27 protein-coding genes and 2 pseudogenes (2 of these 29 cut by a window edge) are annotated in these 115,343 nt (G+C 72.0%); 5 read left to right on the top strand and 24 right to left on the bottom strand.

The genetic code is table 11. The features are described 5' to 3' along the window. From N7L95_RS26895 to N7L95_RS26820, 17 genes and pseudogenes are all read right to left on the bottom strand, one after another. On the bottom strand, positions 1-12,243 hold the 5' portion of the coding sequence (locus tag N7L95_RS26895) for a non-ribosomal peptide synthetase (protein ID WP_301260701.1). 8,334 nt of this gene lie to the left of the window's left edge; 12,243 of the gene's 20,577 nt are visible here — the first part of the coding sequence; its start codon is at positions 12,241-12,243; its stop codon lies beyond the left edge, outside the window. A gap of 149 nt (positions 12,244-12,392) precedes the next feature. Continuing rightward, the gene (locus N7L95_RS26890; RefSeq protein ID WP_301260700.1) at positions 12,393-13,559 is read right to left on the bottom strand and encodes a trans-sulfuration enzyme family protein; all 1,167 of its coding nucleotides are present in this window, start codon (positions 13,557-13,559) and stop codon (positions 12,393-12,395) included. A gap of 52 nt (positions 13,560-13,611) precedes the next feature. Further along, positions 13,612-14,922, bottom strand: a complete 1,311-nt coding sequence (locus N7L95_RS26885; RefSeq protein ID WP_301260699.1) for an ABC transporter permease — start codon at positions 14,920-14,922, stop codon at positions 13,612-13,614. Next, positions 14,919-15,623: an ABC transporter ATP-binding protein gene (locus tag N7L95_RS26880; protein ID WP_301260698.1), complete on the bottom strand. Its 705-nt coding sequence runs from the start codon at positions 15,621-15,623 to the stop codon at positions 14,919-14,921. Before N7L95_RS26880 ends, N7L95_RS26885 begins: the two co-directional genes overlap by 4 nt. Further along, entirely contained in the window at positions 15,620-16,882 is a 1,263-nt protein-coding gene (locus tag N7L95_RS26875) for an efflux RND transporter periplasmic adaptor subunit (RefSeq protein ID WP_301260697.1), read from the bottom strand. The genes N7L95_RS26880 and N7L95_RS26875 overlap by 4 nt, the downstream gene beginning before the upstream one ends. Positions 16,883-16,888: 6 nt before the next feature. Then, positions 16,889-17,641, bottom strand: a complete 753-nt coding sequence (locus N7L95_RS26870) for a YIP1 family protein (RefSeq protein WP_301260696.1) — start codon at positions 17,639-17,641, stop codon at positions 16,889-16,891. Beyond that, a complete protein-coding gene (locus tag N7L95_RS26865; protein WP_301260695.1) occupies positions 17,638-18,897 on the bottom strand; it encodes a fatty acid desaturase family protein in 1,260 nt (419 codons plus the stop codon). Before N7L95_RS26865 ends, N7L95_RS26870 begins: the two co-directional genes overlap by 4 nt. Positions 18,898-18,919: 22 nt before the next feature. Beyond that, positions 18,920-19,282: a nuclear transport factor 2 family protein gene (locus N7L95_RS26860; RefSeq protein WP_301260694.1), complete on the bottom strand. Its 363-nt coding sequence runs from the start codon at positions 19,280-19,282 to the stop codon at positions 18,920-18,922. A 58-nt stretch (positions 19,283-19,340) separates the two neighbouring features. Next, entirely contained in the window at positions 19,341-20,735 is a 1,395-nt protein-coding gene (locus N7L95_RS26855) for an MFS transporter (RefSeq protein ID WP_301260693.1), read from the bottom strand. A gap of 21 nt (positions 20,736-20,756) precedes the next feature. Continuing rightward, on the bottom strand, positions 20,757-21,965 hold the full coding sequence (locus N7L95_RS26850; protein ID WP_301260692.1) for an aspartyl/asparaginyl beta-hydroxylase domain-containing protein: 1,209 nt from the start codon (positions 21,963-21,965) through the stop codon (positions 20,757-20,759). A 5-nt stretch (positions 21,966-21,970) separates the two neighbouring features. Further along, positions 21,971-36,739, bottom strand: coding sequence for a non-ribosomal peptide synthetase (locus N7L95_RS26845; RefSeq protein ID WP_301260691.1), 14,769 nt, complete (start codon positions 36,737-36,739; stop codon positions 21,971-21,973). 37 nt (positions 36,740-36,776) lie between these two features. Then, positions 36,777-44,342 carry a non-ribosomal peptide synthetase gene (locus N7L95_RS26840; RefSeq protein WP_301260690.1) on the bottom strand — a complete coding sequence of 2,522 codons (7,566 nt, stop codon included), beginning with the start codon at positions 44,340-44,342 and terminating at the stop codon, positions 36,777-36,779. Then, positions 44,291-49,918: pseudogene (locus tag N7L95_RS26835) on the bottom strand (amino acid adenylation domain-containing protein); the annotation flags it as partial. The gene N7L95_RS26840 and the pseudogene N7L95_RS26835, both read right to left, overlap by 52 nt. 191 nt (positions 49,919-50,109) lie before the next feature. Continuing rightward, positions 50,110-67,110: a non-ribosomal peptide synthetase gene (locus N7L95_RS26830; RefSeq protein ID WP_301260689.1), complete on the bottom strand. Its 17,001-nt coding sequence runs from the start codon at positions 67,108-67,110 to the stop codon at positions 50,110-50,112. 740 nt (positions 67,111-67,850) lie between these two features. Then, positions 67,851-80,825 (bottom strand): non-ribosomal peptide synthetase, encoded by a 12,975-nt coding sequence (locus N7L95_RS26825; protein WP_435870123.1) that lies wholly within the window; start codon positions 80,823-80,825, stop codon positions 67,851-67,853. Positions 80,826-80,978: 153 nt separating this feature from the next. Then, positions 80,979-81,026 (bottom strand): annotated as a pseudogene (locus tag N7L95_RS29770) (hypothetical protein); the annotation flags it as partial. Between the two features lie 50 nt (positions 81,027-81,076). After that, positions 81,077-95,767 (bottom strand): non-ribosomal peptide synthetase, encoded by a 14,691-nt coding sequence (locus tag N7L95_RS26820; RefSeq protein WP_301260687.1) that lies wholly within the window; start codon positions 95,765-95,767, stop codon positions 81,077-81,079. Between the two features lie 1,153 nt (positions 95,768-96,920). On the opposite strand from N7L95_RS26820, the gene N7L95_RS26815 reads away from it, so the two are divergent. Then, positions 96,921-98,546 (top strand): MBL fold metallo-hydrolase, encoded by a 1,626-nt coding sequence (locus tag N7L95_RS26815; RefSeq protein WP_301260686.1) that lies wholly within the window; start codon positions 96,921-96,923, stop codon positions 98,544-98,546. A gap of 61 nt (positions 98,547-98,607) precedes the next feature. Then, positions 98,608-99,696, top strand: a complete 1,089-nt coding sequence (locus N7L95_RS26810) for a PEP-CTERM sorting domain-containing protein (RefSeq protein ID WP_301260685.1) — start codon at positions 98,608-98,610, stop codon at positions 99,694-99,696. An 81-nt stretch (positions 99,697-99,777) separates the two neighbouring features. Here the strand turns inward: N7L95_RS26810 and N7L95_RS26805 are convergent, their stop codons facing one another. Together N7L95_RS26805 and N7L95_RS26800 are read right to left on the bottom strand one after the other, a co-directional pair. Then, positions 99,778-100,059, bottom strand: coding sequence for a LysR substrate-binding domain-containing protein (locus tag N7L95_RS26805; protein ID WP_301260684.1), 282 nt, complete (start codon positions 100,057-100,059; stop codon positions 99,778-99,780). Next, the gene (locus N7L95_RS26800; protein ID WP_301260683.1) at positions 100,056-100,688 is read right to left on the bottom strand and encodes a LysR family transcriptional regulator; all 633 of its coding nucleotides are present in this window, start codon (positions 100,686-100,688) and stop codon (positions 100,056-100,058) included. The genes N7L95_RS26805 and N7L95_RS26800 overlap by 4 nt, the downstream gene beginning before the upstream one ends. Positions 100,689-100,877: 189 nt before the next feature. Here N7L95_RS26800 and N7L95_RS26795 point away from each other — a divergent pair, with 189 nt between their 5' ends. Further along, positions 100,878-101,423, top strand: a complete 546-nt coding sequence (locus N7L95_RS26795; protein ID WP_301260682.1) for an ester cyclase — start codon at positions 100,878-100,880, stop codon at positions 101,421-101,423. A 51-nt stretch (positions 101,424-101,474) separates the two neighbouring features. On the opposite strand, the gene N7L95_RS26790 is transcribed toward N7L95_RS26795, so the two are convergent. Together N7L95_RS26790 and N7L95_RS26785 are read right to left on the bottom strand one after the other, a co-directional pair. Further along, positions 101,475-102,806, bottom strand: a complete 1,332-nt coding sequence (locus tag N7L95_RS26790; protein ID WP_301260681.1) for a M48 family metalloprotease — start codon at positions 102,804-102,806, stop codon at positions 101,475-101,477. A gap of 93 nt (positions 102,807-102,899) precedes the next feature. Then, the gene (locus N7L95_RS26785) at positions 102,900-103,628 is read right to left on the bottom strand and encodes a hypothetical protein (protein WP_301260680.1); all 729 of its coding nucleotides are present in this window, start codon (positions 103,626-103,628) and stop codon (positions 102,900-102,902) included. Between the two features lie 371 nt (positions 103,629-103,999). Here N7L95_RS26785 and N7L95_RS26780 point away from each other — a divergent pair, with 371 nt between their 5' ends. After that, positions 104,000-106,228 (top strand): IgaA/UmoB family intracellular growth attenuator, encoded by a 2,229-nt coding sequence (locus N7L95_RS26780; RefSeq protein ID WP_301260679.1) that lies wholly within the window; start codon positions 104,000-104,002, stop codon positions 106,226-106,228. A 92-nt stretch (positions 106,229-106,320) separates the two neighbouring features. Here N7L95_RS26780 and cspE read toward each other — a convergent pair whose 3' ends face one another. After that, positions 106,321-106,530, bottom strand: a complete 210-nt coding sequence (cspE, locus tag N7L95_RS26775) for a transcription antiterminator/RNA stability regulator CspE (RefSeq protein ID WP_301260678.1) — start codon at positions 106,528-106,530, stop codon at positions 106,321-106,323. Between the two features lie 497 nt (positions 106,531-107,027). On the opposite strand from cspE, the gene N7L95_RS26770 reads away from it, so the two are divergent. Beyond that, entirely contained in the window at positions 107,028-110,423 is a 3,396-nt protein-coding gene (locus N7L95_RS26770; RefSeq protein ID WP_301260677.1) for a non-ribosomal peptide synthetase, read from the top strand. 32 nt (positions 110,424-110,455) lie between these two features. Here the strand turns inward: N7L95_RS26770 and N7L95_RS26765 are convergent, their stop codons facing one another. Next, complete coding sequence (locus N7L95_RS26765; RefSeq protein ID WP_301260676.1) at positions 110,456-111,373, bottom strand: glycosyltransferase family 17 protein; 918 nt, start codon at positions 111,371-111,373, stop codon at positions 110,456-110,458. Further along, positions 111,370-115,343, bottom strand: the final stretch of a protein-coding gene (locus tag N7L95_RS26760; protein WP_301260675.1) for a non-ribosomal peptide synthetase. 4,552 nt of this gene lie beyond the right edge of the window; only the last 3,974 of its 8,526 coding nucleotides appear in the window; its start codon lies beyond the right edge, outside the window — the gene reads right to left on this strand; its stop codon occupies positions 111,370-111,372. The genes N7L95_RS26765 and N7L95_RS26760 overlap by 4 nt, the downstream gene beginning before the upstream one ends.

The raw sequence follows: 115,343 nt of genomic DNA, 5'->3' as shown, positions 1-115,343 counted from the left end.
CCGGCCCAGGTCGCCGGTGCGGTACATGCGGGCGGCCGGCTCGTCCACGAAGGGATCGCGCACGAAGCGCTCGGCCGTCAGGTCTGGGCGGCCCAGGTAGCCGCGCGCCAGCTGCGCGCCGCCCACATGGATCTCGCCGGCCACGCCCTGCGGTACCGGGCGCCCGCGGCGGTCCAGCAGGTAGATGCGGTTGTTGGCCAGCGGCCGGCCGATGCAGGCCGGCACCGGGTCGCCCGGCTGCGGCTCGTGCAGCGTGACGATCATGCTGGTCTCGGTGGGGCCGTAGGCATTGAAGAGCCGCGGGCGGTGGCCGGGCCGCTGCAGCCAGCGCTGCAGTGCCGCTGGCTCGACCGCCTCGCCGGCAATGATGACCAGCCGCACCGATGCCGGCAGGACACCGGCCGGCGCCTCGCTCACCTGCTGCCAGAAGCGGGTCGGCAGGTCCACCACGGTGATGCCGTGCGTCTCGCACAGCTGCCAGAACCGCTCGGCATCGGCCAGCCAGTCATCGGTGCGCAACACCAGCGTGGCGCCGGTGCCGAGCGCGGCGAAGATCTCCTCCACCGAGGCATCGAAATGCAGCGCCGCGAACTGCAGCACCCGGTCCTGCGGGCCGAAGCCGGCCTGCGCCTGCAGCGCCGCGAGGTAGTTGCAGGCTCCGCCATGCTCGACCATCACGCCCTTGGGCGCACCGGTGGAGCCGGAGGTGTAGATCACATAGGCCAGGTCGCCGGGCCGGGCGCCGGCCTGCGGCGGCTGCGCCGGCCGGTGCTGCCACAGGGCGGCATCGGCCACCAGGTCGAGCACCGGCAGCTGCTGCGGCAGCCGGGCGCAGGCCGCCTGCAGCGGCTGCAGGCCCGCCCCGCCCGGCAGGGCCTGGGCCAGCAGCAGGCGGGGCTTGCAGTCCTGCAGCAAGGCGGCCAGCCGCTCGGGTGGACTGGCCACGTCGAGGGGCACCCAGGCACCGCCGGCCTTCAGCACCGCCAGCACGGCCACCACCATCTCGATGCTGCGCGGCACCCAGAGGGCCACCGCCTCATCGGCCCCCACGCCGGCGGCCACCAGGTGGTGCGCCAGCCGGTTGGCTTGTGCCTCCAGCTCGCCGTAGCTCAGCTGCAGGCCCTCGTGCACCAGCGCGATCGCGTCGGGCGTGCGCCGAGCCTGGGCCTCGAAGCGGGCCGCCAGGCTGCGCTCGCCCGGCAGCTCGGCCGCGTTGTCGTTGGCCCCATGCAGCAGGCGGCGGCGCTCGGTGGGCGGCAGCACCTCGATCTCGCACAGCGGCTGCCCGGGTCGCTCGGCGAGCGCCTGCACCAGGCCTTCGGCGGCCTGCACCAGCCAGTCGCCCACCCGCTGCGGCTGCAGCTCGGCGGGCAGTTGCACGGTGAGCAGGAAGTCGTCGCCCAGGTCGTCGATGTCGACGCTCATGGGGTAGTGGCTGCGCTCCTCGGCAGACAGGATCTCGATGCCCTGCCAGCCGGCGGCCGCCCCTGGGTTGCCGGCGTCGCCGCGGCTGTGGCGGTAGTTCAGGAGGGCGTTGAACAGCGGCTGCGGCGCTGGCACCCCGCTGCAGCGTTGCGCCAGCGCCAGCGGCGCCTGCTCGTGGCGCAGCAGCGCGGCCAGCTGCGCATGCGCCTGGCGCAGCGCCTCGGCCACCGGCTTGTCGCCGGCATCGAGCCGCAAGGGCAGCGTGTTGATGTAGAGGCCCGGCACCCGGTCGGCGCCGGCGCTGCCGGCCATGCGGCCGAACAGCACGGTGCCGAACACCACCTCGTCCTGCCCGGCCAGCCGGGCCAGCACCAGTGCAAAGACCTGGTGCCACAGGCTGGCGGCACCGAGCCCGAGGCGGCGCGCCTGCTCGCGCAGCGCGCGGGCCAGGCCGCTGTCCAGGCGCCGGCGTGCGGTGGCCAGGCGGGCGACGTCGAGCCGCGCCGGCTCCAGCCCGAAGGCCAGCGTCGGCGTGTCCACCCCGCCCAACAGCTGCCGGAAGAAGCGCTCGTGTTCTTCCCGCGGCAGGCCCCGGCGGGCTTGTGCGACAAAACTGCGGAAGGGCAGGGGCTGGGGCAGCGCCTGCCCCAGCATCAGCGCCTGGATCTCCTGCAGCAGGATCTCCAGCGTGGTGTGGTCGATGACCACATGATGGAAGCGCTGCAAGGCCAGCCAGCGGCCCTGGGCGCGGTCCTCGGCCACTGCCACGTCCATCAGCGGCGCCTGCTGCAGCGACAGCCGGCCACTGCCCCGACGAGCGCGCAGCTGCGCCGCCACATCGCCGGCGGCGGGGTCGAACCGCAGCACCTCCACCGGCAGGCTTGCCCGCCGCCACACCACCTGCACCGGCTCGGCCAGCCCTTCCCAGCACAGCGAGGTGCGCAGGATGTCGTGGCGGTCGATCACCGCCTGCAGGGCGCTCAGGTAGGCGTCGAGCCGCTGCCGGCTGTCGAAGGCGATCAGCGCGGGCGTCAGGTACACGTCCTCGGCATCGGCCATCAGGTGGTGAAAGAGGATGCCTTCCTGCAAGGGCGCCAGCGGGTAGATGTCCTGGATGTTGGCGGCGCCACCGGGCACGCTGGCCACCACCTGGGCGATCTCATCGCGGCTGAGCTGCACCAGGCTCAGCATCTCCGGCTCGATGGCCGTGCATCCGGGTGGAATGCGGTTGGGCGGCACCTCCACCGCGGCCACGCCGCCACCGATGCTGAGCGCCAGTGCCGCCAGCGTGGGCGTGGCGAACAGGGACCGCACGTCCAGCGGCAGGCCGGCCTGGCGCAGGCGCTCGATCAAGCTGACCGCCAGCAGCGAATGGCCACCGAGTTCGAAGAAGTTGTCGTGCCGGCCGACCCGCTCCACCTTGAGCAGCTCGGCCCACAGCTGGGCCAGTGTGGTCTCGACCTCGCCGATGGGCGCCTCGTAGCCGCGGCTGATGTAGGCCGCGCCCTCGGGCTGCGGCAGCGCCGCGCGGTCGAGCTTGCCGTTGGGCGTCAGCGGCAGCTCCGGCAGCACCACATAGGCCGCCGGCACCATGTACTCCGGCAGCTGGGCGGCCAGGTGCTGCTTCAGCACCTCGGCGCTGGCCTCGCTGCTCAAGGTCACATAGGCCACCAGCCGCTTGTCGCCCGGCTGGTCCTCCCGCGCCAGCACCACCGCCTCGCGCACCGCGCCGTGCTGCAGCAGCCGCGCCTCGATCTCCCCCAGCTCGATGCGGAAGCCCCTCAGCTTCACCTGGTGGTCGTTGCGCCCCAGGAACTCCAGCGTCCCGTCCGCCAGCCACCGGCCCAGGTCGCCCGTCTTGTACATCCGCGCTTGCGGATCGTCGACGAACGGGTCCTTCACGAAGCGCTCGGCCGTCAGCTCCGGCCGGTTCAGATAGCCACGTGCCAGCTGCGCGCCGCCAATGTGGATCTCGCCCGCTACGCCCACCGGCACCACTCGGCCCTGCGCATCCAGCAGATAGATGCGCGTGTTGGCGATCGGCCGGCCGATCGGCACGCTGTGCTGCAGCGGGCCTTCGCACCGGTGCATCGTCGCGCACACCGTGGTCTCGCTCGGCCCGTAGGCATTGATCACCCGCCGGCCCTCGCCCCAGCGCTGCACCAGCGCGGGCGACGCCGCCTCGCCCGCCAGCACCAGCGTGCTCACCGGTGCCAGCGTCGCCGTGGCCGGCAGCCCCGCCAGCACCGCCGGCGGCAGCGTCACATGGCTGATGCGGCCCTGCTGCAGCGCCTGCAGCAGCGCCTCGCCCGCCAGCACCGTGCCCGGCGGCGCAAAGTGCAGGCTGCCCCCACAGCTCAGCGCCGTCACCCATTCCGACACCCACGCATCGAAGCTGAAGGACGCGAACTGCAGCACCCGGCTGCCGGCCTCGATGCCGAAGCCCGCCACCTGCGCCTGCGCCAGGTTGCACACCCCCCGGTGCTCGACGGCCACGCCCTTGGGCATGCCGGTCGAGCCGGAGGTGTAGACCACGTAGGCCAGGTGCTGCGGCTGCGTTGCACAGGCCAGATCGTCGGCCGGCTCGTCTTGCCACAGCGGGCGGTCGGCTTCCACATCCAGCAGCGGAGCCGCCTGCTTCAGCACCTGCGCCACCGCCTCGCCGACGCTGGCCGCCCACAGCACCACCACCGGCGCGCTGTCCTGCAGCATGTGCTGCAGCCGTTGCGCCGGGTAGCTCGCGTCCAGCGGCACATACGCGCCACCGGCCTTCAGCACCGCCAGCACCGCCACCGCCATCTGCGGCCCGCGCGGCAGGCAGAGGCCCACCCGCGCATCCGGCACCACCCCCAGCTGCCGCAGCCGCCGCGCCAGCCGGTTGGCCTCGGCATTCATCTCTGCATAGCTCAGCGCCTGGTCGCCCTGCACCAGCGCCACGGCGTCTGGCGTGCGCACCACCTGGGACTCGATCAGTTGGTGCACGCAGCGGTCCTGCGGGTAGGGGCAGGCGGTGCGATTCCAGTCCACCAGCAGCGCCTGCCGCTGCGCGTCGCCGAGCAGGTCGATCGCCTCGATGTCCGCCTGTTCGTCGGCCACCATCGATGCGAGGGCCTGGCACAGACAACTCGACCAGCGCACGATGGTGGAGCGCTCGAACAGCGCGCTTGCGTAGTGCAGGCCACCGACCAGGCGCCCTTGCACCTCGGCCAGGTCGAGCGTCAGGTCGAACTGGGCACCCGGGTGGGGCATGGCCTGCGGCATCACTCGCAGGCCGGCCCACCCGTCGATGGGGTCCACCCCCTCCTGCCAGGCCAGCGCGGCCTGGAACAAGGGGCTGTAGGCAGCACTGCGCGGCGGGTTGAGCGCCTCCACCACCTGCTCGAAGGGCAGCGCCTCATGGCGCTGCGCCTGGAGCGTGCAGTCGCGGGCCCGCTGCAGCAGGCCGGCGACGGTGGCCGGGCCGGCCAGGTCCAGCCGCAACACCAGCGTGTTGACGAACAGCCCGATCATCGGCTCCAGCTCCGCGCGCCCGCGGTTGGCACCGGCACCGCCGATCAGCACGTCGTGCTGCCCCGCCAGGCGACCGAGCACCAGCGCATAGGCGGCCAGCACCACCATGAAGGGGGTGGCGCCATGGCGCTGTGCCAGGGCCTTGACGGCGGCAGTCAGTGCCTCGTCGATCTCGATGGGGACCGTGGCGCCACGGTGGTCCTGCAACGCCGGGCGCGGCCGGTCGGTGGGCAGCTCCAGCAAGGCCGGGGCACCTTGCAGCGCCTGCCGCCAGTAGGCCAGCTGCTCCTGCTGCACCGCTCCACCCAGCCAGCGCCGCTGCCATTGCGCGTAGTCGGCGTACTGGATCGGCAGGGCCGCCAGCGGGTCCCCCTCGCCGCGCGCATACGCCCCGTACAGCGCCGACAGCTCGTGCAGCAGCACCCCCATCGACCAGCCGTCGGTGACGATGTGGTGCAGCGTCAGCATCAGCACATGCACCTGCCCGCCCAGCTTCACCAGCCGGCCCCGCACCAGCGGCCCGCGCTCCAGCTCGAAGTCCTGCTGCGCTTCTTCCTGCGCCAGCGCTTGCACCGCGTGGGGGGCCTCGCTCAGGTCGTGCTCGCGCAGCGGCCAGCCCCGGTCCTCGGCCTCCACCACCTGCACCGGCTGCCCATCGGCCCCCGCCACGAAGCGCGTGCGCAGTGCCGCATGCCGCGCCACGATGCGGTCCAGCGCCCGCCGCAGCGCCCCGCGATCCAGCTCGCCTTCCAGCCTCAAGGCCAGCGGCAGGTGGTAGGCCCGGCTCGCCCCTTCCATCTGCGACAGGAACCACAGCCGCTGCTGCGCAAACGACAGCGCCACCGGCCCGCCTGCTTGCGCCGCCCCGGCCTCGATCGGCGGCAGCTCGCTGCGCACCGCGCCCTGCACCGCCTGCGCCAGCGCCGCCGGCGTGGCTCGGCGAAACAGCTCGTCCAGCCCCAGCTCCACCGACAGCGCCAGCCGCACCCGCGACAGCAGCCGCACCGCCAGCAGCGAATGCCCGCCCAGCTCGAAGAAGTGGTCGTGCCGCCCCACCCGCTCCAGCTTCAGCAGCTCGGCCCACAGGCCCGCCAGCGTCGCCTCCACCTCGCCGACCGGCGCCTCGTAGCGGCGCGACACATAGGCCGCGCCCTCGGGCTGCGGCAGCGCACGGCGGTCGAGCTTGCCGTTGGGCGTCAGCGGCAGCTCCGGCAGCACCACATAGGCCGCCGGCACCATGTACTCGGGCAGCTGGGCGGCCAGGTGCTGCTTCAGCGCCTCGGCGCTGGCCTCGCTCCTCAAGGTCACATAGGCCACCAGCCGCTTGTCGCCCGGCTGGTCCTCCCGCGCCAGCACCACCGCCTCGCGCACCGCGCCGTGCTGCAGCAGCCGCGCCTCGATCTCCCCCAGCTCGATGCGGAAACCCCTCAGCTTCACCTGGTGGTCGTTGCGCCCCAGGAACTCCAGCGTCCCGTCCGCCAGCCACCGGCCCAGGTCGCCCGTCTTGTACATCCGCGCTTGCGGATCGTCGACGAACGGGTCCTTCACGAAGCGCTCGGCCGTCAGCTCCGGCCGGTTCAGGTAGCCGCGTGCCACTTGCGCACCGCCGATGTGGATCTCGCCGATGGCGCCCATCGGCGTCGGCCGGCCCTCGACATCGAGCACATAGATGGAGGTGTTGCTGACCGGCCGCCCGATGGGCAGGCTGTCCGGCAGCGTGGCGGCGTCCACCGGCCAGGCCGTCACATCGATCGCTGCCTCTGTGGGGCCGTAGAGGTTGTACAGCCGGGCCTGCGGCAGCATGCGCCGCAGCCGGCCTGCCAGGGCGCCGGGCAGGGCCTCGCCGCTGCACAGCACCCGCTGCACGCTGGCGCAGCGGCGCGGGTCGGCCTGCTCGACGAACAGCTGCAGCATGGACGGCACGAAATGCAGCGTGGTGACGCCGTACCGCTCGATCGCCTCGGCCAGGTAGGCCGGGTCCTTGTGCCCTTGCGGCCGCGCCAGCGCCAGGCCGGCCCCGGCCAGCAGCGGCCAGAAGAACTCCCACACCGACACGTCGAAGCCGAAGGGCGTCTTCTGCAGCACCACGTCCCGCGGCTGCAGCCGGTAGTCGGCCTGCATGCCGAGCAGGCGGTTGCGCAGCCCGGCGTGCTCGTTCATCACGCCCTTGGGCAGACCGGTCGAGCCGGAGGTGTAGATCACATAGGCCAGGCGCTCGGCCACCGCCTCACCGGCATCGAGGTCGTGCACCGGACGGCCGGCCCACAGGGCCGCATCGCCTTCCACGTCGACCACCCGGCCCGGCATCTGCAGCCCATGCAGCACGGCGCGTGTCGCTGTCGACACCAGCACGGCCACCGGCTGGCTGTCGTCCAGCATCTGGCCCAGCCGCTCGGTGGGCAGATCGGGGTCGAGCGGCACATAGGCACCGCCGGCCTTCCAGACCGCCAGCAAGGCCACCACCAGTTCCAGGCTGCGCTCCAGGCAGACGGCCACCCGCTGCTCGGGCGCCACGCCGAGCTCCCGCAGGTGGCGGGCCAGCGCATTGGCGCGTTCGTTCAACGCCCGGTAGCTCAGCCGCCTGTCGTCCTGCAGGAGCGCGGTCGCCTCGGGCGTGCGGGCCGCTTGCGCCTCGAAGAGCTGGTGCACCCCGGCCGGCCCGGCATCGCTGGCCGGCTCGCCGCGCGAGACTGCCAGCCAGTGCTGCCGCTCGTCGTCCGGCCACACGGCCAGCGCCTGCAGCGGCGTGGCCGGCGCCTCCTGCAGCGCGGCCACCAGGGCCTGCAGCGCCGCCGTCATCCAACCCAGCAAGCGTGAGGCCGAATGTGGCGCCGCAATGCGCGCCGTCAGTGCCATCGCGGCGCCCAGGTCATCCACGTCCAGGCTGAGCGGATAGGTGCTGCGCTCCTCGGCATGCAGCAGCTCGATGCCCTCCCAGCGCGGCATGCTGCCGCCGTCCTCCGCATCGGCCGCCCCGGCTTCGCCGTGGCGGTAGTTCAACAGCGCGCTGAACAGGGGGCTGCCGGCCGCCACGCCGCTGCAGCGCTGGGCCAGCGCCAGCGGCGCATGCTCGTGGCCCATCAGCCCGGCCAGTTCGGCCTGGACCTGGCGCAACGCCTCGGCCACGCCCGCGTCCTTGAGCCGCAGGCGCAAGGGCAGCGTGTTGATGAACAGGCCCGGCATGCGGTCCGCCCCTTCGCCGCCCTGCAGGCGGCCGAACAGCACGGTGCCGAAGACCACGTCCTGCCGGCCGGCGACGCGCCCCAGCACCAGCGCAAAGGCCAGGTGCAGCAGGCCGGCCAGGCTGGCCCCCTGCGCACGCGCCACGCCACGCAGCTGCTGCAGCAGGGCCGGTGCCAGCCGGATGCGGGCCGCATCGAGCGGCGCGCCGTCGCCGCTCACCTCGGCCAGGCCGAACGGCAGCGTCGGCTCCTCCACATCGCCCAGCCGGCTGCGGAAGAAGTCCTCCTGCGCCCGCACCTGCTGCGGCCCGGCGAGACGCGCATGGGCCACGAAGTCGCGGAAGGGGCGCGGCGGCGGCAAGGCCTGGCCGCGGCCCTGCAACAGCAGGCCCATCTCCTGCCACACCACCTGCAAGGTGGTGTGGTCCATCACCAGGTGGTGAAACTGCTGCAGGGCCAGCCAGCCGCCCTGCTCGCCCTCGCGGGCCACCCACAGCCGCGTCATCGGCGCCTGCTGCACGTCCAGCCGCTGCGAGCGGGGGCCGAAGCGCGCCTCCAGCTGCTCGGCCACCGGGCCCTCGTCCGGCCGCAAGGCGACCTCCTCCACCGTCACCGGCGCCTGCCGCCACACCACCTGCACCGGCTGCTTCAGCCCGTCCCACAGCACCGCGGTGCGCAGGATGTCGTGCCGGTCCACCACCGCCTGCAGCGCCTGCACGAAAGCGTCCAGCCGCTGTCGGCTCGCAAACCGATAGAGGCCGTGCAGCAGGTAAGGATCGGCGCCGCGGGCCATCAGGTGGTGGAACAGGATGCCTTCCTGCAAGGGCGCGAGCGGGTAGATGTCCTGCACGTTGGCCGCGCCGCCCGGCACCCGGGCGACGATGCGGCCGATCTCCTGCCGATCCAGCTGCACCAGGCCGAGCATCGACGGCTCGATGTCGGTGCAGCCCGGCGGGATGCCGTTGGCCGGCAGCTCCGGCGCTGCCACGGCGGCCTCCAGGGTGGGCGCCAGCGCCGCCAGCGTCGGCGTGGCATAGAGGTCGCGCACGTCGAGCACCAGCCCCTGGCGGCGCAGCCGCTCGATCAGGCTGACGGCCAGCAGGGAATGGCCACCCAGCTCGAAGAAATGGTCTTGCCGGCCCACCCGGGGCAGCCGCAGCAGCTCGCGCCAGAGGCTGGCCAGCACGGCTTCGCGGCCGGGACGCGGCGGTTCGAAGGCGGCGGCCGCATGGGCGGCCACACCGGGTTCGGGCAAGGCCCGCCAGTCGAGCTTGCCGTTGGGCGTCAGGGGCAGCTGCTCCAGCCACACATAGGCGGCCGGCAGCAGGTAGTCCGGCAGGCGGCCGGCCAGGTGTTCGCGCAGCGAGGCGGCATCGGCCGCCTCGTCCCCGGCCGCGGTGTAGTAAGCCACCAGCCGCTTCTCGGCGCCCCCGTCGGACCGCGCCTGCACCGTCACCTGGCGCACCGCCGGGTGACAGGCCAGGGCCGCCTCGATCTCGCCCGGCTCGACGCGGAAGCCGCGGATCTTCACCTGCGTGTCGCTGCGGCCGAGAAACTCCAGCGTGCCGTCGGACCGCCAGCGGCCCAGGTCGCCACTGCGGTAGAGCCGGGCCTGCGGCTGCGCGGTGAAGGGATCGGGCAGGAAGCGCTCGGCGCTCAGCGCCGGCTGGCCCAGGTAGCCCAGCGCCACGCCGTCGCCGCCGATGTACAGCTCGCCAGCCACCCCCACCGGCACCGGCTGGCGGTGTGCGTCCAGCACATGCACGGTGGTGTTGCCGATGGGCCGGCCGATCGGAATGCCTTCGGCCGGGTCGTCCACCCGCTCGATGGCATGGGTGGTGGCGAAGGTGCCGCACTCGGTGGGGCCATAGCCGTTGAGCAGGCGTTGCGGCGGGTGCTGGCGCAGCACCTGGGCGATGAGGGCCGCATCCAGCCGGTCGCCGCCCACCATCAGGTAGCGCAGCTGGCGCAGCACGCTGCCCAGTTGCAGCGCATGGCGGTTGAACAGGCCCACCGTCATCCACAACACCGTGATGCCGTGGGCCCGCAGTGCCTGCGCGAGCCGCGGCGCCGACAGCACCACCGCCTGCTCCAGCACCACCACCCGGCCGCCGTTGAGCAGGGCCGCCCAGACCTCCAGCGTGGAAGCGTCGAAAGCCGGGTTGGACGCAAAGGCCACCCGGTCGCCCGGGCCGAAGTCGGCATAGCCGTTGTCGAGCACCAGGCGGGCAATGGCCCGGTGCGGCACCACCACGCCCTTGGGCCGGCCGCTGGAGCCGGAGGTGTACATCACGCGGGCCGCGGCCGCCCCGCCGGCCGCCGTGGGCCATGCAAGGGGCTGGCCGGCCATCGGCGCAGCGGCCTCGTCCGCCAGGGCGTCGACATGCAGCCGGCGGCATGCCGGGCGCTCGGGAAGGCGGGCCGTCGTGTCGGTCAACAGCAGGCGCGCGGCGCAGTCCTGCAGCGCCGTCTCCAGCCAGGCAGGCGGCGCCTGCGGGTCCAGCGGCACATAGACCGCACCGCAGCGCAGCACTGCCAGCTCGGCCACCACCAGCTCCGCCGACCGCGGCAGCACCACCGCCACCGCGTCGCCGGGCTGCACGCCCAGGCCGAGCAGCCGGCGCGCCAGGCGCTCGGCCCGGCCGTCCAGCTCGGCGTAGCTCAGCTGCAGGCCGCCGTGCTGCAGCGCCACCGCACCGGGCGTGCGGCGGACCTGGGCCGCGAACAGCTCTGCCACGCTGCTGTCACGCGGATAGGGGCGATGGGTGGCGTTGCCCGCCGCCATCAGGGCCCGCTCGCCGGCGGTCAGCAGCGGCAGTGCGTGCAGCGGGGTGTCGGGCGCCTGCAGCACCGCGGCCAGCAGCGCAGGCAGCCGTTGTTGCAGGGCTTCGATGGCGGCCGTGTCGAAATGCGCCTCGTTGTAGACCAGGTCGAGCCGCACCTCGCCCTCGGCATGGAACTCGCGGATGAAGACGGTCAGCGGCGTCTGCTGGGCGCCATTGAGCAGCGCGGTGGAACGCCCGCGGGCCGGGCCGAAGGCCACGTCGTGGCCATGCGGCTCGTAGGACACGCTGAGGTCGAACAAGCTGGCGCCAGCGCCGCCCTGCCGTCCCAGCTCGCGCTGCAAATCGCCGAGCGGGAAGCGCCGGTGCCGCCAGTCGCGCGCCAGCATGCGGCGCACGCCCTGCAACAGGGCACGGAAGCCAAGCCGGTCGTCGAAGTCGAAGCGATGGGCGCAGACGTTGACATAGAGGCCCCCGGTGGCGCGCGACGCGGCATCGGTGCGGTTGGCCACCGGCAGGCCGATCACCAGGTCGCGCTGCCCGCTCAGGCGCGACCACAGCACGTACAAGGCGCCCAGCAGGAGGTGGAAGACGCTGCTGCCCTCGGCCGCGGCGAGCGCCTGCAGGCCGGCATACCGGTCGCGCGGGAGGGCCAGGCCCAGGCTGCCGCTCGGCGCAGCGCCGGCCGCGGCACGCGCGCCCTGCCGTGCTGGAAACGGCCGCTCCGGCAGGCTGCGGTACTTGTCGAGCCAGTACTGCCGGTCGCGCGTGAAGGCGGGCGAGGCCAGGTAGGCCTCGTCCTGGCGCACCTGCGCCAGGTAGGACGGCGCCTGGCGCTGGCCATCCTCGCCGCGCAGCAAGGCGGTGTAGAGACCGGCCATCGAGTCGTTGAGCAAGGCGATGGCGGCGCCGTCGGCGATCAGGTGGTGGTACTGCATCAGCCAGTAGTGGCAGCCCTCGCCCACCTTCACCAGGTCGTGGCGGAACAACGGCCGCCCGGGCTGTAGCGAAAAGGGCTGCCGGAAGCGCCGCTGCATCCAGTCGAGCGCGCGGGCCGGGGCATCGGCCTCGCCGCTGAAGTCGTGCCAGCCGGGGTCGGCGGCCAGTCGGGGCAGGCAGCGCTGGCGCGGTGCCTGGCCGGCGGCGGCCGGCTCGGCCAGCACCAGGCGCAGGTGGTCGTGCTTGGCGGTCAGCAGCTCCAGCGCCTCGGTGAAGCGGGCCCGGTCCAGCGGCCCGTCGATGCGCACATGGCCGCCGATGTTGTACAGCGGCAGCCCGCTGTGCACCCACTGGTCGAACCAGATGTCGCGCTGCGACGCGGTGAGGGGGAAATCGAAAGCCATCGTGCGAGTCCTAGCAACAGCTCCGCGCGCGGCCGCATCGGGCCGGCATGCAGGAAGCAGAGACGGGTCAGGGGAAGGTGCATCCCACCGGATGCACCGGGCCACGCGGCCGCCCACGACAGCGGGCCGCCGCGGGCAGGTGGGCCGTGTCAGGCGGCCAGGGCCTGCAGCAGGTCCTGCAGCAGGTCCTGCGGGTCCTCCACCCCCACCGCCAGGCGCAGCAACCCGGCCGCCGGGCGGGCGGCGCCCGCCGCGGCCAGCACCTGCCCGTCCATGGCCTGCAGCATCGAGTGCGACATCGACTCCGCATGCTCGATGCAGCTGTTGACCCCGCCCAGGCTCACCGACAGGCCGAACACCCGGGTGCGCTCGGCCACCCGCACGGCGGCCGCCTCGCCGGCCTTCAGCGCCATGGCCAGCACGCCGCCGCCGCTGGCCAGCCAGGGCACGGCCGGCGACGCACCGAGCCCGGGGTACAGCACCGCCTCGACCTCCGGATGGCCCTGCAGCTGCTCGGCCAGCAGCCGGGCCGTGGCGCTCTGCCGTGCCACCCGCAGCTCCAGCGTCTTCAGCCCTTGTGAGATCTGCCACGCGGCCTGCGGGTCGAGGCAGCCGCCCAGCAGCGCCTGCTGGTGCCAGATGCGATCGACCAGGGCCTGCGGGCCACTCAGCGAGCCGCCAAAGGCGGCGAAGTGCCCGCTCATGTACTTGGTCATGCTGTGGATGACCAGGTCCGCCGGCACCACGCCCTCGCGCAGCACGCCGGGTGGCGAGAAGGTGCTGTCGCAGACGCTGGTGGCGCCGTGCGCCTGGCAGGCGCGGCGGATGCCGTCGACATCGGCCACCCGCAGCTCCGGGTTGCTCAGCGTCTCGTAGTACACCAGCCGCGCACCGTCCTGCAGCAGCGGCCGCAGGGTGTCCGGTGCGGCGGGGTCGAACAACCGGGTCTTCACCCCCCAGCGGCCCAGCTCCTCCAGGAAGAACCGGGTGGTGTCGCCATACACGCGCGAGGAGACCGCCGCGGTGTCGCCGGGCGACAGCAGGGCCAGCAGCGTGGTGGTGATGGCCGACATGCCGGACGGGAAGATGAGGCTCGCTTCGGTGCCGACCAGGGTGGACACCTGGTTCTCGAGGTAGGCCACCGTCGGGTTGCCCCAGCGGGTGTAGTAGGCGCGCGGATGCACCGCATGCTCGGTGGCGGCGGCCACCCGGTGGTCGGGCATGCGGAACACGCTCGACTGGTAGATGGGCTGGACCACGGGGTCGTGCTCTGCCAGCACGTTGGGTTGCTTCAGCAGGCGGGTGGTGCGTTGCATGACAAGCTGTCCTCGGATGTTGGGTGTGCGGGCCGCATCCGGCCCTGCCGGTTCATTCGTATCGCAAGGCCTCGACCGGCACCAGGTTGGCCGCGTTGCGGGCCGGCAGGATGCCGAAGGTGATGCCGACCAGCGCCGAGAAGGCGCAGGCGCCGAATACCGCCCCCCAGGGCATGGTGGGCGAGGGGAAGTTGGGAATCAGCTGGGCGATGCCCAGGCTGAGCAGGAAGCCGACCGCGATGCCGATCAACCCGCCGGCCAGCGCCAGCAGCACCGCCTCGATCAGGAACTGCATCAGGATGAAGTGCGACGGCGCGCCCAGTGCCTTGGCGATGCCAATCTCGCGGGTGCGCTCGGTGACCGACACCAGCATGATGTTCATGATGCCGACGCCGCCCACCAGCAGCGACACGCCGACGATGCCGGCCACCACCAGGGTCACGATGGTCGAGATCTCGTTGAAGGACTTGGCCAGCGCGTCTGAGGACTCCACCACGAAATCGTCCGCCTGCCCCGGCTGCAGCTTGTGCAGCCGGCGCACCAGCAGGCGCACCTTCGCCTTGATGTTGTCAACCTCGGCCGGATCGTCAACGGCAAAGCTGATCCACAGGTCCGGCTCCACGCCGGCGCCGGTCACCGCCAGCGCGGTGCGGTAGGGCATGACCAGGTAGTTGTCCTGGCTCATGCCGAACATCTCGCCGCGCGGCTCCATGCTGCCCACCACCCGGAACCACTCGCCCGAGATCTGGATGAAGCGGCCCACCGGGTTGGCCGGCAGCTTCAGGTCGCGGCGCAGCTGCTCGCCCAGCACCACGACACGGCGCCGGCTGGCGTCGTCGCTGTCGGTCAGGAAGCGGCCGTGGCGCGGGTAGGTCTGCTGCACGTCCTGGTAGCGCGAGGTGGTGCCGAACATCTGCCCGGTGGCCACATGCGGGCCGTTGCGCACCTCGCCGCCGTAGCGCCCGCCCGCCAGCACCACCGGGGTGATGTGGCGGATGCCGTCGATGCGGTGGCGCAGCTGTTCCAGGTCGGTGGTCTTGAGGCGGTTCTCGCGGCCGCGCAGGGCCTCCTCCAGCGGGGTTTCGGCGCGCAGCGTCAGGGTGTTGCCGCCCAGGCCCTGGAATTCGCGTGAGAGCGACTGCGCCAGCCCCTGCACCAGGCCCACCACGCAGATGACCGAGGCCACGCCGATGATGATGCCCAGCATGGTGAGGAAGCTGCGCATCGGATGCGAGCGGATGCTGTCCAGCGCCGAGCGCAGGCACTCTTGCACCGCATACCAGGTGGAGCGCAACCGGTCGGGCGCGTCGTCCTCGGCCGGGACGGCGCCGGTGGCCGGCAGGCCGGCGGATGTGGCGCTCATCGGGCCGCCTCCGCGGCACCCGACGGCAGCTGGTGGCGGTCATCGACGATGTGGCCGTCCTGCAGGCGCACCACGCGGCGGCATTGCGCGGCAATGTCGGGCTCGTGCGTCACGATGACCAGCGTCAGCCCCTCGGCATGCAGCGCCTTGAGCAGGGCCATGATCTCGTCGGCCGTGCGGCTGTCGAGGTTGCCGGTGGGCTCGTCGGCCAGCAGCAGCTCGGGCCGGCCCACCAGCGCGCGGGCGATGGCCACCCGCTGCCGCTGCCCGCCGGACAGCTCGTTGGGCTTGTGGTTCAGGCGCGCGCCCAGCCCCACCCGCTGCAACGCCGCCTCGGCCCGGCGCCGCCGCTCGGCCGGCGCCACGCCACGGTAGATCAGCGGCTGCGCCACATTGGCCCAGGCCGGCACCCGCGGCACCAGGTGGAAGTTCTGGAACACGAAGCCGATCTTGCGGTTGCGCACCGCTGCCAGCTGGTCTTCGTCCAGCGCCGCCACCTCCTGCCCGTCGAGCCGGTAGCTGCCCTCGGTGGGCGTGTCCAGGCAGCCAAGGATGTTCATCAGGGTGGACTTGCCGGAGCCGGACGCCCCGGTCAGCGCGACCATCTCGTTGCGGCCGACCTGCAGCGCCAGCCGGTCCAGCGCGGCATAGGGCTCGTTGCCCAGCCAGTAGGTCTTGCTGATGTTGGACAGCTCGATCATGACCGGGCCGGCTCCTTCGGTTCGGCCTGCGATGCCGCAGGCGCCGGGGTAGGCGCAGGCGCCGAGCGGCTCGCCACCCGTTCGCCGTCGCGCAGGAAGCGCAGGGTCTTGGCCGGGCCGACGATCACCTGCTCGCCTTCGGCCAGGCCCTTGACGACCTCGATGTGCAGGTCGTCCGCCACGCCGGTCTCGACCGGGCGCTTGCTGGCGCGGCCATCCTTCATCACCAGCACGCTGGCCTTGGCCTGCGACTCGTCGCCGCCGCTGTGCTCGTAGACCACCGCCTGCACCGGCACCGCGAGGCGCTTCTGGCCATTGGCGGCCGCGGTGGAAATCTCGGCACGGCAGCTCATGCCGGGATGGAACAGCGAGCCGGCCGCCGCCTCCAGCCGCACCTTCACCGGGTAGTTCTTGCTCTGCCCGCTCACGCCCTGCGCCGGTGCGCCCTGCTGGCCGTTCTGCCGGGGCGCCAGCGCGATGCGGTCGACCTTGCCGGACAGCGACTTGTCCGGGAAGGCGGCCGGCACGATGCGCGCCTGCTGCCCGACCGCGATCTTGGCGATGTCGCTCTCGTCGATGTTGACTTCCGCATACAGGCTGCCGGTGTCGCCGATCACCATCAGGCTGGAGCCGGCGATGCTGGCGGCGCTCGGCACCGCAGTCTCGCCGGCCTTGACATAGACCGCGGTGACCTTGCCGTCCATCGGCGCACGGATCACCGTCTTGGCATGGCGCTCGCGCGCCTGCTGCAGCTCGGCCTCGGCCTGGCGCAGCGCCTCGCGGCTGGTCTGCAGCTCGACCTCGGCCACGTCCTTCTCGGTGACCAGCTCGTCGAACTTGATGGCCTCGACCATGCCTTGGGCACGCAGCGCCTCGTAGCGCCTCCACTTGGCCAGCGTCGACTCGCGCCGCACCTGCTGCCGCTGGATGTTCAGCGCCGCCTGGCGGCGGTTGGCCTCCAGCTGCGCCAGCTCGGCCAGCGAGGCTTCCGGGTCGAGCCGCAACAGCACCTGGCCGCGCTTGACCTGGTCGCCGTCCTCCACCAGGACCTCCTGCACCCGGCCGACGATCTCGGACACCAGGGTGACCTGGCTTTCATAGGTCAGCGAGCCGGAGGCCAGGATGGTGGGCGTCAGCACGCGGTGCACCGCGGCTTCGGCCTCCACCTCCTTGGCCGATTCGGCGCGGCTGATCTTGAAGGCGAGCCCGGCCGCCGCCAGCAGCGCCACGCCCACGAATACCAACTGCCTTTTGTTCATCGGGGCCTACAGCAGGATGAAGAGGGTCCACGCGCCGTAGACGGCGACCACCGGCGCCAGCGCGAAGGCACTGCTGAAGCCCGCGCCGCGACCGCTCCAGGCCTGCACCGCGCGCACGCCCAGCCACCACATCCACGGATGCAGCACGGTCAGCGTGGTCAGCAGGGTGTGCCACTCGCTGCTGCGCGGCACGTTGAACAGCAGCTCGTTCAGCGACAGCGGGTTGAGCCCTTCCATCGTGACCTGGCCGTTGTCGGTGAGCAGCAGCGGCAGCACCATGGCGACGCTGATCAGCACCGCCGGGAAGCTGCTCCACGCCGCCAGCGCCAGCCAGTGGCGGAAGGAATGCTGCACATTGGTGAGCTTGCCGGCCAGCGAGTAGTAGGCCGCCTCCAGCACCCGCAGCAGCGGCACGCCCAGGCCCAGCGAGGCGACGCTGGACCACAGCATCACCTCGCGGGTGAACAGCTGCGCCGCGTCGCGCTTGTCGGCCTCGGACATCTCGTCGAACTTCGGGTGGGCGCTGAGCATCTGCTCGGTCAGCCACGGGAAATCGACCACGCCGAAGTACCAGAGAAAGACCGCCACGCTGAGCGCCGCCGGCACCAGCAGCGCAAACCAGAAGCGGGGCTGGCGCTCGAGGGCGTCGAACGCCGCGGCGGGCTCGGTGAAGATGGCCCAGGCCAGCTGCAGGCTGTTCATCGGCCGCTGCGCGGCAGAACGATAGGTCGGGAGGTGAGAGGTGTCGCCTGCCTTCATGAGGTGCTCCTGCCCGGACCCAGCGAGGGGTCGGGTATTGGGTGGTGAGAGGCGACCCCGTTCAAGGGGTCGATGGAGAGGCCGGCCGGGGCCGACGGGGACGGCGCGTCGCCCGGCAGGGCGATGCCGCCGCGCAGCAGGGCCGGCACCAGGGCCGGCCTGTCGTTGCTGGAGAGGAAGATGCCGCCGAACTCGCGGTTGACGCGCGCGTACTCCGGGTCCTGCAGCATCACCTGGTGCGCCTTGCCGACGTTCCAGAACGGAATGTCCGGCCGCAGGTGATGCACCAGGTGCAGGTGCTCGCTGTGCAGGCTGAAGAACCACGCCTCCAGCCGGTGGCTGAAGCGGTTGCGCGCGCCGTGCAGGATGGTGCCGGGATTGCCCTGGCCCAGCAGCGGGTAGTGCTCGGCGATCTCGATGAAGCGGCCGATCACCAGGAAGCTGGTCAGGAAGGGCACCACCCAGTACAGCAGCAGCAGGCTCCAGCCGTCGACCTGGTCCACCGCGAGCAGGATGGCGCCCCACAGCAGCGCCATGCTGGCGAATTCGGTCTTGTGCCTGAGCAGCATGGCCGAGCGGTGCCGCACCAGGTAGGCCAGGTAGGCCGGCGCCCGCAGCAGCAGCGCCGTGGCCAGCACCTCGCGCCAGAAGAAGCGCGAGCGGGTCATGCCGTGGTACAGGCCGTCCTCGATGTAGAGCCGGTAGTCGGGGTCCAGCCGCTCGTCGCCCAGGTGGCCGTGGTGGTAGATCACGTGCGACTGCCGGTAGGGCGCGAAGGCCTGCAGGATCAGGTAGCCCGACAGCTGGCTGCCCAGCAGCCGGTTCAGCCAGCGGTGCCGCGCGGCCCGGCCGTGGGCCGCATCGTGGAGGATGGAGGCCAGGGCGCGCTGGCGCGCGCCGATCACCAGCACGGCCAGCGGGTACAGCCAGTTCACCAGCTGCCCGGCGGCCACGGCCAGTGCGATCACCAGGTAGTCGGCCAGCACCGCCAGCAGGCCGTGCCAGTTGTCGCTTTGCGAGAGCACCTTCAGTTGCGCCAGGATCTGCGGCGAGAACGCGTGGTTGGCCAGCCGGCGGCGGGCCGCCATCGGCACGCTGGCGGAGGCCGGCAGCGGCACCGAGCGCCGGCGCCGGCGCAGGGCCGGCAGCGAAACCGCCGCCAGGCCCGGCGACAGCGCCGGAGCGAAGCACCTCCACACCAGCGGGTAAGGGCGCAGGCCCGTCGGCGCCTGGAAGCTCGAACTGCACCGGAACATGTGGATGTCCTCGTTGCCCGCGCTAGACCGCGGGTGCGTTGAAGAAGGTCTCCCGCCGGATGATCTTGTCGTCCTGGAAGAAGTAGGTGTCGCAGAAGCGCACGCTGAGCGCCCGCCCCTGCCGGTCCACGCCACGGAAGGAGCCGGTCGCGCTGCAGGCGCCGCCCTCGGGGCCGTAGAAGACCGACTCGACGACGTGCTGGCCTGCGCCGATGACACGCACCTCCCGATAGAACCTGAGCAGCTCCGGCAGCCCCCTGATCGGCGCATAGCCGGGCCGCTGGTACTCCACATCGGCATGAAAGGACTCGTCCAGCCGAGACCAAGCGCATGCGTCGATGTTGCGGAACAACTGCAAGACCTTGTCCTTCAACTCTTTGCTCATCGATCTGCCCCTTCCAAGACTGTCAAGCTCGGCCGGCCGCCAGGCGGCCGGCGCCCATTCACCGCAAGCTGCGCAGCGGCTTGCAGGCAAAACCGCCCAAGGCGACCAGCAGGCCCAGCCCGCCGGCCAGCACGAACAGCAAGGCGATCTCGTTGCCCTGCTGCACCCCCAGCCACGGCGCCACCGCCTGCGCCCAGCCGCCCTCGGCGAGGGCCGGCTTCAGCACGGCTTCGGCCAGCGACGCGGCCGTGAGGGTCACCACCGAGGTGCCGGCCGCCGCCAGCGTGCCCACCAGCACCAGCACGCTGCCGTGGCGGGTGGCCGGCACCTTGCCCATCCACAGCGCATAGCTGCAGCTGGCGACGATGGCGCCGGCCGCGCAGGCCACGAACTCGAGCACCCCATAGGCCACCACCCCGTCCACCAGGCCGAAGGCTGCGATGCAGGCGGCCAGCACCGTGTCGCACAGCAGGATCACGCCGATGCGGTGGCGCGGGTTGTCGAGCAGGGCCATCAGCAGGCTGCCGGTGAGCGCGCCGGCCGCACCCGCCGTCAGCACCCCGCCCAGCGATTGGACCGAGTGGTTGGACAGGATCAGCGGCATGGCCATGACCGAGGCGAGGGCCAGCATCACCGTCTGTGCCACCGAATACAGCAGCAGGCAGCTCAGCGCGGGCGAGCCGGCGAAGAAGCGCCGGGTGTCGGCCAGGTTGCGGAAGGAATCGCGCACCGCCGCCTTCAGGCCGCTCGCCGCGCCGCGCTCCTGCTGCGGCACGCGGGCCAGCGCAAATGCGCGCCAGATGAAGGTGGAGCCGACCACAAAGGCCGCCAGGTCCAGCAACATCAACCCTGGCAGGCCGAGCACCGCGAGCAGCGCGCCGGCCAGCGTCGGCGCGACGATGCCCAGCGTGGTGGTGCTGATGCCCATGGTGCCGGTGGCGCGCGTCAGCTGGTCTTCGCGCAACAGGCCCGCCACCGAGGCCTGGTAGGCCGGCTCCTGGAAGGCGTTGGTCACCGAGGCCACCGCGGCGAAGGCATACAGGTGCACCACCTGCAACTGGCCACGCCACAGCAGGTAGATCATCAGCAGCGTCATGCAGGCGGCCACGCAGTCGGCCACCACGATCACGCGGCGGCGCTCCAGACGGTCCACCAGGCTGGCGGCCACCGGCATCACCAGCACCGTGGGCAGCAGGCTGGCCACCAGCGAGCCGGCAAAGCTCAACACCGAGCCGGTGTGCTGGTAGATCCAGACACCCAGCGCGAACTGCACCAGGTGGGTGCCCAGCGAGGTGATGCTCTCGCCCACCCACAGCAGCCAGAACGGCCGCCCCAGGCCGGCCAGCGGCGGCTCGGCGAGCGGCACCGGCGCACCGGGGTCCACGCCCGCCACCGCGGCCGCCTCGTACATGCCGCCCGGCGCTGCGGGCGCTCCTTGCCTTGCTTCCAACATGAATCCTTCTTTCGCCGTGCCTCAGGTGCCCTGCGCGGCTTCCCGGCCGGGCAGCTGCGGGTCGTGGGCGGGCGCTTGATCGGTGCCCAGGTCGGGCGAGTTGGTCTTGATGAAGAACTCGCGCTCGGTCTCGCTCAGGCCGGGGTGCAGGAAGTCGAACAGCAGCACCACCCGGGGCGTGTCGCTGTCGTTCCAGGCCTCGTGCTGGTAGGAGGTGTCGAAGAACAGGAACTCGCCCTCCTTCCACTGCCGTGTCTCGCGGCCCACGCGCAGGCCGCAGTCGGGCGGGATCTGCAGGCCCAGGTGGGCCGTCACCCAGGTGTTGGACTCGTCGCAGTGCGGCAGGATGCGGCTGTGCGGCTGCAGGATCGAGAAGTGCGCCTCGCGGAAGCAGGGAAAGCCCGGCACCTGGCGCAGCGCGGCCAGCGTGGCGGGGCACTGGCGCTCGGCTTCCTCCACCACCTGGTCGTCACGCACCAGCCAGAACACGTTCCACTGCCCGTCCACCGCGCCGGGGTAGGCATAGGGATCGAGCCGCGGCTGGCGGCACACCCGCAGCGCCTCCTCGCGGATGGCCTCGTAGGCTTGCTCGAAGGCCGCTGCCCAGGCGAATCCGGCCCGCTCGTGCCAGGCCGGCGAGGGCAGGTCGGCCAGCAGCGTGCCGCGGCGCATCTGGAAGGGGTTGGCGCTGAGCACGCCCTGTGCCGCGGCCAGGCTGTCGGCCAGCCGCTGCGTGGCGGCCTCGCCGTCGCGCAGGCGCAGGCGCTGCAGCTCCTGCCGCTTCAAGGCCTCGTGGTGGCCCACCTGGGCGGCCACCATGCGCACCTGCAGCAGGCACAGCAGGCTCGACAGCAAGCCGAGCAGCCCCACCACGATGCCGGGCGTGCGCACCAGCCAGGCCGCCGCACCGGCCGCCGACAGCGCGCCGGTGGCCACCAGCGCCACCGGCGCCAGCTGCAGCAGCGGACGCAGCTGGTACTTCAGCAGGCCGGGCCAGGGCAGCAGGTGCAGGCAGAAGGCGGCTTCGCAGAGGCTGCCCCACACCTTGACCATGAAGGCCGCGACCAGGGCGGCGGCCAGCCAGGCCGGCACGGCCTGCAGCCAGGCGCCGTCGCCCGCCGCCGGACGCGCCAGCACGCCGGCCAGCAACAGGCAGCCGAACACGCCGGCTTGCAGGCCGAGCAGCGCAGAGAAGGTCTTGTACCCGCGGGCACCGTAGAAAGCTTGCATGTTCGTCAGCTCCGTTCTGCCATCGCACCCGCCTGCAGGCCGCTCAGCCACCAGGCGGACAGCACCTCGACATGGGGGGACTTGAGCACCGTCATGTGATTGCCCGGCCCGTGCCAGTAGCTGGCCGCCGGCGCCCAGCGGCGCCAGCCAGCCAGCTCCTCGCGGTGGCGGCGCTGGTTGGCCAGCACGTCCTGGCGGTCGTCCTGCACCAGCACCAGGCGCACCGGCCCGTCATACGGCCCGCGCGGCCGGTAGCGGGTGCGCAGCGCGGCCGCGAAGGTGCGTGCCGGCCCGCGCAGCGCGTCGGCGGTGGACCGCCGGGGCAGCAGGCCCACCCGCACCATGCGGGCGTGCAGCAGGCGCAGGCGCTCTTCGTCCTCCAGCACCTGCAGCTCGGCGCGACCGAGGCCCAGCGGCTTCTCGGCCGCCATCTCCATCACCCGCACCATCTCCAGCAGCGCGCCGGCGCCGTCGTATTCCTGGCCCACCGTGCCCTGGCCCTCCGGCACCTCGCTGTCGACGATGGTCAGCGACGCCACCGGCCGCCCCGCCGCCTGCAGCCGCTGGGCCATCTCGAAGGCCACCCAGCCGCCGAAGGAATGCCCCAGCAGGTGCAGCGGGCCGCTCGGCCGCAGCCGCTCCACCGCGCGCAGGCAGCAGGCCGCCGCGGCCTCGACGGTGGCATGCGGCACCAGCAGGCCGTCCAGGCCGCGCGGCTGCAGACCGTGCACCGGCCAGGCGTCGCCCAGCGCGCCAGCCAGGAAGGCGAAACCGGCCACGTTGTCACCCGCCCCCGGGATGCAGAACAGCGGCGCATGGCCGCGACGGCCGGTGTGCACCGTCAGGGCCGGCGAATAGGCCGCCTCGGGCAGGGCCTGCGGCGGCCGCCCGCCGGCCGGCAGGGCCGCTGCCAGGGCCCGGCCCAGGGCCGCCAGGTGCGGCGGCTGCATCATCGTGAAATGGCTGCCCGGCACGGCGACGAGGTGCAGCTGCGCCTCGCGCAGCACCCGGGTCCAGCCGAGGGCCGGCGCCTCGGCCAGCGCGGGCGGCAGGTCGCTGCGATCCTCGGCGGCGAACAGGTGCACCTGCAGCGGCAGCGGCTCGACGCTGTAGCCGGCCAGCGCCTGCTGGTGCGCCGCCAGGCGCTCCAGGTGGTGCCGCGCCTCGGCGGCACCGCGGCCGGCCAGGTAGGGCGGCAGCACGCCCAGTTCCTCGCAGTGGTGCAGCAGCTGCTCGAACGGCAGCGGCTCGGCCTGCGCCTGCAGGCGCTCCAGGGCCTGCAGGCGCGCCGGGTCGCGGGCGCCCGGCTCCTCGCGGCAACGCTCCAGCAGCTCTTGCTGCAGTGAGGCGGCAGCGAACGGGCGGCGGCGCACTTCGGCGGCCTCCAGCGCGGGGCAGTGGCTGTCGATCAACCCGAGGAACTCGACGGCCTGGTCGTCGCCGATCAGCTGGGCCGCCATCTCGTAGGCCAGCACGCCGCCGAAGGACCAGCCGGCGATGCGGTAGGGGCCGCTCGGCTGCACCTCGCGCATCAGCCGCACCAGGCGGGCGGCCATGCCCTCGAGGGTGTGCAGCGGCGCCTCGCCGGGCGCCACGGCCGGCAGCGCATGGATGGGGATGGCCGCATCCACATGCTCGGCCAGCGCCGACGCATAGAGCGCCAGGCCGTGCACCTCGTGCACCAGGAACAGCGGCCGCTCGGTGCCGCCGGCACGCACCGCCACGCTGCGCGCGGTGGCCGCCGGCTGCCGGCCCGCGTTGGCCAGGTGGCCCGCCAGCGCGGCCAGGCTGGGATGTTGGAAGACGTCGTTCACGGTGAGATGGAACCCGTTGTGTTGCAGCAGGCTGATGAGCCTGAGGCTCAGCAGGGAATGCCCGCCGAGGTCGAAGAAGTTGTCATGCCGGCCGATGCGTGGCTGCTGCAGCAGCCCGGCCCACAGGCCCGCCAGCGCCTGCTCCAGCTCGCCCTGCGGCGCCTCGTAGGCCTGCCTCACATAGGCCTCGCCCTCCGGCGCCGGCAGCGCACGCCGGTCCAGCTTGCCGTTGGGCGTCTGCGGCAGCACCGCCAGCGCCACATACGCCGCCGGCACCATGTACGCCGGCAGCGCCGCCGCCACATGCTCCCGCAGCACCTGCGCCGCCACCGCCTGCGACCCCGCCGCCGTGTGGTACGCCACCAGCCGCCGCTCCCCGGGACTGTCCTCGCGCGCCACCACCACCGCCTGCTTCACGCCCGGGTGCTGCGCCAGCCGCGCCTCGATCTCCCCCAGCTCGATGCGGTAGCCCCGCAGCTTCACCTGGTGGTCGTTGCGCCCCAGGAACTCCAGCACCCCGTCCGCACGCCAGCGCACCAGGTCCCCGGTGCGGTACAGCCTCGCCCCGGCCACGCCGCCGAAGCGGTCCGCCACGAAGCGCTCCTGCGTCAGCTCTTCCCGGCCCCAGTAGCCCTGCGCCACGCCGTCGCCGCCGATGTACAGCTCGCCGCTGGCACCCCGCGGCACCGGCTCGCCCTGCCCGTCCAGCACATACACCTGCGTGTTCGCCAGCGGCCGCCCGATGGCCTCGTGCACCCCGCCCTCGCCGCCAGCCTGCACCCGCTGCGCGGTCGACCAGATCGTCGTCTCCGTCGGCCCGTACACGTTCCACAGCTGCCCCACCCGCGCCAGCAGCCGCTGCGCCAGGGCCCGCTCCAGCGCCTCGCCGCCGCACAGCGCCTTCAACCCCGCCGACCCGCTCCAGCCGCTGTCCAGCAGCAGCCGCCAGGTCGCCGGCGTCGCCTGCATCAGCGTCACCCCGGCCTGCTCCACCACCTCGGCCAGCGCCTGCGCGTCGCCCGCCTGCGCGCTGTCCAGCACCACGCAGCGCCCCCCGCTCACCAGCGGCAGGTACAGCTCCAGCGCCGCGATGTCGAAGGCCAGCGTCGTCAGCGCCAGCACCCGGTCCTGCTGCTGCACCTGCAGCGCCTCGCGCATCGACCACAGCAGGTTCACCACCCCGCGGTGGCGCACCATCACGCCCTTGGGCCGCCCGGTGGAGCCGGAGGTGTAGATCACGTAGGCCAGCGCCTCGGGCTCCAGCGGCCCGGCCACCAGCACCGGCGCTTCGGCCCAGCGCCCGGCATCCCCCTGCAGGTCCAGCACCGTCGCGTCCTGCGGCAGCACCGCCTGCACCTGCCGCCTCAGCCCCTCGGCCACCGTGGCCTGCGTCAGCAGCACCCGCGGCCGGCTGTCCTCGCACATCCACTGCAGCCGCTCGGCCGGGTAGGCCGGGTCCAGCGGCACATAGGCCGCCCCGGCCTTCAGCACCGCCAGCAGCCCCACCACCATCTCCACGCCCCGCTCCACGCAGATCGCCACCCGCTCGCCCGCCTGCACGCCCAGCCGCCGCAGCTGCGTGGCCAGCCGGCCCGACTGCTCGTCCAGCGCCGCGTAGCTCAGCGATCGGCTGCCGTGCACCAGCGCCACCGACTGCGGCGTGCGCCGCGCCTGCGCCTCGATGAGGCCGTGCAGGCTCTGCTGCCTCGGATAGGCCGCCTGCGTCTGGTTCCACTCCTGCAGCAGCTGTCGCCGCTCGGCGGCCGGCAGCAGCGGCAGCCGGTCCACCGTGCAGGCCTCGTCGGCCACCATGGCCTGCAGCAGGCAGGCCAGGCGTTCGGCCAGCGCCTGGATGCTGGCGGCGTCGAACAAGGCGGTGGCGTACTCGATCACGCCGTGGATGCCGCCGTCGGCCGTCTCGGCCAGGTCCAGCGTCAGGTCGAAGGCCGTGCTGGCGCTGGCGTTGCCGAGCAGCTGCACCGCCAGGCCGGGCAGTGCCGGGCTGTCGATGCCGCCGCTGCCCTGCTCGGCGGCCTGCCAGTTGAAGGACACCTGGAAGACCGGGCTGTGCGCCAGGCTGCGCGGCGGCCGCAGGGCCTCCACCACCTGGTCGAAGGGCAGGTCCTGGTGCTGCTGCGCCTGCAGCGTGCGGGCCTGGGCCTGCTGCAGCAGCGCGCCGACCGTGGGTGCACCGGACAGGTCCAGCCGCAGCGCCAGGGTGTTGACGAAAAAGCCGATCAGCGGCTCCAGCTCGGCCCGGCCACGGTTGGCCACCGGGGTGCCGATGACCACCTCCGACTGCCCTGACCAACGGCTCAGCAGCACCGCATAGGCAGCCAGCATGGTGCTGAACAGCGTGGCGCCCTGGCGCCGGGCCAGTTGCCGCAGCGCCTGCGTGAGCGGTGCGTCGAGGGCCAGCGGCAGCTGGGCGCCACGGTGGTCCTGCAGCGCGGGGCGCGGCCGGTCGGTGGGCAGCTCCAGCAAGGCCGGGGCACCTTGCAGCGCCTGCCGCCAGTAAGCCAGCTGCTCCTGCTGCACCGCTCCACCCAGCCAGCGCCGCTGCCATTGCGCGTAGTCGGCGTACTGGATCGGCAGGGCCGCCAGCGGGTCCCCCTCGCCGCGCGCATACGCCCCGTACAGCGCCGACAGCTCGTGCAGCAGCACCCCCATCGACCAGCCGTCGGTGACGATGTGGTGCAGCGTCAACATCAGCACATGCACCTGCCCGCCCAGCTTCACCAGCCGGCCCCGCACCAGCGGCCCGCGCTCCAGCTCGAAGTCCTGCTGCGCTTCTTCCTGCGCCAGCGCTTGCACCGCGTGGGGGGCCTCGCTCAGGTCGTGCTCGCGCAGCGGCCAGCCCCGGTCCTCGGCCTCCACCACCTGCACCGGCTGCCCGTCCGCCCCCGCCACGAAGCGCGTGCGCAGTGCCGCATGCCGCGCCACGATGCGGTCCAGCGCCCGCCGCAGCGCCCCGCGATCCAGCTCGCCTTCCAGCCTCAAGGCCAGCGGCAGGTGGTAGGCCCGGCTCGCCCCTTCCATCTGCGCCAGGAACCACAGCCGCTGCTGCGCAAACGACAGCGCCACCGGCCCGCCTGCTTGCGCCGCCCCGGCCTCGATCGGCGGCAGCTCGCTGCGCACCGCGCCCTGCACCGCCTGCGCCAGCGCCGCCGGCGTGGCTCGGCGAAACAGCTCGTCCAGCCCCAGCTCCACCGACAGCGCCAGCCGCACCCGCGACAGCAGCCGCACCGCCAGCAGCGAATGCCCGCCCAGCTCGAAGAAGTGGTCGTGCCGCCCCACCCGCTCCAGCTTCAGCAGCTCGGCCCACAGGCCCGCCAGCGTCGCCTCCACCTCGCCGACCGGCGCCTCGTAGCGGCGCGACACATAGGCCGCGCCCTCGGGCTGCGGCAGCGCACGGCGGTCGAGCTTGCCGTTGGGCGTCAGCGGCAGCTCCGGCAGCACCACATAGGCCGCCGGCACCATGTACTCGGGCAGCTGGGCGGCCAGGTGCTGCTTCAGCGCTTCGGCGCTGGCCTCGCTGCTCAAGGTCACATAGGCCACCAGCCGCTTGTCGCCCGGCTGGTCCTCCCGCGCCAGCACCACCGCCTCGCGCACCGCGCCGTGCTGCAGCAGCCGCGCCTCGATCTCCCCCAGCTCGATGCGGAAGCCCCTCAGCTTCACCTGGTGGTCGTTGCGCCCCAGGAACTCCAGCGTCCCGTCCGCCAGCCACCGGCCCAGGTCGCCCGTCTTGTACATCCGCGCTTGCGGATCGTCGACGAACGGGTCCTTCACGAAGCGCTCGGCCGTCAGCTCCGGCCGGTTCAGGTAGCCCCGCGCCAGCTGCGCGCCGCCAATGTGGATCTCGCCCGCTACGCCCACTGGCACCGGCCGGCCTTGCCCATCCAGCAGGTAGATGCGCGTGTTGGCGATCGGCCGGCCGATCGGCACGCTGTGCTGCAGCGGGCCTCCGCACCGGTGCATCGTCGCGCACACCGTGGTCTCGCTCGGCCCGTAGGCATTGATCACCCGCCGGCCCTCGCCCCAGCGCTGCACCAGCGCGGGCGACGCCGCCTCGCCCGCCAGCACCAGCGTGCTCACCGGTGCCAGCGTCGCCGTGGCCGGCAGCCCTGCCAGCACCGCCGGCGGCAGCGTCACATGGCTGATGCCGCCCTGCTGCAGCGCCTGCAGCAGCGCCTCGCCCGCCAGCACCGTGCCCGGCGGCGCAAAGTGCAGGCTGGCCCCTTGGCTCAGGCTCGTGACCAGCTCCCAGGCAAAGGCATCGAAGCTGAAGGAGGCGAACTGCAGCACCCGGCTGTCCGCCCCGATGTCCAGGCCGGCGATGTGCGCCAGGTTGCAGGTGCCGCGGTGCTCGATGGCCACCCCCTTGGGCAGCCCGGTCGAGCCGGAGGTGTAGACCACATAGGCCAGGTGATGCGGCTGCAGGCCCACCGTTTCGCGCGGCAGGTTGTCGGCGGGCTCGCCCTGCCATTGGCCTCGGTCGGCGTCGAGAGCCAGCAGCGTGGCGCCGGGCGCCCCCTGCTTGAGCACCCGGGCCACCGTGTCCGGCAGGCCGCACTGCCACAGCAGCACCACCGGCGCGCTGTCCTGCAGCATGTGCTGCAGCCGTTGCGGCGGGTAGCTCGCGTCCAGCGGCACATAGGCGCCACCGGCCTTCAGCACCGCCAGCACCGCCACCGCCATCTGCGGCCCGCGCGGCAGGCAGAGGCCCACCCGCGCATCCGGCAGCACGCCCAGCTGCCGCAGCCGCCGCGCCAGCCGGTTGGCCTCCGCATTCATCTCTGCATAGCTCAGCACCTGGTCGCCCTGCACCAGCGCCGGTGCATCCGGCGTGCGTGCCACGCGAGATTCGATCAGCTCGTGCAGGCAGCGGTCGTGCGGCACCGGCACCGCCGTGCGGTTCCAGTCGACCAGCAGCGCCTGCCGCTCAGCCGCGGGCAGCACATCGAGCTGCGACAGCGGCGTGGCCGGCGCCTGCTCCAGCGCGGCCACCAGGCTGCCGAGTGCGGCCTGCATCTGCTCGCACAGGCGCTGCGGCTCATGCGGCAGGCGGACCTGCACCGTCAGCTCGAAGCCCAGCGTGCCGAAGTCGTCCACCGACAGCGTGAGCGGATAGTGGGTGCGCTCCTCGCCGCCGAGGAAACCCACACCCGCCCAGGCCTGCTCGGCCGCTGCCTCGCCAGCCGCCGGCTCGACGGCGCCATGGCGGTAGTTGAGCAGCGTCGTGAACAGCGGTGCCGGCGCCGCGATGCCGCTGCAGCGCTGCGCCAGGGCCAGCGGCGCATGCTCGTGACGCAGCAGCTGCGTCAGCAACGCATGGGTGCGGCGGGCGGCGTCGGCTGCGCCCGCCTCGCCCAGCGACAGGCGCAGCGGCAGGGTGTTGATGAACATGCCCAGGCCCTGGCCTGACCCTGCCGCGCCCTGCAGCCGGCCGAACAGCACGGTGCCAAAGACCACGTCGTCGCGGCCCGACAGGCGGCCCAGCACCAGCGCCCAGGCCAGGTGGCACAGGCTCGCGGCACTGCAGCCCAGCTGCCGGGCCGCGGCCCGCAGGCGCAGCGCCAGCCCGCCGTCCAGCGGCAACCGGCCCTGGGCCAGCGTATCGGCTGCGCCCGGCAGCTCGCCCAGGTCGAAGGGCGCGGTGGGCTCCGACACGCCCTGCAGCATCTGCCGGAAGAAGGCCTCGTGCTCCTCGGTCGGGACGCCCTGGCGGGCCTGCACGACAAAATCGCGGAACGGCACCGGCGCCGGCAGCTCGGCCGTACAGCCGAGCAGGTGGGCCTGGATCTCCTGCTGCACCACCTCCAGCGTGGTGTGGTCGCCCAGCAGGTGGTGCTCCAGCATCAGCAGCAGCCAGCGGTCGTGCGCCGGGTCGGCCGCCACCACCAGCTCCATCATCGGGGCGCGCCGCAGGTCGATGCGGTGGCGGCGCGGATCGAAGCGCGCCTGCAGCTGGGCCAGCACGTCCCCGCCGGCGGCGTCCAGCGCCACCTCGGCCACCCGCAGCGGCGCCCGCCGCCACACCACCTGCACCGGCTCGGGCAGCCCGTCCCACAGCACGGCGGTCCGCAGGATGTCGTGGCGGTCCACCACCCATTGCAGGGCGGTGAGGAAACGGTCGAGCCGCTCGCGCCGGTCGAAGCTGAAGGCCACCGGCGTCAGGTAGACATCGCCTTCGCCATCCATCAGGTGGTGGAAGAGGATGCCTTCCTGCAGCGGCGCCAGGGGGTAGATGTCCTGCACATTGGCGGCGCCGCCGGGCACCGCCGCCACCACGCGGGCGATCTCGGCTGGCGACAGGGCCACCAGGTCGAGCATCTCCGGGACGATCTCGCTGCAGTGCGCAGGAATGCGCGCGGCCGCCACCGGCGCAGGCGCCTGCCCGCGGGCCACCACCGCGGCCAGGCCGGCCACGGTGGGCGCGGTGAACAGGGTGCGCACGTCGGTCTGCAGGCCGACGCGGCGCAGCCGCTCCACCAGGCTGATGGCCAGCAGCGAATGGCCGCCCAGGCGGAAGAAGTCGTCATGCCGGCCGACCCGCTCGACCTTGAGCACCTCGGCCCACAGCCGGGCGAGCGTGTCTTCCAGCGGGCTGGCCGGGGCCTCGTGCTCCCCACTGGCGTAGGCATCGGCCCCGGGCTCGGGCAGGGCCTTGCGGTCGAGCTTGCCGCTCGGGCCGAGCGGCAGCGCCGGCAGCGCCACGAAGGCCGCCGGCACCATGTACTCGGGCAGGCTTGCCGCCAGGTGGGCCTGCAGCTCCGCGGCCGCGGGCGCCACGGACGAGGCGGCGGTGTAGTACGCCACCAGCCCCATGTCGCCGCGGCGGTCCGGCCGCGCCAGCACCACCGCCTCGCCCACGCCGGGGTGCTGCAGCAGCCGGGCCTCGACCTCGCCGGGCTCGATGCGGAAGCCGCGGATCTTGACCTGCTCGTCGTTGCGGCCGAGGAACTCCAGCAGGCCGTCGGCCCGCCAGCGGCCCAGGTCGCCGGTGCGGTACATGCGGGCGCCGGCGTCCGCGCTGTAGGGGTCCTGCACGAAGCGCTCGGCGGTGAGCGCGGCGCGCCCCAGGTAGCCGCGCGCCACCTGGGCCCCGCCCACATGGATCTCGCCCGCCACGCCCACCGGCACCGGCCGGCCGCGGCCGTCGAGCAGGTAGAGCCGGTTGTTGGCGAGCGGCCGGCCGATGGCCAGCGGCGCAGGGCCGCCCGGCTCGGGCTCGTGGGCGCAGACGATCATCGTCGTCTCGGTCGGGCCGTAGGCGTTCAGCAGTCGCGGCCGGTGGCCGGCGCGCTCCAGCCAGCGCTGCAGGGCCCGCGGCTCGACCGCCTCGCCGGCGATGATGACCAGCCGCACGCAGGGCGGCAGCGCCTGCGCCGGGTCCTCGCTCATCTGCTGCCAGAAGCGGGTCGGCAGGTCGAGCACCGTCACCCGGTGCGCCTCGCACAGCTGCCAGAACTGCGGCGCGTCGGCCAGCCAGGCGTCGGTGCGCAGCAGCAGGGTGGCGCCGGACAGCAGGGCACCGAAGATCTCCTCGGCCGAGGCGTCGAAGCTCAGCGAGGCGAACTGCAGCAGCCGGTCGTGCGGCCCCAGCCCGCAGCGCGCGGCCAGCGCGGTGATGTAGTTGCAGACGTTGCGGTGCTCCACCATCACGCCCTTGGGCGCACCGGTGGAGCCGGAGGTGTACATCACATAGGCCAGGTCGGACGGCCGGGCGCGCACGGCGCAGCGGGCCGCGTCAGCCGCCGGCCAGCCGCCTGCCTGCAGGTCGACCACCACCGCGCCCGCCTGGCCGCGGGCCAGCGCGTCGCGCAGCTGGCGGTCCATGGCCGGCGGCAGCGTGGCGGCCAGCAGCATCGCGGCCGGCCGGGCGTCTTCCAGCATGTAGGCCAGGCGCTGCGGCGGATAGGCCGGGTCCAGCGGCACGTAGGCCGCGCCGGCCTTCAGGGTGGCCAGCACCGCCACCACCATCTCGACATTGCGTTCGGCGCACACCGCCACCAGGGCCCGCGGGCCCACACCGAGCCGGCCCAGGTGGGCGGCCAGCGCATCGGCCCGGGCGTCCAGCTCGCGGTAGCTCAGCTGCCGCCCCTCGTGCACCAGCGCGACCGCCTCCGGCGTGCGGGCCGCCTGGGCCTCGAACAGCTCGTGCACGCACTGCGGCGGCCACGGCATGGCGGCGTCCGCATTCCAGCCGTGCAGCAGCCGGTGGCGTTCGTCGGCCGGCAGCACGTCCAGCTCGGCTGCCGGGGTCGCGGGCGCCTGGGCAAGGGTGTCGACCAGGCGGCCCACCGCCGCCTGCAGCAGCGCGCAGACCCGCTCGGGATCGCAGCCGACCGGCAACTGGGCGGTCAGGCCAAAGCCCTCGCCCAGGTCGTCCACGTCCACGGTGAAGGGATAGTTGCTGCGTTCCTCGCCGCCGAGGAATTCGATGCCGCCCGACGCCTGGCGCTCAGCCTCCACCCCGGCCTCCACCACGCTGTGCCGGTAGTTCAGCAAGGCGCTGAACAGCGGCGCCGGGGCCGCCACGCCGCTGCAGCGCTGGGCCAGCGCCAGCGGCGCATGCTCGTGCCGCATCAGCTCGGCCAGCAGGCGCTGGGTGGTGCGCACGGTGGCGTCAACAGCCGCCTCGCCCAGGCGGATGCGGATGGGCAGGGTGTTGATGAACAGGCCCAGCATGCGGTCGGCCTCCCCGCTGGCGCTGAGGCGGCCGAGCAGCAGGGTGCCGAACACCACGTCGTCGCGGCCCGACAGGCGGGCCAGCACCAGCGCATAGGCCACATGGAACAGCGCCGCCGGGCTGGCGCCCAGCGCCCGGGCCTGCTCGCGCAGCCGGGCTGCCAGCGTGGCGTCCAGCAGCTGGCGGGCCTGCACGATGCCCAGGCCGTCGCCCAGCACGTCGGTGAGCCCGTAGGGTGCGGTCGGGCTGTCGACGTCGCCCAGCATCTCGCGGAAGAAGCGCTCGTGCTCGGCCTCGCTCATGCCCAGCCGGGCCTGGGCGACGAAGTTGCGGAAGGGCAGCGGCGCGGGCAGCCGGTCGGCCTCGCCCTGCAGGCAGGCCTGGATCTCGCGCTGCATCACGTCCAGCGTGCCGTGGTCGCCCAGCAGGTGGTGCTCGATCAGCAGCAGCAGCCAGCGCCCGTGGGCCGGGTCGTGCGCCACCAGCACCTTCATCAGCGGCGCACGGCGGATGTCCAGGCGCATGCGCCGGGGGTCGAAGCGCTGCAGCAGCTGGGTGGCTGCATCGGCGCCGGCCGGGTCGATCTCGACCTCCTCCACCTCCAGCGGTGCATCGCGCCAGACCACCTGCACCGGCTCGGGCAGGCGCTCCCACCACACCGCCGTGCGCAGGATGTCGTGCCGCGCGATGACCTGCCGCAGGGCCTGCAGGTAGCGGTCGAGCTGGGCCCGGCTGTCGAAGGCGTACTGGGCGTTGAGCAGGTAGGGGTCGCCCCGCTCCGACATCAGGTAGTGGAACAGGATGCCCTGCTGCAGCGGGGCCAGCGGGTAGATGTCCTGCACATTGGCGGCACCGCCCGGCACGCTGGACACCACCGCCTCGATGGCGGCCGGCGTCAGCTGCACCAGCGCCAGCATGTCCGGGGTGATGTCCTGGGCGCCCGCCGGGATGCGGTTGGGCGGCACCACCACCGGCCGCCCTTGCTCGCCAAGCGCGGCGGCCAGGGCCGCCAGCGTGGGGCTGGCGAACAGCAGGCGCACGTCGGCGTGCAGGCCCTCGCGCCGCATGCGCTCGACCAGGCTCACCGCCAGCAGCGAATGGCCGCCCAGCTCGAAGAAGTTGTCATGCCGGCCCACCCGCTCCAGCTGCAGCAGCTCGCACCAGAGGCGGGCCAGGCGGGTTTCCACCTCGCCCACCGGCGGGTCGTCGGCGCGCACGCCCCAGGCCTGCGGCTCGGGCACCGGCAGCGCCTGGCGGTCCACCTTGCCGCCGGCCGACAGCGGCAGCGCCGGCAGCGCGACGTAGGCGGCCGGCACCATGTAGTCCGGCAGCGTGTCTTGCAGGGCGGCACGCAGCTGCTGCGGCGCCACCGCTTCGCCAGCGGCGGTGTAGTAGGCCACCAGCCGCGGTTCGCCGCCGCCATCGCGCCGGGCCAGCACCACCGCCTCCCGCACCGCGGGGTGGCGGGCCAGCTGGGCTTCGATCTCCTGCAGCTCGACCCGGAAGCCGCGGATCTTCACTTGGAAGTCGTTGCGCCCGACGAACTCCAGGCTGCCGTCGGCCCGGTGGCGGGCCAGGTCGCCGGTCTTGTACATGCGGGCGCCGGCTTCGCCCGCATGCGGGTCGGGCAGGAAACGCTCACGGGTGAGCTCCGGCTGGTGCAGGTAGCCACGCGCCAGCTGTGCGCCGCCGATGTGGATCTCGCCTACCGTGCCGGGGGGCACCGGCTCACCATGCGCATCCAGCAGGTAGATCCGGGTGTGGGGCAGCGGGCGGCCGATGCAGGCCCAGTCCGACGCATCGGCGGCCGGCTCATGCATCGTCGCATTGACGGTGGCCTCGGTCGGGCCGTAGGCAATGCACAGGCGGGGCCGCGGTTCGGCGCGGCCCATCCAGGCCGCCAGCGCCTGCCGGCTCACTGCCTCGCCGCCCACCACCAGCTGGCGCAGGCAGGCCGGCGGGGCCGCCTGCTCGTCCTGCAGCAGCCGGCTCCAGAAGGCCACCGGCAGGTCGGCCAGGGTGATGCGGTGGCGGGTGCAGGCCGCCCAGAACTCGGCCGCGCCGCCGAGCCAGGCCTCGGTGCGCAGCACCAGCGTGGCGCCGGACACCAGGCTGGCGAACAGCTCCTCGACGCAGACGTCGAAGGCCGGCGACGAGAACTGCAGCACCCGGTCGCCTGCGCCCACGCCATGGCGGTCGCAGAAGCCCGCCACCAGGCGGCACACCGCCTGGTGCTCGACCATCACGCCCTTGGGCACGCCGGTGGTGCCGGAGGTATAGATGACATAGGCCAGCCGCCCGGGCGCGGCGCCCGATTCGCTGCGCGCCAGGTTGCCGGCCGGCAGGGCCTGCCAGCGGTGGGCCTCGGCCGGCACGTCGATCACCCGCGGGTCGAGCGAGGTGTCGGCCAGCGCGGCGCCCACCCGCTCGACCGCCTGGCCATCGGTCAGCACCGCGCGTGGTGCGCAGTCCTGCAGCACCGTGGCCAGGCGCTGGCGCGGCGCGGCCGGGTCCAGCGGCACATAGGCGGCACCGGCCTTCAGAATGGCCAGGCAGGCCACCACCATCTCGGGGCTGCGCTCCAGGCACAGCGCCACGCACGCGTCGGCACCGACTCCCAGCGCCACCAGGTGGCGCGCCAGGCGGTTGGCCCGGGCGTTCAGCTCGGCATAGGAGAGCGAGCGGCCGTCCTGCTCCACCGCCACTGCATCAGGCGCCTGCACTGCGCGTGCCTCCACCCACTCATGCAGGCAGGCGTGCGCGGGCTCCGGCGCGGGCGGCGGGTTCCAGTCGTGCAACAGGCGCTGTCGCTCGCCGGCCTCCAGCAGCGGCAGGCGGTGCACCGGCCGGCCGTCGTCCTCGGCCATGCCTTGCAGCAGGCGGCGCAGGTAGCCGGCATGGCGTTGCACGGTGGCGGCATCGAACAAGGCGGTGGCGTATTCCAGGCTGCCTTCCAGCCGCGGCCCGGCCTCGGCCAGCGTCAGCGTGAGGTCGAACTGGGCCGTCTGCTGCGGCGATGCCAAGGGCTGCACCTGCAGCCCGGGCAAGGTGATGCCGGATGCCGCGGCCGCGCCACCGGCCTGCCAGCTGAACAGGGTCTGGAACAGCGGCGAGTGCGACAGGCTGCGCGGCGGCCGCACCGCCTCCACCACTTGCTCGAACGGCAGCTGCTGGTGCTGCTGCGCCTCCAGCGCGCGGGCCTTGACGCGTTGCAGCAGCTCGGCGGTGGCCGGCGCGCCGGACAGGTCCAGCCGCAGCGCGAGGGTGTTGACGAAGAGGCCGACCAGGCCCTCCACCTCGGCCCGCTGGCGGTTGGCCACCGGGGTGCCGACCACCACGTCGTCCTGCCCCGACAGGCGCGCCAGCAGCACCGCCCAGCCGGCCAGCAGCACCATGAACAGCGTGACGCCGTGGCGCTGGGCCAGGGCCTTCAAGGCCGCGGTGTCCTGCTCGTCGAGCACGAAGTCGAGGCTGGCGCCCTCGAAGCGCTGCTCGGCCGGGCGCGGCCGGTCGGTCGGCAGCTCCAGCAGGGCCGGTGCGCCTTGCAGCCGCTCGCGCCAGTAGGCGGCCTGGGCCTGCAGGGTGTCGCCTGCCAGCCAGCGGCGCTGCCACAGGGCATGGTCGGCGTACTGCAGCGGCAGCGGCGGCAGCGGGTCGGGCCGGCCCTGGCGGAAGGCTTCGTACAGCGTCCACAGCTCCTGCACGAAGACGCCCAGCGACCAGCCGTCAGCCACGATGTGGTGCAGCGTCACGAGCAGCACCTGCTCGCTGTCGGCCAGCACCACCAGGCGGCCACGCACCAGCGGACCGGCCGCGAGGTCGAAGGCCGCAGCGGCCTCCTCGGCGCGCAGGCGGTCGAGTTCCGCTTCGGGCTGCGGGTGGTCGCGCAGGTCGTGCTCGTGCAGTGCAAAGCCGCCGCCGGGCGGGTCGATGCGCTGCACCGGCTGCTCGCCGTCCAGCTCGAAGCGGGTGCGCAGGCTTTCGTGGCGGTCCACCAGCCGGCCGAGCGCGGCGCTCAGCGCCTCCCTCTCCAGCCGGCCGCGCAGCCGCAGTGCCACCGCCAGGTGGTAGGCCTGGCTGCCGCCCTCCATCTGCGCCAGGAACCACAGGCGCTGCTGCGCAAACGACAGCGGCACCCGCTCCCCGCGCGGCCCGGCCACCAGCGGCGGCGGCACGGCGGCGGCGCGCCGCGGCTTGACCGCCTCGGCCAGCTTCAGCAGGCGTTCACGGTCGGCGGCGGACAACTGTTTGAGCGTGGGTGACTTCATGGCTTCGTCAGGGGCTTCGATGGGTGGGCCGCGGCGCTCAGAGGCGGGCGACCAGTGCTTCCAGGTCGTCGTCGGCGAAGGTCGCCAGCCGGGCGTCGACCACCGCCTCGGCAAAGGCGGCCAGCGTCGGCGCGCTGAACAGCGTGGGTATCGGGATCTCGATGTCCATCTCCTGCTGGACGCGCACCATCAGCTGGGTCGCCAGCAGGGAATGCCCGCCGAGGTCGAAGAAGTTGTCATGCCGGCCGATGCGTGGCTGCTGCAGCAGCCCGGCCCACAGGCCCGCCAGCGCCTGCTCCAGCTCGCCCTGCGGCGCCTCGTAGGCCTGCCTCACATAGGCCTCGCCCTCCGGCGCCGGCAGCGCACGCCGGTCCAGCTTGCCGTTGGGCGTCTGCGGCAGCACCGCCAGCGCCACATACGCCGCCGGCACCATGTACGCCGGCAGCGCCGCCGCCACATGCTCCCGCAGCACCTGCGCCGCCACCGCCTGCGACCCCGCCGCCGTGTGGTACGCCACCAGTCGCCGCTCCCCGGGACTGTCCTCGCGCGCCACCACCACCGCCTGCTTCACGCCCGGGTGCTGCGCCAGCCGCGCCTCGATCTCCCCCAGCTCGATGCGGTAGCCCCGCAGCTTCACCTGGTGGTCGTTGCGCCCCAGGAACTCCAGCACCCCGTCCGCACGCCAGCGCACCAGGTCCCCGGTGCGGTACAGCCTCGCCCCGGCCACGCCGCCGAAGCGGTCCGCCACGAAGCGCTCCTGCGTCAGCTCTTCCCGGCCCCAGTAGCCCTGCGCCACGCCGTCGCCGCCGATGTACAGCTCGCCGCTGGCACCCCGCGGCACCGGCTCGCCCTGCCCGTCCAGCACATACACCTGCGTGTTCGCCAGCGGCCGCCCGATGGCCTCGTGCACCCCGCCCTCGCCGCCAGCCTGCACCCGCTGCGCGGTCGACCAGATCGTCGTCTCCGTCGGCCCGTACACGTTCCACAGCTGCCCCACCCGCGCCAGCAGCCGCTGCGCCAGGGCCCGCTCCAGCGCCTCGCCCCCGCACAGCGCCTTCAACCCCGCCGACCCGCTCCAGCCGCTGTCCAGCAGCAGCCGCCAGGTCGCCGGCGTCGCCTGCATCAGCGTCACCCCGGCCTGCTCCACCACCTCGGCCAGCGCCTGCGCGTCGCCCGCCTGCGCGCTGTCCAGCACCACGCAGCGCCCCCCGCTCACCAGCGGCAGGTACAGCTCCAGCGCCGCGATGTCGAAGGCCAGCGTCGTCAGCGCCAGCACCCGGTCCTGCTGCTGCACCTGCAGCGCCTCGCGCATCGACCACAGCAGGTTCACCACCCCGCGGTGGCGCACCATCACGCCCTTGGGCCGCCCGGTGGAGCCGGAGGTGTAGATCACGTAGGCCAGCGCCTCGGGCTCCAGCGGCCCGGCCACCAGCACCGGCGCTTCGGCCCAGCGCCCGGCGTCCGCCTGCAGGTCCAGCACCGTCGCGTCCTGCGGCAGCACCGCCTGCACCTGCCGCCTCAGCCCCTCGGCCACCGTGGCCTGCGTCAGCAGCACCCGCGGCCGGCTGTCCTCGCACATCCACTGCAGCCGCTCGGCCGGGTAGGCCGGGTCCAGCGGCACATAGGCCGCCCCGGCCTTCAGCACCGCCAGCAGCCCCACCACCATCTCCACGCCCCGCTCCACGCAGATCGCCACCCGCTCGCCCGCCTGCACGCCCAGCCGCCGCAGCTGCGTGGCCAGCCGGCCCGCCTGCTCGTCCAGCGCCGCGTAGCTCAGCGATCGGCTGCCGTGCACCAGCGCCACCGCCTGCGGCGTGCGCCGCGCCTGCGCCTCGATGAGGCCGTGCAGGCTCTGCTGCCTCGGGTAGGCCGCCTGCGTCTGGTTCCACTCCTGCAGCAGCTGTCGCCGCTCGGCGGCCGGCAGCACGTCCAGGCTGCGGGCCGGCCGCGAGGGCTCGTGCTGCAGGGCGTCCACCAGCTGCTGCAGCGCGCTTTCCATGAAGGCGCAGAGGCGCTGCGGGTCCAGCGGCGAGCGCACCTGGGCGCCGACCAGGAAGCCCTCGCCCAGGTCGTCCACCGACAGCATCAGCGGGTAGTTGGTGCGCTCCTGGGCACCGAGGAACTCGATGCCCGACCAGGCCTGCGCCAGCTCCTCGGCCGACGGCGGGGCGGACCCCAGGTCGGCACCATGCCGGTAGTTCAACAGGGCGGTGAACAGCGGCGTCGCGGCCGGCACCGAGCTGCAGCGCTGGGCCAGCGCCAGGGGCGCATGCTCGTGTCGCAGCAGCCGGGCCATCAGGCCGTGGGTGCGGCGCACCGCGGCCAGCACACCGTCGTCACCAAAGCGCACCCGCAGCGGCAGGGTGTTGAGGAAGAGCCCCAGCACCCGCTCGGCGCCCTCGCCGCCCTGCATGCGGCCAAACAGCACGGTGCCGAACACCACGTCCGGCCGCCCGCAGATGCGCGCCAGCACATGGGCCCATGCCTGGTGCACCAGGCTGGCGGCGCTCAGGCCCAGCGTGCGGGCCGTCTCACGCAGCCGGGCAGCCAGCGTTGCATCGAGCAGCCGGCTGGCCTCGGCCACGTCGCGGCCCTCGCCCTGCACGTCCGACAGCTCGAAGGGCGCGGTCGGCTCCTCCACGTCGCCCAGCATCTCGCGGAAGAAGGCCTCGTGCGCCTCGCGGCTCACGCCATGGCGCGCCTGGGCCACGAAGTTGCGGAAGGGCAGCGGCGCCGGCAGCCGGTCGGTGCGGCCCAGCAGGTGGGCCTGGATCTCCTGGTGCATCACGTCCAGCGTGGTGTGGTCGGCCGCCAGGTGGTGCAGCAGCCACAGGGCCAGCCAGCGGTCGCGGGCCGCGTCGTGTGCGATGAACACCCGCATCAGCGGGGCGCTGCGCACGTCCAGCCGCCAGCGGCGCGGGTCGATGCGCTCGCGCAGCTGCCGGGCCGCGTCGCCGGCCGCCGCGTCGAGCACCACTTCCTCGATGCCCAGCGGCGCCCGGCGCCACACCACCTGCACCGGCTCGGGCAGGCCGGCCCACTGCACTGCGGTGCGCAGGATGTCGTGCCGGTCGATCACCGCCTGCATGGCCTGCAGGTAGGCGTCGAGCCGCTCGCGGCGGTCGAAGGCGAACAGCGCCGGGGTCAGGTACACGTCGCCTTCGCTGGCCATCAGGTGGTGGAAGAGGATGCCCTCCTGCAGCGGCGCGAGCGGATAGATGTCCTGCACATTGGCCGCGCCGCCGGGCACCGCAGCCACGATGCGGTCGATGTCGGCCTGGCTCAGCGAGACCAGCGGCAGCAGCTCTGGCGTGATGGCCTGGCAGCCGGGCGCGATGCGCTGGGCCGGCACCACCACCTGCCGGTCCTCGCCGCCCACCGAGGCGGCCAACGCAGCCAGCGTGGGCGAGGCAAACAGGGCGCCGACATCGGCATGCAGGCCCTGGCGGCGCATCAGCGACGCCACCTTCACCGCCAGCAGCGAATGCCCGCCCAGCTCGAAGAAGTCGTCATGCCGGCCGATGCGCTCGACCTGCAGCACCTCGGCCCAGATGGCGGCCAGCGCGCCCTCGACCTCGCCCTGCGGCGGCTCCCAGGGGCGGGCCGCGGCTTGCGCCCCCGGCGCCGGCAGCGCGGCGCGGTCGAGCTTGCCATTGGCCGTCAGCGGCAGTGCGTCCAGCATCACCCAGGCGGCCGGCACCATGTACTCGGGCAGGCCGGCGGCCGCATGCTCGCGCAGCCCGGCCGCCTCCACCTGCTGGCCGGCGTGCACCGTGTAGTAGGCCAGCAGCCGCTTGTCGCCGGGCCGCTCCTCGTGCACCAGCACGGCCGCCTCGCGCACCGCCGGGTGCTGCAGCAGGCGGGCCTCGATCTCGCCCGGCTCGATGCGGAAGCCGCGGATCTTCACCTGGAAGTCGTTGCGGCCCAGGTACTCCAGCGTGCCGTCCGGCAGCCAGCGGGCCAGGTCGCCGGTCTTGTACATGCGGGCCGCCGGGTCGCCGGCAAAGGGGTCGTGCAGGAAGCGCTCGGCCGTCAGCTCCGGCCGTCTCAGGTAGCCGCGCGCCACGCCGGCGCCGCCGATGTGCATCTCGCCGATCACGCCCACCGGCACCGGCTGGCCCAGGCGGTCCAGCAGGTAGATGCGGGTGTTGGCGATCGGCCGGCCGATGGGCACCGCGCACGAGCCGCTCACCGGCGCGGTCATCTCGTGCACCACGCAGCCCACCACCGTTTCGGTCGGCCCGTATTCGTTGATCAGCCGCACACCGGGCTGCAGCCGCTGCCACAGCGCCACGGTGGCCGGTGACAGCGCCTCGCCGCCGATGACGAACACGTCCACATGGCTGCGGCCACCTTCGGCCAGCAGGCGCTGGCCGAGGGCGTCGAGGTGGGCCGGCGTGATCTTCACCAGGCCGCAGCCCGACGGCTGCTGCACCAGCGCCTCCAGCGCGTCCAGCTCCTGCCGCTCGGGCAGCAGCTGCACGCAGCCGCCGCACATCAACGGCGTCCACAGGCTGGTCACGGTGGCATCGAAGGACAGCGAGGACGACACCACCGCGCCGCCCTGCGGCGCATAGGTGCGCACCGCCCAGGCGAGGTAGTTGGCCAGGCCGCGGTGCTCGATCATCACGCCCTTGGGCACGCCGGTGGAGCCGGACGTATAGATCACATAGGCCAGGTGCCCGCCGTGCAGGCCGACGGCAGCGGGGTCGGGGTTGTCCTCGGGCCGGCGGCTCCAGCGCCGTGCGTCCAGCTGCAGGTCGATCACCGGCACCTTGCGGCCCTGCCGGGCCAGCGCCTGGCGGATGGCGGCGTCCACCGCCGCACTGGCCTGGCCGTCCACCAGCACCGCCACCGGCGCGCTGTCCTCGCACATGTAGGCCAGGCGCTCGGGCGGGTAGCCGGGGTCCAGCGGCACATAGGCGCCGCCGGCCTTCAGGATGGCGAGCAGGCCCACCACCATCTCGGGGCTGCGCTCGACGCAAACAGCCACCCGGTCGTCGGGCTGGAGGCCCAGCGCGCGCAGGTGGTGGGCCAGCTGGTTGGCCTCGCGGTTCAGCTCGTCATAGCTGAGGGTGACGTCACGCCAGCGCAGCGCGGGCGCCTGCGGCGTGCGGGCGGCCTGGGCCTCGAAGTGCTGGTGCAGGCCGTGCGGCGGCGGCAGGTCGCAGGCGGTGTCGTTCCAGCCGTCGAGCAGCTGGCCGCGCTCGGCGGTGGACAGCAGCGGCAGGCGGGCGACGGCCTGGCCCTCGTCCGCCGCCATGGCGGCATAGGCCTGCCGCAGGTGGGCCAGGTGGCGCTCGATGGTGGCGGCGTCGAACAGCGCGGTGGCGTACTCCAGCGCGCCAACGATGCGGTCGCCCGCGTCCACCAGGTTGAGCGTGACGTCGAACTGCGCGGTGGCATGGGCCGCGCCCACCGGCCGGGCCTGCAGGCCGTCCAGCGCGAAGTGGCGCTCGGGCTGCTTGTGCCAGCTGAACAGGGCCTGGAACAGCGGGCTGTGCGACAGGCTGCGCGGCGGCTTGACGATGTCCACCACTTGCTCGAAAGGCAGGTCCTGGTGCTGCTGCGCCTCCAGCGCGCGGGTCTTCACCCGCTGCAGGAAGTCGGCCACGCTGGGCTCGCCGGACAGGTCCAGGCGCAAGGCCAGGGTGTTGACGAAAAAGCCGATCAGCGGCTCCAGCTCGGCGCGCTGGCGGTTGGCCACCGGCGTGCCGATGACCAGGTCGTCCTGCCCCGACAGCCGCGCCAGCACCACCGCCCAGCCCGCCAGCAGCGTCATGAACAGCGTGGCGCCATGGCGCTGGGCCAGGGCCTTCAGGCCGGCCGTGAGCCCGGCATCCAGCTCGAAGCCGATCTCGGCGCCGGCGTGGTCCTGCTCGGGCGGGCGCGGCCGGTCGGTGGGCAGCTCCAGGCGCACCGGCGCGCCCTGCAGGGTGCGCTGCCAATAGGCGGTCTGGGCCTGCAGCACCGTGCCGGCCAGCCAGCGCCGCTGCCAGGCGGCGTAGTCGGCGTATTGCAGCGGCAGCGCCGGCAGCGGGTCGGGCGCGCCGCGGCGCAGGTGGGCGTACAGCTGCTCCAGCTCGTGCGTCAGCACGCCCATGGACCAGCCGTCGGACACGATGTGGTGCAGGGTCAGCAGCAGCACATGGTCGGCCTCGCCGAGCACCAGCAGGCGCCCGCGCGCCAGCGGCCCGCGCTCCAGATCGAACGGGGCCTGGGCCTCGTGCTCGATCTCGGCCTGCAGGCGCACCTCGGCCTGCGGGTGGCCGCGCAGGTCCAGCACCTGCAGGGCAAAGCCCGTGTCCGGCGGCGCGATCTCCTGCGCCGGGGTGCCCTCGTGCCGCACGAAGCGGGTGCGCAAGGCCGCATGCCGGGCCACGATGCGGTCCAGCGCGCCACGCAGCGCCACCCCGTCCAGCGGTCCGCTCAAGCGCAGGCCCAGCGGCATGTGATAGGCCTGGCTGGCCTTGTCCATCTGCGCCAGGAACCACAGGCGCTGCTGCGCAAAGGACAGGGCCAGCGGCCCGCCGGCGCGCTCCGCCTCGCCGGGCGCGATGGGCGGCAGCTCGCTGCGGGCCGCTGCCTCCACCGCCTGCGCCAGGCCGGCCAGCGTCGGACGTGCGAACAGCTCGGCCAGGCCCAGCTCCACGCCCAGCGCCACCCGCAGCCGGGAAGCCAGCCGCACCGCCAGCAGCGAATGCCCGCCGAGCTGGAAGAAGTCATCCTGCCGGCCGACGCGCTCGACCTGCAGCAGCTCGCTCCACAGGCGGGCCAGCGTGGTCTCGATGTCGCCCACCGGCGCCTCCCAGGCGCGCCCGGCCGCCGGCCCGTCCTGCGGCGCCGGCAGGGCGCGGCGGTCGAGCTTGCCGTTGGGGCCGAGCGGCAGCGCCGGCAGCTCGACGCTGGCCGCCGGCAGCATGTGCTCGGGCAGCGTGGCGGCCAGGTGCGCGCGCAGGGCCTCGGCCGTCGGCGCCGGCTGGCCGGGCGCGACGGTGTAGTACGCCACCAGGCGCTTGTCGCCCGGCCGGTCCTCGCGGGCCAGCACCACCGCGTCGCGCACCGCGGGGTGCTGCACCAGCCGCGCCTCGATCTCGCCGGGCTCGATGCGGAAGCCGCGGATCTTCACCTGGTGGTCGTTGCGGCCGAGGAAGTCCAGCTCGCCCGCGGGCAGCCAGCGCGCCAGGTCGCCGGTGCGGTAGAGCCGGGCGCCCGGCTCGTCGCTGAAGGGGTCGCGCACGAAGCGCTCGGCGGTCAGCTCGGGGCGATCCAGGTAGCCACGGGCCACCCCCACGCCGCCGATGTACAGCTCGCCCTCGACCCCCACCGGCACCGGCCGGCGCCGCGCGTCCAGCACGTAGATGCGCACATTGTCGATCGGCCGGCCCACCGGCGGGTCGGCCTCGGGCTGCGCGGCGCATTCGTGCAGCGTGGTGCAGACGGCCGCCTCGGTCGGGCCATAGGCGTTGACAGGCGCGGCCGGTGGCCGGGCCGGGCGAACCAGTCCGCCACATGGCGGGCCGACAGGCGCTCGCCACCCACCGTGACGCGCTGCAGGCAGGCCGGCAGCTCGCCGCCCTCCTCCTGGGCCAGCTGGCTCCACAACGGGCTGGGCAGGTTGAGGGCGGTGATGCGGTGCTCGCCGCACAGCGCCCAGAAGCGGCGCGCGCCAGCCATCCAGGCCTCGCTGCGCAGCACCAGCGTGGCGCCGGCCACCAGCGTGCCGAAGATGTCCTCCACCGCCACGTCGAAGCCCACCGAGACGAAACCGAGCACCCGGTCGCCCGGGCCGGTGCCGTAGCGGCGCCGCAGCGCCTGCACCTCGTTGCAGATGCTGCGGTGCTCCACCATCACGCCCTTGGGGCGGCCGGTGGAGCCGGAGGTGTAGATGACATAGGCGAGGTGATGCGGCCGCACGCCGACCACCGCGCGAGGCAGCGGCGCGGTGCCGGGCGGCACCGCCTGCAGCGCCTCTTCCGCCACCTGCAGCGGCACCGTGGCGGCCGGGCCGTCGGCCAGCGCCTGGCGCAGCGCCTCGGCCAGCGCGGCCTGCACCAGCACCGCCACCGGGCGGCAGTCGGCGCACATCTCGGCCAAGCGCTCCAGCGGATGGGCCGGGTCCAGCGGCACATAGGCGGCGCCGGCCTTGAGCACGGCCAGCAGCACGACCACCAGTTCCGGGCTGCGCTCCATGCAGACCGCCACACGCGCGTCGGGCCCGGCGCCCAGCCGGCGCAGCGCGTGCGCCAGCCGGTCGGCGCGCTGGTCCAGCTCGGCATAGCTGAGCTGTCGGCCTTCCTGAACCACGGCGAGCGCCTGCGGGGTGGCGGCAGCCTGGGCGGCCACCAGCTCGTGCAGGCACAGTGCCTCGGGCTCCTCTCGGCGGGTGTCGTTCCAGTCTTGCAGCAGCCGGCGGGTCTCGTGGGCCGGCATCACGTCGAGCTGGCGCACCGGCGTGGCCGGCGCCTGCTCCAGCGCATCGAGCAGCGCCTGCAGCGCCGTCTCCATGAAGGCGCAGATGCGCTGCGGCTCGATGGGCGACTGCACCTGGGCGGTCAGCAGGAAGTCCTGGCCCAGGTCGTCCACCGACAGGCCCAATGGGTAGTTGGTGCGCTCCTCACCGGCCACCGGCTCGATGCCGTCCCAGGCCTGTTGCAGCTCCGCGGCCGGGATGGCGGCGGGCTGCGCACTGTGCCGGTAGTTGAGCAGGCTGCTGAACAGCGGCGCGGGCGCCGCCACCGCGCTGCAGCGCTGCGCCAGCGCCAGCGGCGCATGCTCGTGGCGCAGCAGCTGCGCCAGCAGGCGGTGCACCTGCTGCACCGCGTCGCGGGCGCCAGCCTCGTCCACGCGCACCCGCACCGGCAGCGTGTTGAGGAAGAGGCCCAGCACCTGGTCGGCGCCCTCGCCCGCCTCCATGCGGCCGAACAGCAGCGTGCCGAACACCACGTCCTCGCGCCCGCACAGCCGGGCCAGCACCAGGCCCCAGGCCAGGTGGCAGACGCTGGCCGCGCTCACCTGCAACGCCCGGGCGGCCTGGCGCAGGCGGCGCGCCAGCGCGGCATCGAGCGCCTGGCGGGCCTCGGCGACGGCCCGTCCATCGCCGAGCACGTTGCTCATGCCAAACGGCGTGGTGGGGGTGTCGACATCGGCCAGCATGCCGCGGAAGAAGGCCTCGTGCTCCTCGCGGGTGACGCCCAGCCGCGCCTGCGCGACGAAGTTGCGGAACGGCAGCGGCGCCGGCAGCGCCTGCTGCTGGCCGAGCAGGTGGTCCTGGATCTCGTGGCGCACCAGGTCCAGCGTGGTGTGGTCGATGGCCAGGTGCTGGAACAGCTGCAGCACCGCCCAGCGGCCATCGCTGCCATCCAGGGCGATGAAGGTGCGGACCAGCGGCGCCTGGCCGACGTCGATGCGGTAGTGCGCCGGATGGTGGCGCTGCAGCAGCTGCATCGCGACGTCGCCGTCGGCGGGGTCGAGCACCACCTCCTGCACCGGCATGGGCGCGCGGCGCCAGACCACCTGCACCGGCTCGCCGATGTCCTTCCAGTGCACCGCGGTGCGCAGGATGTCGTGCCGGTCGATGACGGCCTGCAGCGCCTGCAGGTAGGCGTCCACCCGCGCCCGGCTGTCGAAGCGGTAGAGCGCCGGGGTCAGGTAGACGTCGCCTTCGGTCTCCATCAGGTGATGGAAGAGGATGCCTTCCTGCATCGGCGCCAGCGGATAGATGTCCTGCACGTTGGCGGCGCCGCCGGGCACGGCGGCCACGATGCGCTCGATCTCCTGTGGCGCCAACGACAGCAGCGGCAGCATCTCCGGCGTGATGCGGCTGCAGCCGGCCGGGATGCCGTTCGGCGGCACCGCCACCCGCGGCGCGCCCTGTCCCACCGCGGCGGCCAGGGCCTGCAGCGTCGGCGCGGCGAACAGCGTGCGCACATCGGCATCGAGGCCGGCGCGACGCATGCGCTCGATCAGCGTGATGGCGAGCAGCGAATGGCCGCCCAGCTCGAAGAAGTTGTCGTGCCGGCCCACCCGCGGCAGTTGCAGCACCTCGCACCAGAGGGCCGCCAGCGCGCACTCGACCGGACCCTGCGCCGGCTCGTCGCCGCGCGACACCAGCGCCTCGGCCTGCGGCGCCGGCAGCGCGGCCCGGTCGAGCTTGCCGTTGGGCGACAGCGGCCAGGCCGGCAGCGCCACGTAGGCGGCCGGCACCATGTGCTCGGGCAGGCTGGCCAGCGCATGGGCGCGCAGGGCGCGGGCATCCACGCCCGGTGCGGCGGCGCCGCCAGCCTCGTCCGCCGCAGCCGGCACGTAGTAGGCCACCAGCCGCTTGTCGCCCGGCCGGTCCTCGCGCGCCAGCACCACCGCCTCGCCGACCGCGGGATGCTGGGCCAGGCAGGCCTCGATCTCGCTCAGCTCGATGCGCAGGCCGCGGATCTTCACCTGGAAGTCGTTGCGGCCGAGGTAGTCCAGCGTGCCGTCCTCGCGCCAGCGGCCGAGGTCGCCGGTCTTGTAGAGGCGCTCACCGGCCTGCAGCGCCAGCGGCTCGGCCACGAAGCGCTCCTGCGTCAGCTCCGGCCGGTTCAGGTAGCCGCGGCCGACGCCGATGCCGCCAATGTGGATCTCGCCCACCACGCCGGCCGGCACCGGCCGCAGCTGCTCGTCCAGCAGCAGCAGGCGCATGTGGCGGATGGGCTGGCCCAGCGGCACGCCGGCCGCCTCGTAGCGCTGCAGGTCGGGCGACAGGCGGTGCCAGGCGACCACGTCGCTGCATTCGGTGGGGCCGTAGCTGTTGATGAACTCGGGCCGCGGCTCGGGCAGCGCCAGCAGCTTGGCCACCTGGATGGGCTCGCCACCCAGCACCACCCGGCGCAGGCTGCCGAGCCGGCCAGCGCCATCGGCGTCCACCAGCGCATGGAAGGCGCTGGGCGCCAGGTTGAGGTGGGTGATGCGCTCGCGCTCGACCTGCGCCAGGATGGCGGCCGGATCGAAGGGCTCCGGCGCCAGGTGCAGCGTGCCGCCGACCAGCAGCGGGCCGATCAGGTTCTTCTGCGTCAGGTCGAAGCTCTGGGAAGTGGCCACCAGCACGCTGTCGTCGGCGCCCAGGCCAAGGTCCTCGACATACCAGTCCAGCAGGTTCTGCAGGCCCTGGTGCTGCACCTGCGCGGCCTTGGGCCGGCCGGTGGACCCGGAGGTGTAGATCACATAGGCCAGGTGGGTGGGCGCCAGGCCGGCTTCGGCGGGCGGCAGGTCCGCCTCCGATTCGCCCTGCCAGTGCGCCGCATCGGCGCTGAGGTCGATCACCGGCACCGGCACCAGCTGGGCGCCGAGCGCGGCACGCAGGCCGTCCCTCACCTCGGGCGGCACCCGGTCGTGGGTCAGCACCGCCACCGGCGCGCTGTCCTCGCACATGTAGAGCAGGCGCTCCTGCGGATAGCGCGGGTCGATGGGCACATAGGCACCGCCGGCCTTCAGCACCGCCAGCAGGCCCACCACCAGGTCGAGGCCACGCTCCACGCACAGGGCGACCCGGGCATCCGGCTTGACACCCAGGCGGCGCAGATGGCGCGCCAGCTGGTTGGCCCGGGCATTCAGCTCGCGCAGGCTGAGCCGGCGGTCTTCGTGCACCAGCGCGGTGGCCTCCGGCCGCGCAGCGGCCATGGCTTCGATGCGGGCATGCAGGAAGCGGCCATCGCGCGCCACCGGCGCCGGGCCACGGCCCAGCGCCAGCAGGCGCTCGCGCTCGCCGGCCGGCAGCACGTCGAGCTGGCGCACCGGGGTGGCCGGTGCCTGCTCCAGCGCCTGCACCAGCTGCAGCAGCGCGCTGTGCACCAAGGCGCAGAGGCCGCGGGCGTCGGCGGGGCGGCGCACCTGCGCCGTCAACACCAGCGTCTCGCCCAGGTCGTCCACATTGAGGGTGCAGGGGTAGTTGGTGCGCTCCTGCGAGCCAAGGAACTCGATGCCCTGCCAGGCCGCGCTCGCAGCGCCAGCCGCCTGGCCACCGGCCGAGCCGCTGTGCCGGTAGTTGAGCAGGGCGGTGAACAGCGGCGCCGGTGCGGCCACCGCGCTGCAGCGCTGGGCCAGCGCGAGCGAGGCATGCTCGTGCCGCATCAGGCGGGCCAGCAGCGCATGGGTGCGGCGCACGCTGTCGAGCACGCTCTCGCCTCCCAGGCGGATGCGCATCGGCAGGGTGTTGATGAAGAGGCCCATCACGCGGTCGGCCCCGGTGCCGGCCTGCATGCGCCCGAACAGCAGGGTGCCGAACACCACATCGTCGCGGCCCGACACCCGGGCCAGCACCTGCGCCCAGGCCAGGTGCAGCAGGCTGGCGGCGCTCACGCCGGCCTGGCGCGCGGCCTCGCGCAGCCGGGCGGCCAGCGGCGGCTCAATGAGCTCGCTGGCTTCCTCGACGGCCGCGCCCTCGCCCTGCACGTCGGCGATGCCGAAGGGCGCAGTGGTTTCGGACACGTCGCCCAGCAGCTCGGTGAAGAAATCGGTGTGCGCCTGCGCCGGCATGCCGAGCCGGGCCTGGGCCACGAAGTTGCGGAAGGGCAGCGGCGCCGGCAGCTGGTCACCCCGGCCCTCCAGCAACGCACCGATCTCCTGCAGCATGACGTCCTGCGTGGTGTGGTCGCCGCACAGGTGGTGGTTGAGCAGCAGCAGGCACCAGCGGTCACGCGGCGTGTCGTAGGCCACGAACACCCGCATCAGCGGCGCGCGGCGGATGTCGATGCGGTGGTGGCGCGGATCGAAGCGGGCACGCAACTGCTCGGCCACGTCGCCGTCGGCGGCGTCGAAGCTCAGCTCCTCCACCTCCAGCCGGGCCTGGCGCCACACCACCTGCACCGGCTCGGGCAGGCCGTCCCACTGCAGTGCGGTGCGCAGGATGTCGTGGCGGTCGATGACGGCCTGCAATGCCTGCAGGAAGCGGTCCAGCCGCGCCCGGCTGTCGAAGGCGAACAGCGCGGGCGTCAGGTAGACGTCGCCGGTGCTCGACATCAGGTGGTGGAAGAGGATGCCTTCCTGCAGCGGCGCCAGCGGATAGATGTCCTGCACATTGGCGGCGGCGCCGGGCACCGCGGCCACGATGCGGTCGATGTCCGGCTGGCCGAGCGACAGCAGCGGCAGCATCTCCGGCGTCACCGCCTCGCAGCCCGGCAGGATGCGGTTGGGCGGCACGGCCACGCCGACGTCGGCCGGCGGCACATAGCCGCCGGCGCGGATCAGCTCGATCAGCGCCTGCTTGTGCTCGCGCAGCTGGGCCAGCAGCGCCGGGTCTTCCAGCAGTGCGTCTTCGCCCCGCACCAGCAGCCGGTCGTTGCCGACCGACAGGGCGATGTCTTTCTCGTTGAGGCGGCTGAGCAGTTCGGGCAGCGTCACAGCGCGATCTCCTTGACTTTCTTGGTGGCCGCCACGAGGGACGACAGCGTGGGGGCATCGAACAGGGCCCGGACATCGAGGTGCAGCCCTTCGCCGCGCAGGCGCTCGATCAGGCCGACCGCCAGCAGCGAATGGCCGCCGAGTTCGAAGAAGTTGTCGTGTCGGCCGACCCGCTCCACCTTGAGCAGCTCGGCCCACAGCTGGGCGAGGCGGGTCTCGACCTCGCCGATGGGCGCCTCGTAGCCGCGGCTGATGTAGGCCGCGCCCTCGGGCTGCGGCAGCGCCGCGCGGTCGAGCTTGCCGTTGGGCGTCAGTGGCAGCTCCGGCAGCACCACATAGGCCGCCGGCACCATGTACTCCGGCAGCTGGGCGGCCAGGTGCTGCTTCAGCACCTCGGCGCTGGCCTCGCTGCTCAAGGTCACATAGGCCACCAGCCGCTTGTCGCCCGGCTGGTCCTCCCGCGCCAGCACCACCGCCTCGCGCACCGCGCCGTGCTGCAGCAGCCGCGCCTCGATCTCCCCCAGCTCGATGCGGAAGCCCCTCAGCTTCACCTGGTGGTCGTTGCGCCCCAGGAACTCCAGCGTCCCGTCCGCCAGCCACCGGCCCAGGTCGCCCGTCTTGTACATCCGCGCTTGCGGATCGTCGACGAACGGGTCCTTCACGAAGCGCTCGGCCGTCAGCTCCGGCCGGTTCAGATAGCCACGTGCCAGCTGCGCGCCGCCAATGTGGATCTCGCCCGCTACGCCCACCGGCACCACTCGGCCCTGCGCATCCAGCAGATAGATGCGCGTGTTGGCGATCGGCCGGCCGATCGGCACGCTGTGCTGCAGCGGGCCTTCGCACCGGTGCATCGTCGCGCACACCGTGGTCTCGCTCGGCCCGTAGGCATTGATCACCCGCCGGCCCTCGCCCCAGCGCTGCACCAGCGCGGGCGACGCCGCCTCGCCCGCCAGCACCAGCGTGCTCACCGGTGCCAGCGTCGCCGTCGCCGGCAGCCCCGCCAGCACCGCCGGCGGCAGCGTCACATGGCTGATGCGGCCCTGCTGCAGCGCCTGCAGCAGCGCCTCGCCCGCCAACACCGTGCCCGGCGGCGCAAAGTGCAGGCTGGCCCCACAGCTCAGCGCCGTCACCCATTCCGACACCCACGCATCGAAGCTGAAGGACGCGAACTGCAGCACCCGGCTGCCGGCCTCGATGCCGAAGCCCGCCACCTGCGCCTGCGCCAGGTTGCACACCCCGCGGTGCTCGACGGCCACGCCCTTGGGCACGCCGGTGGAGCCGGAGGTGTAGACCACGTAGGCCAGGTGCTGCGGCTGCGTTGCACAGGCCAGATCGTCAGCCGGCTCGTCTTGCCACAGCGGGCGGTCGGCTTCCACATCCAGCAGCGGAGCCGCCCGCTTCAGCACCTGCGCCACCGCCTCGCCCACGCCGGCCTCCCACAGCACCACCACCGGCGCGCTGTCCTGCAGCATGTGCTGCAGCCGTTGCGCCGGGTAGCTCGCGTCCAGCGGCACATACGCGCCACCGGCCTTCAGCACCGCCAGCACCGCCACCGCCATCTGCGGCCCGCGCGGCAGGCAGAGGCCCACCCGCGCATCCGGCACCACCCCCAGCTGCCGCAGCCGCCGCGCCAGCCGGTTGGCCTCGGCATTCATCTGTGCATAGCTGAGCCTTTGGTCGCCCTGCACCAGCGCCACGGCGTCTGGCGTGCGCGCCACCTGGGACTCGATCAGCTGGTGCACGCAGCGGTCGTGCGGATAGGGGCTGGCGGTGCGGTTCCAGTCCACCAGCAGTGCCTGGCGTTCCTCGGCCGGCAGCACGTCCAGCTCGCGCAGCGGCGTCTGCGGTGCCCGCTCCAGCGCACTGGCCAGGGCCTCCAGTGCCGCCAGCATCCCGGCGCAGACGCGCCCGGCCTCGGCCGGCGCCTGCACCTGGGCCGTCAGCAGGAAGCCGTCACCCAGGTCGTCGATGCACAGGCCAAAGGGATAGTTGGTGCGCTCCTCGGCCGCCAGCACCTGCACGCCGGCCAGGCCCGGCCGGCTCGCGGCGGCCCCGCTGTGCCGGTAGTTCAGCAAGGCGCTGAACAGCGGTGCGGGCGCCGCCACCCGGCTGCAGCGCTGGGCCAGCGCCAGCGGCGCATGCTCATGCCGCAGCAGCCGTGCGAGCAGCTGCTGCGTTTCGCGCACCGCGTCCTGCACGCCCTGGCCCGCCACGCGCAGCTTCAACGGCAGGGTGTTGAGGAACAGCCCCAGCGCCCGGTCCGCCCCCGCGCCGCCTTGCATGCGGCCGAACAGCACCGTGCCGAACACCACCTCCTCCTGCTGGCACAGCCGCGCCAGCACCTGCCCATACGCCAGGTGGCACAGGCTCGCCACGCTCACGCCCAGCGCACGCGCCCGCTCACGCAGGCGGCGCGCCAGGGCCGCATCCATCTCGCGCCGCGCCTCGGCCACCGGCGCACCGCCGCCGCGCACTTCGCGCAGCCCATAGGGCAGGGTCGGCGTGTCCACCTTGCCCAGCATCTCGCCGAAGAAGGCCTCGTGCTCCTCGCGCGGCACCGCCAGGCGCGCCTGGGCGACGAAGTCGCGGAAGGGCAGCGGCGGCGGCAGCTGAGCCGCCTGGCCGTGCAGGCAGGCCTGCACTTCCTGCAGCATCAGCTCCAGCGTGGTGTGGTCGATGGCCAGGTGGTGCAGCAGCTGCAGCAGCAGCCAGCGGCCGGTGCCCGCTTCCCGCGCCACGAAGGCGCGCATCAGCGGGGCCTGCCGCACGTCGAAGCGGTAGTGCCGGCGGTCGAAGCGCTGCAGCAGCTGCTGGCCGGTGTCATCGTCCGACGCGTCGAGCCGCACTTCCTCCACCGCCAGGGGGGCGTGGCGCCAGACCACCTGCACCGGCTCGGCCAGGCCGTCCCAGTGCAGCGCAGTGCGCAGGATGTCGTGCCGGTCGATCACGGCCTGCAGCGCTTCCAGGTAGGCCAGCAGGCGGCCACGGCTGTCGAAGCCGAGCAGCACCGGCGTCAGGTAGGGGTCGCCACCCGCGTCGGTGCGGTGATGGAAGAGGATGCCCTCCTGCAGCGGGGCCAGGGGATAGATGTCCTGCACATTGGCTGCACCGCCCGGCACGCCGGCCACGATGCGGTCGAGCTCGCCCGCGGTGAGCGAGACCAGCGGCAGCATCTCCGGCGCCAGGGCCCGGCAGCCGGCCGGCACGCCGTTGGGCGGCACGTCGACCGGCCGGGCCTGCGGCTGGACCGCCTGCGCCAGACCCGCCAGGTCGGTATGCAGGAACAAGGCCTGCACGTCGGCCTGCAGGCCGGCCTGCCGCAGCCGCTCGACGACACTGACCGCCAGCAGCGAATGGCCACCCAGCTCGAAGAAGTTGTCCTGCCGGCCAACCCGCTCGAGGCCCAGCACCTCGGCCCAGATGCGCGCCAGCAGCGCTTCGGTCTCGCCCTGCGGCGCCTGGTGTGGGCGCCCGGCCGCCGACGCAGCCTCCGGCAGCGGCAGGGCGTGATGGTCGAGCTTGCCGTTGGCGGTCAGCGGCAGTGCGTCCAGCAGCACGAAGGCGGTGGGCACCATGTACTCGGGCAGCTGGCTGCGCAGCACCGACTTCAGCTCGGCCTGCAGCGCAGCCGGGCTGTGCCAGCCGGCCTCGGCCGGCGGCCGCGCCGCCTCGGGCGCACGGTCCGCCACCGGCTGCGGCCGCACGGCGTACACGCTGTGCAAGGCCGAGCCCTGCAGCGCGCGGTCCTGCTCGCTGTGCACCTCGAAGCCCTGCCCGCGCAGCAGGCGCACCACCTTGTACAGGCGGGAGTCGACGTCGTGCACCTCCATCACCACCTGGCGGACCTTGCGCCAGTCGGCCGGCTGCAGTCCCAGCAGCACCTCGTACTCGGCATTCTCGACGTCGATCTTGAGCAGGTCGATGCGCTCCACCGCCTGCTCGCGGATCACGGTCGACAGCGTGCTCAACCGGCAGTCATAGGCCCGGCCCTGCAGCCGCGCGTCGACCAGCTCGTCCACCAGCCCGTCGTCCAGGCCCCGGGCCTGGCCGTCGTTGCGCAGGAAGGAGCGCACCACCTCGCGCGCCTGCTCGGCGGTGGTGAGGCTGCTGGAGAGGATGGTGTTGTGCGGATAGAAGGTGAAGCGGGCCTGCCCCGCCTCGGCCGCCAGGCCGCATTCGAACACCTGCGCCTGGATGCCATGCAGCCGCGCGTTCAGCCGCAGCGTCTCGCACACCGGCGGGATGGGCTCGAAGGCATACACCTGCACGCCGCGGCGATGCCGGGCGGCGAACAGGCTGAACAGGCCGATGTTGGCGCCGACGTCGAAGACGCAGTCGCCATCATGCAGCTGCACGCCGTGCCGCAGGTAGACCTGGTCCTGGAAGATCTCCTGGTAGACGAAATCGGTCTCGCCCTGGTTCTGCTGGAACACCGTCATGCCGTTGGGCAGGTCGGTGCAGCGGGCGTCGATGTCCACGCCCGCCTGCCGCAGCCGCAGCAGCTCGCGCACCGCCGCCGCGCGGCCGGCCGAGGGCACCAGGTAGGCCACCAGGCGCGGGTCCTGCCCGCCCCAGGCGCGCGCCACCACCCGCACGTCCTGCACGCCGGCATGGCGGGCCAGGCGCGCCTCGATCTCGCCGAGCTCGATGCGCAGGCCGCGCAGCTTGACCTGGTGGTCGTTGCGGCCCAGGAACTCGATGGCGCCATCGCTGCGGTGGCGGGCCAGGTCGCCCGTCTTGTACATGCGGGCGTCGGGCCTGCCGGCATGGGGGTCGTGCACGAAGCGCTCGGCGGTGAGCGAGCGGCGGTTCAGGTAGCCGCGTGCCACCTGCACGCCACCGATGTGCAGCTCGCCGGCCACGCCGCGCGGCACCGGCTCGCCCTGGGCGTCGAGCAGGTAGATGCGGGTGTTGGCGATGGGCCGGCCGATGGGGATGTTGTCGGGCAGCGGCTCGCTGTCGCAGGCCCAGGCAGTGACGTCCACCGCCGCCTCGGTGGGCCCGTAGAGGTTGTGCAGGGCGGCCTGCGGCAGCCCATGCCGGGTGCGCCTGGCCAGCGACCCGGGCAAGGCTTCGCCGCTGCAGAGGATGCGCGACAGCCCGGTGCAGCGGGCGGTATCGGCCTGGTCGATGAAGAGCTGCAGCATCGACGGCACGAAGTGCAGCGTGGTGATGCCCTCGCGCTCGATCACGTCCACCAGGTAGGCCGGGTCCTTGTGGCCGTCGGCCCGCGCCATCACCAGGCGGGCGCCGGCCAGCAGCGGCCAGAAGAACTCCCACACCGAGACGTCGAAGCCGAAGGGCGTCTTCTGCAGCACCGCATCCTGGCCGCCCAGGCGGTAGGCGTCCTGCATCCACAGCAGGCGGTTGACGATGCCCAGGTGCTCGTTCATCACGCCCTTGGGGACACCGGTGGAGCCGGAGGTGTAGATGACATAGGCCAGGTGGCGCGGGCCGAGGCCGATGGCGCGCGGGTCGAGGTTGGTGGCGGGCCGCAGGGCCCAACGCGGCGCGTCGGCCTCGACGTCGATCACCGCAGCGCCGCTGTGGCAGGCCAGCGCCGAGCGCAGCGCCGACTGCAGCCGGGCCGGCACCCGGCCGTGGGTCAGCAGCACCACCGGCAGGCTGTCCTGGCACATCTCGACCAGGCGGGCCTCGGGGTGCGAGGGGTCCAGCGGCACATAGGCACCGCCGGCCTTCAGCGTGGCCAGCAGGGCCACCACCATCTCCAGGCTGCGTTCCATGCACACGCCCACCCGGGAATCAGGCGCCACGCCATGGCTGCGCAGCTGGTGGGCCAGCCGGTTGGCGCGGGCGTTGAGCTCGGCGTAGCTGAGCGTGCGGCCTTCATGCACCACCGCCACCGCCTCCGGCTGGCGGGCCACGCAGGCTTCGATCAGCTCGTGCAGGCAACGGTCGCGCGGGTAGTCGACCTCGGTCGCGTTCCAGTCGTGCAGCAGCTGCTGGCGCTCGGCCCTGTCGAGCAGCGGCAGGCGGTGGGCCGGCTGCGACTCGTCGGCCGCCATGGCCGCCAGCAGGCGCACCAGGTAGCCGGCCCAGCGGCCGGCGGTGTCCGCGTCGAACAAGGCGGTGGCGTACTGCAGGCGGCCGGCGATGGCATCGCCGTGCTCGGCCAGCTCCAGCGTGAGGTCGAACTTGGCCGGCTCGTAGGAGCCAGGCACCGGCGCCAGCGACAGCTCGCCCAGCCGCAGCTCGCCCAGCTCGTTGTTCTGCCACGCAAAGGCCACCTGGCACAGCGGGCCGTGGGCCAGGCTGCGCGGCGGCTTGACGATGTCCACCACCTGCTCGAAGGGCAGCTCCTGGTGTTGCTGAGCCTCGATGGCGCAGCGCCGGGCGCGCTGCAGCAGCTCCGCCACGCTGGGCGCGCCGGCGAGCTGCAGGCGCAGCGCCAGGGTGTTGGCGAAGAAGCCGATCAGCGGCTCCAGCTCCGGCCGGCGCCGGTTGGCCACCGGGCTGCCGATGACCACGTCGTCCTGCCCCGACAGCCGCGCCAGCAGCAGGCCGAAGCCGGCCAGCAGCGTCATGAACAGGGTGCTGCCCTGGCGGCGCGCCAGCGCCTTGAGCGCGGCGGTGGTGGCCGCATCGATGTACAGGGGCACGCTGGCGCCGGCATGGTCCTGCTGCGCCGGCCGCGGCCGGTCGGTGGGCAGCTCCAGCAGCACCGGGGCGCCGAGCAGGGCGCGCTGCCAGTAGTCGGTCTGCGCCTGCAGCACTTCGCCGCTGAGCCACTGGCGCTGCCAGGCGGCATAGTCGGCGTACTGCAGCGGCAGCGGCTCCAGGGGGTCGCCGGCCGTGCCGGCCAGGGCCGCGCGGTAGAGCGTGTCCAGCTCGCGCAGCAACACGCCGACCGACCAGCCGTCGGCCACGATGTGGTGCAGCGTCAGCAGCAGCACATGGTCCTGCTCGCCCAGCACCAGCAGCTGGCCGCGGGCCAGCGGGCCCTGCTCCAGGTCGAAGGGTGCGTGGACCTCGCGGGCCACCCATCCAGGCAGCACCTGCTCAGGATCCTGGCCGCGCAGATCGTGTTCCTGCAACGCAAAGCCGGCCTCCGCGGCGTCGATGCGCTGCACCGCCGTGTCGCCCACCCGCACGAAGCGGGTGCGCAGCGCGGCATGCCGGGCCTGGATGCGGTCCAGCGCCTGGCGCAAGGCCTTGCGGTCCAGCGGCCCGGACAAGCGCAGCGCCAGCGGCAGGTGGTAGGCCTCGCTGACGCCGCGCATCTGCGCCAGGAACCACAGGCGCTGCTGGGCGAAGGACAGCGGCAGTGGCTCGTCCTGTGCCACTGGCTCGATGGGCGCCAGCTCGCTGCGCGCCGCCGCCGCCACCCGCTCGGCCAGCGCCAGCAGCGTGGGCTGGGCGAACAGCTCGCCCAGTGCCAGCTCCACCTGCAGCAGCTGCCGCAGGCGGGTCACCAGGCGCACTGCCAGCAGGGAATGGCCACCCAGTTCAAAGAAATGGTCGTGCCGGCCGACACGTTCGACCTGCAGCAGCTCGCACCACAGCTGCGCCAGCGTGGCCTCTACCTCGCCAACCGGTGCCTCGTAGGGGCGCGCCGCATGCGCGTCGGCGTCCGGTGCCGGGAGCGCGTCGCGGTCGAGCTTGCCGTTGGGCGTGAGCGGCAGCTGCGGCAGCACCACATAGGCCGCCGGCACCATGTACTCCGGCAGCTGCTGCGCCAGGTGGCGCCGCAGCGCCTCGGCCTGCGGCGCCTGGCCGCCGGCCGGCGTCACATACGCCACCAGCCGCTCCTCGCGCGCCAGCACCACCGCCTCGCGCACCTCCGGATGCAGCGCCAGCTGCGCCTCGATCTCGCCCGGCTCGATGCGCAGCCCGCGGATCTTCAGCTGCTGGTCGTTGCGCCCCAGGAACTCCAGCTGACCGTCCGCCAGCCAGCGCGCCAGGTCACCCGTCTTGTACATCCGCGCCTGCGCGTCCTCGGCGAAGGGATCGCGCACGAAGCGCTCGGCCGTCAGCGCCTGCCGCCCCAGGTAGCCCCGCGCCACGCTCGGCCCGCCGATGTACAGCTCGCCCGCCACCCCGATGGGCACCGGCCGGCCCTGCTCGTCCAGCAGGTAGATGCGGGTGTGGCCGATCGGCCACCCGATCGTGATCACGCCTGCTTGAGTCGGTGCGCCTGCTTCAGTGGGAGCGCCCACGGCTGGGGCCAGCACGCCTTGCGCCCCCACCGGGCCCGAGGTCGCCACCACCGTGGCCTCCGTCGGCCCGTAGTTGTTGACCAGCGTGTAGCCCGCGCCCGCCGGCGCCCGCTGCCGCAGCCGGTCGCCTCCCACCAGCAGCACCCGCAAGCCCTGCGGCACCTGCCCGCCGGCCAACGCCAGCTCCGCGATCGGCGTCGGCAGGAAGCTCACCGCCAGCGTCTCGGCCTGCCACCACCGCAGCAGCCCCGCCACGTCCTGCGCCACCGCCTGCGGCGCCAGCACCAGCGTCGCCCCCGCGCACAGCGCCGGCCACACCTCCCACGCCGCCGCGTCGAAGCCCAGCCCCGCCACGCTCGACGTGCGCTGCCCCGCCTCCACCCCGAAGGCCTCGTTGTGCCACGCCACCAGCTGCCCCAGCTGCCGGTGCTCCACCATCACCCCCTTGGGCTGCCCCGTCGAGCCCGAGGTGTAGATCACATACGCCAGGTGCCGCGCCTGCAGCCCGTCCGGCGCCAGCTCCTGCGCCGGCTCGCCCGCCCACTCGGGCGCCGCCTGCTGCAGGTCCACCACCGCTGCCGCCCCGCCTTCCAGCGCCGTCCGCCGCTCGGCGTCCGTCAGCACCAGCACCGGCGCGCTGTCCTGCACCAGGTAGGCCAGCCGCTCCCGCGGATAGGCCGCATCCAGCGGCACATACGCACCGCCCGCCTTCCACACCGCCAGCCACGCCACCACCAGCTGCGGCCCGCGTGGCAGGCACACCGCCACCCGGCTGTCCGGCTGCACGCCACGCTGCCTCAGGTAGCGCGCCAGCCGGTTCGCCTCGGCGTTCAGCTGCGCATAGCTCAGCCGCGCCCCGCCCTGCTCCACCGCCACCGCCTCCGGCGTGGCACGCGCCTGCGCCTCGATCAGCTCGTGGATGCAGCGCTCCGGCGGCTGCGCCCGTGCGCTGGCATTCCAGCCTTGCAGCACCTGCTGCCGCTCCGCCTGCGGCATCACCTCCAGCTGCCACAGCGGCGTCTCGGGCGCCGTCTCCAGCGCCTGCACCAGGCTGCGCAGTGCCGTCTCCATGTACTCGCACACCCGCGCGGCCGACACCCCGCTGTCCACCTGCGCCGTCAGCCCGAACCCCTCGCCGTGGTCGTCCACCGACAGGCTCAGCGGGTAGTTCGTCCGCTCCTCGCCTCCCAGGAACTCGATGCCGCTCCAGGCATCGGCCGCCAGCGGCTCGCCCCCGGGCACGGCGCTGAAGTGGCGGTAGTTGAACAAGGCGCTGAACAGGGGCAGCGGCGGCGCCACGCTGCTGCAGCGCTGCGCCAGCGCCAGCGGCGCATGCTCATGGCGCAGCAGCCGGGCCAGCAGGCGATGCGTGTGGCGCACGCTGTCGTCCAGGCGGCCGCCATCCACGCGCAGGCGGATCGGCAGGGTGTTGACGAACAGGCCCAGCACCCGGTCGGCGCCGGCGCCAGCCTGCATGCGGCCGAACAGCAGGGTGCCGAACACCACGTCGTCGCGGCCGCAGGCGCGAGCCAGCAGCAGCGCGAAGGCCAGGTGGCACAGGCTGGCCACGTTGACGCGCAGCGCGCGCGACAGCTCGCGCAGGCGCTGCCCGAGCGCCGCATCGAGCGCCAGGCTGGCCGTGGTGGCACGCCGGCCACCGTCCTGCGCATTGCCGAGGCCGAAGGGATAGGTCGGCTCGTCCACGCCGGCCAGCAGCTCGCGGAAGAAGGCCTCATGCCCGGCCGCATCCACGCCAGACCGGGACTGGGCCACGAAGTTGCGGAAAGGCAGGGCCACCGGCAGGCGCCCCGCGCGGCCCAGCAGGTGGGCCTGGATTTCCTGCAGCATCACCTCCTGGGTGGTGTGGTCGCCGCACAGGTGGTGGTTCAGCCACAGCAGCAGCCAGCGGCCGTGCGGCGCATCGTGCGCCACCACCAGCTGCATCAGCGGCGCGCGGCGCAGGTCGATGCGGTAGTGGGCCGGATCGTGGCGCTCGCGCAGCTGGGTGGCCAGGTCCCCCTCGGCCGGGTCGAGCGTGAGTTCCTGCACGGCCAGCGGCGCCTGCCGCCACACCACCTGCACCGGGGCCGGCAACCCTTCCCAGCACAGCGAGGTGCGCAGGATGTCGTGCCGGTCGACCACCGCCTGCAGCGCCTGCAGGTAGGCGTCCAGCCGGGCGCGGCTGTCGAAGGCCAGCAGGGCCGGGGTCAGGTACACATCGCCCACCTGGGCCATCAGGTGATGGAAGAGGATGCCTTCCTGCAAGGGCGCCAGCGGGTAGATGTCCTGGATGTTGGCGGCGCCACCGGGCACGCTGGCCACCACCTGGGCGATCTCGTCGCGGCTGAGCTGCACCAGGCTCAGCATCTCCGGCTCGATGGCCGTGCATCCGGGTGGAATGCGGTTGGGCGGCACCTCCACCGCGGCCATGCCGCCACCGATGCTGAGCGCCAGTGCCGCCAGCGTGGGCGTGGCGAACAGGGACCGCACGTCCAGCGGCAGGCCGGCCTGGCGCAGGCGCTCGATCAAGCTGACCGCCAGCAGCGAATGGCCGCCGAGTTCGAAGAAGTTGTCGTGCCGGCCGACCCGCTCCACCTTGAGCAGCTCGGCCCACAGCTGGGCCAGTGTGGTCTCGACCTCGCCGATGGGCGCCTCGTAGCCGCGGCTGATGTAGGCCGCGCCCTCGGGCTGCGGCAGCGCCGCGCGGTCGAGCTTGCCGTTGGGCGTCAGCGGCAGCTCCGGCAGCACCACATAGGCCGCCGGCACCATGTACTCGGGCAGCTGGGCGGCCAGGTGCTGCTTCAGCACCTCGGCGCTGGCCTCGCTGCTCAAGGTCACATAGGCCACCAGCCGCTTGTCGCCCGGCTGGTCCTCCCGCGCCAGCACCACCGCCTCGCGCACCGCGCCGTGCTGCAGCAGCCGCGCCTCGATCTCCCCCAGCTCGATGCGGAAACCCCTCAGCTTCACCTGGTGGTCGTTGCGCCCCAGGAACTCCAGCGTCCCGTCCGCCAGCCACCGGCCCAGGTCGCCCGTCTTGTACATCCGCGCTTGCGGATCGTCGACGAACGGGTCCTTCACGAAGCGCTCGGCCGTCAGCTCCGGCCGGTTCAGGTAGCCGCGTGCCAGCTGCACGCCACCGATGTGGATCTCGCCCGCCACACCGACCGGCACCGGCCGGCCTTGCGCGTCGAGCAGGTAGATGCGCGTGTTGGCAATCGGCCGCCCGATGGGCACCGCCTGGCCCAGCGGGCCTTCGCACCGGTGCATCGTCGCGCACACCGTGGTCTCGCTCGGCCCGTAGGCATTGATCACCCGCCGGCCCTCGCCCCAGCGCTGCACCAGCGCGGGCGACGCCGCCTCGCCCGCCAGCACCAGCGTGCTCACCGGTGCCAGCGTCGCCGTCGCCGGCAGCGCCGCCAGCACCGCCGGCGGCAGCGTCACATGGCTGATGCGGCCCTGCTGCAGCGCCTGCAGCAGCGCCTCGCCCGCCAGCACCGTGCCCGGCGGCGCAAAGTGCAGGCTGGCCCCACAGCTCAGCGCCGTCACCCATTCCGACACCCACGCATCGAAGCTGAAGGACGCGAACTGCAGCACCCGGCTGCCGGCCTCGATGCCGAAGCCCGCCACCTGCGCCTGCGCCAGGTTGCACACCCCCCGGTGCTCGACGGCCACGCCCTTGGGCATACCAGTGGAGCCCGAGGTATAGACCACGTAGGCCAGGTGCTGCGGCTGCAACCCCACGCTGGCGCGCGGCAGGTTATCGGCGGGCTCGTCCTGCCACTGGCTGCGGTCGGCCTCCAGGTCCAACAGCGGAGCCGCCTGCTTCAGCACCTGCGCCACCGCCTCGCCGACGCTGGCCTCCCACAGCACCACCACCGGCGCGCTGTCCTGCAGCATGTGCTGCAGCCGTTGCGCCGGGTAGCTCGCGTCCAGCGGCACATACGCGCCACCGGCCTTCAGCACCGCCAGCACCGCCACCGCCATCCGCGGCCCGCGCGGCAGGCAGAGGCCCACCCGCGCATCCGGCACCACCCCCAGCTGCCGCAGCCGCCGCGCCAGCCGGTTGGCCTCGGCATTCATCTGTGCATAGCTCAGCACCTGGTCGCCCTGTACCAGCGCCACGGCCTCCGGCGTGCGCGCCACCTGCGACTCGATCAGCTGGTGCACGCAGCGGTCGTGCGGATAGGGGCTGGCGGTGCGGTTCCAGTCCACCAGCAGCGCCTGGCGATCCTCGGCCGGCAGCACGTCCAGCTCGCGCAGCGGCGTCTGCGGCGCCCGCTCCAGCGCGGTCGCCAGGGCCTCCAGCGCCGCCAGCATGCTGGTGCACAGGCGCTCGGGATCGGCCGGCGCCTGCACCTGGGCCGTCAGCGACAGGCCCTGGCCGAGGTCGTCGACGCACAGGTTGAAGGGATAGTTGGTGCGCTCCTGCGCATCGAGCAACTCGATGCCCGGGATCGCCTGGCCGGCGTCCTTGGACTGCGGGCTGGCATGCCGATAGTTCAGCAAGGCACTGAACAGCGGCAGCGACGCCGGCACCCGGCTGCAGCGCTGCGCCAGCGCCAACGGTGCATGCTCGTGCCGCAGCAAGCGCGCCAGCCAGCGCTGCGTCTGCCGCACCGCCTCCTGCACCCCCACCTCGCCCACCTGCAGCTTCAGCGGCAGCGTGTTCAGGAACAGCCCCAGCGCCCGGTCCGCCCCCGCCCCACCCTGCATCCGCCCGAACAGCACCGTGCCGAACACCACCTCCTCGCGCTGGCACACCCGCGCCAGCACCTGCCCATACGCCAGGTGGCACAGGCTCGCCACGCTCACTCCCAGCACCCGCGCATTCGCCCTCAGCCGCTGCGCCAGCCGCCCCGGCACCTGCCGCCGCGACTGCACGATCGCCCGGCCCTGGCCCTGCACATCGCCCAGCCCATACGGCAGCGTCGCTTCCTCCACCGCCCCCAGCATCTCGCTGAAGAACGCCTGGTGCTCCTGCCTCGACACCGCCAGCCGCGCCTGCGCCACAAAGTCGCGGAACGGCAGCGGCCTCGGCAGGCCCTGCGCCTGCCCCTGCAAGTGCGCCTGGATCTCCTGCAGCAGGATCTCCAGCGTCGTGTGGTCGATCGCCACGTGATGGAACAGCTGCAGTGCCAGCCACCGCCCCTGCGCCCGGTCCTCGGCCACCGCCACCCGCATCAGCGGCGCCTGCTGCAGCGGCAGCACCAGCTGCCCGCCGGCCAGCCGCGCCTGCAGCTGCCCGGCCGCACCGCCCTGCGCTGCGTCCAGCTGCAGCTCCTGCACCACCAGCGGTGCCTGCCGCCACACCACCTGCACCGGCTCGCCCAGGCCCTCCCAGCACAGCGAGGTGCGCAGGATGTCGTGCCGGTCGATCACCGCCTGCAGTGCCTGCAGGTAGCCCTGCAGCCGCTCGCGGCTGTCGAAGGCGAACAGCGCCGGCGTCACGTACACGTCGCCCGACTCCGCCATCAGGTGATGGAACAGGATGCCTTCCTGCAACGGCGCCAGCGGATAGATGTCCTGGATGTTCGCCGCCCCTCCGGGCACGCCGGCCTCCACCTGCTCGATCTCTTCCCGGCTCAGAGCCACCAGCGTCAGCATCTCCGGCTCGATCGCCCGGCAGCCCGGCGGGATCAGGTTCGGCGGCACTTCCACCGCCGCCGGCGCGCCGCCGATGCTTGCCGCCAGTGCACCCAGCGTGGGCGTGGCGAACAAGGCCCGCACATCCAGCGGCAGGCCAGCCTGGCGCATGCGCTCGATCAGCGTCACCGCCAGCAGCGAATGGCCACCCAGCTCGAAGAAGTTGTCGTGCCGGCCCACCCGCTCCACCTTCAGCAGCTCGGCCCACAGGCCCGCCAGCCGGCTTTCCACCTCGCCTTGCGGCGCCTCGTACTGGCGCGCCGCATACGCCTCGCCTTCCGGCGCGGGCAGTGCCTGGCGATCCAGCTTGCCGTTGGGCGTCAGCGGCAGCTGCTCCAGCACCACATAGGCTACCGGCACCATGTACTCGGGCAGTTGCTGCAACAGCTCGCCACGCAGCGCTTCGGCCTCCAGCGCCGCGCCGGGCTGCGCTGTCACATAGGCCACCAGGCGCTTGTCGCCCGGCTGGTCTTCTCGCGCCAGCACCACCGCCTCGCGCACGCCGGCATGCTGCGCCAGCCGCGCCTCGATCTCCCCCAGCTCGATGCGGAAGCCCCGGATCTTCACCTGGTGGTCGTTGCGACCCAGGTACTCCAGCTGGCCGTCGGCCAGCCACCTTCCGAGGTCGCCCGTCTTGTACATCCGCGCTTGCGGGTCGCTTGCAAACGGGTCCTTCAGGAAGCGCTCGGCTGTCAGCTCCGGGCGGTTCAAGTAGCCACGGGCCACGCCGGCGCCGCCGATGTGGATCTCGCCCGGTACGCCTACTGGCACCGGCCGGCCTTGGCTGTCCAGCAGGTAGATCTGGGTGTTGGCGATCGGCCGGCCGATGTGTGACACGAAGCCGTCCTCCCGCTTCATCTCCACCCAGGTCGAGTACGTCGTCGTCTCCGACGGCCCGTACAGGTTGCACACCTGCTCCACGCCCGTGCGCTCGAACAGTGCTTCCACCAGGCTGCGCTTCAGTGCTTCGCCAGCCAGGTTCACCGTCTTCACGCTCGCCGGCACCTGATCCGACTCCAGCAAGGCCTGCAGCGCCGAGGGCACCGTGTTGATCAGCGTCACCTCGCCGGTCGCCTGAGCGGCTTCCAGCGCATTGCCCACCACCTCCACCGTCGTGCCCACGCTCAGCGGGGCAAAGTACTCGTACACCGCCAGGTCGAAGTTCACCGACGTCGCCCACAGCGTGTGCTTCAGCTGTTCAGCGTCGAACGCCTCCGCCGCCCAGCTCAGGAAGTTCACCGCATTGCGGTGCTCGATCGCCACGCCCTTGGGCTGGCCGGTCGAGCCCGACGTGTAGATCACATACGCCAGGTGGGACGGTTGCAGGCCGACGGCCTGCCGCGACGGATTGGACGAGGGTTGATGCACCCAGCCCGCGGCATCCTGCAGATCAAGGACCGGCACCTGCGCATCGATGCGCTCCCGCCCCACCCCCTGCACCAGCACCACCACCGGCGCACTGTCCTGCAGCATGTACTGCAGCCGCTCCTTCGGATACGCCGGGTCCAGCGGCACATACGCCCCACCGGCCTTGAGTACCGCCAGCAGCCCCACCGCCAGCTCCAACCCCCGCTCGCAGCAGAGGCCCACCCGCTCGTCCGGCTTCACCCCCAGCCGTCGCAGCTCATGCGCCAGCCGGTTCGCCTGCTCGTTCAGCTCGCCGTAGCTCAAGTGCCGCTCGCCGTGCACCACCGCCACCGCTGCCGGTTGCCGTGCCGCCTGCACCTCCACCAGCTCATGCAGGCACAGGTCCTCCGGCACCCACAGCGCCGTCTGGTTCCACCGCTGCAGCACCAGCGCCAACTCCGCCGGCGGCATCACGTGCAAGCGATCCACCGGTTGCTGCTCGTCCTCCACCATGGCGGCCAAGGCCTGCTGCAGATGGCCGGCATACCGCTCCACCGTCGCACGGTCGAACAAGGCGGTCGCGTACTCCAGGCGGCCGACGATGCGGCCCTGGTCTTCGGTCAACTCCAGCGTCAGGTCGAACTTGGCCACCTCGTGGCTGGCGGGCAGCGGCGTGAGCGTGAGGCCGGGCAGGCTCAGCGTGCCGGTCTCGTTGTTCTGCCAGGCAAAAGCCACCTGGAACAGCGGCGAGTGCGACAGGCTGCGCGGCGGCTGCAGCAGCTCCACCACTTGCTCGAAGGGCAGGTCCTGGTGCTGTTGCGCCTCCATCGCGCGGCCTCGCACGCGCTGCAGCAGCTCGGCCACCGTCGGTGTGCCGGACAGGTCCAGCCGCATCGCCAGCGTGTTGACGAAGAAGCCGATCAAGGGCTCCAGCTCCGCCCGGCCGCGGTTCGCCACCGGCGTACCGATGACCAGGTCCTGCTGCCCGCTCAGCCGCTCCAGCACGAGTGCCCAGCCAGCCAGCAGCGTCATGAACAAGGTGCAGCCATGGCGCAGGCCCAGCGCCTTGAGGCGCTCGACCAGGCCGGCTTCCAGGACCACCGGCACCGAAGCGCCGGCATGCGACTGCTCGGCCGGGCGCGGCCGATCGGTGGGCAAGGGCAGCAGCACCGGCGCGCCATGCAGCGTGCGCTGCCAGTAGTCGCTCTGCGCCCGCAGCGCCTCGCCGCTCATGGTGCGCCGCTGCCAGCGCGCGTAGTCGATGTACTGGATCGGCAGTGGCGGCAGCGGGTCGGCCTGCCCGTCGCGGCAGGCGGCGTACTGCACGCCCAGCTCGTGCATCAGCACCCCGACCGACCAGCCATCGGCAGCAATGTGGTGCAGGGTCAGCAGGAGCAGGTGCTCATCGTCGCCCGCGGCCACCAGCCGGGCGCGCAGCAGCGGCCCCTGCGCCAGGTCGAAGGGCCGCTCGATCTCTTCCTGGCGCAGGCGGGCCAGCGCCGCACCGTCCAGGCCCGCGGTCGGTGCAGGCGAGTGCGCCAGGAGGAATCCGCCGTCCGCTGGCGACACCCGCTGCACCGGCTGTTCGCCGTCCAGGACAAACCCGGTGCGCAGTGCCGCATGGCGGCGCACGATGCGCTGCAGCGCGGCGGACAGCGCCGACACCTCCAGCCGGCCCTGCAGGTGCAAGGCCAGCGCGATGTGGTACGCCGGACCCGGCCCGGACAGGCGCGACAGGAACCACAGGCGCTGCTGGGCAAACGACAGGGGGGCGTCGGCATGCACATCACCCGCGTCGATGGGTGTCTCGGTCGGGCTACGCCTTTGCAAACCTGCTTGTCTCGCGAGTTTCAAAAGACGTTCACGATCGAGTAACGAAATACCTTTCATGCTCCACCTGCCTCTATACAGCTTCTCGAATCGCAAGAGCCGCCTTCAAACCGACGCCAGCGGCTCTGCGCATTTGGAACAGAAGGGTGCCCAGCGGCGAATGGCACAGCCGTGCCCACCCCTGTTCAATTTGACTGGGCTTATATGTCGTGGAAGTTCCTTGATTGGGCGCTCATGCTCTCCGCGATCCTTGCGAGCGTCAACTCCGAGTCCTCGTAGGACCACGCAGGTAAATAGGACGGAGAAATGACCGGCCCACCAGGCCAGGCTGAAGGCAAAAGAACCGTCACTGAAAGTGCACGAGCGGTCCAGCCTGGGTGCGGCTTCCGCGATCAAGTGTCCGAAAGGACAGTGAACCTTCTTTAGTGAAGATGTGTTTCATCCATGCGGCCGCCATTCACCTGTCATGCGACAGGTAAACCGCGCCACACCAATAAGGGCGACCAGAAGATTAATTCAAGGAACTGTGCCTTTATGGCACAGCGAAGCCCGGCTCACGGCTGCCGAGCCGCAATATGGCGCCGCCCGGGCCCGCTCCTCATATTCATCGCTATTTCCGTTGAACGACGGCTGGCATCAAGATTCGGAAAATGTGCCCCCTCATCGCTTCGACATGAAACCTTTCCGACGTTCGTCGCCTCCGGTTTTCTCCAACAGATTCCAGTCCACCCTGTTCATCCTTACAAGAGCCTTTCGAGTGCCTCGATGTCATCGCTCGAGAATTGCGCCAGCTGGGCATCGAGGATGACTTCGGCCAGGGACGCCAGCGTGGGCGTGGAGAACAGGCGGTGCATTGCGATGTCCACGCCCATTTCGCTGCGCAAGCGCACGACGAGCTTGGTGGCCAGCAGGGAATGCCCGCCCAGCGCGAAGAAGTTGTCGTGCCGGCCCACCCGGTCGACCCGCAGCAACTCGGACCAGGTGAGGGCCAGGGCCGTCTCGGTCTCGCCAACCGGTGCCTCGTAGCGGGCAGCGGCGTCGGCGGGTGCGTCGGGTGCGGGCAATGCGTCGCGGTCGAGCTTGCCGTTGGGCGTGAGCGGCAGCTGCGGCAGCACCATATAGGCCGCCGGCACCATGTACTCCGGCAGCCGCTGCGCCAGGTGGCGCCGCAGCGCCTCGGCCTGCGGCGCCTGGCCGCCGGCCGGCGTCACATACGCCACCAGCCGCTCCTCGCGCGCCAGCACCACCGCCTCGCGCACCTCCGGATGCAGCGCCAGCTGCGCCTCGATCTCGCCCGGCTCGATGCGCAGCCCGCGGATCTTCAGCTGCTGGTCGTTGCGCCCCAGGAACTCCAGCTGACCGTCCGCCAGCCAGCGCGCCAGGTCGCCCGTCCTGTACATCCGCGCCTGCGCGTCCTCGGCGAAGGGATCGCGCACGAAGCGCTCGGCCGTCAGCGCCTGCCGCCCCAGGTAGCCCCGCGCCACGCTCGGCCCGCCGATGTACAGCTCGCCCGCCACCCCGATGGGCACCGGCCGGCCCTGCTCGTCCAGCAGGTAGATGCGGGTGTGGCCGATCGGCCGCCCGATCGTGATCACGCCTGCTTGAGTCGGTGCGCCTGCTTCAGTGGGAGCGCCCACGGCTGGGGCCAGCACGCCTTGCGCCCCCACCGGGCCCGAGGTCGCCACCACCGTGGCCTCCGTCGGCCCGTAGTTGTTCACCAGCGTGTAGCCCGCGCCCGCCGGCGCCCGCTGCCGCAGCCGGTCGCCTCCCACCAGCAGCACCCGCAAGCCCTGCGGCACCTGCCCGCCGGCCAACGCCAGCTCCGCGATCGGCGTCGGCAGGAAGCTCACCGCCAGCGTCTCGGCCTGCCACCACCGCAGCAGCCCCGCCACGTCCTGCGCCACCGCCTGCGGCGCCAGCACCAGCGTCGCCCCCGCGCACAGCGCCGGCCACACCTCCCACGCCGCCGCGTCGAAGCCCAGCCCCGCCACGCTCGACGTGCGCTGCCCCGCCTCCACCCCGAAGGCCTCGTTGTGCCACGCCACCAGCTGCCCCAGCTGCCGGTGCTCCACCATCACCCCCTTGGGCTGCCCCGTCGAGCCCGAGGTGTAGATCACATACGCCAGGTGCCGCGCCTGCAGCCCGTCCGGCGCCAGCTCCTGCGCCGGCTCGCCCGCCCACTCGGGCGCCGCCTGCTGCAGGTCCACCACCGCTGCCGCCCCGCCTTCCAGCGCCGTCCGCCGCTCGGCGTCCGTCAGCACCAGCACCGGCGCGCTGTCCTGCACCAGGTAGGCCAGCCGCTCCCGCGGATAGGCCGCATCCAGCGGCACATACGCACCGCCCGCCTTCCACACCGCCAGCCACGCCACCACCAGCTGCGGCCCGCGTGGCAGGCACACCGCCACCCGGCTGTCCGGCTGCACGCCACGCTGCCTCAGGTAGCGCGCCAGCCGGTTCGCCTCGGCGTTCAGCTGCGCATAGCTCAGCCGCGCCCCGCCCTGCTCCACCGCCACCGCCTCCGGCGTGGCACGCGCCTGCGCCTCGATCAGCTCGTGGATGCAGCGCTCCGGCGGCTGCGCCCGTGCGCTGGCATTCCAGCCTTGCAGCACCTGCTGCCGCTCCGCCTGCGGCATCACCTCCAGCTGCCACAGCGGCGTCTCGGGCGCCGTCTCCAGCGCCTGCACCAGGCTGCGCAGCGCCGTCTCCATGTACTCGCACACCCGCGCGGCCGACACCCCGCTGTCCACCTGCGCCGTCAGCCCGAACCCCTCGCCGTGGTCGTCCACCGACAGGCTCAGCGGGTAGTTCGTCCGCTCCTCGCCTCCCAGGAACTCGATGCCACTCCAGGCCTGCATCGACTGCTCGTCGACCTCTTGTGTCGAACGCGGGCTGTGCCGGAAGTTGAGCAGGGCACTGAACAGCGGTGTCGGCGCCTGCACGCCGCTGCAGCGCTGCGCCAGCGCCAGCGGCGCGTGCTCGTGGCGCAGCAGGCCGGCCAGCCGGCGCTGCGTGGCCAGCACGCCGTCCTGCACCGGCAGGTCGTCCACGTCCATGCGCAGTGGCAAGGTGTTCATGAACACACCCAGGGCCCGGTCGGTTCCGGCGTCGCCACGCATGCGACCGAAGAGGACGGTGCCGAACACCACCGTGCGGCGCCCCGAAAGACGGGCCAGCACCTGGGCGAAAGCCAGGTGGCACAGGCTGGCCGGCGTCACGCCCAGGGCCCGCGCCCAGGCACGCAGCCGGGCGGCCAGCTGGGTGTCCAGCGCTTGCCGGGCCTCCACCACCTGGCGCCCGTCGCCCTGCACGTCGGCCAGGCCGAAGGGGGTGGTGGGCTCGGTGACATCAGCCAGCATCTCGCGGAAGAAGGCCTCGTGCTCCGCCAGCGGCACGCCCTGCCGGGCCTGCACGACGAAGTCGCGGAAGGGCAGCGGCCGGGGCCCTGCCACCGCCTGGTCGCCGTGCAGCAGCTGTGCCTGGATCTCGGCCTGCACCATGCCCAGCGCGGTGTGGTCGATGGCCAGGTGATGGAAGAGCTGCATCAGCAGCCAGCGCCCTTGCGTGTCGGGCGCGACGTACAGGCGCATCAACGGCGCCTGGCGCACATCGATGCGGCTGCGGCGGGGGTCGAAGCGTTCCTGCAGCTGCGAGGCCGGGTCACCCTCGGCGGGGTCCAGCTCGATCAGCTCCACCGCCAGCGGCGCCTGCCGCCAGACCACCTGCACCGGCTCGGGCAAGCCCTCCCACAGCACGGCGGTGCGCAGGATGTCGTGCCGGTCGACCACCGCCTGCAGCGCCCGCAGGTAGCCGTCCAGGCGCTCGTGGTCGTCGAAGCGCAGCAATGCGGGCGTCAGGTAGACGTCGCCCTCGCGCTCCAGCAGGTGGTGGAACAGCAGGCCTTCCTGCAGGGGCGCCAGGGGGTAGATGTCCTGGATGTTGGTGGCGCCGCCGGGCACCGTGGCCACCACCTGCCCGATCTGCTCGCGCGTGAGCTGCACCAGCGTCAGCATCTCCGGCTCGATGGCCTGGCAGCCCGGCGGGATGCGGTTGGGCGGCACCTCGACCACCGCGGCCGCCCCGCCCGCGCTGGCTGCCAGCGCGGCCAGCGTCGGCGTGGCGAACAGCGAGCGCACGTCCAGCGGCAAGCCAGCCTGGCGCATGCGCTCGATCAGCGTCACCGCCAGCAGCGAATGCCCGCCCAGCTCGAAGAAGTTGTCGTGCCGGCCCACCCGCTCCACCTTCAGCAGCTCGGCCCACAGGCCGGCCAGCGTGCGCTCCACCTCGCCTTGCGGCGCCTCGTAGTGGCACGCCGCATACGCCTCGCCTTCCGGCGCGGGCAGCGCGTGGCGATCCAGCTTGCCATTGGGGGTCAACGGCAGCTGTTCCAGCACCACATAGGCGGCCGGCACCATGTACTCCGGCAACTGCTGCGCCAGGTGGTGGCGCAGGGCTTCGGCTTGCAGTGTCGCTTCGGGCTGGGGAGTGAGGTAGGCCACCAGGCGCTTTTCGCCCGGCTGGTCTTCCCGCGCCAGCACCACCGCCTCGCGCACGCCGGCATGCTGCGCCAGCCGCGCCTCGATCTCCCCCAGCTCGATGCGGAAGCCCCGGATCTTCACCTGGTGGTCGTTGCGCCCCAGGTACTCCAGGTTGCCGTCGGCCAGCCACCGGCCCAGGTCGCCCGTCTTGTACATCCGCGCTTGCGGGTCGCTTGCGAACGGGTCCTTCAGGAAGCGCTCCGCCGTCAGCTCCGGGCGGTTCAGGTAGCCACGGGCCACGCCAGCGCCGCCGATGTGGATCTCGCCCGGTACGCCTACCGGCACCGGCCGGCCTTGGCTGTCCAGCAGGTAGATCTTGGTGTTGGCAATGGGCCGGCCAATGTGCGGGGCGAAGCCGTCCTCCCGCTTCATCTCCACCCAGGTCGAGTACGTCGTCGTCTCCGACGGCCCGTACAGGTTGCACACCTGCTCCACGCCAGTGCGCTCGAACAGCACCTCTACCAAGCTGCGCTTCAGTGCTTCTCCAGCCAGGTTCACCGTCTTCACGCTCGCCGGCACCTGATCCGACTCCAGCAAGGCCTGCAGCGCCGAGGGCACCGTGTTGATCAGTGTCACCTCACCCGTGGCTTGCCCTGCTTCCAGTGCATTGCCCACCACTTCCACCGTCGTGCCCACGCTCAGCGGGGCAAAGTACTCGTACACCGCCAGGTCGAAGTTCACCGACGTCGCCCACAGCGTGTGCTTCAGCTGTTCAGCATCGAACGCCTCCGCCGCCCAGCTCAAGAAGTTCACCGCATTGCGGTGCTCGATCGCCACGCCCTTGGGCTGGCCGGTCGAGCCCGACGTGTAGATCACATACGCCAGGTGGGACGGCTGCAACCCGATCGCTGAGCGGGATGGATTGGTCGAAGGTTGAGCAGACCAGCCTGAGGCATTCTGCAAATCAAGGACCGGCACCTGCGCATCGATGCGCTCACGCCCCAGCCCCTGCACCAGCACCACCACCGGCGCGCTGTCCTGCAGCATGTACTGCAGCCGCTCCTTCGGATACGCCGGGTCCAGCGGCACATACGCCCCACCGGCCTTGAGTACCGCCAGCAGCCCCACCGCCAGCTCCAGCCCCCGCTCGCAGCAAAGGCCCACCCGCTCGTCCGGCTTCACCCCCAGCCGTCTGAGCTCATGCGCCAGCCGGTTCGCCTGCTCGTTCAGCTCGCCGTAGCTCAAGCGGCGTTCACCATGCACCACCGCCACCGCTGCCGGCTGCCGTGCCGCCTGCACCTCCACCAGCTCATGCAGGCACAGGTCCTCCGGCACCCACAGCGCCGTCTGGTTCCATCCCTGCAGCACCAGCTGCCGCTCCACCTCCGGCATCACCTCCAGCTGCCCCACCGGCGTCTGCGGCGCGTCCTCCAGCGCCTCCACCAGGCTCCGCAGCGCCTGCTCCATCATCCCGCAGACCCGCTGCGGGTCCACGACTGCGAGCACCTGGGCCGACAGGGCCAGCTCCTCGCCCAGGTCATCCACCGACAGCAAGAGGGGGTAGTTGGTGCGCTCCTGGCCATCCACACCCTCGACGCCCGGCCAGCCGGACTCGTGATCACCAGCCGGTGCCGCGGCGCCTGCATGCCGGTAGTTCAGCAAGGCGCTGAACAGCGGGGCCGGCGCGGCCACCGCGCTGCAGCGCTGTGCCAGCGCGAGCGGCGCATGTTCATGGCGCAGCAACTGCGCCAGTGCGCGATGGGTGCTGGCCAGCGCCTGCCGGGCGCCAGCCTGCTCCAGCTGCAGGCGCAGCGGCAAGGTGTTGAGGAACAGGCCCAGGGCCCGCTCCACCCCCTCGCCTCCCCGCATGCGGCCGAACAGCACGGTGCCGAAGACCACGTCCTGCCGCCCGCACACCCGCGCCAGCACCATGGCGAATGCCAGGTGGCAGGCACTGGCGACACTGACGCCCAGTGCCCGCGCCCGTCGACGCAACCGGCGCGCCAGCGCGGTCGGCAGCGCGCGATGGGCCTCCGCCACACCGGTGCCGCTGCGCTGCACATCGAGCAGGCCAAAGGGCAGGGTGGGCTCGGCCAGGTCGCCCAGCATGCGGCTGAAGAACGCCTCGTGCTCCGCCTGGCTCACACCGCCCAGCGCCTGGGCCACATGGTTGCGGAAGGGCGCGGGCGACGGCAGGCTGGCAGCCGCACCGAGCTGGCCGGCCTTCACCTCCTCGAGCAGCACCTCCAGCGAGGTGTGGTCCAGCACCAGATGATGGAAGCGCAGCATCAGCAACCAGCCCCCGCCAGCGGCCTCCTCGGCGATGCAGGCATCGAGCAGCGGCGCTTGCCGCAGGTCCAGCGGGCGCCGCCTTGGATCAAAGCGTTCATGCAACTGCTGCAAGGGGCTGCCGTCGCCGGGGCGGCACACCATCTGGTGCACCGGCAGCGCGGCGCGGCGCCACACCACCTGCACAGCGGGCGTCACGGCCTCCCAGCAGAAGGCCGTGCGCAGAACGTCGTGGCGGTCGATCACCCGCTGCAGGGCCAGCAGGAAACTGTCGAGGCGGTCCTGGCTGTCGAGCCGGTAGGTGACATGCATCAGGTAGGGATCGCCCGCCTCCGCCATCAGGTGGTGGAAGAGGATGCCCTCCTGCAGCGGAGCCAGCGGATAGATGTCCTGGATGTTGGCCGCCCCGCCCGGCACCTGGGCCACGACCCGCCCGATGGCTTCCTCGTCGAGCGACACCAGGCTCAGCATCTGCGGCTCGATGGCCTGGCAGTCCGGCGGGATGCGGTTGGGCGGCACCTCCACCGCCGCGGCCGGGCCACCGACACTGGCGGCCAGCGTGGCCAAGGTGGGCGAGGCGAACAGCGAGCGCACGTCCAGCGGCAGGCCAGCCTGGCGCATGCGCTCGATCAGCGTCACCGCCAGCAGCGAATGGCCACCCAGCTCGAAGAAGTTGTCATGCCGGCCGACCCGCTGCACCTTCAGCAGCTCGCACCATAGCCGCGCCAGCGTCGCTTCCACCTCGCCTTGCGGCGCCTCGTACCGGCGCGCCGCATACGCCTCGCCTTCCGGCGCGGGCAGCGCCTGGCGGTCCAGCTTGCCATTGGGCGTCAGCGGCAGCTGCTCCAGCACCACATACGCCACCGGCACCATGTACTCGGGCAGTTGCTGCGACAGCTCGCCACGCAGCGCTTCGGCCTCCAGCGCCGCGCCGGGCTGCGCTGTCACATAGGCCACCAGGCGCTTGTCGCCCGGCTGGTCTTCTCGCGCCAGCACCACCGCCTCGCGCACGCCGGCATGCTGCGCCAGCCGCGCTTCGATCTCCCCCAGCTCGATGCGGAAGCCCCGGATCTTCACCTGGTGGTCGTTGCGACCCAGGTACTCCAGCTGGCCGTCCGCCAGCCACCGGCCCAGGTCGCCCGTCTTGTACATCCGCGCTTGCGGGTCGCTTGCGAACGGGTCCTTCAGGAAGCGCTCGGCCGTCAGCTCCGGCCGGTTCAGGTAGCCACGGGCCACCCCGGCGCCGCCGATGTGGATCTCGCCGGGCACACCCATCGGTACTGGCCGGCCTTGCGCGTCCAGCAGGTAGATCTGCGTGTTCGCAATGGGCCGGCCGATGTGCGGGGCGAAGCCGTCCTCCCGCTTCATCTCCACCCACGTCGAGTACGTCGTCGTCTCCGACGGCCCGTACAGGTTGCACACCTGCTCCACGCCCGTGCGCTCGAACAGCGCTTCCACCAGGCTGCGCTTGAGGGCTTCGCCAGCCAAGTTCACCGTCTTCACGCTCGCCGGCACCTGATCCGACTCCAGCAGCGCCTGCAGCGCCGAGGGCACCGTGTTGATCAGCGTCACCTCGCCGGTCGCCTGAGCGGCTTCCAGCGCATTGCCCACCACCTCCACCGTCGTGCCCACGCTCAGCGGTGCAAAGTACTCGTACACCGCCAGGTCGAAGTTCACCGACGTCGCCCACAGCGTGTGCTTCAGCTGTTCAGCGTCGAACGCCTCCGCCGCCCAGCTCAGGAAGTTCACCGCATTGCGGTGCTCGATCGCCACGCCCTTGGGCTGGCCGGTCGAGCCCGACGTGTAGATCACATACGCCAGGTGGGACGGCTGCAGGCCGATCGCTGAGCGGGATGGATTGGTCGAAGGTTGAGCAGACCAGCCTGAGGCATTCTGCAAATCAAGGACCGGCACCTGCGCATCGATGCGCTCCCGCCCCACCCCCTGCACCAGCACCACCACCGGCGCACTGTCCTGCAGCATGTACTGCAGCCGCTCCTTCGGATACGCCGGGTCCAGCGGCACATACGCCCCACCGGCCTTGAGCACCGCCAGCAGCCCCACCGCCAGCTCCAACCCCCGCTCGCAGCAGAGGCCCACCCGCTCGTCCGGCTTCACCCCCAGCCGTCTGAGCTCATGCGCCAGCCGGTTCGCCTGCTCGTTCAGCTCGCCGTAGCTCAAGCGGCGTTCACCATGCACCACCGCCACCGCTGCCGGCTGCCGTGCCGCCTGCACCTCCACCAGCTCATGCAGGCACAGGTCCTCCGGCACCCGCTGCGCCGTCTGGTTCCATCCCTGCAGCACCAGCTGCCGCTCCACCTCCGGCATCACCTCCAGCTGCCCCACCGGCGTCTGCGGCGCGTCCTCCAGCGCCTCCACCAGGCTGCACAGCGCCTGCTCCACCATGGCACACAGCGCCTGTGCGTCAACCGCCGCATCCACCTGCACGGTCAGCCTGAACAGATCGCCCAGGTCGTCCACCGACAGCGTCAAGGGATAGTTGGTGCGCTCCTGCGCCTGCAGCAGCTCGATGCCATCCCAGACCATGGCCGCATCGCCCTCTGCCTCCGGTCCTGCGGCGCTGTCATGCCGGTAGTTGAGCAAGGCACTGAACAGCGGCAGCGACGCCGGCACCCGGCTGCAGCGCTGCGCCAGCGCCAACGGTGCATGCTCGTGCCGCAGCAAGCGCGCCAGCCAGCGCTGCGTCTGCCGCACCGCCTCCTGCACCCCCACCTCGCCCACCTGCAGCTTCAGCGGCAGCGTGTTCAGGAACAGCCCCAGCGCCCGGTCCGCCCCCGCCCCACCCTGCATCCGCCCGAACAGCACCGTGCCGAACACCACCTCCTCGCGCTGGCACACCCGCGCCAGCACCTGCCCATACGCCAGGTGGCACAGGCTCGCCACGCTCACCCCCAGCGCCCGCGCATTCGCCCTCAGCCGCTGCGCCAGCCGCCCCGGCACCTGCCGCTGCGACTGCACGATCGCCCGGCCCTGGCCCTGCACATCGCTCAGCCCATACGGCAGCGTCGCTTCCTCCACCGCCCCCAGCATCTCGCTGAAGAACGCCTGGTGCTCCTGCCTCGACACCGCCAGCCGCGCCTGCGCCACAAAGTCGCGGAACGGCAGCGGCCTCGGCAGGCCCTGCGCCTGCCCCTGCAAGTGCGCCTGGATCTCCTGCAGCAGGATCTCCAGCGTCGTGTGGTCGATCGCCACGTGATGGAACAGCTGCAGTGCCAGCCACCGCCCCTGCGCCCGGTCCTCCGCCACCGCCACCCGCATCAGCGGCGCCTGCTGCAGCGGCAGCACCAGCTGCCCGCCGGCCAGCCGCGCCTGCAGCTGCCCGGCCGCATCGCCCTGCGCTGCGTCCAGCTGCAGCTCCTGCACCACCAGCGGTGCCTGCCGCCACACCACCTGCACCGGCTCGCTCAGGCCCTCCCAGCACAGCGAGGTGCGCAGGATGTCGTGCCGGTCGATCACCGCCTGCAGTGCCTGCAGGTAGCCCTGCAGCCGCTCGCGGCTGTCGAAGGCGAACAGCGCCGGCGTCACGTACACGTCGCCCGACTCCGCCATCAGGTGATGGAACAGGATGCCTTCCTGCAGCGGCGCCAGCGGATAGATGTCCTGGATGTTCGCCGCCCCTCCGGGCACGCCGGCCTCCACCTGCTCGATCTCTTCCCGGCTCAGCGCCACCAGCGTCAGCATCTCCGGCTCGATCGCCCGGCAGCCCGGCGGGATCAGGTTCGCCGGCACTTCGACTTCCACCGGGGCCATGTTTACCTGCCGGGCCAGTGCAGCGAGGGTCGGCGTGGCGAACAGCAAGCGCACGTCCAGCGCGAGCCCGGCCTGGCGCATGCGCTCGATGAGCGTCACCGCCAGCAGCGAGTGGCCGCCCAGCTCGAAGAAGTTGTCCTGCCGCCCGACCCGCTCCACCTTCAGCAGCTCGCACCACAGCCGCGCCAGCGTCGCTTCCACCTCGCCCTGCGGTGCCTCGTAGCGTCGGCTCGCATACGCTCCCGCCTCCGGCACCGGCAGCGCCTGGCGGTCGAGCTTGCCGTTGATGGTCAGCGGCAGCTGCTGCAGCACCACATACGCCGCCGGCACCATGTACTCCGGCAGCTGCTGCGACAGGTGGCTTCTCAGCGCCTCCGCCTCGGGCACCGCTTCGCCAGCGGGAATCACATAGGCCACCAGCCGCTTGGCACCCGGCTCGTCCTGGCGCACCAGCACCACCGCCTCCCGGACCCCGGGATGCTGCACCAGCCGCGCCTCGATCTCGCCCAGCTCGATGCGGAAGCCCCGGATCTTCACCTGGTGGTCATTGCGGCCGACGAACTCCAGCACCCCGTCCGCCCGCCAGCGCCCCAGGTCGCCGCTCTTGTACATCCTCGCCCCGGGCCGCGACGAGAACGGGTCCCGCACGAAGCGCTCGGCCGTCAGCTCCGGCTGGTTCAGGTAGCCCAGCGTCACCCCGTCGCCGCCGATGCAGATCTCCCCGGTCGCCCCCACCGGCACCGGCTCGCCCTGCCCATCCAGCAGGTAGATGCTCGTGTTCGCGATCGGCCGACCAATCGGCACGCCGCGCGCCTGCGCATCCAGCTCCCGGATCTCCCAGGTCGTCGCAAACACCGTCGTCTCGGTCGGCCCGTAGCCGTTGACCAGGTGCTGCGGCGGACTGTCCCTCAGCACCTGCGCCACCACCCGCGCATCCAGCGCATCGCCGCCCACCAGCAGGTAGCGCAGCCGCCGGAACACCTCGCCCAGCGCCTGCGCGTACTGGTTGAACAGCCCCACCGTCAGCCACAGCACGTTCACCTCCTGCTGCAGCAGCCGTCGCTTGAACGCCTCCGGATCCAGCACCTCGCGCTGCTCGATGGCCACCACGCACGCCCCGTTCAGCAGCGGCACCCACAGCTCCAGCGTGTTCGCGTCCCAGGCCGGGTTGGAGATGTAGCCAAACCGGTCGCCTTCGCCCAGCTCCGCCCAGCCGTTGTTCAGCGCCACCCGCGCAATCGCGCGGTGCGGCACCATCACGCCCTTGGGCTGCCCGGTGGAGCCCGAGGTGTAGGTGATGTGCGCCACCGACTCCGCGTCCACCGCCAGCCCCAGGTCCTCCTGCGGCTGCTGCGCCAGCTCCGCTGCCAGCCTGGCCAGCACCAGCTGCTGCACGCCCTCGACCTCCGGCAGCTCCAGCCCCGCCTCGCACAGCAGCAGCTGCGCCCCGCAGTCCTGCACGATGTAGCGCTGGCGCGCCTGCGGCGCATGCCGGTCCAGCGTCACGAAGGCCGCCCCGGCCTTGAGCACCGCCAGCTGGGCCACCACCATCTCGATGGAGCGCTCCAGCAGCACCGCCACCCGCGCGCCCGGCCTCACGCCGCGCTGCACCAGGCCATGCGCCAGCTGGTTCGCCTGCGCGTTGAGCTGGGCATAGCTCAGCTGCCGCTCGCCATGCACCACCGCCGGCGCGTCCGGCCGCGCCACCGCATGCGCTTCCACCAGCGAGGGCAGGCTGGCCTGCCTTGGATAGGGCGCTTCCGTGCGGTTCCAGCCTTGCAACAGCTGCTGCCGCTCGGACTCGGGCAACGCCGGCACGCGGCGGCAAGGCGTGGACGGGGCACGCTCCAGTGCATCCACCAGCCGGGACAGCGCGGTCACCATGAAGGCGCACACCCGCTCCGCGTCGATGGATGGCCGCACCTGGGCCGTCAACCTGAACCCCGTGCCCAGGTCGTCCACATTCATGCAGCAGGGATAGTGGGTGCGCTCCTGCGCGCCCAGCAGCTCCACGCCCCGGGGCATCTGCGCCCGCGCGGCCTGCGAGCCGGCGTCGACGTTGTGCCGGTAGTTCAGCAAGGCCGTGAACAGCGGCGCCGGCGCCGCCACCCCGCTGCAGCGCTGTGCCTGCACCAGCGGTGCGTGCTCGTGCCGCAACAGCTGTGCGAGCAGCTGGTGCACCCGGCGCACGCCGTCGCGCACGCTGTCCTCGCCCACCGTCACACGCAGCGGCAAGGTATTGATGAACAGCCCCAGGCCGCGGCCGGCCCGATCGCCGCCCTGCAGCCGGCCGAACAGAAGGGTGCCGAACACCACATCCTGCCGCCCGCACACGCTGGCCAGCACCAGGGCCCACGCCAGGTGGCAGACGCTGGCGGTGCTCACCCCATGGGCCCGTGCCTGCTCGCGCAAGCGCCCGGCCAGAGCGGCGTCGAGCAGCACCGTCGCTTCCCGCGAGGCAGCGGCATCGGCGTGCGACGCCGCCCGCTCCGCGGTGTCGAAGGGTGCAGTGGGCTCACTGATGTCGCCCAGCATGCCGGTGAAGAACGCCTCGTCATCCGCGCTGCGCCGGCCGCGCCGGCTGTGCGCGACGAACTCGCGATACGGCGTCGGCGTCGGCAGCTGCGCACCCCGGCCATCGAGCAGGGCATGCACCTCGTCCTGCACCAGGTCGAGCGCCGCATGGTCGAGCACCAGGTGGTGGAACACCAGCGACATCACCCAGCGGCCCTGCCGCCGGTCAGGCATGAACCAGGCGCCCAGCAGCGGCGCCCGCCGCAGCTCGATGGACAGGCGGCCGTCCTGCAGGGCCGCCTGCAGCTGGACGACCGGGTCGTCGTCCCTGCCCGGGTCGGCGGCCAGCGCTTGCACCGGCAGCGTCGCCTGCCGCCACACCACCTGCACCGGCTCGGGCAGTCCTTGCCACAGCACGGCGCTGCGCAGGATGTCGTGCCGGTCCAGCACGGCCTGCAAGGCCTGCAGGTAGGCGTCGAGCCGGTCGCGGCTGTCGAAGCTGTAGAACACCTGCAGCAGGTAGGGATCGTCCCCGGGTGCCATCCGGTGGTGGAAGAGGATGCCCTCCTGCAGCGGTGCCAGCGGATAGATGTCCTGCACATTGGCGGCGCCCCCGGGGACACTGGCCACGATGCGGTCGATGTCGGCCTGCGTGAGCTGCAGCAAGGGCAGCATCCCGGGCGTGATGGTGGTGGTGCCGGGCGGAATGCCCGCACCGGACGGCGCCGGTTCGTTGCCGGACGGCAGCGCGTGGCCGGCCTGGATGTGGGCCAGCAGGGCCGCCTTGTGCTCGCGCAGCTGCTCCATCAATGCGGCCGGCAGGCCGCCGCGGCCCGCGCCACGCAGGCGCAGCTGGCCGTTGTCCACCGACAGCTGGATGTTCTGCTCATGCAGCTGCGCCAAGAGTGCTTCGACCGTCACAGCGTGACCTCCCAGACTTGTTCGGTTGCGGCGACGAATTGCGCCAGCGTGGGGGTGGCAAACAGCGCGCTCATGTCGGCGTGCAGGCCCTGCTCGCGCATGCGCGAGGCCACCTTGACGGCCAGCAGCGAATGGCCGCCCAGCTCGAAGAAGTTGTCATGCCGGCCCACCCGCTCCACCGACAGCAGTTCGGACCAGATCTGCGCCAGCGTGGCTTCGACTTCACCAACCGGTGCCTCGTAGGCGGTGCCGGGCCAGGCCCCCTCCCCAGGCGCCGGCAAGGCGCGCCGGTCGACCTTGCCGTTGGGCGTCAGCGGCAGCTGCTCCAGCACCACATAGGCCACCGGCACCATGTACTCGGGCAGTTGCTGCGACAGCTCGCCACGCAGCACTTCGGCCTCCAGCGCCGCGCCGGGCTGCGCTGTCACATAGGCCACCAGGCGCTTGTCGCCCGGCTGGTCTTCCCGCGCCAGCACCACCGCCTCGCGCACGCCGGCATGCTGCGCCAGCCGCGCTTCGATCTCCCCCAGCTCGATGCGGAAGCCCCGGATCTTCACCTGGTGGTCGTTGCGACCCAGGTACTCCAGCTGGCCGTCGGCCAGCCACCTTCCGAGGTCGCCCGTCTTGTACATCCGCGCTTGCGGGTCGCTTGCAAACGGGTCCTTCAGGAAGCGCTCGGCTGTCAGCTCCGGGCGGTTCAAGTAGCCACGGGCCACGCCGGCGCCGCCGATGTGGATCTCGCCCGGTACGCCTACTGGCACCGGCCGGCCTTGGGCGTCCAGCAGGTAGATCTGGGTGTTGGCGATCGGCCGGCCGATGTGCGGCACGAAGCCGTCCTCCCGCTTCATCTCCACCCAGGTCGAGTACGTCGTCGTCTCCGACGGCCCGTACAGGTTGCACACCTGCTCCACGCCCGTGCGCTCGAACAGCGCTTCCACCAGGCTGCGCTTCAGTGCTTCTCCGGCCAGGTTCACCGTCTTCACGCTCGCCGGCACCTGATCCGACTCCAGCAGCGCCTGTAGCGCCGAGGGCACCGTGTTGATCAGTGTCACCTCACCCGTGGCTTGCCCTGCCTCCAGCGCATTGCCCACCACCTCCACCGTCGTGCCCACGCTCAGCGGGGCGAAGTACTCGTACACCGCCAGGTCGAAGTTCACCGACGTCGCCCACAGCGTGTGCTTCAGCTGCTCAGCATCGAACGCCTCCGCCGCCCAGCTCAGGAAGTTCACCGCATTGCGGTGCTCGATCGCCACGCCCTTGGGCTGGCCGGTCGAGCCCGACGTGTAGATCACATACGCCAGGTGGGACGGCTGCAGGCCGACGGCCTGCCGCGACGGATTGGTCGACGGTTGATGCACCCAGCCCGCGGCATCCTGCAAATCAAGGACCGGCACTGCTGCGTCAATGCGCTCCCGCCCCAGCCCCTGCACCAGCACCACCACCGGCGCGCTGTCCTGCAGCATGTACTGCAGCCGCTCCTTCGGATACGCCGGGTCCAGCGGCACATACGCTCCACCGGCCTTGAGCACCGCCAGCAGCCCCACCGCCAGCTCCAACCCCCGCTCGCAGCAGAGGCCCACCCGCTCGTCCGGCTTCACCCCCAGCCGTCTGAGCTCATGCGCCAGCCGGTTCGCCTGCTCGTTCAGCTCGCCGTAGCTCAAGTGCCGCTCGCCGTGCACCACCGCCACCGCTGCCGGCTGCCGTGCCGCCTGCGCCTCCACCAGCTCGTGCAGGCACACGTCCTGCGGCACCGGCTGCGCGGTCTCGTTCCAGCCTCGCAGCACCAGCTGCCATTCCGCCGGCGGCATCACCTGCAAGCGATCCACCGGTTGCTGCTCGTCCTCCACCATGGCCGCCAACGTGTGTCGCACGTAGCCGGCATAGCGCTCCACCGTGGCCCGGTCGAACAAGGCAGTGGCGTAATCGATCGATCCCGCGATGCGGCCGCCTTGCTCGCCGAGGTCCAGCGACAGGTCGAACTTGGCGCGGTCGTCTTGCGGCGGCAGCACGGTCAAGGTCACCCCGCCCAGGTCCATGGGCGCCGGCGGCGTGTTCTGCCAGGTGCACGCCACCTGGAACAAGGGGCTGTGCGCCAGGCTGCGTGGCGGCTTCACCAGCTCCACCACCTGCTCGAAGGGCAGGTCCTGGTGGTGCTGCGCGTCCAGCGTTCGCGCCTTCACCCGCTGCAGCAGCTGCCCCACGCTGGGCGCTCCCGACACGTCCACCCGCAAGGCCAGCGTGTTCGCAAAGAACCCGATCAGCGGCTCCACCTCCGAGCGCTGCCGGTTCGCCACCGGCGTGCCGATCACCACCTCCGCCTGCCCCGACAAGCGCGCCAGCACCACCGCCCATGCCGTCAGCACCGTCATGAACAGCGTCGTGCCGTGCCGCTGGCTCAGCGCCTTCAGCGCCTGCGTCAGCCCCGCCTCCAGCTCCAGTGCCACTGTCGCCCCGCGGTGGTCCTGCTGCGCCGGCCTCGGCCGGTCGCTCGGCAGCTCCAGCAGCACCGGCGCTCCCGCCAGCGTGCGCTGCCAGTACGCCGTCTGCGCCTGCAGCACCTCCCCGCTCAGCCAGCACCGCTGCCACGCCGCATAGTCGGCGTACTGGATCGCCAGCTCCGCCACCACCCCTTCCTCGTCCTGCCGTCCCTCGCTGTACGCCTGGTACAGCGCCGCCAGCTCCTGCGTCAGCACCTCCAGCGACCAGCCGTCCGACACAATGTGGTGCATCGTCAGCAACAGCACCCGCTCCTGCTCGTCCAGCCGCACCAGCCGGCCCCGCAGCAGCGGGCCCCGCTTCAGGTCGAAGGCCTCGTCCGCTTCTGCCTGCTGCAGTTGCTGCAGCGCTTGCTGTCGCTGCTGCGGCGCCAAGCCTCTCAGGTCGTGCTGCTGGAGCGGCACCTGTACGTCTTGCGGCTCGGCAATGCGCTGCACCGGCACCCCGTCCACCAGCTCGAACGTCGTGCGCAAGGCCTCGTGCCGCTGCACGATGCGCTGCAAGGCCTGCTGCAGCGCCGCTTCCTGCAACGCCCCCACCAGCCGGTAGCCCAGCGGGATGTGGTACGCCCGGCTCACCCCTTCCAGCTGGCTCAGGAACCACAGCCGCTGCTGCGCGAACGACAGCGCCTGTCCGCCCGGCTGCCGCGCCACCGGCTCGATCGGCGGCAGCTCGCTGCGCGTGCCGTCCTTCACCAGCTGCGCAAACGCCGACAGCACCGGCCGCTCGAACAGCGCCGCCAGCCCCACCTCCACCCCCAGCGCCTGCCTCAGCCGCGACGCCATGCGCACCGCCAGCAGCGAGTGCCCGCCCAGCTCGAAGAAGTGGTCGTGCCGTCCCACCCGCTCCACCTTCAGCAGCTCCGCCCAGATCTGCGCCAGGCAGCTCTCCACCTCGCCCACCGGCAGCTCGTACTCCCGCAGCCCCTGCCCCGCGCCCTCCGGCGCCGGCAGCGCCTGCCGGTCCAGCTTGCCGTTGGGCGTCAGCGGCAGCGCCTCCAGCACCACATACGCCGCCGGCACCATGTACTCCGGCAGCTGCCCCAGCAGGTGCTGCCGCAGTTGCTCGGGCAGTGCCGCCAGCCGCTTGGCGCGCAGCGGGTCGTTGGCCAGGACGCCGGCTTCCTGCGATGGATCGGACAGCTGGCTCCAGTCCGGCTGCACCTTGCGTCCATCGCGCGAGACCACCGCATGCCAGGCGCCGTCGGCCCGGCTGGGGTACCAGCTGAACTCGACGCTCCAGCCCCGCTCCCGGCACCAGCTCGCCAGCTCTTCGCAGCCCAGGCCGCTCCACGCCTGCGCCTGCAGCGACTCCCGCAGCTCGCCCGCACTGGCCTCGCTCGACGCCGACCGCAGCCGCTGCAAGGCCGCCACATCGCGCTCCACCCACCGGTTGCGCACCGCGTACAACCCGGTCACCGGCTGCGCTGCCGCTTCCAGCTTCGCCAGCAGGGCTGGGCCATCCAGCTCTCGGGCATCGATCCAGTCGACCGGAGGATCTTGCACAACGGGTGCCTCGGCGGTTCCCGCCGGCCCCACCTCCACCACCACGTCGTAGCGGTACGCACTCATCTCGTTGTGGTACCCGCTCTGCTTGGGCAGCACCTGCACCTGCCGGATCCTCGGCTGCCGCTGCTTCAGCTGCACGAACCACTCCGGCTCCACCAGCAGCTCCAGCTCCCCCTTCACCTTCTGCGCCACCCGCCCCGCCAGCTGCCCCAGCGGCAGCTCCGGCGGCGCCTGGTACAGCTGCACCGACAGCTGGAACACCTCCTGCAGCCCATGGTGCCGCACGTCCCCGATGAACAGCTGCCCCCCGGCCTCGTCCAGCACCTCCACCGCCTGCTCCACCACCTCCTGCAGGTACTGCAGGCTCGGGAAGTACTGCAGCACCGAGTTCAGGATCACCGTGTCGTAGCCGCCCTGCCCCTTCACCCCCGTGAAGTCCGCCGCCTGCGCCTGCACCACCTGTGTCCTGTCCCTCAAGCGCTCGTCCGCCTGCAGCCGCCTCGACAGCTGCTGCACCGTGCGCGCCGACAGGTCCGTGCCCACGTACCGCTCGCACTGCGGCGCCACGCCGTACAGGATCATCCCGCTGCCCACGCCAATCTCCAGCACCCGCCTCGGCCTGAGTGCCTGGATCCGCCCCACCGCCCCTTGCAGCCACTCCCTCATCTGCACCTCGGGGATCGGCAGCCGCGTGTAGCTGCTGTTCCAGCCAAAGTGGTCGAACTCCGCGTCCTGTGCCTCGGGCGTCTGCTCATACGTCTGCGCCCACACCCGCGACCAGTCCGCCACCTGCTCGTGCCCCAGCCGCCTGGCTTCGTTCTCGTCGGCTTGCCATTGCGGCGTCACATACGCCACCAGCCGCTTGTCGCCCGGCTGGTCCTCGCGGGCGAGTACGACCGCCTCGCGCACCGAGCCGTGCTGCGCCAGCCGCGCCTCGATCTCCCCCAGCTCGATGCGGAAGCCCCGGATCTTCACCTGGTGGTCGTTGCGACCCAGGTACTCCAGCTGGCCGTCGGCCAGCCACCGGCCCAGGTCGCCCGTCTTGTACATCCGCGCTTGCGGGTCGCTTGCAAACGGGTCCTTCAGGAAGCGCTCGGCTGTCAGCTCCGGGCGGTTCAGGTAGCCACGGGCCACGCCAGCGCCGCCGATGTGGATCTCGCCGGGCACACCCACCGGTACTGGCCGGCCTTGCGCGTCCAGCAGGTAGATCTGCGTGTTCGCAATGGGGCGGCCAATGTGCGGCACAAAGCCGTCCTCCCGCTTCATCTCCACCCACGTCGAGTACGTCGTCGTCTCCGACGGCCCGTACAGGTTGCACACCTGCTCCACGCCCGTGCGCTCGAACAGCGCTTCCACCAGGCTGCGCTTCAGTGCTTCTCCGGCCAGGTTCACCGTCTTCACGCTCGCCGGCACCTGATCTGACTCCAGCAAGGCCTGCAGCGCCGAGGGCACCGTGTTGATCAGCGTCACCTCACCCGTGGCTTGCCCTGCCTCCAGTGCATTGCCCACCACTTCCACCGTCGTGCCCACGCTCAGCGGTGCGAAGTACTCGTACACCGCCAGGTCGAAGTTCACCGACGTCGCCCACAGCGTGTGCTCCAGCTGTTCAGCATCGAACGCCTCCGCCGCCCAGCTCAGGAAGTTCACCGCATTGCGGTGCTCGATCGCCACACCCTTGGGCTGGCCGGTCGAGCCCGACGTGTAGATCACATACGCCAGGTGGGACGGCTGCAGGCCAATTGCTGACCGGGACGGATTGGACGAGGGTTGATGCACCCAGCCCGCGGCATCCTGCAGATCGAGGACCGGCACTGCTGCGTCAATGCGCTCCCGCCCCAGCCCCTGCACCAGCACCACCACCGGCGCACTGTCCTGCAGCATGTACTGCAGCCGCTCCTTCGGATACGCCGGGTCCAGCGGCACATACGCCCCACCGGCCTTGAGCACCGCCAGCAGCCCCACCGCCAGCTCCAGCCCCCGCTCGCAGCAAAGGCCCACCCGCTCGTCCGGCTTCACCCCCAGCCGTCTGAGCTCATGCGCCAGCCGGTTCGCCTGCTCGTTCAGCTCGCCGTAGCTCAAGCGGCGTTCACCATGCACCACCGCCACCGCTGCCGGCTGCCGTGCCGCCTGCACCTCCACCAGCTCATGCAGGCACAGGTCCTCCGGCACCCGCTGCGCCGTCTGGTTCCATCCTTGCAGCACCAGCTGCCGCTCCACCTCCGGCATCACCTCCAGCTGCCCCACCGGCGTCTGCGGCGCGTCCTCCAGCGCCTCCACCAGGCTCCGCAGCGCCTGCTCCATCATCCCGCACACCCGCTGCGGGTCCACCGGCGCCTGCACCTGGGTGGTCATCAGGAAGTCATGACCCAGGTCGTCGATCGACAGGATCAGCGGGTAGTTGGTCCGCTCGTCGGTGGACAGCAGCTCAATGCCTTGCCAGGCCTTTCGCGCCTCGGCCGTGGCGGCTTCGGTTTCCACCGAGTCGTGCCGGTAGTTCAGCAAGGCGCTGAACAAGGGCACTTCCGGGTCCACCCCGCTGCATCCTTGCGCCAGCACCAGCGGCGCATGTTCATGGCGCAGCAGCTGCGCCAGCAGCGCGTGCGTCTGCCGCACCGTGTCCTGGGCCTCGCACTCGCCCAGCCGCACGCGCAGCGGCAGCGTGTTGATGAACAGGCCCAGCACCCGGTCAGCGCCTTCGCCGCCCTGCATGCGGCCAAACAGCACGGTGCCGAACACCACGTCTTGCGTGCCCGCCGCGCGGGCCAGCACCAGGGCGTAGGCCGCATGCCACAGGCTCGCGGTACTGACGCCGAGCGCCCGGGCCCGCTCCCGCAGGCGACGCCCCAGCGCACTGTCGAGCCGGCGGGTGAGCGAATGGATGTCGGTGCCGTCCCCATGCACGTTGCTCAAGCCGTAGGGCGCGGTGGGTGCCATCACGTCGCCCAGCAGGCCGCGGAAGAAGCGCTCGTGCTCCTCCCGGCTCACCCGCTGCCGCGCCTGGGCCACGAAGTTGCGGAAGGGCAGCGGCTCGGCCAGCCGGCCGGCCTGCCCCAGCAGGTGCGCCTGCACCTCCTGCTGCAGCAGCTCCAGCGCCGTGTGGTCCACCGCCAGGTGGTGCAGCAGGAGCAGCAGCACCCAGCGCTGCCGCTGGCTGTCGTGGGCAAAGGACACCCGCATCAGCGGCGCCTGGCGGATGTCGATGCGGTGGCGCCAATGCTGCAGGTCGAAACGGGCACGCAGCTGCTCGGTGGCATCGCCCTCGGCCGGATCGAGCTGGACCTCTTCCACCAGCAGCCGTGCCTGCCGCCACACCACCTGCACCGGCTCCCGCAGGCCCTCCCAACGGATGGCGGTGCGCAGAATGTCGTGCCGGTCGATCACCGCCTGCAAGGCTTCCAGGTAGCGCGCCACCCGGGCACGGCTGTCAAAGGCGTACACCGCATGCACCAGGTAAGGGTCACCGTCGGCCACCATGAGGTGGTGGAAGAGCATGCCCTCCTGCAGCGGCGCCAGCGGATAGATGTCCTGCACATTGGCCGCGCCGCCCGGCACGGCCGCCACGATGGACTCGATGTCGGCCTCGCTCAGGGTGAGCAGCGTCAGCATCTCGGGTGTGATGCGCTCGGCCCCGGCAGGAATCCGGTTCGGCGGCACCGCCACCAGCTCGCTGTGGCTGTCGACCGCCGCAGCCAGCGCCGCCAGGCTGGCAGCGCCGAACAGGGTGCTCACCTTGGCATGCAGCCCGGCCTGGCGCATGCGCTCGATGAGCGTCACCGCCAGCAGCGAGTGGCCGCCCAGCTCGAAGAAGTTGTCCTGCCGCCCGACCCGCTCCACCTTCAGCAGCTCGCACCACAGCCGCGCCAGCGTCGCTTCCACCTCGCCCTGCGGTGCCTCGTAGCGTCGGCTCGCATACGCTCCCGCCTCCGGCACCGGCAGCGCCTGGCGGTCGAGCTTGCCGTTGATGGTCAGCGGCAGCTGCTGCAGCACCACATACGCCGCCGGCACCATGTACTCCGGCAGCTGCTGCGACAGGTGGCTTCTCAGCGCCTCCGCCTCGGGCACCGCTTCGCCAGCGGGAATCACATAGGCCACCAGCCGCTTGGCACCCGGCTCGTCCTGGCGCACCAGCACCACCGCCTCCCGGACCCCGGGATGCTGCACCAGCCGCGCCTCGATCTCGCCCAGCTCGATGCGGAAGCCCCGGATCTTCACCTGGTGGTCATTGCGGCCCACGAACTCCAGCACCCCGTCCGCCCGCCAGCGCCCCAGGTCGCCGCTCTTGTACATCCTCGCCCCGGGCCGCGACGAGAACGGGTCCCGCACGAAGCGCTCGGCCGTCAGCTCCGGCTGGTTCAGGTAGCCCAGCGTCACCCCGTCGCCGCCGATGCAGATCTCCCCGGTCGCCCCCACCGGCACCGGCTCGCCCTGCCCATCCAGCAGGTAGATGCTCGTGTTCGCGATCGGCCGACCAATCGGCACGCCGCGCGCCTGCGCATCCAGCTCCCGGATCTCCCAGGTCGTCGCAAACACCGTCGTCTCGGTCGGCCCGTAGCCGTTGACCAGGTGCTGCGGCGGACTGTCCCTCAGCACCTGCGCCACCACCCGCGCATCCAGCGCATCGCCGCCCACCAGCAGGTAGCGCAGCCGCCGGAACACCTCGCCCAGCGCCTGCGCGTACTGGTTGAACAGCCCCACCGTCAGCCACAGCACGTTCACCTCCTGCTGCAGCAACCGTCGCTTGAACGCCTCCGGATCCAGCACCTCGCGCTGCTCGATGGCCACCACGCACGCCCCGTTCAGCAGCGGCACCCACAGCTCCAGCGTGTTCGCGTCCCAGGCCGGGTTGGAGATGTAGCCAAACCGGTCGCCTTCGCCCAGCTCCGCCCAGCCGTTGTTCAGCGCCACCCGCGCAATCGCGCGGTGCGGCACCATCACGCCCTTGGGCTGCCCGGTGGAGCCCGAGGTGTAGGTGATGTGCGCCACCGACTCCGCGTCCACCGCCAGACCCAGGTCCTCCTGCGGCTGCTGCGCCAGCTCCGCTGCCAGCCTGGCCAGCACCAGCTGCTGCACGCCCTCGACCTCCGGCAGCTCCAGCCCCGCCTCGCACAGCAGTAGCTGGGCCCCGCAGTCCTGCACGATGTAGCGCTGGCGCGCCTGCGGCGCATGCCGGTCCAGCGTCACGAAGGCCGCCCCGGCCTTGAGCACCGCCAGCTGGGCCACCACCATCTCGATGGAGCGCTCCAGCAGCACCGCCACCCGCGCGCCCGGCCTCACGCCGCGCTGCACCAGGCCATGCGCCAGCTGGTTCGCCTGCGCGTTGAGCTGGGCATAGCTCAGCTGCCGCTCGCCATGCACCACCGCCGGCGCGTCCGGCCGCGCCACCGCATGCGCTTCCACCAGCGAGGGCAGGCTGGCCTGTCTTGGATAGGGCGCTTCCGTGCGGTTCCAGCCTTGCAACAGCTGCTGCCGCTCGGCGTCGGGCAGCAGCGGCAGGCGGTCGACGGCCCGGCTGTCATCCGCCGCCATTTCGGCCAGCACCCGCATCAGATAGGCGACATAGCGCTGCGCGGTGCCGCGGTCGAACAAGGCCGTGGCGTACTCCAGCCCACCCATGACTCGCGCGCCGGATTCGACGAAGTTCAGCGTCATGTCGAACTTGCAGGTGCCCTCGGGTTCGGGCAGCAATTCGCTCTCGAGCCCTGCCAGGTCGAAGGCACCGGCCGGCGTGTTCTGCCAGGTGTAGGCCACCTGGAACAAGGGGCTGTGCGCCAGGCTGCGTGGCGGCTTCACCAGCTCCACCACCTGCTCGAAGGGCAGGTCCTGGTGGTGCTGCGCGTCCAGCGTGCGCGCCTTCACCCGCTGCAGCAGCTGCCCCACGCTGGGCGCCCCCGACACGTCCACCCGCAAGGCCAGCGTGTTCGCAAAGAACCCGATCAGCGGCTCCACCTCCGAGCGCTGCCGGTTCGCCACCGGCGTGCCGATCACCACCTCCGCCTGCCCCGACAAGCGCGCCAGCACCACCGCCCATGCCGTCAGCACCGTCATGAACAGCGTCGTGCCGTGCCGCTGGCTCAGCGCCTTCAGCGCCTGCGTCAGCCCCGCTTCCAGCTCCAGTGCCACTGTCGCCCCGCGGTGGTCCTGCTGCGCCGGCCTCGGCCGGTCGCTCGGCAGCTCCAGCAGCACCGGCGCTCCCGCCAGCGTGCGCTGCCAGTACGCCGTCTGCGCCTGCAGCACCTCCCCGCTCAGCCAGCACCGCTGCCACGCCGCATAGTCGGCGTACTGGATCGCCAGCTCCGCCACCACCCCTTCCTCGTCCTGCCGTCCCTCGCTGTACGCCTGGTACAGCGCCGCCAGCTCCTGCGTCAGCACCTCCAGCGACCAGCCGTCCGACACAATGTGGTGCATCGTCAGCAACAGCACCCGCTCCTGCTCGTCCAGCCGCACCAGCCGGCCCCGCAGCAGCGGGCCCCGCTTCAGGTCGAAGGCCTCGTCCGCTTCTGCCTGCTGCAGTTGCTGCAGCGCTTGCTGTCGCTGCTGCGGCGCCAAGCCTCTCAGGTCGTGCCGCTTGAGCGGCACCTGCACGTCTTGTGGCTCGGCGATGCGCTGCACCGGCACCCCGTCCACCAACTCGAAGCTCGTGCGCAAGGCCTCGTGCCGCTGCACGATGCGCTGCAAGGCCTGCTGCAGCGCCGCTTCCTGCAACGCCCCCACCAGCCGGTAGCCCAGCGGGATGTGGTACGCCCGGCTCACCCCTTCCAGCTGGCTCAGGAACCACAGCCGCTGCTGCGCGAACGACAGCGCCTGTCCGCCCGGCTGCCGCGCTACCGGCTCGATCGGCGGCAGCTCGCTGCGCGTGCCGTCCTTCACCAGCTGCGCGAACGCCGACAGCACCGGCCGCTCGAACAGCGCCGCCAGCCCCACCTCCACCCCCAGCGCCTGCCTCAGCCGCGACGCCATGCGCACCGCCAGCAGCGAGTGCCCGCCCAGCTCGAAGAAGTGGTCGTGCCGCCCCACCCGCTCCACCTTCAGCAGCTCCGCCCAGATCTGCGCCAGGCAGCTCTCCACCTCGCCCACCGGCAGCTCGTACTCCCGCAGCCCCTGCCCCGCGCCCTCCGGCGCCGGCAGCGCCTGCCGGTCCAGCTTGCCGTTGGGCGTCAGCGGCAGCGCCTCCAGCACCACATACGCCGCCGGCACCATGTACTCCGGCAGCTGCCCCAGCAGGTGCTGCCGCAGTTGCTCGGGCAGCGCCGCCAGCCGCTTGGCGCGCAGCGGGTCGTTGGCTTGGGGGTGTGATGGTTCGCGGCCATCCTGCAGCTCATGCGCCAAGGTGCTCCAGTCCGGCTGCACCTTGCGTCCATCGCGCGAGACCACCGCATGCCAGGCGCCGTCGGCCCGGCTGGGGTACCAGCTGAACTCGACGCTCCAGCCCCGCTCCCGGCACCAGCTCGCCAGCTCTTCGCAGCCCAGGCCGCTCCACACCTGCGCCTGCAGCGACTCCCGCAGCTCGCCCGCACTGGCCTCGCTGGATGCCGCGCGCAGCCGCTGCAGTGCCACCACATCCCGCTCCACCCGGCGGTTGCGCACCGCGTACAAGCCAATCACCGGCTGCGCCGCAGCTTCCAGCTTCGCCAGCAACGCTTCGGCGTCCAGCCCCTGGGCATCGATCCAGTCGATCTCCGCCGGTGCCTGGGATGGCGCCACTGCCCCCGCCGGCCCCACCTCCACCACCACGTCGTAGCGGTACGCACTCATCTCGTTGTGGTACCCGCTCTGCTTGGGCAGCACCTGCACCTGCCGGATCCTCGGCTGCCGCTGCTTCAGCTGCACGAACCACTCCGGCTCCACCAGCAGCTCCAGCTCCCCCTTCACCTTCTGCGCCACCCGCCCCGCCAGCTGCCCCAGCGGCAGCTCCGGCGGCGCCTGGTACAACTGCACCGACAGCTGGAACACCTCCTGCAGCCCATGGTGCCGCACGTCCCCGATGAACAGCTGGCCCCCGGCCTCGTCCAGCACCTCCACCGCCTGCTCCACCACCTCCTGCAGGTACTGCAGGCTCGGGAAGTACTGCAGCACCGAGTTCAGGATCACCGTGTCGTAGCCGCCCTGCCCCTTCACCCCCGTGAAGTCCGCCGCCTGTGCCTGCACCACCTGCGTCCTGTCCCTCAAGCGCTCGTCCGCCTGCAGCCGCCTCGACAGCTGCTGCACCGTGCGCGCCGACAGGTCCGTGCCCACGTACCGCTCGCACTGCGGCGCCACGCCGTACAGGATCATCCCGCTGCCCACGCCAATCTCCAGCACCCGCCTCGGCCTGAGTGCCTGGATCCGCCCCACCGCCCCTTGCAGCCACTCCCTCATCTGCACCTCGGGGATCGGCAGCCGCGTGTAGCTGCTGTTCCAGCCAAAGTGGTCGAACTCCGCGTCCTGTGCCTCGGGCGTCTGCTCATACGTCTGCGCCCACACCCGCGACCAGTCCGCCACCTGCTCGTGCCCCAGCCGCCTGGCTTCGTTCTCGTCGGCTTGCCATTGCGGCGTCACATACGCCACCAGCCGCTTGTCGCCCGGCTGGTCCTCGCGGGCGAGTACGACCGCCTCGCGCACCGAGCCGTGCTGCGCCAGCCGCGCCTCGATCTCCCCCAGCTCGATGCGGAAGCCCCGGATCTTCACCTGGTGGTCGTTGCGACCCAGGTACTCCAGCTGGCCGTCGGCCAGCCACCGGCCCAGGTCGCCCGTCTTGTACATCCGCGCTTGCGGGTCGCTTGCAAACGGGTCCTTCAGGAAGCGCTCGGCTGTCAGCTCCGGGCGGTTCAGGTAGCCACGGGCCACGCCAGCGCCGCCGATGTGGATCTCGCCCGGTACGCCTACTGGCACCGGCCGGCCTTGCGCGTCCAGCAGGTAGATCTGCGTGTTTGCAATGGGGCGGCCGATGTGTGGCACAAAGCCGTCTTCCCGCTTCATCTCCACCCAGGTCGAGTACGTCGTCGTCTCCGACGGCCCGTACAGGTTGCACACCTGCTCCACGCCCGTGCGCTCGAACAGCGCTTCCACCAGGCTGCGCTTGAGGGCTTCGCCAGCCAGGTTCACCGTCTTCACGCTCGCCGGCACCTGATCCGACTCCAGCAGCGCCTGTAGCGCCGAGGGCACCGTGTTGATCAGTGTCACCTCACCCGTGGCTTGCCCTGCCTCCAGTGCATTGCCCACCACTTCCACCGTCGTGCCCACGCTCAGCGGTGCGAAGTACTCGTACACCGCCAGGTCGAAGTTCACCGACGTCGCCCACAGCGTGTGCTTCAGCTGTTCAGTATCGAACGCCTCCGCCGCCCAGCTCAGGAAGTTCACCGCATTGCGGTGCTCGATCGCCACACCCTTGGGCTGGCCGGTCGAACCCGACGTGTAGATCACATACGCCAAGTGGGACGGCTGCAACCCGATCGCTGAGCGGGATGGATTGGTCGACGGTTGATGCACCCAGCCCGCGGCATCCTGCAGATCGAGGACCGGCACTGCTGCGTCAATGCGCTCCCGCCCCAGCCCCTGCACCAGCACCACCACCGGCGCACTGTCCTGCAGCATGTACTGCAGCCGCTCCTTCGGATACGCCGGGTCCAGCGGCACATACGCCCCACCGGCCTTGAGCACCGCCAGCAGCCCCACCGCCAGCTCCAGCCCCCGCTCGCAGCAAAGGCCCACCCGCTCGTCCGGCTTCACCCCCAGCCGTCTGAGCTCATGCGCCAGCCGGTTCGCCTGCTCGTTCAGCTCGCCGTAGCTCAAGCGGCGTTCACCATGCACCACCGCCACCGCTGCAGATTGCCGTGCCGCCTGCACCTCCACCAGCTCGTGCAGGCACAGGTCCTCCGGCACCCGCTGCGCCGTCTGGTTCCATCCTTGCAGCACCAGCTGCCGCTCCACCTCCGGCATCACCTCCAGCTGCCCCACCGGCGTCTGCGGCGCGTCCTCCAGCACCTCCACCAGGCTCCGCAGCGCCTGCTCCATCATCCCGCACACCCGCTGCGGGTCCACCGGCGCCTGCACCTGCACGTCAATCGACAGCCCATCCTCGCGGCGATACACCGCCAGCACCAGCGGGCAGTCCTCCGCCCCTGCAGGCAGCAGCGCTTGGACGGTGTCGCCCCGGACCGCTTCCATGTTCAACGGCCGGTACACCAACAGGGATGTCAACCAGGCTGCGTGCTCGCCCAGTTGGTCGAAACCAACCGCCGCCTCGCCGCACTGACGCAAGTGCCGCACCGCTTGCGACTCGGTCTGCCGCACGACATCACCGGCACCACGCGCATCCACCGCCACCTTCAACAAGCTGCAGGTGGGGAGGGCAGCCGCGTCACCACTGCCGCGCGCACAAGCGCCAAAGACCACCTCGTCGCGCAGCGACACCCGGGCCAGCACCAACGCCCAGGCCACGCCCAGCAGCCCGCGCCAGCCCTCGGTCACGGCCAGGCGCTGCAGCCGCGCTGCCAGGGCCGTGTCGACGCTGCTGCGGGCCGACGCGGCAGCTGCACGTCGCCCGGCCTGCGGCCGCAGGCCGCCGAAGGGCTCGGTGACCTCGCCCAGGCCATTGAGCAGCTCCGTTGGCCAACGGGACGCCCGCTCGTGGGCATCGACCGTCGCAGGCGACCCCATCGCCCGCACCACCGCGTGACGCTCGTGATTCTCCAGCTGCGAACTCATGGGGATCCCCTGTGCTGATCGGTGCCGCGCCGGCGGCGCGGCAGCTTTGTCATGTGGAACCGCAACACGTCCTGCCAAGGACAGCGGCGGCAAGACGGATGCGTGGAAACGGAGGGCGAGCGCCCTCCTTGAGCGGCAGGCTCACTCGACGGAAACCTGAAGCGACGAGTCAGTCCGGTGGACGATCGCCGGCGCCGCATGCGGCGCGGCGACCCTTGGTCAAGGACCTCGGTCCACCCTGGCACCCGGCGGCATCGGGTGGCTTTCCGTGCCGGCCCCGATGGCCACGATCCCAGCAGCCGAGAGGCATGTACGGGGCCGATTCATGCAGATCCATCACCACCTACCATCGACTTGCGATATCAACATGCGATCGCGAACAGGCGACTGCAAACATGCGACTGCGCGAACACCCGGTGCGGCCAACCAGCCATCCGCACTGGCTGCAGCACGACCACCGGTCCAGCCACCAGGGCGCACCGCACCTGCAGTGCATGCCCTGCAGGCGCCGCTGCACCACGAGGGCGATGGGCAACGCAGCGCACGCTGTGTTCATCGCACGGTCGCCCTGCGCCGCTTGCCTCGCGCGCCGCTGCGATGTTCGAAGAACACGAGCCACGGGCCAGCCACGCAGCCGCTCGGCAGGTGAGCAGTCGTGCGCAATTCATGGTGATGTCGAGCAGGAGGTCTGTCAATCTTCAAACAATGTCACTCACCCGCGGAACACAGCAGCGAACTACGTGTTCTCGTGGGCCCCGGTGCATTGACACGGGCCCGCGCCGAAGCGCCGCGATGGGCTCTCGCAGATCCTGGATCCCAGGCAACATCAGGCGCCGCGCCGCAAGCACCGGCTCGCATGCGGCAGCCACCGTCTCTCGCCCACCTGCCCTTTCGGTCAGCCCCGCCACGGCGCGCTACGAACACTCGTAGTGCAGGCAGCAGCCAGTCCTGAGCACAATCGCTGCTCCGGTTTTCGGGGCCCGCGTGTGTCGTGTCCACCGTGTCTGCAGCCGCTCCAGCAAGGCATCGTGACGATGCTGCCCGTCTGCAGGAGGCATGCGGTGCGAGGCACTCGATCACGGCACACCGAAGCACTCAGGCACGAGGCAGAAGCCGGCAGCACGATGACTCCGATCACAGGGCGACAAGGATCATGAGCGCACCGAAGACCCGCTTCCTCAAACCCGGCATTGCCTTCGAGCCGCTCATCTGCCGCTGGTACGCCTGGCCCTATCTGCATGCGCCCGCCACCCTCGCGCTGATGGTGCGCAACCGCATGATTCCGCTGCTGGAGTCCTTCCTCGACGACCCCGACTTCCATCGCAGCTCGGCGCGCGACCCGTCTCTGGCGGGCGGGTCCTTCATCGATTTTTCCGGTGACCCGGCACTGGCCGAGCAGCTGCTGGAACAGCTGCGCACGCAGGTGGCCCCGCAGCTCGAGTTCGCCGAAGCGGTGGTCGCCGCCAACGACCTGCTCGCCCGCGAAGGCAACGGCATGAGCCTGGAGCCGCTGTACGAACGCCTGCCGGCGCCGCTGCGCGGCCTGGTCGAGCTGGGCTACGACCTCAACCAGCATGCCTCGCTGCGCTTCATCGAGCCGCTGCTCTACGCCAGCCCGCTCTACGACCCGGGCCTGCAGTCGGTCTTCCTGCGCGACGTGGCCGATGCGCACCGGCCCTTCATCCTGGTCACGCCGCTGCTCGATCCGTCGCCCGGCGTGCTGCTGCGCGTGCCCTTCTCCGACCCCTTGCTGGACGAGCTGGCGCGGGCCCGCGTCGATGGCCTGACCGAGGCCGGGTACGACTCGCTGTGCGCCCGGCTGGAGCGGCATGCCGACCGCGCCGCCTGCATTCCCGACCTGTTCACCCGCCAGCCGCCCGAGAACCGCCACCAGCCCAGCCCGCCGGACGCCCTGCGCATCCGCTACTTCGGCCATGCCTCGCTGCTGCTCGAATGCAATGGCGTTTCGGTCATGACCGACCCGAGCATCGGCTACCCGTCGGACCATGGCATCGAGCGCTACACCTTCGCCGACCTGCCCGAGCAGATCGACTATGTGCTGCTGACCCACAACCACCAGGACCATGTGCTGTTCGAGACCCTGCTGCAACTGCGCCACCGCATCAAGACGGTGGTGGTGCCCCAGGGCAGCGGCGGCTTCCTGCAAGACCCGTCGCTGAAGCTGGTGCTGCAGCAGGCCGGCTTCCGCTCGGTGGTGGAGATGCAGGAGCTCGAGCAACTGCCCCTGCCGGGTGGCGGCATCACGGCGCTGCCCTTCCTGGGTGAGCATTGCGACCTCCACATCACCACCAAGCTCGGCTTCCAGGTGGAGATGGCAGGGCAGCGGGTGATGTGCCTGGCCGACTCGAACAACCTCGACCCGGTGCTCTACGAGCGCGTGGCCCGGCTGATCGAGAAGCCAGACCTCGTCTTCATCGGCATGGAATGCACCGGTGGGCCGATGTCCTGGCTCTATGGCGACCTGCTGCCGCGCCGCATGCGGCGCGAGCACGACCAGTCACGCCGCCTGAGCGGCTCCGACTTTCCCCGCGCGCAGGGCATCGTGGACCAGTTCCAGCCACGGGCGGTGCTGGTCTACGCGATGGGGGCCGAGCCGTGGTTCACCCACATCACCAGCATCGTCTACACCGACGAGTCGCGGCCCATCATCGAGTCCAACCGCCTGGTGGACTACTGCCGGCGAAAGGGCATGGTGGCCGAGCGGCTGTATGGCCGGCGCGAGATCACCGTGACCCGGCAAGACCTGCGGCTCGTCTGACGCTGCGCCGCGGCGCGCTCGGGGCAGCTTCCCCTCCCTCTACCGAAACGGCAAGTCGATCATGATGATGATGAAACTGCGAGCAGTCCTGTTCACGGCGGCACTGGTGTTCGGCAACGCGGCCGAGGCAGCCGGTGTCTCCTATCGCCTGACCGACCTCGGCACGCTGGGCGGCCCGGGCAGTGTGGGGCTGGCACTCAACGAGGCCGGCCAGGTGGCCGGCTGGTCGCGCACGGCCGACGGCGACCGGGCCTTCCTCTACAGCGAAGGCCGTCTCACCGCCATTCCCACCCCTGGCCGCGCGGCACAGGGACTCGGGCTGAACAACGCCGGCCAGGTGACCGGCTTCTACACCGGCGGCCCGCACGGCCCCGGCGCACGCGCCTTCCTGTACACCGACGGCAAGACGGTCGACCTGGGCAGCCTGGGCGGCACGGTCAGCGCCGGCGCGGGCGTGAACGACCGCGGGCAGGTGACCGGCGTCGCCGACATCGCCGGCAATGGCGAACAGCATGCCTTCCTCTACACCGACGGCCGCATGGTGGACCTCGGCACCCTGGGCGGCAAGGTCAGCCTGGGCACCGGCCTGAACAATGCCGGCCAGGTCATCGGCTACTCGACCAACGCCGACGAGACCCAGGCGCGCGGTTTCGTCTACAGCGAGGGCCGCATGATCGACCTGGGGTCCTTCGGCGGCAGCTACGTCGATCCGCGCAGCATCAACGAAGCGGGCGTCATCACCGGTGCGAGCAACACCGAGGGCGACACCGGCACCTATGCATTCGTCTGGCGCAACGGGCAGATGAGCAACCTCGGCAGCCTGGGCGGCAGCTTCAGCCATGGCTATGCCATCAACAATGCAGGGCTGATCGTGGGCCGCTCCAAGACGGCCGGCAATGTGGAGGACCGCGCCTTCATCTACCAGGACGACCGCATGCTCGACCTCAACAGCCTGCTGGACCCGGTGACCGGGGCCGGCTGGCTGCTCTCCGAAGGCGCGGACATCAATGACGCCGGCCAGATCACCGGCACCGGCTGGATCAACGGCGAGCACCGGGCCTTCCTGCTGACTCCCGTGCCCGAGCCGCACACGGTGGTGCTGCTGCTGGCCGGGCTGGGGCTGCTGGCCTGGCAGCGCCGGCGCCACTGAAGCCCGGCGCCGGCCGGTCCCCTCGCCTGCCCCGGGCGGCACACGCCAGTGCAGGGCCGGTGCCTGCCGTTCCCTCGCCTGTCAGGCAGGCGGCTGCGCTGCCGGCTGCGGCGGGCTGGCAAATGCCTGCACCAGCTGGTCCAGCAACAGGCGGGTGCGTGCGGGCAGGAAGCGCCGTGAGAGAAACACCGCCTGGATGGGCGCCGCCTCGCCCACCCATTGCGGCAGCACCTCCTGCAGGCGGCCGTCGGCCAGTTCGGTGGCGACGTCCCACACCGAACGCCGCACCAGCCCCAGGCCGGCCAGGGCCCAGTCATTCGCCTGTTCACCGTTGTCGGTCGAGAAGCGGCCGCGCACCCTCACCGTGGTGGCGGGGCCTGGGGATCGTGCCGCGGGCGCAGGGTCCATTCCGCCGGCATGCCACCGCTGCGATTGAGCACGATGCAGTCGTGCTGCGCCAGCTCCGCCGGCGTCGCAGGCAGCCCGCGACGCGCCAGGTAGGCCGGGGCAGCGCAGATCACCCGGCGGTTGTCGGCCAGGCGCCGTGCCACCAGGCGCGAATCCTCCGCGCCGCCAATGCGGGCGGCGCAGTCAAAGCCACCGTCGAGCAGGTCCACCACCGCATCGCTGAGCGAGAGTTGCACGGTGAGCCCCGGATGGGCCGCGGCCAGCGCAGCCAGGGCCGGCCCGATCCAGCGGCGCCCCAGCGCCACGGGCGACGACACGCGCGACAGCCCGCGGGCGGCCTGCCGGCCCTGGCCCACCGCAGCCTCGGCCTCCTCCACCTCCGCCAGGATGCGCTGGCAGCGTTCGAAATACAGGGCACCCTCCTCGGTGAGGGCCAGCCGGCGCGAGCTTCGCTGCACCAGGCGGACCCCCAGGTCACCCTCGAGACGCGAGAGCCGCTTGCTGGCCACGACCGGCGAACAGCCCAGGACCCGACCTGCTGCCGACAGGCTGCCCGCCTGCACGGCATGCACAAAAAGCTTCATGTCTGAAAGTTCTGCCATGGGAGGGATCCGCCTTCGCCATGCCGGCCGGCCAGCCAGCCAGCTTCAACGATGCGGAACAGTTGCTTCTTCGATGCGACGGATTCTCTTGCGAACCGCAAACGCCGACAGTGGGCACATTCACCGATCGCCCTCCCATTCAACGCAGACCTGTCACCGAGGACCCTTGTGATGATCCGACCGCTCCACCGTTCGCGCACCCTCCCGCTGTGGGCCGCCCTGCTGCTGGCCGCCGTGCAGACAGCCCGGGCGGCCCCCGGCGACGAGCTGCCGCAGCCGCGCGCCCGCCTCGTCGACGCTTCGCTGCAGGCACCGCAGCTGGAGCGCATGACGCTGGCCGCCCGTCGCTACTACGCCTTCTGGAACACCGGCGATCCGGCGCTCGCGCGGGCCGCCCTGGCGCCCGACTTCATCGACCGCACCCTGCCGGCCGGGCGACCGCAAGGCCTCGAAGGCGCGCTGTTCGCCTCGCGGCAGATCCGGGCGGCGGTGCCGGACCTGCGTGCCGAGGTGGAAGAGATGCTGGTGGTCGGCGACCGCGTGATCGCCCGGCTGCGCTTCAGCGGCCACTTCACCGGGGTGTTCGGCGACGGCCCGCAGGCCGGGCGCGGCCGTGGTGAGGCCATCGACTTCATCGCCACCGACATCTACCGCATAAGCGAAGACCGCATCGCCGAGAACTGGCACCTGGAAGACAGGCTCACCCTGCTGCAGTAGCTCCAGGTGCTGCCCCGCTGAGGCCGGGGCCGGCACCGGCGGCGCCGTGCTTCAGTGCCGGCGCGTGCGGTCCAGCCGGGCGAAGAAGTCGAGGTAGACCTGGCGCATCACCACCTGCTCGGCCAACATCTCCGCCAGCTGGCGCTGCTGCCCGGCATGATCACCGGCCATCTGCCTCGCCCGCGACAGGCTCTCGTCGAGCGCGATGATCGGCTGCGCAGCATAAGCGGTCCTTTCGGCCGCGGTGGTGTGGCAGGTGCCGGTGGCGGTCTGGGCTTCGTCGATGCCCCACAACGCCGCGCTCGTCACAGCCCGGGCGGCCCTGGCCCGCGAGGCCGGGTCTGGATGGCTGGTGCTGCCGGCACCAGCCAGCGAATCGAATCCGGCCAGCTCGTAGCCATGAGCAAAGAACGACAGGTGCCCACTCGGCCGGTGATGGGTGTCGAGCAGGCAGACCACCTCCCCCATCGTCAGTGTCATGCGGCCCGGCGGCGGCCCGGTCCAGCGATAGTCGTCGTCCGGTGTCACCCACCGGTTGCGGCTCAGGGCCACCAGCAGCGCCGCATAGCGATCGGCCTCCAGCTCCAGCGCCACGAGGGCTTCACCACCCTCCCTGCGCCGGTAGTGGCCGAGCGCACGGTGGCCGATCTCGTGGCCGAGGAGAAAGGCCAGGGCATCGTCGTACTCCTTGCTGGCACGCGTGCTGCGGCTCGCAGCAAACCAGTCCGCCATGCGGCTGTCCAGCGCCGCCATGGCCGCTTCCCAGCTCGGCCCATGGGCCCGGGTCGCTTCGGCCGCGGCCGCCACGGTCCCGGCGGTCGGGCTCGCCGCCATGCCGAGAAACCGGTTCCTCGCATCGATCAGCTCCTGCAGTCCCCGCCGCTGACGCGCCGCCAGGTCCTCGCCGGAGGCCGCCTCCGCTTCCTCGACGCTGGACAACAGGATGCCGCGATAAATGCCCTGCACCACCTTCACGTCGAGCGTGATGGTGCCCGCGGCATCGACGAAGGCAGTGGCGCCACCCCGGTTCTCGATGCGCACCCGCTGCTTGGCGACCGGCTGCACCTCCCGGCCCAGCGCGGTGGAGATCAGCGGGCGCTGCTCCTGCGCCGTAGCAAGCAGCTGGGCCGCCTGCCGCTCCAGGTCCTTGCGGATTTGCTGCAGCTGCGCCTCGCCCAGCTCGGGCAGCCGCGCCATGTCCTCGGGCACCCCGTCGGGATAGAACACCAGGGTGCTGAGGCCGAGGAAGCTGCGCTGCTCCTCGACCTGCCGGCCCCAGACCTGCAGGGTGGAGGCCGCCTCGGACAACAGCTGCCCATGCGTGCAGCCGGCCGCGGCCACCACCAGCGCCGCCAGGCTCAGCCAAGATGCGATTCGGGCCATGACTGCTCCCTGAGTCCTTGCCTTGAACCGGCCGGCGCCGCGTGGCGCCGGCCGTGCGTTCTACCGTGCGCGGCGACCGGGCCGGCCTGGCCGCTAGAGCCCCAGCTCGCCCTGCGCGGTGGTCCGTACCACGTTGTACTGGCTGCCGGCGACGCCCAGCGCCTTGTTGAAGACGACCTTCTCGGCCTTGAACCAGACGTTCATCGCGGAGGGGAACTTGGCATCCAGCTCCAGCACATCGCTGGCGCCTCCCCTCACTTCGCCACGGTAGCCGGCCGAGTTGAGCGCCTGCGCGTCCAGCCCGAGCTGGGCCAGCCACTCGTGGCTGACCTTGTAGGTGAGGCCTTCGGTGGCGATCGTCTCGCGGATCAGGTAGTAGACGCTGCCGTCCATCGGCTGGGCCGTCGTCGCCCAGGTCCGCAGCGCACCCTCGACGTCTTCGTCGGACGTGACGGCGCGACGTCCGCCGACCGACTGCACGGTGGCCATGCGGGTCGAGCCCAGCTTGCCCTGCGCCGAGGCGGGCAAGGCCTCGGCCTTCAGGCCGATGGTCTCGATCAGGCTGGAGAGCGACAGCTCCCGCTTGGAAGCAAAGCTGGGCAGGTATTCGACACCGCCGCCACTGGCCTTGAACACCACGGTCGTGACCAGGAAGCGCTTCTTGTCGGCGTCGATCCGGTAGATGGTGCCAGGCCCGTCGAAAGAGCGCGGGGTGGAAAAGGCTTCAAACCCTTCCCTCGGAACGGACGGCAGTTCCGGAGTGCCGCACGCCGGCAGGCCGGCGGCAAGGAGGGCAACGAAGGCATAGGCAACTGCACGCATTTCGACTTCCCCGTGAAAAAGCGGCGCCCCCGCGACATGCGGGCCGCACCAAGGCCCCCGGCAGCCCGGTCCGACCGGCCGCCGGCCCGGCGGCAGGCGCGCTGCCTGCCGTGTCTCCAGCGTAGTGCAGGCTCCCCGCCACGGCCTCCCTCCTTGTGAGGAGCCGGTGCTGCCACCGGGCCGCCGGCAGCGGTCCGCCGCTTCACCGCCATCGGCCGGCGCCCACCCATTTGAGGGATCGCCCCGGCGCAGCCACCCAGATGAGCGATGGAATCGCCGGCCCACCCCCGATAAGCTGCGCAACCGCAGCAGCCCGGGCAAGCCCGCGGCTTCGCTGGCCACAGAAAGAACCACATCGCGAGAGGGAGCCCATGCAGGGCCTGCAACTGATCCTGACGCTGGCCGTCATCGCCTATTCCATCTACAGCGGCATCAGCTACATGAGCCGCCGGCATGGAGACAAGAACGCCCTGGCCGACCTCAAGCGCCAGGGCCGGGTGCTGCGCACGCTGGACCCTTTCGAGCGCGACGCCCTGCAGCCCTTCCTCACTGATCCGCTCAAGCCGTCCCGCGTGCTGCCCCTGTTGCGCGACGACGTGCTGCAGCTCAGCGGCGAGTTCCTGCGGCACGGCATCCGCACCGGCCAGGGTGGCGAGGTGATGCACAACACGCTCGGCGGTGTCGACGTGGTGCTGCCCTACGACGCCGCCGACCACCTCGACAGCCACAACCTGGCAGAGGTGGTGCTGACAGAGAAATTCGCCATCGTCGTACGGCTGAACGACACTTTCGATCTGAAAGGCGGCCGGGAACGCGCCGCCCTGCGCCAGCGGCAGGACCAGCAATGGACCGCCGGCCGTGCCGGCGCGGTGGCCGACACGGCGCCTGACGCGGCCGCTGCCACCCCGCAGCCGGCCGCGGGCGACGATGACAACACCGAGGAGCAGGTGCGCCAGATTCTGGGCGTGCAGCTGCTCGGCCAGCGTGACGAGACCGAAGCCGAAATCCGCGCCCGCTCGGGCCCGGGGCTCGGCATCCTGGCGTCGCTGGCCTTTGTGGCCGGCTTCCTGGCCCTGGGCCTGGGCAGCAGCGCCAGCGACAGCAGCATGCTCGGCGTCTGGAGTGGCGCCGGGCTCTCGCTGCTGGCCCTGGGCGCCTGGCTGGCCAGCCGGCCGGTGGCACTGCCGGCGGCGCAGAAGGTCAACCGCGCGCGCGGCTCGCTGCTGTTGATCGCGACCGCCGGAAACGCCGCAGCAAGCCCCGTCGGCAGCCACTTTTTCCTGGGCGACAAGTACCCCATCCAGCTGCCCGCGCACTGGCGCGAGCATGTCCTGAGCAGCGGTGCCGACGAGATCGAACTCGAGATGCGCGTCAACGACTACTCGGCGGTGCGCTACCAGCATGCCCTGTCGCTGGACGAGGAGACGCGCCGCTTCCCGCAGGTATGGTGGGGCCGGCATTTCACGCTGGCGCTGGTGGGCGCGCTCTCGGCCGCGTCGCTGTGGCTGTTCAGCGAAAACCTCGCCGCCGACTTCGCACAGGCCGCAGCTGGCCTGCGCGGCGCCTCACCGCGCCATTACGACACGGCCGCCCAGCTGGCCGCCGAGGCACCCGGCTTCGGCGCACTGCTGACACTGGACGCGCAGGTGCGCTGCGATCTGGTGGCGCCGTCGGGCCCCTCGCTCGCCGCGCCCGACTGCGCGCGCCTGCGCTGGGGCGGCACGCCGGCACAGCTGCCGGCGCTCAACCTGGCGCCGCCCGTGCTGGCCCTCTACGACGGCAGCTTCATCGACGCCCGGGGCAATGCCGCGCTCGACATGCTGGCCCAGATGCAGCTGGCGCGCATGGGCATGGAGTCGCCCGGCGCGGCGGCACTGCTGTATGGCCGCATGCCATCCCTGCGCATGGTGCACAGCCTGCCTGCCCTGGTGAGCAGGATCGACGCGGCCTGCAGCGCCGCCGGACAAACACCGCCGTCCAGCTGCGACAGCCTGCGCCGCAACGTCGTGGAGCACCTGAGCCTCGAAGGCGTGGCCACCGAACCGCGGCAGTGGGCCGACCTGGTGAAGCTGCAGCAGGAGGGCCAGCTTGCCGAGGCGGTGGGCATCACCAGCGACAGCCACCTGGCGGACTGGAAGAGCGATGCCCGTGACCTCGCCAGCGAGCTGGCGCGGCGCCAGGCCGATGCCGCGCTGCAGGCGGCCCTGGCGACGCAGCGCGGTGGCGTGCGGCTGACGTTCACGCCCGGCAGCACCACCGGCATCGCCGCGACGGCCGAGGCCGCCGGCCCGGTGGAGCAATGGGCGGCCTACCGCCACAACGCGGGCACCGACGGCCTGCACCGCCTGCGCACCGGCGGCATGGTGATAGGGCAAGCCACCGACGCCAATGGCGACCTGGTGCTCACCCTCGACACCACCCGCAACGGCCAGCATCTGGGCCCGGCACTGATGCGCATCGCCGGCTTGCTGGCCGCCCTCGTCCTGGTGGCCTGGCACGGGCCGCTCTGGTGGCGCCGCCGCCGCGAGGCCGCCCGGCGCGCAGAGCAGGTGCAGCAGTACTGCCAGAGCCGCGCACGGCTGATCAAGACGCCGGACTGAGCGCTGCGCGTTTGCCCCATGAAAAAAGCCGCGACCCAGGTCGCGGCTTTTTTTCTGTGGCCGCCCCGGCCGCCGGCCGGGGCGCACGCACGTCAGGCCGTGCGGATGTTGGAGGCTTGCGGGCCCTTCTGGCCTTCGGTCACCTCGAAGCTGACGCGCTGGTTCTCGGTCAGCGTGCGAAAGCCGGTGCCCTGGATCTCGCGGAAGTGGGCGAACAGGTCCTTGCCACCGTCGTCCGGCGCGATGAAGCCGAAGCCCTTGCTTTCGTTGAACCACTTCACGGTTCCGGTTTGAGTTGTCATGTCGATTCCTTTCAAGTTGATGCGCAGCCCATGCAAACGCACTGCAGAGACGCCAGGAAGATCACCGATAGGGGATTCGACTGCAACCCGCCGGCGCCGAGCGCCGCCAAGCCACAGAGGAGGCCGATGGAAAAACCGCCTTGTGCATGCCTACGGCGCGCATAGTAGCGCGATTGCCCGCCCGGGGTTGCAATAAGGTCGCTCGCCGGCTGTCAAGCGCCCGGTCGGGCATCCGGTCGCAACCGGCATCGCGACGCGAAGCGGGCGTTCGATGCGATGGTTCGCCTGCGCGCGCCGCGCCTCCCCGCGCGAGGCCGGCACGCCAGGAACCCAGATCAACAGGCACAGGTCCATCGCGGCGAGGGAGCCAACCGCGCTTGCTGTCGCTTCTGCGCCTGCGTTCGGTGCGCCGGCGGCAGGCTCTCGCCCGAGACCGGCCGCGCCGCTGGCAGCGACCGCAGCCCCGCCGTCGGGCCTCTGCCGCTTGAAGGACTTCGATGCACCCCTTGCCCGGCCCCCTTCCTCTGCATGAGCTGTTCGACCGCCAGGCCGACCAGACGCCTGATGCCCTGGCCGTCGTGGACGGCCCGCTGTGCCTCACGTACCGCGAGCTGCAGCAGCAGTCGCTGAGCGTCGCGCGCCACCTCCTGCAGGCCGGGCTGCGGCCGGAAGATCCGGTGGGCCTGCTCGCCGGGCGCAGCGCTGCCATGGTGGTCGCCACACTCGGCATCTTGCGGGCGGGGGGTTGCTATGTGCCGATCGATCCCGCCCTGCCGGAGGCGCGGCGGCGCTTCATCGTCGAAGACACCGGCCTGCGCCAGCTGCTGAGCGAGCCCGGGCAGCCGGCGCTGCCACCCCTTCCTGAAGTCGCCAGCCACTGCCTGCAGGCCGTCCTTGCGGCACAGGCTGCCGACCCGCCGCTGCCACAGGTGCCGGCCCAGGCCCTGGCCTACGTGATGTACACCTCGGGCTCCACCGGGGTGCCCAAGGGCGTGCTGGTGACGCATGCCAACGTGGCCAACCTCGCGAAGGACTGCGGTTTCGTTGCGCTGCATCCCGGCGACCGGCTGTTGCTGACCGGTGCCATCGGCTTCGACGCCAACACCTTCGAGCTGTGGGGCGCCTTGCTCAACGGCCTGTGCCTCCACCTGGTCGATGAAGCGACCCTGATCGACGCCCGCCGCCTCGGCCCGGTGCTGCAGGCGCAGCGCATCACCACGCTGCTGATGACGACAGCCCTGTGCAGCCGGCTCGCCAAGCAGGACGCCACCATCTTCGCGCCGCTGCGGCAGCTGCTGGTGGGTGGCGACGCCATGAGCCCGAGCCTGGCAGCCACGCTGCGCCGCGCCGCGCCCGGGCTGCGGCTGGTCAACGTCTACGGGCCGACCGAGAACACCACCTTTTCCACGGCCTATGTCGTCGAAGGCGATGAGCCCGGCGGGGTCCCGATCGGCCTGCCGCTGCGCGGCACCACGGCCCGCATCGTGGACGATGCCGGGCGGCCGGTCGCCCCCGGCGAGGTGGGCGAGCTGCTGGTGGGCGGCGCCCACGTGGCGCGCGGCTATCTCAACCGGCCGGCCCTGACCCGTGAGCGCTTCATCGAGGTGGAGGGCCTGGGCCGCTGCTACCGCACCGGCGACCTGGCTCGCTACCGTGCCGACGGCCAGATCGAGTTCATCGGCCGGCGCGACCGCCAGCTCAAGCTCAATGGCTACCGCATCGAGCCAGGCGAGATCGAGGCGGCCCTGTGTGCCGTCGACGGCGTGCTCGACGTCGCCACCCGGGTATGGGAGCGGGACGGCGAGAAGTTCATGGCGGCCTACTACCTCGGCCGCCACGATGCCCCCGGGGAGCCGGCACTGCGCCAGCGACTGGCCCGGCACCTGCCGCCCTACCTCCTGCCGGCCTTTCTGGTGGAGCTGCCATCCTTTCCGCTGGACGCCCACGGCAAGGTGGACCATGCGGCGCTGCCGTCGCCGTTCGACGCGACCGGCCCTGGCCCGACAGCGGGCGGCGAGGCCGGCGACGAAGACACACGTACCCGCCAGGCCATCGCCGAGATCTGGCAGGAGGTGCTGGGGGTGGAGCGCATCGAGGCCGACGCCGACTTCTTCGCGCTGGGCGGCACCTCCATCAAGGCCATCGGCATTCTCGGCCGGATGACGGCCGCCGGTATGCAGGTCAGCCTGTCGGACATCCTGAGCCACCGGACCTTGGGCGCCCTGTCGGCCTGGGTGGCCACCGCGCAGCGCACGGTTCGGCCGGGCGGCGCGGCAGCGTCCCTGGGCGAGCGCCTGACTGCCGCCTTCCCCGGCAGCCGCTTCACGCTGCGCCGCTACACGGTGGCGCCGCAAGGCCGCCAGCCCGCCACGGAACTGCGCGTGCTGCACTGCGATGGCACACCGGTGGACCGGGCCCGGCTGCGTGCCTGGCTCGCAGCGGAAGTGCCGCCCGAGCAGGCGCCGCATCACCTGGGCGGGCCCGCACCGGGCCATGCCGGCGTCCCCGCCGGACCGATTTCCGCCGAGGCGCTGCGCCGCCTGCTGGGCCTGCGCTCCTTCGCCGACCTGCAGCCGCAGGTGCTGATCGATCACCTGACCCTCGACCGCCGGGCCAACGACATGCGCCTGCGCGCCGCCCGTGTGCTGGCCGAATACCCGTTCAGCCCGGTGCAGCAGCTGCAATACAGCTTCCGCACGCCGCCCAGCCTGGGGCACTTTCGGCTGCAGGAGGTGCTGGACCCGGAGCGCTTGCGCCACGCCTTCCAGCACCTGCTGCAGGAGCACGGGCTGCTGCGCGCCCTGCCGTTCGAGCGGGCTGGCCGGCACTGGTGGCGCGAGCACGACAGCACCGCCGGGCTCAGTGTCGAGCCGACACTGCTGGACCTGTCGGACCACCTGCTGTCCGACGAGCAGTTCGAGCAGCTGGGCCGCGGCCTGATCGAGGCGGTGCGCTTCGACACGGCCCAGGGCCTTCTCTACCAAGTGGTGGTGCTCTCGCGCCACCTGGCCGAGCACGTCGTGGTGCTGTGCTTCCACCATGTGCTGTTCGACCGTGTCAGCGAGGAGGCGCTGCAGCGCGGCCTGCTGGCCCGCTATCGCGACCTGCAGGCTGGCCGCCTGCCCCGCTCCCGCGGCACGCCGGCCTTTGCCCGCTATGTCGAGCAGCTGCATCGCGGACCGCTGGGCGTGTCGCCGCAAGAGGTGATCGAGCGCTATGAGCTGCAGGCCTTCCATGCCGCCAAGCAACAGATCCTGCACGGCGGGCGCAGCCGGCCGCTGGACCATTCCTGCAGCTTCGAGCTGGCAGCGCCGCTGCCCGCCTTCGAGGCCGGCTGCTCGCTCGGCCTGGCGCTCGACCGCTATGTGCGGGCGCTGCATGCGGCCTTCGGGCTGGACGCAGTGCCGGTGCTCTTCATCTACGACGGACGGCGCTATGACGGCCAGGACTACTACGACGTGGTCGGCGAGTTGATCGACTACGTGCCGCTGCTGCTGCGGCCCGGCACGCCGCCGCAGCAGCTGCAGCGCCAGGCCGAGGAACGGCTGGCGCTGGCGAGCCGCCACAACATCAACTTCCTCAACCTGGTGAACAACCCCGAGCTGGAGCCCGCCTGGCTGCCGGTGCGGCGGCTGATCGACGCGGGGCCTGGCTATGCCCACATCGATCTCTGCATGTTCAACTTCCTGGGCAACCAGCCGGGCGCGGGGTCGTGGCGCGAGCACCACCAGGAAGAGGTGCGGCGCGGCCCCAACCCGCTGCCCATCCACTCCTTCCTGAACTGCATTGCGGTGAGCTACCGCGACGGCTTCATCTTCCAGCTGCGCAGCAGCTACGAGCCGCAGGTGGCAGCGCTCAGGCAGGCCATGCTGCAGGCGCCGCACGCCGGCTGATGCCCGCCGCCGGCGCCCGGACGCGCGCCACCTCAGGCGGCCGGCTCGGTGGCCCACAGGCCGGCGGTGTCCATCTCCTGCAAGGCGCCCAGGAAGGGCTTGCCGTCATCGATGTAGAGGCGGGCATCGAGATAGTGCAGCCGGCGGTCCTGCAGGCAGCGGTCGATGTAGCCGCGGTCGATGATGCTGCGGTCGGCCACATTCGCCTCGAAGGCCTTGAGCTTGTCCAGCGCGGTGCGCTGGTGGTCCAGCCAGGAATGGTGGAATCCGGCGGGCTCTTCCAGGCAGTGGATCTCGTTGAGGAAGCCGCCTTCGATGCCGCGCTTGCGCAGGTAGTCGGGCGTGAAAGGCAGGGTCTTGAAGAAGCGGCCCGTCATCACGTACACGCGGTAGCTGAAGTCCGGCATGCCGTGGTTGCTGGCGGTGAAGAGGTTCAGATAGAACACCGAGTAATGCAGCTTGACGGTGATGACGCCGCGCTTGCGCGTCTCCTCCACGATGCGATCGGCATGCCGGCTGTCGAGCACCTCGTCGAGGTCCGACAGGATGACGATGTCCTCGTCTTCCACCTGGCCCGCCAGGCAGCGGGTGGCATGGCTGCGCTGCACCGCTTCGTTGTGGTAGGCGGCATTGCCGCCCAGCAGCTCCCAGTACCAGCGGTCGAAGCCGTCGCGGCCGTGGCGCGTGGGGTCGTAGTAGATCTGCTGCGGCGGCACCGGGCGGAACAGGCCGGCCGCCTCCAGCCAGCGGTAGTCCACCTTGGCGGCGAGCTGCTCCATGGCCGGCTGGCGGGCCCGGAAGGCGGCAAAGCTGGCTGCCTTCGGCACATGGCTGTAAGTGTGGTCGGCCTCGCAAAGCACCAGCCGGTCGACCCAGCGGGCCGATTCGCGCAGCTTGATCTCCAGCGCGGTGTGCTCGTTGAAGAACGGGGAGTATTCGTGGATGGTCATTCGTCTGGCCTTTGAATGTACAAGCGGTGGGACACCCGTTGCACCTCCAAGCAGGCCGCTTCCTGCAGGCGGTCCTGCAGGCGCTGCACCTGGGCGGCCGGGACATGCGCCGGGCTGTAGTAGAAGCGCGCCGCCAGGCTGTCGGCGCGCCGGGTGAGCGTGACGTTGAGCAGGTAGTTCGAGACGTTGCGCGGGTCGGTGGACGGGCCGGTGTCCAGGTCCACCGGCGTATAGAAATCATCGCTGCGCGCGAGCGGGTCTTCGCCCAGGTAATGGAACATCACCCGGGTGGGGTCGTGCAGCGGCGGGCACTGCGGGTCCATCTCGGGCAGCAGGTAGCGCAGCACCAGGTAGTCCAGGCCCTGCTCGGGCAGGGCCTGCAGGCGCTGCGCCAGCCGCTGCAGGCGCCCGGCGTCCAGCAGCGCGCCGGGCGCCTGCGCCCCGGCCGCGCTGACCTGCAGCGGCAGCGCGGCCGAGAAGTAGCCGAGCGTCGCGTGCAGGTCGACCTCCAGCCTGTCGAAGCCGGCCTCGCGTTGCGCCGTCTGCAGGTGCACGGTGGCAATGTCCGGCGCCACCTCGCGCAAGGCGTCGAGAAACAGCGCCAGCCACACGGTGAACGGCGACACCTGCGCAGCCGCGGCTGCCTCGGCAAACGCCTGCAGCGCCCCGGCACCCTCGAGCAGCAGGCAGTCGGCGCTCGCCATCTCGCTGTGCCGGGGCGCCGGCACAGCCGGCTCCCGGTGCTCCGCCGACCCAAGCTGCGCCGCCCAGTGGCGGCGGCACTCGGTCCAGTCCCGGCTGGCGGCGTGCCGCTGCAGTTGCTGGCACCACTGCAGGTAGGAGGTGCGCCCGGCCGGCCGGCCGGCGGTGTCCGGACCGGGCTGCAGCGCTTCCTCACGCAGCCGGTCGAGCAGCAGGCGCATCGAGACGCCGTCAGCCACCAGGTGATGGAACAGCAGGTACAGCACAGGCGTGGGCCGGCCTTCGAAGTGCTCGAACAGCACCACCCTGAACAAGGGGCCGCGCCACAGGTCGAAGCTGTGCTGCAGCGCCCGGGCGTGCTCGGCCACCCGGTCGCGGTGCTGCTCCACCGCGACGCCGCCCAGGTCGACCGACGAGAAGTAGTCCGGCGGCTCCCAGTCGCGCCAGACCTGGCTCAGCGCGCCGGTGTCGGGGTCGCGCCGGAAATGCACCTGGTGGGCGTCCTGGCCCGCCAGCGCCCGGGCCAGCAGGCCGGGCAGCTGCGCCGCCGTGAGGGGCGCCGCCAGCCGCACCGCCAGCGGGATCAGGAAATGGTGCGGATGGGCCAGCGCCCGGCGGAAGAAGCGGTACTGCACCGGGCTGAGCGGATACGCCTGGCCCGCCTGCGGTTGCCATCCGACCGGCGCGGGCCGGTCCGCCGAACCCTGGCGGATCTTTTGCATCAGCTGGCTGCAGGCCGGCAGGGTGCCGCCGCGCAGCAGCTCGGACACGCCGAGCTGCCAGCCCTGCTGCCTCAGCAGCGAAGCGACCTGGATCGCCACCAGCGAGTCGCCACCCAGGGCAAAGAAGCTGTGCTCGTGGCCCACCCGCTCCAGCTTCAAGCAGGTTTGCCACACGGCGGCCAGCACCTCTTCGGCTTCGCTTCGCCCAGCCGGCTGCACGTCGGCCGGCAGCACATCGGCAGCCGGGGCCAGGGCGTGTAGTGCTGCCCGGTCCAGCTTGCCGCTGGGGACGCGCGGCAGCTGCGGCAGGCGCAGGTAGCGCTGCGGTTGCATGGAGCGCGGCAAGCGCTCGCGCAGGAAGCTGTCGAAGTCCGCCTGCAGGTCCGCGTCCCGCCTGGCGGCTGCCGACTCGACCGTGCTGTAGCAGGCCAGCAACCAGCCGCTGCCCGGCTCATCGCCGCGGCGCCACAGGACCGCCGCCTCGGCGACCGCGGGATGTTGTGCCAGCTGGACTTCCACCTCGCCCGGCTCCACCCGGTGGCCGCGGATCTTGAGCTGCAGGTCGAGCCGGCCCAGGTAGTCGAGCGAGCCGTCTTCCAGCACCCGCACCTGGTCGCCGGTGCAGTAGAGGCGGGCGCCTGCAGGCGTGTCGGCCGTGGCCAGATGGGTCGGCACTGGCAGGAAGCGGGCCGTGGTCTCGGCCGGCCGGTTCAGGTAGCCCAGCGCCAGCCCGGCGCCGCCGACGTACAGCTCACCAGCCGCGCCGACCGGCACCGGCCGCATCTGCTCGTCCAGCACGAGGCAACGGGTGCCCGGCAGCGGGCGGCCAATGGGCACCGGCCGGTCGTGCCGCTGCTGCACCGCAAAGCAGCTCGTGTAGGTGGTGTTCTCGGTCGGGCCGTAGCCGTTGACGAACAGCAGCCCCGGGTGGGCCGCCCGCAGGGCCCGTGCCACTGCCGGCTGCAGCACGTCGCCACCGGTGAGCAGCTGCCGCAGCGGCGCGAACAGCGCGACGTCCTCCTGCACCAGCCGGTGGCACAGCGGCGTGCTGAGCAGCAGCGTGTCGATGCGCTGCTCCCGCAGCGCCGCGCCGAGCCGGCGCGGGTCGAGCACCACCTCGGTCGGCACCGGGTAGAGCGTGCCGCCATTGAGCAGGGTGCCCCAGATCTCGAAGGTGCTGGCGTCGAAGCCCGGCGTGTTGACCTGCAGCAGCCGGGTGTGCTCGTCGAGCCGGCAGTAGTTCGGCTGCAGCACCAGCCGCAACACGCCGCGGTGCGGAACCATCACGCCCTTGGGGGCGCCGGTGGAGCCGGAGGTGTACATCACATAGGCGAGCGCCTCGCCTGCGCCGGCGCCCCCCGGGCCTGCGCGGCCCGGTGCCGTGGAGGCCGGCCGCATCGGAGCGGTCAGCTCGCCGGTGGCGCACAGCAACAGGCGCCAGCGGCCCAGGCGGCAGGTTTCCATCAGCGCCGGCCCGGCGATGCGCTCGGCATCGTCGTGCAGGGCCAGCAGCCGGGCGATGCGGCCGTCCTGCAGGATGGCGCGGTTGCGGGCCGGCGGCGAGCCAAGGTCCAGCGGCAGGTAGGCGCAGCCGGCCTTCAGGATGCCGAGCAGGGCGCACACCAGCTCCGCCGAACGCTCGCCGGCCACCGCCACCAGCTCGCCAGGCAGGCAGCGGGTACGCCGCAGCAGGTCGGCCACCTCGTCGGAGGCCTGGTCGATGTCGCGGTAGCTGTGGCGTTGCCCGGCATGCGAGACGACGGCGTCGCGTTGCGGGTGGCGCGCCACCTGGGCGCGGAAGACATCCTCGATGCGCGTAGCGCGGTGCTGCAAGGGCGGGCCGGTCAGCACCTGCTGCAGCCAGGCCAGGTCCTCCCCATCCACCACCTGCAACCGGGCATAAGGCAGCTCGGGGCAGTGGGCGGCCTGCAGCAGCACCTGCCGCAGCTGCCGGGCGATGCGCTGCACGGCCAGCGGGGTGAAGACATCGAGGTCGTAGATCAAGCGCAGGTCCAGGCTGTCACCACGGAGGCGGCAGACCACGGTGAGCGGATAGCCGGTCTTCTCGACCTCGCGCACGAGTTCCGCACGCAGGTCGCCTTCACCGACGGCGTCCTGCCCCGGGTAGTTCTCGAAGACCACCAGCGCGTTGAACTGCAGCGGACCCCGGCCCGAGGGCGCGGCGATGTCGCGCAGCGGGTGCAGGCTGTGCTCGTTGAGCTCGCTGATCTGCCACTGCATGGCGCGCAAATGGCTGCGCAGGTCGGCCGACAGGTCGGGCTGGAACAGCACCGGCAGGGTGTTGATGGCCATGCCCACCATGCCATGCAGGCCGGGCAGGTCATGGTTGCGTCCGCTCAGCGTGGTGCCGAAGAGGCAGGGCCGCCCTTCGTTGCAGGCCGACAGCACCGCACCGAAGGCAAACAGCACGGCCGTGCCCGGCGTGATGCCCTCCACCCGGCGCAGCGGGGCGTCGGGCAGCAGCGGCGCCGCCGGCATGCCAAGCTGGACTTCAGCCTGCCGCGTGACCGGCTTGAGCGGGTCCA

The sequence above is a fragment of the Eleftheria terrae genome (assembly GCF_030419005.1).
GTDB lineage: Bacteria > Pseudomonadota > Gammaproteobacteria > Burkholderiales > Burkholderiaceae_C > Caldimonas > Caldimonas terrae.
This window is presented reverse-complemented; position numbering and strand designations above follow the sequence as displayed.

Coding starts and splice junctions, on each gene's coding strand:
- N7L95_RS26820 (WP_301260687.1), bottom strand. CDS start 95,767: ATGAGTTCGCAGCTGGAGAATCACGAGCGTCACGCGGTGGTGCGGGCG.
- N7L95_RS26860 (WP_301260694.1), bottom strand. CDS start 19,282: ATGAGCAAAGAGTTGAAGGACAAGGTCTTGCAGTTGTTCCGCAACATC.
- N7L95_RS26815 (WP_301260686.1), top strand. CDS start 96,921: ATGAGCGCACCGAAGACCCGCTTCCTCAAACCCGGCATTGCCTTCGAG.
- N7L95_RS26785 (WP_301260680.1), bottom strand. CDS start 103,628: ATGCGTGCAGTTGCCTATGCCTTCGTTGCCCTCCTTGCCGCCGGCCTG.
- N7L95_RS26795 (WP_301260682.1), top strand. CDS start 100,878: ATGATCCGACCGCTCCACCGTTCGCGCACCCTCCCGCTGTGGGCCGCC.
- N7L95_RS26845 (WP_301260691.1), bottom strand. CDS start 36,739: ATGAAGTCACCCACGCTCAAACAGTTGTCCGCCGCCGACCGTGAACGC.
- N7L95_RS26875 (WP_301260697.1), bottom strand. CDS start 16,882: ATGAACAAAAGGCAGTTGGTATTCGTGGGCGTGGCGCTGCTGGCGGCG.
- N7L95_RS26890 (WP_301260700.1), bottom strand. CDS start 13,559: ATGCAACGCACCACCCGCCTGCTGAAGCAACCCAACGTGCTGGCAGAG.
- N7L95_RS26765 (WP_301260676.1), bottom strand. CDS start 111,373: ATGACCATCCACGAATACTCCCCGTTCTTCAACGAGCACACCGCGCTG.
- N7L95_RS26880 (WP_301260698.1), bottom strand. CDS start 15,623: ATGATCGAGCTGTCCAACATCAGCAAGACCTACTGGCTGGGCAACGAG.
- N7L95_RS26810 (WP_301260685.1), top strand. CDS start 98,608: ATGATGATGATGAAACTGCGAGCAGTCCTGTTCACGGCGGCACTGGTG.
- cspE (WP_301260678.1), bottom strand. CDS start 106,530: ATGACAACTCAAACCGGAACCGTGAAGTGGTTCAACGAAAGCAAGGGC.
- N7L95_RS26790 (WP_301260681.1), bottom strand. CDS start 102,806: ATGGCCCGAATCGCATCTTGGCTGAGCCTGGCGGCGCTGGTGGTGGCC.
- N7L95_RS26885 (WP_301260699.1), bottom strand. CDS start 14,922: ATGAGCGCCACATCCGCCGGCCTGCCGGCCACCGGCGCCGTCCCGGCC.
- N7L95_RS26850 (WP_301260692.1), bottom strand. CDS start 21,965: ATGCAAGCTTTCTACGGTGCCCGCGGGTACAAGACCTTCTCTGCGCTG.
- N7L95_RS26865 (WP_301260695.1), bottom strand. CDS start 18,897: ATGTTCCGGTGCAGTTCGAGCTTCCAGGCGCCGACGGGCCTGCGCCCT.
- N7L95_RS26855 (WP_301260693.1), bottom strand. CDS start 20,735: ATGTTGGAAGCAAGGCAAGGAGCGCCCGCAGCGCCGGGCGGCATGTAC.
- N7L95_RS26780 (WP_301260679.1), top strand. CDS start 104,000: ATGCAGGGCCTGCAACTGATCCTGACGCTGGCCGTCATCGCCTATTCC.
- N7L95_RS26870 (WP_301260696.1), bottom strand. CDS start 17,641: ATGAAGGCAGGCGACACCTCTCACCTCCCGACCTATCGTTCTGCCGCG.
- N7L95_RS26770 (WP_301260677.1), top strand. CDS start 107,028: ATGCACCCCTTGCCCGGCCCCCTTCCTCTGCATGAGCTGTTCGACCGC.
- N7L95_RS26800 (WP_301260683.1), bottom strand. CDS start 100,688: ATGAAGCTTTTTGTGCATGCCGTGCAGGCGGGCAGCCTGTCGGCAGCA.